The following is a 112,676-nucleotide window of genomic DNA, read 5'->3' on the forward strand; positions in this document are numbered from 1 at the left end:
TGGACCGAGCAGAAGTCCCACCCCGTCGCGACCAGCGAGGACATCGATTACGTCCTCGACCACGCCAACAGCGTCCTGGCCGCCGACCTCACCCGCGACGACATCATCGGTACCTACGCTGGCCTGCGCCCGCTGCTCCAGCCCGTCGCCAAGAACGGTGGCGACAAGGGGTCGAGCAAGATTTCGCGCGAGCACACCATCACCCGCGTCGCTCCGGGTCTGTCGGCCATCGCTGGCGGCAAGCTCACCACCTATCGCGTGATGGCCGAAGACGCCGTCGACTTCGCCCTGGGTGAAGAGGCCGCGAAGGCGAACCCGAGCGTCACCGAAGAGGTCCCGCTGGTCGGCGCCGCCGGGTACCGCGCGCTCGTCTCGCAGACGGCGCAGATCGCCGAGCGGTACGGCTGGGACGAGGCCCGCGTCACCCGGCTGCTTGACCGGTACGGCGACGAGGTCCCCACCTTGCTCGCGATGATCGACGCCGAACCCGAGCTCGGTCGCCCGCTCGCGGAGGCCGACGCCTACCTACGCGCCGAAGTCGCGTTCGCAGCGACCCATGAAGGAATCCTCCACCTCGAGGATGTCTTGCGTCGCCGGGTACGTCTCGACTACGAAATGCGCGACCGGGGCCTCGCCGCCCTCCCGGAGATCGGCGAGATCGTCGCCGAACACCTCGGCTGGGATGACGCCCGCCTCGCCTCAGAGACCAAGGCCTACACCGCCCAGGTCGAAGCCGTCCGCGCCGCCGAAGCGCAAGCAAGCGACGCCGCGGCCTCCCGTGAGGTGCTGCGTGCCCCGGACCTCGTCCCCATGCGCTAGAGCATCGACACCCGGGCCCACATTTCTTTGCGCCCGGTGTCCTTTCCTCTCGGTACCGATCGTGGGCAGAGTGGACGTGAGGACGGCCGCCGAGCGCACCGACCTCCACCGAACACCTCAACCACCGCTAAGGAGAAGTTCACATGGCTCGAATCGCCATCATCGGCGGACACGGCAAGATCGCCCGCCTCGCAACACCGCTGCTCGTCGCTGACGGGCACCAGGTCACTGCGCTGATCCGCAACCCCGACCACACCGAGGACGTCACCGAGGGCGGTGCGCGTGCGCTCGTCGCGGACGTCGAACACATGACGACCGACGAGATCGCGGAGGCGCTGACGGGACACGACGTCGTCGTCTGGTCCGCCGGGGCCGGTGGCGGCAGCCCCGAGCGCACCCGCGCCGTCGACCACGACGCCGCGGTCCGTTCGATGGACGCTGCGGCGGCCGCCGGGATCGACCGGTACGTGATGGTGTCCTACTTCGGCGCCGGACCGAACCACGGAGTCGAGAAGGACAATCCCTTCTACGCCTACGCCGAGGCCAAGGCCGCGGCCGACACCCACCTTCGGGACACGGACCTCACCTGGACGATCCTGATGCCGAGCACCCTCACCGATGACCCCGGGACCGGCACGATCGACACGGCTGCCGAAAAGGCGAGCGAGGTCCCGCGCGCCGATGTGGCTGCCGTGATCGCCGCGGTGCTCGCAGCCGATGACTCCGTGACGGCCCGCCGGGACATCCCGTTCAACACCGGCGACACCCCGATCACCGAGGCGATCACCGGCTGACCCCGGTTCGCCTAGCGATCGGGCGAGGGCGCACGATGTACCCATGCGCACCTACGCCGACCGCTTCTGGCTCCGCTCGTACGGGCCCGAAGTCCCCGGTCGCCTCACCTATGACGACGCGACCATCAGCGACCTGCTCGCCCGGACCGTTGCGGTCCACCGCCGCCGACCGGCGCTGGACTTCTTCGGTCGCACCACGTCCTACGGTGCCTTCGCTCGACAGGTCGAGGTCCTCGCGGGTGGGTTAGCGCGGCTCGGCGTCCGTGCGGGGGATGCCGTGGCCATCATGCTGCCCAGCTGCCCTCAGCACTTGGTCGCCTTCTACGCCGTCTTGCACCTCGGCGCCACGGTGGTCGAACACAACCCGCTCTACACCGAGGCCGAACTCGACGCCCCCTTCCGGGATCACCGCGCCGAGGTCGCGATCGTCTGGGATAAGGCCGTCCCGGTCGTCGAGCGCCTCGCTCAGCACGGCGCTCCGGTCCGCCACATCGTCTCGGTCGACCTCACGACCGCGATGCCAGCGACGAAGCGGGCCGCGCTGCGCCTCCCCCTCCCCGCGGCGCGTAAGGCGCGGGCTGCGCTTACCGCACCGAACCGCGGCACGATTTCCTGGGCCGACCTCGCAAGTGGTCGCCCCGCACCGCGCCACACGGTCAGCCCAGACCAGGCCGCGCTCCTCCTCTACACCTCGGGGACCACGGGCGAGCCGAAGGGGGTTCCGCTCACCCACCGCAACTTGGTCGCCAATGTCCGCATGGGCCGCGCCTGGGTGCCCGGCATCGTCGAGGGCGAAGAGGTCTTCCTCTCCTCGCTGCCGATGTTCCATGCCTATGGCGTGACGATGTGCGTCCTCTTCGGCGTTCACGTGGGAGCGCGACTGGTGCTGCTGCCGGCGCCGGAGATCCCCCTTCTGATCGATGCCTTCAAGCGCATCACCCCGACCTTCGTCCCCGCCGTGCCACCGATCTATGCGCGCATCCTCGACGAGACCGAGCGACGCGGCGTCTCGATCAAGGGCGTCCGGCACTCCTTCTCCGGCGCGATGTCCCTCCCGCCCGACCTCGTGCGGCGCTGGGAGGAAGCGACCGGCGGTCTGCTCGTCGAGGGCTACGGCCTCACCGAAGCCTCACCGATCGTCGTCGGCAACCCGATGACCACGCGCCGCCGCCCGGGATCGATCGGGGTTCCTTTCCCCGACACCGAGGTCCGCGTAGTCGACCCCGATGACCCCGACGTCGAGGTACCGATCGGTGAGCGCGGCGAGTTGATCGTGCGCGGGCCGCAGGTTTTCCACGGCTACAAGGACCAGCCGGACGAAACCGCCCAGACCTTCCACCGCGATTGGCTGCGCACCGGCGACATCGTGCGGATGGACGCCGACGGCTACCTCACGATCGTCGATCGGATCAAGGAAATGGTGGTGACGGGCGGCTTCAACGTCTACCCCACCGAGGTCGAGCACGTCCTGCGGAGCCACCCCTCCATCGAGGATGTGGCCGTCGTTGGCGCCAGTCATCCCGACGGCGGCGAAGAGGTGGCCGCGATCGTCGTCTTGGCCGATGGGCACAGCCTCGACGAGGCCACCCTGCGCGCCCACGCCAAGGAATCGCTCACCCCCTACAAGGTGCCCCGCCGTTGGCACAAGGTCGACGAGCTCCCCCGAAACCCGATGGGCAAGATTCTGCGTCGCCAGGCCGCCCGCCTTCTCGACCATCACGGCTAGGCCGGGAGGCAGCCGTCCCGTCCGTTAGGCGGTGGCGCTCGTCAACATCGGCAGGGGCCGCCCTGGCGCGTCAGCGATCAAACGGCGCAGCCCGGCGCGGTGTAGCAGCCGGCGGGTGCGCTCGTCGGCGCCGGTGATCCGCAAGGGTCGGCCGCGGTGGGCGGCTCGCACATGGGCGGAGACGAGAAGGGCGAATCCGGTCGAGTCGAGCACGCTCGACCCGGTGAGGTCGAGCACGATCGGGCCGTCTCCTGTGACCACGGCAGTGAGGAGCACCTGGCGGATATCGGGCGCAGCACGGCGATCGAGAGGTTCATCAATTCGAACCCGCGTCCCACCCGTCGGTGCCACTGTCGTCATTGCGGCCATCGCTCGCCCCCTTGCGTGCCCCGGGCCCCTATCCCGGTGGTCACCAACTGTGACGCACAACATCGTCCGCAGGTTGTGCCAACACGGTTACGGAGTGATCACGACCCCCCGGTAACTTCGGGGTTTGCGACGATAGACCCATGGTCAACCTGACGAAGATCTATACCCGGACCGGCGACGACGGCACCACCGCGCTCGGCGACTTTAGCCGGACGAGGAAGACCGACTCGAGGCTGCAGGCCTATGCCGACACCAACGAGGCCAACGCCGCCATCGGGATCGCGGTCGCCTCGGGCAACCTCCGCGACGACGTGGTGGCGACCCTCACGCGGGTACAAAACGACCTCTTCGATATCGGCGCCGATCTGAGCACTCCCCTCCAACGGGAGTACGCGCACCCCCCGCTACGGGTCGAAGCCGAGTGGATCGACGAACTCGAGGCCGACTGCGACCGTTATCTGGCCGAACTCGAGCCGCTGCGATCCTTCATCCTGCCGGGTGGGACACCGGGTTCGGCGTACTTGCACCTCGCGACCACGATCGTGCGTCGAGCGGAGCGTTCCGCCTGGGCAGCCATCGCCGATTACGGCACCGAGGCAGGCGATGCGCGCGGTTCGGGCGGGGTCAATCCCTTGGCGACCCGGTATCTGAACCGGCTCTCGGATCTCCTCTTCGTCCTCGCGCGCGTGGCGAACCTGGACGCCGGCGGCGATGTGTTGTGGCAGCCGGGCGGCGGTCGGGTCGCTAAGCCACGTTGACGCCGCGCCCCGGCGGAGCGGACTCAAGCCAGGAGCGAAGGGCGGTGTAGACGCCGACATCGACCGCGATATCGGCGAGGCGATCGCCGTCGTCGTGGGTGAGACGCACCTCGACGGCGTCGTGCAGGCCCGGCATGTCGACCTCGCCCTTCGGGGTACTCACCTCGAGACCGCGTCGCTCCCAGCGATAACGGGGGCGGGTGGTGATCCCGAAGAGGGAGAACCACTCCAGGCCGGAGTTGCCAAGGCGAAGCAGTCCAAGACGCCACAGCGGGGACTTCGGGGTGCGGACAGCGCCCAGGGAGAGCGAATAGCGCGAGGCGAGCAGACGCCGTCTGATCCATAGCCAGACGAACAACAAGACGACCAGGGCGCAGGCGAGGAGGAGGACGATCTCACTCGCCTCGAATGCGCTCATGGTCGGTCCCGGGGTGAACTAGGCCGTGGTGACCGTCTCGGCGACGATGGTGACCGTGTCGTGGTCGACCGAGAGGAATCCGCCGTCGACCGTGGCCGTCTGGTCGCTCCCTTCGCCGTGAATCACGACGTCACCTTCGACGAGGACGCCCAGCAACGGGGTGTGACCAGGCATGATGCCGATCTCTCCATCGGCCGTGCGGGCCCGGACCATGGAGGCCTCACCGGACCACACCTTGCGATCGGCGGCGACGAGTTCGACCTTCAGCACGCTCACGAGTTCGTTGTCCTGTTCTTTTTGGGCGAGGGGTAATGACGCAACGTCGCCAGTCTACCGGCGCACGCCGCCGCGACCGAATGCGCGGCGAGGCAGTGGCTACCCGACGACGATCGCGAAGGTGTCGTACCCGAGGCTGAGACTCACGATGCGCACGACCGAATAGCCGATCCAGGCACCCAAGCCGATCACCATGGCCCGCGAGGCGAGCAGGTTCAGGAGGTTTTCGGGCGGTCGTCGGCGCACGAGAGCGACGACAACGTACCCGACGATGCCCGCCGCAAGCAGCATCATGATCGGGCCGAAGGCGTTATAGGCGAAGGCCGTGCCCACATCGCCATTCGCGAGGTGAACCCACGACCGCGTCAACCCGCACCCGGGGCAGGGCAGTCCCGTCGCCGCGCGAAAGACACACCAGCCAGGCCCGTTATCGACGGTGTTGAGCGGCCACATAAAGGCCGCCACGAGCGCGGCAAGGCTCAGCCCGGCGAGAACGAAGGTCGTGGCCCGCATCCCGAGCGAGCCCCCCGGGACGTGCACCCGCTGCGCACCCGTCGTCGCCGGCGTCTGTGCGTTCGGGGCGGTCATCTCAGTTGCCGCCCGTTTTCATCGGGGAACTTACGCGTGGCGATCAAGATCAGGTCGATGATCCACCACACATAGAAACCGCCGCAGGTGACGAGCTTGAGGACCCCGAGGCCGATCTGGCCGACGTAGAAACGGTCGATGCCGAGGTACCCGAGGAACGCCGACAGCAAGATGGTGATGAGCCACTCCCGGTCGGAGAAGACCCCCGGGATCTGGCTCGCCGGGACCGCGTACCCCTCGGCGGGGCGCACCAAGGAGTCGGGGCGCAGGATGTTGTTGACCGCCATCGACGCGAGCTGCCCGGCGGTGTAGGGACCCTGCTCTCCCCCAGGCACCGGGAGGAAATAGCGATCGGTGGGGCTGCCGCCCCCGTAGTACTGACCCCCGTACCCCGCGGGCGGCGGTTGATAGGACCCTCCGCCGGGAGGATAGGGCCCACCAGCCGGTCCGGGCCCAGGCTCACCGCCGGGGGGCAACTCGGGGTATTGGCTCATGCGCGCCAGTCTAGGTGAGCCAATGCCAAACGGCGGACCGACCAGTGGTCGGTCCGCCGTTTCGCGAACAAGCCTGCGGGCGTGATCAGAGGCTCTTTTGGATCTCCGCCCACTGACGCTCGACGTCGTCGAGGCCACCGCACATAAAGAACGCCTGCTCACCGACGTGGTCGTACTCGCCATCGGCAATCTTGGTGAAGGCCTCGATCGTGTCCGCGAGCGGAACGGTCGAACCCTCGATGCCGGTGAACTGCTTGGCCACGTAGGTGTTCTGGGACAGGAAGCGCTGGATCCGACGCGCGCGGTTGACGAGGATCTTGTCCTCTTCGGAGAGCTCGTCGATACCAAGGATCGCGATGATGTCCTGGAGTTCCTTGTTGCGCTGCAGGATCGACTTCACGCGAACCGCGGTGTCGTAGTGCGCGTCGCTGATGTACCGGCGGTCGAGGATACGGCTCGTCGAGGTGAGCGGGTCCACGGCCGGGTAGATACCGAGCGAGGCGATCTCACGCGAGAGCTCGGTGGTCGCGTCGAGGTGGGCGAAGGTGGTCGCCGGCGCCGGGTCGGTGTAGTCGTCGGCGGGGACGTAGATCGCCTGCATCGAGGTGATCGAGTGACCGCGCGTGGAGGTGATGCGCTCCTGGAGCACACCCATCTCGTCGGCGAGGGTCGGCTGGTAGCCCACCGCGGACGGCATGCGACCAAGCAGCGTCGAGACCTCGGAGCCCGCCTGGGTGAAGCGGAAGATGTTGTCGATGAAGAGCAGGACGTCCTGCTTCTGCACGTCACGGAAGTACTCGGCCATGGTCAAAGCCGAGAGGGCGACGCGCAGACGCGTGCCCGGCGGCTCGTCCATCTGACCGAAGACCAGCGCGGTCTGACCGAGGACGCCGGCCTCTTCCATCTCGACCATGAGGTCGTTGCCCTCACGGGTGCGCTCGCCGACACCGGCGAAGACGGAGACACCACCGTGGTCGCGGGCGACTCGGGCGATCATCTCCTGGATGAGGACGGTCTTGCCGACACCGGCACCACCGAAGAGGCCGATCTTGCCACCCTGGACGTAGGGGGTGAGCAGGTCAATGACCTTAATGCCGGTCTCGAACATCTGAGTCTTGGACTCGAGCTGGTCGAAGGCGGGAGCCGGGCGGTGAATGCCCCAGCGCTCGCTCACCTCGAGGGTCTCGCCCTCCTCGAGGTTCAGCGCGACACCGGTCGTGTTGAAGACCTTGCCAAGGGTGACATCGCCGACGGGCACGGTGATCGGGCCGCCGGTGTCCTGCACCTGGGTGCCGCGGACGAGGCCGTCGGTCGGCTGCAGGGAGATGGCGCGGACCGTGTTGTCGCCGATGTGCTGGGCGACCTCAAGGTTGATCAGCTTGGCGCCTTCGCCCTCACCCTGACCGGCGAGGTTCACCTCGGTGGTCAGCAGGTTGTACTGATCGGGCATCGCATCGGACGGGAACTCGACGTCGACGACCGGGCCGATGATCCGCGAGATGCGGCCGACGCCGCCGGCGGTGGTCTCCGGGCCGGTCTCGGTGACAGTGGCAGTCATGGTTTCTTTTCTACCTTCTCACTTAGCTTCGGCGAGGGCGCTGGCGCCGCCGACGATCTCGGAAATCTCTTGGGTGATCTCGGCCTGACGGGCCTGGTTGGCCAGTCGGGTGTACTTCTTGATGAGCTCCTCGGCGTTGTCCGTCGCCGACTTCATCGCCCGCTGGCGGGCGGCCAGCTCGGACGCGGCGGCCTGGAGCAGACAGTTGAAGATCCGCGCGTTCACGTACTTCGGGAGCAACTCGTCGAGCAGTTCTTCCGGGCTCGGCTCGAAGGAGTAGAGCGGGAAGAGCTCCTCGGGCTCGGGCTCCTCGACGCCCTCGACGACCTCAAGCGGCAGCAGCCGGATGACTTCCGGCTCCTGGGTCACCATCGAGACGAACCGGGTGAAGACCACGTGGACCTCGTCGTGGCCGCCCCCTTCCAGCTCGGACTCAAGCTCAGCCAGCGAGAAGTCCTGGACGAGGCGCTCGCCGATCTCCTTGGCGTCTTCGAAGGAGGGCTTTTCGGTAAAGCCCGTCCACTGCGCGGCGAACCAGCGCTTGCGGAAGGAGTAGAAGTTCACCGCCCGACGACCGACGAGGTAAGGGATGACCTCCTTGCCCTCTTCGGTCAGCTTGGCGACGAGCCGCTCGCTCTCCTTGAGCACGTTGGCGTTATAGCCACCGGCAAGACCACGGTCGGCAGAGATGATCAGCACGGCTGCGCGCTTGATCTCCTCCGGCTCCGAGGTGAGCGGGTGGGGCTCGTCGGAAAAGGTCGCCACGGCCGAGGCGGCCTGAGTCAGCGCCCGCGCGTACGGGGTGGACTCGCGCACCGCCTGCTGAGCCTTGACCACGCGGGAGGCGGCCATGAGCTCCATGGCGCGAGTGATCTTCTTGGTCGCACTGACGGACCGGATGCGCTGCCGGTACTCCCGGATCTGCGCTCCCATACTTGCCGCCTTCCTGTGGTCTGCTTCGGTAACGAACGAATTGATGCAGCGATGCTGCGGGGTGAGGGCCGGGCGCCGGAGCGCCCAGCCATCCTCACGTCCGTCAGCGCTTCTGCTTCACGATCTGGATCTGCTCGGACTCCTGCGCCTTATCGGCCGCGCCGTCCTCAGCCTCATCCCCGACCGGGATGTCTTCCTTGCCGCTCGCGAGGAAGTTGGCCTTGAAGCTGTCGATCTCGGACTGCAGGGCCTCTTCGGTCGAGTCCTCGAACTTGCCCGTCTCGCGGATCGCGTCCAGCAGATCCTGCTTGGTGCGACGAAGGTGACCAAGGAAGTCGGTCTCGAAGCGGGAGATGTCCTCCACCGCGACGTTGTCGAGCTGACCGGTGGTGCCGGCCCAGATCGAGACGACCTGCTCCTCGACGGGGAAGGGATTGGACTGCTTCTGCTTCAGCAACTCGACGAGGCGGGCGCCACGGGCCAGCTGCTGCTTCGAGGCCGGGTCGAGGTCCGAGGCGAACATCGCGAAGGCCTCGAGTGCGCGGTACTGGGCGAGGTCGAGCTTCAGGCGGCCGGAGACCGACTTCATCGCCTTGACCTGCGCGGCACCACCGACGCGGGAGACCGACACACCCACGTCGATCGCCGGGCGGACGTTGGAGTTGAAGAGGTCGGCCTGGAGGTAAATCTGGCCGTCGGTGATCGAGATGACGTTGGTCGGGATGTACGCCGAGACGTCACCGGCCTTGGTCTCGATGATCGGCAGGCCGGTCATCGAGCCGGCGCCGAGCTCGTCGGAGAGCTTGGCGCAGCGCTCGAGCAGGCGCGAGTGCAGGTAGAAGACGTCACCGGGGTACGCCTCGCGGCCCGGCGGGCGGCGGAGCAGCAGCGACATCGCGCGGTAGGCCTCGGCCTGCTTGGAGAGGTCATCGAAGACGATGAGGACGTGCTTGCCCTGGTACATCCAGTGCTGACCGATGGCCGAACCGGTGAAGGGAGCGAGGTACTTAAAGCCCGCGGCGTCGGAGGCCGGAGCCGCAACGATGGTCGTGTACTCCATCGCGCCCGCTTCTTCGAGGGTGCCGCGCACCGAGGCGATGGTCGAACCCTTCTGGCCGATCGCGACGTAGATGCAGCGGACCTGCTTCGTCGGGTCCTGGGTCTCCCAGAACTCCTTCTGGTTGATGATCGTGTCCACCGCGACGGTGGTCTTACCGGTCTGGCGGTCACCAATGATCAGCTGACGCTGGCCACGGCCGATCGGGGTCATCGCGTCGACGGCCTTCAGGCCGGTCTGCAGCGGCTCGTGGACCGACTTACGGGAGACGACGTTGGGGGCCTGCAGTTCCAGCGCGCGGCGCCCTTCGGACTCGATCTCGCCGAGGCCGTCGATCGGGGTACCGAGCGGGTCGACGACGCGACCGAGGAAGCCGTCACCGACGGGGACCGAGAGGACCTCACCGGTGCGCTTGACTTCCTGGCCCTCTTCGATCTTGCTGAAGTCACCGAGGACGACGACACCGATCTCGTGCACGTCGAGGTTGAGCGCGATGCCGAGGGTTCCGTCCTCGAACTCGAGCAGCTCGTTGGTCATCGCCGAGGGCAGACCCTCGACGTGGGCGATGCCGTCACCGGCGTCGACGACGCGGCCGACCTCTTCGCGGGAGGCCGCGCCGGGCTCGTAGGACTGGACGTAGGTGTCCAGAGCGTCCCGGATCTCCTCCGGACGGATCGAAAGCTCCGTCATCTTGTTCCTTCTCCTCGGTTGTTCGGTCCGCTGGTGGGGCCCGACAGTAAGTGGCTAAAACTCGTGCGTATTCGGTTGGTGCTGCGTGTCGCTGGCGGGCCAGGACGAAGGGGGCTTTACGCCCCGGCGATGTGGCGTCGCGCCTGCTCCAGGCGCTTCAAAACGGTGCCGTCGACGACCTCGTCGCCGACCTGGACCCGGATCCCGCCGACGACCTCGGGGTCGTGGACGAGTTGCAGGAGCACCTTGCGGCTGTAGATCCGCTCGAGCGCAGCGGCGAGCCGCCGTTGCTGCTCGGCGTCGAGGGCGACGGCCGTCGAGACGACCGCGGTGACCTGCTCGCGCCGCTTGGCGGCGATCGCGAGGTACTCCTCGAGGGTGCGGTCGAGGCGTCGCCCACGCGGGGCGAGCACCGACTGGCGGGCGAGGCGCACCGTCTCCGGAGCCGCCTTGCCACCGAGCAACTTCTCGACAACCTCGGCCTTGCCCTTGGGGTCACCCTGGCGATTGGTCAGGGCGTCACGAAGGTCCGGGTTGGCCGCGACGATGCGCTCGAAGCGGAAGAGCTCGTCTTCGACGCGATCCGCTCGCCCCTGCTGCTCGGCGGCGCCGAGCACGGCCTGGACCGCGAGCCGCTCCAGGCTGTCACCGAGGTCGCGCTCGTCGGCCCACCGGCCAGCAGCGAGCTGGGCCACGATGGCGACCGCGGCTTCGGAGATCTTGCCCTTGAGCAAGGCCGTGGCGATATTGCGCTTCTGGTCGCCCTCGCGGGAGGGATCGGTGAGCGCGCGCCGCAGCACGGCGTCACCATCGATCAGCCCGCTGACCGCGAAGAGGTCATCGGCGAGCGCTGCCCGGTCGGGGACCCCGGCGAGCGACGCCTCGAAGACGTCCAAGCTGTCGGCGTAAGCGCCGCGCGACGAGCCGCGCATCAGACGTCCGTCCGGTCGGCGCCGACCTTCTCGGGCTGGACCTGGCCACTTTCGAGTTCGGTCAAGAAGCGGTCGATCAGGCTCTTGTGCGCGGCCTGGTCGGTGAGCTCCTGACCAATGATCTTGGTGGCGAGGTCGGTCGAGAGGCGACCCACGTCGGAACGAAGCGCAACCTCGGCCTGCTGGCGCTCGGCAGCGATCTGCTTGCTCGCCGACTCGGTGATCCGAGCCGCTTCGGCCTGGGCCTGCTCGCGCATCTCCGCAACGATCTGCGCACCCTCGGCGCGCGCGTCTTCACGGATCTGGGCAGCCTCGGTCCGGGCCTCGGCGAGCTGGGCCTCGTACTGGCTCTTCGCGGCCTCGGCGGCCGCCTTGGCCTCATCGGCCTGCTCGATGCCCCCTTCGATCGCGGCCCGACGCTCGGCGTACGCCTTCTCGAGCTTCGGGACGACGAACATGGCGACGACGAGGTAGACGATCGCGACCATCGCGAGCCCGAAGATCAACTCCGGGATATGCGGGATCAGCGGCGGCTTTTCGCCCTCGGCCGCGATGACGATCACGGCCGGTGTTGCAGATGCGGTCAGCACGGATACTCCTTAGCCCTGGACCTTGGTGTGGTGGTGGGCCGGGCTCAGAGGAAGAAGAGCACCAGACCGAAGATCGCGAGCGCCTCGGCGAGCGCGAAGCCGAGGATGGCGATCGGCTGGAGAAGCCCACGGGCCTCGGGCTGGCGGGCGACACCGTTGATGTAGGCGGCGAAGATCAGACCCACGGCGATGGCCGGGCCGATGGTGGCGAGACCGTAGCCGACCAGGGAAAGGTTGCCAGTCACGATGATTCCTCTTTCGTGTTTCAGTGATCCGTCGCGACTTGTGCCGCGAGGAAGTGCAATGGGTTAAAGAAGATATGAAGTTATGTGGTGGTGCAGTTCAGGTGACCAACGATCAGTGATCGTCAGCCAGGGCGCCAGCGATGTAGCTCGCAGCTAGCAGGGTGAAGACGTAGGCCTGGAGGAACTGGATCAGCGCCTCGAAGACGAACATGACGGCCGACATCAAGAAGCCAGGGATCGCGAGGAGCTTCATCGCCCCAGAGGCATCGAGAAGGAACCACGACGACGCGCCGACGAAGAGCAGGATCAGCATGTGCCCGGCAAACATATTGCCGAAGAGTCGCAGCGCGAGGGTGAGCGGCCGGGTGATGAAGTAGGTGATGAACTCGAGCGGGAAGATGAGCGGCTTGATCCAGCCGGGCAGGCCATCGGGGATCATGTGGGCGAAGTAGCCGCCGAGGCCCATCTTCTTGATGCCGACCCAGTGGTAGACCACGTAAACGACCAGCGTGGCGGCGATCGGGAAGCCGATCTTGCCGTAGGTCGGGTTCATCACCGGCGGGAGGATGCCGAAGAGGTTGTTGACGTAGATCAGCGTGAAGAGGGTGAAGAGCAGCGGCACGAACTTCATGAAGTCCTTGGTGCCGATCATGTCCCGTGCCACGCCGTTGCGAGTGAGGTTGTAGAACCCCTCGACCATCCACTGGCCCTTGCTCGGGACGACCTGAGCGCCCTTCGTCAGGGCCACCAGCACGACGGAGATGAGGATGACCGACACGCCACCCCACACCATCTGCTCGGTGACCTGCCAGCCTTCGGGCCCAAACAGGGGGAGCCAGAAGTCGTTGGGGGTCGGGATGTGCGGGCCATCCGCCGCTGGTGCCGACAGCATGCTCGTCGCGGCGAGCGCAGTCAGGGTCACGTGTTCTCCTCGTTTCGTGGCGTGACGTCCGAGGGCGTCGGCGTCGCGCCGCGCTCACTGGGGGTCACTGTCGTACCGTACCGGAGCCAGATGCTGTAGAGCGAAAGACCCATGCCGAGCAGGATTCCCACCACGACCAGACCTGTGATATTGAGCCACCGGTCGAGGGCGTAGCCGATCCCACCAAAGAGGGCCGGGCCGGTGATGAGGTGCGCCAGGACGGTCGCCCCCATCGAGTCAGATTGAGCAGTAAGGCTCGGGCCGTCGCTCTCGGTCGCCCAGCGGTGGGCGTCCTTCGCGCGGCCAGGAGCCTTGGTCACGAGGCGCGGCTGCTCCCCCTTCGGGCTGCGGCGGCCGATCATGCCGCACCGCCCTGCGGGTAGATCTCGTGTCGCGCGCGCAGATAGCCGGTGATTTGGCCGACCTGGAGCGCCACCGTTTGCACGATCGCGGCGAAGGCAAGCGCGCGCCCATCGACCCAAGACTGCTCGCGCAGGACCATGATGGCGGCGACCAGCAGGATGAGCTGACCGAGGTAGACGACAAAGGCGCCGGCCATGGTCAGACCCGCGTGACCCGAAATCACGGCGCGCATGGCAAGCAGTCCGAGCAGGATGACGCCGAAGGCCAGCAGGGCACCGCTGAGGGCCGATAGTCCCCCGGTCTCGCCGCGCATCACCCAACCTGCGGTGGTGAGAAGCAGCAGGCCCACCATCCCGGCGATCAGGACTCCACGCGTCATGGCAACCATGGGGCTGCGGCGTGGCGACGGCGTCACAAAAGTCCTTAGGGGCGGGCGCGAAGGGGATGGCGCGCGGGAGTTCGAGGCCCGGTTCGGGCGCTTGTGAAAGTTATCACAAGCGCTTCGGGCGGCTCAAACTAGAGCACCCGATTGCCCGCATCGTCGTAGGTCTTGGGGCGGCGCCCTTCGGCCGAAAACCGGGGAAGCCACGCGGTGAGGGCGGCCGAGACGATCAGCATCACGACCAGGGTTGCCCCGGCCGCGCGAGCGTCGAGGAAGATGAAGTTCACCGATCCCATCGCGATGACGAAGGCCCAGAGCCAAAGCAGCAGCACGGCCCGCCGGTGCCCATGGCCGATCTGGAGCATCCGGTGGTGCAAATGCCCCGCATCCGCCTCGAAGGGGCTCTGGCCGCGCGCGGTGCGCCGCACGACGGCCCAGACGATGTCGACCAGCGGGAGCAGCATGATCGACACCGGCACCGCGAGCGGCAGCAGGGTCGCCGCCACCGGGTTGGCACTGATCTCCTGGGGGTTGATCGCCCCGGTCGTCGAGATCGTCGCGGCGGCGAGCAGCAACCCGAGAAGGAGTGCTCCGCTATCGCCCATGAAGAGCCGCGCGGGATAGAAGTTGTGCGGCAAGAACCCCAAGCAGCACCCGAGCAGCGCGGCCGAGATGAAGGTCGCCGAGGAGAACACATTGGGCGGGTTGTAACTCGCCGAGATCAGATACGAGTAGACGAAGAAGGCTCCCCCGGCGATCGCCACCACCCCAGCGGCGAGACCGTCCAGGCCGTCGATGAAGTTCACCGCGTTGATCGAGACCAGGACGACGAGGACGGTGATCCCGACGAGCACCGGCGCCGGCAGCACAGTCACGACGCCGAGCGGTAGCGAAAACAACTGGACGCCGGCAAAGGCCATCACCGAGGCGGCGACGAGTTGGCCGGCCAGTTTTGTCAGCGGATCGAGATCGCGGATGTCATCGATCGCTCCGACCAGGCACACGATCGCCGCCCCGCCGAGCACGCCCCAGAGCTCGCTCGTTAAGAAGACCTGCTTCAAAAAGGGCAGGCGACTCGCGAGCAGGGTCGCGGCGGCAAACCCGACGAAGATCGCCACTCCCCCAAGGCGCGGGATCGGAACGGCATGGACGTCCCGCTCTCGCACAGCGGTGTAGGCCCCGGTCCGCACCGCGATCGTGCGCATCAGGGGGACCGCTAGGTACGTCGTCACGAGGGCGACGAGGAAGACGAAGATGTACTCGCGCACCCTACTTCGCGCCTTCTCCCGTCGCCTGCGCCCGCCGGATCAGCGGGGGTAGGCGGGGAACTCGGTGACCAGTTCGCTGACCTGGGCGCGCACCGCGCGGCTCACCTCGTGGTCGGGGTCGGCGTCGCCCTTCGTCACCGCGGTGTGGATGAGCTCGGCGATGATCTCCATCTGCGCGACACCCATCCCCTGCGTCGTGACGCACGGGGTCCCGACGCGCACACCCGAGGCGATGTTGGGGCTCTGCGGGTCGAAGGGGATGGCGTTTTTGTTCAGCACAATCCCCGCCGCGTCGGCGCGGGCCTCGGCATCGGCGCCGGTCACCTCGACACCTTGGAGGTCGAGAAGGGAGAGATGGGTGTCGGTCCCGCCGGTCGTCGGGCGGATCCCCCGCTCCGCCAGCGCCGCGGCGAGTGCCTGAGAGTTCTCGATGACCGCGCGGGTGTACTCCTGGTACTGCGGGGTCGCGCACTCCAAGAAGTTCACCGCCTTCGCGGCGATCGTGTGCATCTGCGGGCCGCCTTGCATCATCGGGAAAATCGCCCGGTCGAGCGCCTTCGCGTGCTCCTCGGTGCAGACGAGCGCGCCCGAACGCGGGCCACGCAGGACCTTGTGCGTCGTGAAGGTGACGACATCGGCGTAGGGCACCGGGCTCGGGATCGCCTTGCCCGCCACGAGGCCGATGAAGTGGGCGGCGTCGACCCAGAAGATCGCGCCGACCTCATCGGCGATGGCCCGGAAGCGCTCGAAGTCGATCAGGCGCGGGATCGCCGACCCGCCGGCGCAGATGACCTTCGGGCGGTGCTCACGGGCGAGTTGCTCGACCTGGTCGTAGTCGATGTCCTCGGTCTCTTGGTTGACCCCGTAGTGGACGGCGTTAAACCACTTGCCGGAGAAGGACATCTTCGTGCCGTGGGTGAGGTGCCCACCGTGCGGCAGGCTCATCGCGAGAATCGTCTCCCCGGGCTTCATGAACGCGCCATAGACGGCCTGGTTCGCGCTCGCGCCCGAGTGCGCCTGGACGTTGGCGTGATCGGCGTCGAAGAGGGCCTTGCAGCGCTCGATGGCGATGTTTTCGGCCTTGTCGACCTCCGCGCAGCCCCCGTAGTAGCGGCGGCCCGGGTACCCCTCGGCGTACTTGTTCGACAGGGTCGAACCGAGCGCCGTCAAGACCTCGGGCGAGGAGAGGTTTTCGCTCGCGATCAGCTGGAGCCCGCTGCGGATGCGCTCCAGCTCGGAGACCAGGACGCCCGCAATGTCCGGGTCGAAGGCCTTGAGCGCGCCGTAGTCGGAGCCGTAAAAGGTGTCGTCGGTCATCGCGGAGCCTTCCGTCATCAGGTGAGCAGGTTCGGTGTCGTTGGTTGAGTCGAGGGTGCCAGAGTCATCGGCGTCTACGGGGTCGTCGGTGAGGTCGAGATCATCACCCTCGCCGAGCGCGCTCGCGCGCTGGAGGATCTCCTCGAAGTCGGGGTCATCGACCCCGCCCGCCCGCAGGACCTCGGGGACGTCTCCGGTGCAATCGACGATCGTCGACGGCTCTCCCCCTTCGCGGGGACCGCCATCGAGGTAGACCGAGACGGCCGCTCCCAGCTGGGTCGCGGCCTCCAAGACGGTCCGGGCCGGCGGCTCACCCGTGGCATTAGCGCTGGTCACGGCCATCGGACCGACATCGCGCAGCACCGCCAGGGCGATCTCGTCGTCGGGCATCCGGAGCGCGACCGTGCCGGCCGTCTCGCCGAGATCCCAGTGCAGCGAGGGCTGGGCCTTGAAGATCAAGGTGAGCGGACCGGGCCAGTAGCGCTCGATCAGGTCGCGGGCCCACGGCGGCACATCGATCGCGAGACCATCGACGGTGCGGGCTTCCGGGACGAGGACCGGGGGTGGCATATCGCGGCCGCGTCCCTTGGCATCGAGGACGGCGGCGACCGCCTCGGGAGAGAACGCATCGCACCCGATCCCGTAGACGGTGTCGGTCGGGATCACCACGACCTCACCCGCGCGCACGGCATCAACGGTCCGCTCGATGCTCGCCTCACGGCTGCTCTCGCTCGTGGCATCGACTACGGGACTCATGGGGGCCACCTTATGACCCCGCGCGGAGCTCACGCCCCACGCATCGCCACAACGGTCCGCGGGCGGCCACTGAAGTCCGCGTGGTCGCGCACCTGCGTCCACTGACCGGTGCGGCGCAGGGCCTCGGGAAGGCTCTCTCCTTGGGAGTCGGCGTGCTCCATCACCAGGGTTCCGCCGGGGCGGAGCAAGGTGGCGGCGGTCGCGGCGACGGCCCGCGGAATCGCGAGGCCATCGGCACTCCCGCCGAAGAGGGCGACCTCAGGGTCGTGGTCGCGGACCTCTGGATCCAGCGGGACCATGGCGGTCGGGATGTAGGGCGGGTTGCTCACGACGACATCGACCCGACCGATGAGATCGCCGAGGACGGCGCTCGGATCTGCGGTGGCGTCGCCCTCGATGACGGTGACCGACAGACCCGTCTGCTCGACATTGCGGCGAGCCCACGCCAACGCCAGCTCGCTCATCTCGACAGCGATGACCTCGGCGCCTGGCACCTCATCGGCGACGGCGAGCGCGAGCGCGCCCGATCCAGTGCAGAGGTCGACAACGAGCGGCGCGTCGTCGCGCATCGCGGCCTCGATCGCGAGCTCGGCCGCCTGCTCGGTCTCGGGGCGGGGGATGAAGACGCCCGGGCCGACCTCGAGGTCGAGCCGGCGGAAGGGTGCGCGTCCGGTGAGATGCTGCAGTGGCACCCGGTGCGCACGCTCGGCGACGAGGTCGGAGAACTCCTGCGGGAGATCGCCGCCGAGGATCATCCGGCGGTCGACCTCGCCGCGATCGACACCAAGGACATGAGCGGCGAGGGCCAGCGCGTCGGCCCGCGGCGAGGGAACGCCGGCGGCGGCGAGCGTCTCGGCCGCCTCCGCGACGGCCAGGCGTAGGGACGGACTCACGCGTCATCCCCGAGGGCCGCGAGGCGCGCGGCTTCGTCGGCCTCGACCGCGGAGTCGATGATCGCGTCGAGGTCGCCGTTGAGGACGGCGTCGAGGCGGTGCGCCTTGTACCCCGTGCGGTGGTCGCTGATCCGGTTTTCCGGGAAGTTGTAGGTGCGGATCCGCTCGGACCGGTCCACGGTGCGCACCTGGCTACGCCGCGCGTCGGCGGCTTCGGCAGCCGCCTCGTCCATCGCCATCTGGTGCAGGCGGGCGCGCAGGACGCGTAGCGCGGATTCCTTGTTTTGCAGTTGCGACTTTTCGTTCTGGCAGGACACGACGACGCCGGTGGGCAGGTGGGTGATCCGCACCGCGGAGTCGGTCGTGTTGACGCTCTGCCCACCCGGGCCGGACGAACGGTAGACGTCGATCTTGAGGTCGTTCATGTCGAGCTCGACCTCGCCGACCTCTTCGACCTCGGGCATGACCCAGACGCCAGCAGCGCTCGTGTGGATCCGGCCTTGGCTTTCGGTCACGGGGACCCGCTGGACGCGGTGGACGCCCCCTTCGTACTTCAGCCGGGCCCACGGCGCCTGTCCCGGCTCCGGGGTGCCCTTGGGGGCAATAGCGACGCGCACGTCCTTGTAGCCGCCGAGATCGGACTCGGTCGAGTCGAGGATCTGCGTGCGCCATCCGCGCTGTTCGGCGTGGCGCAGGTACATCCGGATGAGGTCGCCAGCGAAGAGGGCCGACTCCTCTCCCCCTTCGCCGGCCTTGACCTCGAGGATCACGCCCCGGTCGTCGTCCGGGTCGCGCGGGATGAGCAGGCGACGCAGACGATCCTCGGCCGCGGTCACCGCCTCCCGGAGGGCAGGGATCTCCTCGGCGAAGGCGTCATCTTCGGCGGCGAGTTCTCCGGCGGCCTGAAGATCATCGCGGGCGGTCTCCCACTGCTGGTAGGCCAGCACGACCGGCGTCAGCTCGGCGTAGCGCTTGTTGACGCGCCGCAGCACGTCGGGGTCACCAACGACCGCCGGGTCGGCCAACTGGCGCTCCAGCGCCGCGTGCTCGTCGACCAGCGGTCGGGCCGAGTCCAGCATGGTGGGTTCCCTTCGAAAAAACGGTCAGTGCGGGAGAACAGCGATGCGCCGGTGACCCCCACGTGGAGGGTCACCGGCGCATCAACGGTGTTAAGCCTTCTTGGCGTAGCGCTTCTGGAAGCGGGCCACGCGACCGCCGGTGTCAAGGAGCTTCTGCTTGCCGGTGTAGAAGGGGTGGCAGTTGCTGCAGACCTCGGCGTGGATCACGCCATTCGGCGCGGTGCTGCGGGTCACGAAGGTGTTGCCACAGGTGCAGGTGACCGTGGTCTCTTCGTACTTCGGGTGAATGTCCTTCTTCAAGGCGTGCTCCTAAAGATTTTTTCGATCCGGGTCGACCTGCCCCTGGTCGTTGTCTCCACCCCCTTTAGAAGGGCGCGGGAGGGGCAGTGCGGGCTCGGTGCCGCCGTCGTGAACCGGGCCAACCATCAAGTGTGCCAGAACCCGAAGCCCACCGCCCAATCCGGCAGGTCGCGGCTCTGACCTACGGCTCAACGCCCATCCCCCGACGCGCATTCCCGCCGCGCCCGCGCGATCATTACCGCGGTGTCCGGCATGATGGCGAGCATGCCCCTGCGCCCCCGCCGCCGTGACCACGACGCCGACGAGGGTCGGCCCGGGCCCATCGAAGGCTCGGTCATCCGACCCGCGCGCGCCCACGACATCGCGACGATCATCGCCCTTCGTGCCCTGCTCTTCGAGGCCATGGGGACCGCGCCGGCCACCATCAGCGACAACGCCTGGCAGCAGCAAGCAGCGCGGTGGTTCCAACTGCACTTAAGCGATGAACGCACCTGCATCATGGTCGCCGAGGCCCATCATGTGGTCGTGTCGTGCGCGATGGGCCAGGTCATCGATCGGTGCCCCTCACCCACCGACGACACCGGGGTCGGCGGGTTGATGTCCAATATCGCGACCTTCCCGGGACACCGGCGGATGGGCTTTTCGGAAGCATGCGTCGAGGCAGTAATGGACTGGTTCTCGACCGCGACCGACGTGGAAACCATCTCCCTTCTCGCCACCCCCCAAGGACAGGGGATCTACGAGCGGTTCGGGTTCGAGGAGCACAGTTTCCCCGAGATGCGCGCGGCCGTCCCCCGCCCCACCCCCGAGAGCGACCTCGACTGATCTTCCCTCCTCAGCCGAGGGGCCACGATGTGCGAAGGGGGCGAGCCGACCGGCTCGCCCCCTTCGTGGGTTCTCGTCCCGAACGCGACTAGTCGTCGTCCTCGTCGAGCTTGATGCTCGAGGTCTGCTGGACCTGCATGAGGAACTCGTAGTTCGTCTTGGTCTTGCGCAGGCGATCGATCAGCAACTCCACACCCTGCTGGGTGTCGAGAGCCGCGAGGACCCGGCGGAGCTTCCACATGATCTTCAGTTCCTCCGGCGCGAGCAGGATCTCCTCGCGACGGGTGCCGGACGCGTTGACGTCGACGGCCGGGAAGATACGGCGGTTCGCAAGGCCCCGGTCGAGCTTGAGCTCCATGTTGCCGGTGCCCTTGAACTCTTCGAAGATGACCTCATCCATCCGCGAGCCGGTCTCGACCAGCGCAGTCGCGAGGATGGTGAGCGAGCCACCGTTTTCGATGTTGCGCGCCGCGCCGAAGAACTTCTTCGGCGGGTAGAGCGCCGCCGAGTCGACACCACCGGAGAGGATGCGCCCGCTCGCCGGGGCGGCGAGGTTGTAGGCGCGCCCGAGCTTGGTGATCGAGTCGAGCAGGACAACGACGTCCAGACCCATCTCGACAAGACGCTTGGCCCGCTCAATGGCGAGTTCGGCGACCGTCGTGTGGTCATCGGCCGGCCGGTCGAAGGTGGAGGCGATGACCTCGCCCTTCACCGCGCGCTGCATGTCGGTGACCTCTTCGGGCCGCTCGTCGACAAGGACGACCATGAGGTGGCACTCGGGGTTGTTGGTGGTGACGGCATTGGCGATGGCCTGCATGACCATCGTCTTACCGGCCTTGGCGGGCGCGACGATCAGGCCACGCTGGCCCTTACCGATCGGGGCGACAAGATCGATCATCCGGGTGGTGAGCACACCGGAATCGGTCTCGAGGCGCAGGCGCTCCTGCGGGTAGAGCGGGGTGAGTTTGCCGAACTCGACGCGCTTCTTGGCGTCCTCCGGCGTCATGCCGTTGACGGTGTCGAGCTTGACCAGCGGGTTGTACTTCTGCCGGTTGCCCTTGCCACCGACGGTCTGCTGCTCGTCGCCCTCGCGGGTCGCCTTGACCTGACCGGTCACCGCGTCGCCCTTGCGCAGGCCGTTACGACGGACCATGCCGAGGGGGACGTACACGTCGTTCGGCCCGGCGAGGTAGCCGGTGGTGCGCACGAAGGCGTAGTTGTCGAGGACATCGAGGATGCCGGCGACGGGGACGAGCACGTCGCCCTCGTTGACCTGCGGCTCGACCTCGTCAAAGCCCTGGCCGCCGCGACGCTTGTCGCGGTTGCGGCCCCGGTTGCGTCCGCGACGGCGGCGGCCGGAGCCGTCATCGTCATCGCGCTGCTGCTGACCCCGGTTGCCCTGCTGGCCACCTTGATTGCCCTGTTGGTTCTGGTTGCCCTGCTGGCCGCCTTGGTTGCCCTGCTGGCCACCCTGGGACTCGCGCTGACCTCGCTCGCGGCGCTCCTGGCGACCCTCGGACTCGTCGCGTCCTTCGGACGCGGCATCGTCGCCGCCGCGCTCCTCACGCTCCGGGCGACTGCGACGCTCGCGTCGGGGCTGCTCGCCCTGAGCCTCGCTGGCGGAGCGGTCGCGCTTCGGCTGGTCGTTCTTGGCCTCGGGGCGCTCCCCCTTCGGCTCGCTCGCCGGGACGGTCGTCGGCTCGCCCTTGTCGACCTTCTCGGCCTTGGCGTCGGTGGACGCGGCGCGGCGCGGGCGCTGCGAGGGGCCGCTTTCGCCGGACTGCTGGGCACGGATGGCGGCGACGAGGTCGCTCTTGCGCATCTTGGTCGTCCCCGTAATGCCCATGCTCGACGCCAGAGACTGGAGCTGGGCGAGGCGCATCGCGCTGAGAGCCCCGGAACGGCGGGGGGCTTGTGCTCCCGCGTCGGGGGCGGCGACGTCGCCAGTGATGGTGTCGGTCACGAAGGATCCTTCCCCTCGTCAAATGTCCTGCCACATCAGGGGCAGGCTCGGATTGCGCCCGCAAGTACTCGCGAGCCTTGAAGAATTCACCACGTCTCGGCAGCGGCGCTCAGCGCGCTGGCCATGACATGGGGTGAAGATGCTCCGCCACCAGCGACCACGTGGAACCGGGGTGCCGGGCTACTAGGAGCACCTTCAATGTACCACTCAGATGGGCGCGACGCCGCGCGTCGGCACGCCAGGGGTCAGGGTTTTCCAATGCGAAGGGGTGAGCCCGGCCACTCGCGCCGCGCCGTCCTCGTCGGCGACGAGCACCACCACCGACGGCCCGGCACCCGAAATCGTCGCCGCGAGACCAGCCCCGCGGAGCCGGTCCACCAGAGCCATCGAGTCCGGGTATGCCGGGCGACGCGCCTCCTGGTGAAGCACATCGACCGTTCCGGCCATCAACAGGGCCGGGTCGGTCGTCAGGGCATGGATCAACAGGGCTCCGCGCGCCGTGCTCGCTGCGGCGGTCGCGAGCGGTACCGCCCCGGGAAGGACGCTGCGCGCCTTTTCGGTGCTGAGTTGACCGTCCGGCACACACACGACCACGGTGATCGCCTCGTGCAACCGGAGCGCCACCGTCTCGGTCACCGGCAGCTCACCATCGACCGGCGTCATCACCGACAGCGTCGCGCCGCCGAAGACACTCGCGGACGCGTTGTCGGGATGTCCTTCGAGAGCGCTGGCGAGGCGGTTGGTGACCGCGAGGTCGGGCGTACCGGTCCCCCCTTCGGCCCGGGCGGCGAGCAACTGAGCGGCGTAGATCCCGGTGACGATCGCCGTCGCGGAGGAGCCGAGCCCCCGCCCGTGCGGAACGCCGTTGCGGCACACGAGGTGCAGACCCGAAGGGGGCGTGATGTCGAGGTGCCCGAAGGCGGTGAGCATCGAGCGATAGACAAGGTGCCGAGCGTCGCGCGGCACCTTGTCGGCAGCCTCGCCCTCGACCTCGATGACGAGCCCCGGCTCCTCGGTGACGGTCACCCGGCATTCGTCCCACAGTCCGAGCGCGAGCCCGACCGAGTCGAAGCCCGGCCCGAGATTCGCGCTCGACGCCGGGGTCCGCACCGCTGCCGAGGTGCCCGGGGCCAGCCTCACTGGAGCCCGAGCTCGCTCGCCGCCGCGTAGGCCTCGGCGGAGATCTTGACCGGCTCGATATCGCTCCCATCGGCGCCGCGCAGCGCCCACTGCGGATCCTTTAGCCCATGCCCGGTCACGGTGCAGACGATCGTCGCGCCCTCGGGCACACCGCCCGCCTCGTGGACCTGCAGCAGACCAGCGACACTCGCCGCGCTCGCCGGCTCGACGAAGATCCCTTCCTCGGCCGACAGGATCCGGTGGGCCGCCAGGATCTGCGCGTCGCTCACGGCCTCGATCCGACCTCCGGAGTCATCCCGAGCGGTCTCGGCCTGCTGCCACGAGGCGGGATTGCCGATCCGGATGGCGGTCGCGATGGTCTCCGGGTCGTCGATCGGGTGCCCGGCGACGATCGGCGCGGAGCCCGCAGCCTGGAAGCCCCACATCTGGGGAGTCTTGGTCGCGACAGCGGGAAGGGGGCCGCCTGTCCCCTCGGTCTCGGTGGCGTACTCGCGATACCCGCGCCAGTAGGCGGTGATATTGCCGGCATTGCCGACCGGCAGGCAGTGGATATCGGGCGCATCTCCGAGCGCATCGACGATTTCGAAGGAGGCGGTCTTCTGGCCCTCGATCCGCGCCGGGTTGACGGAGTTGACCAGCTCGACCGGGTAGGACTCGGCGAGCTTGCGGGCCACCTCCAGGCAGGCATCGAAGTTGCCGTCGACCTGGAGCAGGGTCGCCCCATGAGCGATCGCCTGGGAGAGCTTGCCCATCGCGATCTTGCCCTCGGGCACGAGGACGGCGCAGGTCATCCCGGCCTTGGTCGCGTAGGCAGCGGCGGACGCAGAGGTGTTGCCGGTGCTCGCGCAGATCACCGCCTTGGCCCCCTTCTGCGCGGCCACCGAGATCGCCGTGGTCATCCCGCGGTCCTTGAAGGAGCCGGTGGGGTTGAGCCCCTCGTACTTGATCCAGACTTGCGCCCCGACCATCGCGGAGAGGCGCTCGGCCTGGATGAGCGGCGTGCCCCCTTCGTTCAAGGTGACCACGGGCGCGCCAGCGAGAGTCGGGAGGCGCTCGGCGTACTCGCGGATGACACCGCGCCACTGGTGAGCCATTAGTGCTGTCCTTCCACGCGCATCACGGAGACGACCTCGTGCACCGTGGGCAGGTCGCCCAGGGCATCGACGGTCGTCGCTAGCGCGGCATCGGGGGCGGTGTGTGTGACGATGATGAGGTAGGCGCGTGGGGCCGCATCGAGGTCGTCCTCGTCGCGAACCACCTGCTGGCGCACCGTCTCGATCGACACGTCGTTCGCCGAGAAGACCTGGGCCACCTGGGCGAGCACGCCTGGACGATCGGCGACGTCGAGGCTGATGTGGTACCGGGTGCGTGCCTCGCCCATCGGCAGGACGGGCAGGTCCGCGTAGGCGCTCTCCCCCGGGCCCGGCGCACCCGCCACGCGATTGCGGGCGACCGCCACGATGTCGCCGAGCACGGCGCTCGCGGTGGGATCGCCGCCCGCGCCTTGGCCATAGAACATCAACCGTCCCGCCGCGTCGGCCTCGACGAAGACCGCGTTGAAGGCCTCACGAACCGAGGCGAGCGGGTGGCTGAGCGGGATCATCGCGGGGTGGACCCGGACGGACACCCCTTCGATGCCGTCCTCGCCGGTCATCCGCTCGCAGATCGCGAGGAGTTTGACCGTGCAGCCCATGTCCTTGGCCGCGGCGATATCGCGAGCGCTCACCTCGGTGATGCCCTCGCGGTGGACCTCGGCGCCACTGACGCGAGTGTGGAAGGCGAGGGATGACAAGATCGCGGCCTTCGCGGCGGCGTCGAAGCCCTCCACATCGGCCGTGGGGTCAGCCTCGGCGTAACCCAGTTGCTGGGCCCGCTCGACGGTCTCGACGAATCCGGCTCCGGTGGAGTCCATCGCGTCGAGGACAAAATTGGTGGTGCCGTTGACGATGCCGATCACCCGGTGCACCTGGTCGCCGGCGAGGGACTCCCGGATCGGGCGCAGGATCGGGATCGCGCCGGCCACGGCGGCTTCGTAGTAGAGATCGACTCCCGCCTCGCCGGCGGCGGCGTACAGCTCCGGCCCGGACTCAGCGAGCAGGGCCTTGTTGGCCGAGACGACGCTCGCACCGTGCTCCATCGCGCGCAGGATCAACTCGCGCGCCGGGTCGATGCCACCGATCAATTCGACGACGATGTCGGCTCGCGTCACGAGATCTTCGGCATCGGCGGTGAGCAACGCCGGGTCGAGCCCGAGGTCGCCGCGGTCTCGGTCCAGGCGGCGCACGGCGACGCCGACGAGTTCGAGCGGGCGACCGATGCGTTGGGCCAGGTCTGCGGCATCGGCGGTGAGCTTGCGGGCCACGGCGCTGCCCACGACGCCGCAGCCGAGGAGGGCGACGCGAAGGGGGGGCAGGCTTGCCCGGTCGTTGTCCATGGTGGTGCTTACCTCTTCTTCGTTACTGCTCGGCGGAGTCGAGATCATCGACGTCGAGAGCCAGGATGTCGTCTATCGTCTCGCGCCGGACAATGACCCGCGCACGCCCGTCGCGCACGGCGACCACCGGTGGGCGCGGCGTGTGGTTGTACTGGCTGGCGAGGCTGCGGCAGTAGGCACCGGTACCGGGGACGGCGATGAGGTCCCCCGGCGAGACGTCGGCGGGCAAGTACTCGTCCATCACGACGATGTCACCGCTCTCGCAATGCCGCCCGACGACCCGCACGAGGCGGGGCGCGGCGTGCGAGGTGCGGCTCGCGAGGGTGCAGGAGTAGTCGGCCCCGTAGAGCGCGGTGCGCACGTTATCGCTCATCCCGCCATCAACCGAGACGTAGGTGCGGACGTTGCCATGCCCCACTTCAACCGACTTGACGGTGCCCACTTCGTAGAGGGTGAAGGTGGACGGACCGACGATCGCGCGCCCCGGCTCGATGCTGATCCGCGGCACCGTGACCCCCTTCGCCGCGAGCGGAGCAAACTCGCGCTCGATCAGCGCGGCCATCGCGGCGCCGAGGTCGGCAGGGGTCATCGGGGTGTGCTCGGAGGTGTAGGCGATGCCATAGCCGCCGCCGAGGTCGAGTTCGGGCAGGTGCAGTCCGTACGCCTCGGCGACCTGCGCGTGGAGCCCGATCAGGCGGCGGGCCGCGATCTCGAAGCCGGCGATGTCGAAGATCTGGCTCCCGATGTGGCTGTGCAGGCCAAGGAGGTTCAGCGCCGATCCGTGGGCGAGGATGCGGTCGATCGCCCCGCGGGCCTGGCCGGTCTGGAGGCTGAAGCCAAACTTCTGGTCCTCGTGCGCGGTGGCGATGAACTCATGAGTGTGCGCCTCGACACCGACGGTCACGCGGACCATCACCGGGGCGACGACGCCGAGCTCCCGAGCGATCGCGGCCACCCGTTCGATCTCGTCGAGAGAATCGACGACGATCCGGCCCACCCCGTACTCGAGAGCCTGGCGGATCTCGGCGACGCTCTTGTTGTTGCCGTGCAGGGCGATTCGTTCCGCCGGGAAGCCCACGCGCTTCGCCACGGCGAGCTCGCCGCCGCTGCACGTGTCGAGCCCGAGGCCCTCGTCCATGACCCAGCGAGCGACGGCCGAGCAGAGGAAGGCCTTGCCGGCGTAAAAGACCTCCGCACCCCCGAGCCGCTCGAAGGGGGCGGTGAAGTCGTCGGCGAAGGCCCGCGCTCGCGCCCGGAAATCCGCTTCGTCGACGACATAGGCAGCCGTGCCGAACTCACGGGCGAGGTGGCTCACCGGCAGACCCGCGACGGTGAGCTCGCCCCCTTCGGCGAGGTCCTGCCGACCGACCGACCTCGGCCACAGTTGCGGCAGCAACTCCATGACATCGCTCGGGTAGGGCAACCAGCCGGGGGCCGCCCCATATCCGTCGGCGTGGAGCGTGCCCGCCTCGTGGGCGCGCATATTGGTGGCCATGTCGCGTCCTTACATGCGCTCCGGCGCGCTGACGCCGAGCAGGTCGAGTCCGTTCGCGAGGACCTGACGGGTCGCGTCGTTGAGCCACAACCGGGTGCGGTGCAGGTCGGTCACCTCTTCATCGCGAAGGGGGCGCACGCGGCAGGTGTCGTACCACTTGTGGAAGCGGCCGGCGAGGTCCTCGAGATAGCGGGCGATCCGGTGCGGCTCACGCAGCGCGGCGGCCTGCGCCACGACGCGGGGGTAGTCGCCGAGGATGGCGAGCAATGCCGCTTCGGTGGGGTGAGCGAGCAGGCCCGGGTCGAAGCCGTCCTCGCGGCGTACGCCGTCTTCGGCGGCGAGCCGGGCCACGTTGGCCGTGCGCGCGTGGGCGTACTGGACGTAGAAGACCGGGTTGTCGTTGGACTGCTTGCGCAGCTCTTCACCGTCCAGCGAGAGCGGGCTGTCGGCGGGATAGCGCGCGAGGGTGTAGCGCACCGCGTCGCTGCCGATCCACTCGATCAGGTCGTTGAGCTCAATGATGTTGCCGGCGCGCTTGGAGAGCTTGGCACCGCCGACGGAGACGAGTTGCCCGATCCGGACCTCGATGTTGACCTCGGGGTCGTCGCCCGCACAGGCCGCGATCGCCTTCAACCGGGCGATATAGCCGTGGTGGTCGGCGCCGAGCAGGTAGATCTTCTCGGTGAAGCCGCGGTCCTTCTTCGACAGGTAGTAGGCGGCATCGGCCGCGAAGTAGGTCGGCTCGCCGTTCGCGCGGATGAGCACGCGGTCCTTGTCGTCCCCGAAATCGGTCGTGCGCAGCCAGACGGCGCCGTCCCGGTCGTCGATGTGCCCCTGTTCGCGCAACCGCTCGACGGCCTGCTCGACCGCACCCCCGTCATGCAGGGTGGCCTCGGAAAACCAGACGTCGAAGTGGACCCCGAAGCGCTCGAGGGTGTTCTGAATCTCCTTCAGCTGGGCGGCATAGGCGAGGTCGCGAACGACACGCAGCTGATCGCCTTCGGGCAGATCGAGCAGGTCCGGGCGCTCCGCCTGCACCTGCGCGGCCAACTCCTGGATATAGGCGCCGGGGTATCCCCCTTCCGGCGTGGGCTCCCCCTTCACCGCGGCCAGGACGGACGCGGCGAAGACGTCCATCTGCGTCCCCGCGTCGTTGATGTAGTACTCGGCCGTGACGTCGGCGCCGGCCGCGGCGAGGCAGCGGCGCATCGAGTCGCCGAGCGCAGCCCACCGGGTGTGGCCAATGTGAAGGGGGCCCGTCGGGTTCGCCGAGATGAACTCGAGGTTGATCGTGTGCCCGGCCTCGGAGGTCCCGCGGCCGTACTCCTCGCCGGCGTCCACGATCGTGCGAGCCAGTTCACCGGCACTCGCGGCGTCGAGCGTAATGTTGATGAACCCGGGCCCGGCGACCTCGGCGGCAGCGACCCCCTCGGTCGCGGCCAGCCGCCCGGCGACCAAGACCGCGAGATCGCGCGGGCGCATCCCGGCGGGCTTGGCGAGTTGCATCGCGATATTGGAGGTCCAGTCGCCGTGGCCCTGCTGCTTGGGTCGCTCGACGCGGATCTCTGCGGGGATGGGCGCGTCGAATTCGCCAGCGGTGGTGGCGTCGGTCAGCGCAGCGCGGATCGCGTCGGAAAGTTCTTCGGGGGTCACGGGAGGCCAGTCTAGGTGCGCTCGCGAGAAGCGCCGTGCGCCGTTCGATTCTTAGGACGCGAACGCGCGGTGCTAACCTGCACCGGCGCCCTTCGACAAGGGCGCAATGCCTCCGTAGCTCAGGGGATAGAGCACTGGTTTCCGGTACCAGGGGCCGCAGGTTCGAATCCTGCCGGGGGCACTCGACAAAATTCGCGATCTCGCGAGCGAGTCCCCTTCGTCGCGGGAAACTCCGGACATCTCCTGAACTTCCACGAGAATCCCGGAACTTCCCGAGACGCCCACCAAGGAACCGCGCCCGGTGCCCGTCACCGCGCCCGACGCCCCCTTCCCCGCCCCAAGGCCTTTACCGCGCCCGAAGCGAGCGAGTCCCCTTCGTCGCGGGAAACTCCGGACATCTCCTGACCTTCCACGAGAATCCCGGAACTTCCCGAGACGCCCACCCAGGATCCGCGCCCGGTGCCCGTCACCGCGCCCGACGCCCCCTTCCCCGCCCCAAGGCCTTTACCGCGCCCGAAGCGAGCGAGTCCCCTTCGTCGCGGGAAACTCCGGACATCTCCTGAACTTCCACGAGAATCCCGGAACTTCCCGAGACGCCCACCAAGGATCCGCGCCCGGTGCCCGTCACCGCGCCCGACGCCCCCTTCCCCGCCCCAAGGCCTTTACCGCGCCCGAAGCGGGCGGGTGCCTATTCGTCGCGGGAAACTCCGGACATCTCCTGAACTTCCACGAGAATCCTGGAACTTCCCGAGACGCTTGGATGAGAAGGGGGTTCTCCTCCCCTTCTCATCTTCGTCTCATCTGGGACCGCCACGGTGGTCACCATGCGACGTCTTGCCCTGACCCTGACCGTGCCCTTTGCGATCGTGCTCACCGCGTGCGGCTCCTCAAGCGAACCCGCCGAGACCGTGACCGTCACCTCCCCGGCGGCGACCCCAACCTCCGGGAGCACCGAGCCCTCGCCGACCAGCGAAGACTCCCCCGACTCGACCAGCACCGACGACGCAAGCCCCCCGGCCACCTCTTCGCCCACGCAAGGCTGTCAGCGCGAGGGCGGCAATATCACCGTGCCCGATGGGGCGACCTGTCGCCTCACCGATGAGGACATCGCCGGCAATATCACCGTCGGTCAGGGAGCCACCTTGACCGCGAAGGACATCGACGTCGATGGCAATGTCGTCGGGCGCGGGCACGCGGCGGTCACCATCACCGATAGCGACATCGACGGGAACGTCCAGTTGAAGGGCGGGAAGAAGGCGACCATCCGGGACACCGACATCGACGGCACCCTCCAGGCCGACAACGCCCGAGGCGCCCAGGTCTTCCGCGATAACGACATCGACGGCAACCTCACCTGCACCGGCAACAAGCCGGCTCCGACCGGCGGCAACAACGATGTCGACGGTTCCAAGCGCGGCCAGTGCGCCCGCCTCTAAGGCCCGCGCGGTAGGTCATGATGGGGCGGTGACCCCGCCCGATCGGCCGCCCGAATCTCCCGACACGATGCGTGCCCGGATCAATCACTGGGCGCTCGGCACCGTGATGGCGATCGGCGCGGTCGTGCTGCTCCTCAAACCGGGCGGCATCATCACCAAGGCGATCGCCCTGGTCCTCGCCGGAGGGGCCGTCGCGGTCTTTGCCCGCCGAAACCGCACCGATTCCACCGTGATCGTCGTCGTCCTGATCGCGATCGCGGCCTTCTTCGCGATCGCCCTGCTGACGGGCAACACCCACTGGGTGACCGATCGCTACCCCTCGAACCGCTGACGGCCGAAGGGGGACCCGCGCTGGCCCCCGCACTCAGCGCTGGGTGGAGTCGCTCACCTCTCCGACGAGTTCTTCGATGACGTCTTCGAGGAAGACCACGCCGATCACGAGGCCCTGATCATCGATCACTCGCGCCACGTGGGCCCCGGTCTGCTGCATCGTGGCGAGGACCTCTTCGACCTCGTCGTCGCGTCGGACGGTCGCGAGGCGCCGGATCCTCTTCGTGGGCACCGGCTCATCGCGCTCGTCCTCATCGGCGTAAAGCACGTCCTTGAGGTGCAGGTATCCGCGCAGTTCATCCGAGCCGTCGCGCACCGGGTAGCGGGAGAAGCCGTGCTTGGCGACGAGGCGCTCGATCTCGGCGGGGGTCGCCCCTTCGCCGACCGTCACCAACTCCCCGAGCGGGATCCCGACATCACCGGCGTTCTTGTCCGAAAACTCCAGCGCGGCACCGATCCGCCCGTATTGGTCGGTTTCGAAGAGCCCTTCCCGGTGGGACTCCTCCACGATGTGCTGGACCTCTTCGACGGTGAACGCGGAGGCCAACTCATCCTTCGGGTCGATCCCCATCCCTCGCACGAAGGCCTTAGAGACCCAATCCATCACCGCGATGATCGGGCGCGCCGCCTTGGAAATGAAGACGAGCGGCGGCACGAGGACGAGTGCGGCCCGCTCGGGACTCGAGATCGAGATGTTCTTTGGGACCATCTCGCCCACGACGACGTGGAGGTAGACGACGATCAGGATCGCGACCACGAGAGAGACGACATCAACGAGCGCATCGGGCACACCGATGGTCGCCGCGACCGGAGCGAGTGCGTGATGAAGGGCGGCCTCCGAAATCGCACCGAGCAGGACCGAGCAGATCGTGATCCCGAGCTGGCAGGTGGCGAGCAGGATGCCCGTGTGCGTCAGCGCCTCAACCGAGATCTGCGCGCGCCGGTTCCCTTCGGCCGCGAGAGGTTCCAACTGAGAGCGGCGCGAGGCCATCGCAGCGAACTCGGCGCCCACGAAGAAGGCATTGCCAAGGAGCAGCCCGATCGTGATCAGGATGACCGTGAGGCTCATGCGTTGCCCCCTTCATCCGCTTCACCATCGGGCTCGGCGATCGGGATGAAACGCAGGCGGTCCACGCGCAGGCCATCCATATCGACCACCCGGATCCGCCAGTGGTCCAGATCCACCTCATCGCCGACGGCCGGGACGCGGCCGAGGCGCGCCATCACGAAGCCCGCGACGGTTTCATAGGCCGGGCCCTCGGGCACCTGCGCGCCGAACGTGTGCTCCACCTCATCGGGACGCCACAGACCCGGTACGGTCCACGACCCGTCGGAGAGGCGACGCCCGGTGGTCTCGCCCCGATCGTGCTCATCGCTGACATCCCCGACGATCTCTTCGACAAGATCCTCCAAGGTCACCACGCCCGAGGTCCCGCCGTACTCATCGACGACGATCGCGAGCTGCAGGCCCGAGTCGCGCAATTGGATCAGAAGGGGGTCAAGGCGCAGCGTCTCCGGCACGAGCACCGGATCGGTCATGAGCGCGGACACCGGGACATCGGCGCGCCGGTCGTGGGGCACGGCGATCGCCTTCTTCACGTGGACGATCCCGTCGACGTCGTCCCAGTCCTCGCTGATTACGGGGAAGCGCGAGTGTCCGGTGGCGCGGGCCAGACGCACCAGGTCCTCGGCGCTCTCGGTGCGCTCAATCGGCGTCGAGCGCGACCGCGGAGTCATCACATCGGCGGCCGTCTGCTCGCCGAAACCGAGCGAGCGCTGGACGAGCCGAGCGGTCCCGACATCGAGCGTGCCAGCCTCGACTGAGCTGCGGACCAGCGAGGCGAGCTCCTGTGGGCTGCGCGCGACGGACAACTCCTCTTGCGGCTCGACGCCGAAACGATGCAGCACCCAGTTCGCTGAGCCGTTCAGGATCACGATGAGCGGCTTGAAGAGGACGCCGATGACGCGCATCGGCGTGGAGACGACCTTCGCGGTTCCGAGCGGCTCGGAGACGGCAATCGTCTTCGGGACGAGTTCGCCGAGGATCATCGAAAAGACCGTGGCGATCACCATCGCGAGGACGCTCGCGAGATTCCCGGCGGCGCGTGGACCGAGCCCGAGGGACTCCAGCCCGGGCTGGATCAGCGCGCCGATCGACGGGTTCGCGATGAAACCGAGGATCAAGGTCGTGAGCGTGATCCCGATCTGACAGGCCGAGAGCAGGGTCGAGAGCCGCCGAAGGGAGCCAAGCACCGGCTTGGCGCGGCCGTCCCCGGCGTCGACGGCCCGCTGGACGGTCGGCCGATCCAGCGCGACTAGGGAGAACTCGGCGGCCACGAAGAGGGCGGTGCCCAGGGTGAGGACGACACCGAGGGCGAGAAGTAACCAGGCTGTGGTCATGGTGTGACAGAGTTTAGGGGCGCGATGCGGGCTCGGTCTCCCCCGACCGACTGATCGCCTGCTCCGCCCCCTTCCTCGATCTCCTCCTCGCGTCGGATGACGGCGCCGTGCGGGGGTGCGCAGGATGGGACCTATGACGATCACGACCACCGACCGCGAAGGGATCTCGCGATGAGCGACTCCGGCGCACGCATCGAAGTGCGCAATCTGACCAAGAAATTTGGGGGCTTCACGGCCGTCGACGACCTCAGCTTTGTCGTCGAGCCGGGCCGGATCACCGGCTTCCTCGGCCCGAACGGCGCGGGGAAGACGACCACCTTGCGGATGCTGCTCGACCTGATCAGCGCGACCTCGGGGACTGCGACCATCGACGGGCAGGACTACCGCGATATCGCCGACCCCACCGGGACCGTCGGTGCCGCACTAGAGGCGACAAACTTCCACCCCGGCCGTAGCGGTCGCGACCACCTGCGGGTGATCGCCGCCGCAGCAGGCATCCCGGACTCGCGCGTCGATGAACTCCTCGAGCTCACCGGGATCCCCGCCGCTGCGCGGAAGCGCGCCGGGCAGTATTCGATGGGTATGCGCCAGCGCCTCGCCTTGGCCGCCGCACTGCTCGGCGACCCGCGCGTTCTGATCTTGGACGAGCCGGCCAATGGCCTTGACCCCGAAGGGATTCGCTGGCTCAGAGGGTTCCTGCGTCATCTCGCCGAACAGGGCAAGACCATCCTCGTCTCGAGCCATCTCTTGCAGGAGATCGAGCACACCGTCGACGACGTCGTGATCATCGCCAATGGCCGGCTGGTGAGCTCCGGAACCGTCGCCGAGCTCCGCGGCACCCCGAAAGCCATCGTGCGGACCTCGGATAACGACGCGCTGATTGGCGCCCTGCAGGTCGCCGCCGTCTCGTCCGCGGAGCAAGCCGACGGCACGCTGCTCGTCGAAACCGACGACCTGCGCCTGATCGGCGACGTCGCGCTGCGTGCGGGCCTGCCGATCTGGCAGCTCGAGTCCCGGCAGGCCGATCTTGAGAGCCTCTTCTTCGCACTCACCGAGGGCACGAACCGCAACCTGGGCCTCGAAGGGAGTGCCGCATGATCCCCGCCGTGACATCGGAACTGCGCAAGTTCTTCACCACTCGCCTGTGGTGGGGAATGGCCATCGCGATCTTCCTCGCGGCCGCCCTCTTCTCCTTCCTCTTCGCGATCGTCTACACCTTGGATTCGACCGGTGACCCGCAAATGGGTGCCATGTACGGCGACGCAACGAGAGTGGCGAACTCGGTCTACTCCGCGGGCCTCAGCATCGGATACTCGCTCCTGCTCACCATCGGAGTGATGCAGATCGGGTCGGAGTACCGGCACAAGACGATCACCAGCACGTTCCTGTCGACCCCACGCCGCGGTAAGGCCATGCTCGCTAAGGTCGTCGCGCTGATGGTGATCGGCGTCATCTACGGTGTGATCAGCCTCGCCGGGTCGGTATCGGTGGGCGCGATCACCCTGGTGGCGCGAGGTCAAGAGGCCTTCCCGAGCCCCGAGATCGCCCGGACCCTCGCCCTTAGCCTGCTGGTGTTGGGCCTCTGGGCGCTCATCGGTCTCGGACTCGGCATCCTGATCCCGAACCAGGTCGCCGCTTTGATCATCGGGATGGGCGTGGTGTGGATCATCGAGCCGCTCGCCAGTTTCGCCCTCGGGTTCTGGGAGTTCGGCCGCGAGTACATCGCCCCGTACCTGCCGGGCCAGGCAACCAACTCGATCGTTCAGGGTGTGACAACTGCTCCAGACCAGGTCCAGCTTCAGTGGTGGGTCGCGGCCCTGACGCTTGCCGGCTGGGCGGCCCTGCTGAGCGGGATCGGCATCCTTCGCGCCACGCGTCAGGACGTCTCCTAACGAGCGCGGTGCGGCCCCGGCCCCCGACGGGATCACCCCGTGGGGCCGGGGCCGTTTGCTGCCCGCAACCCCCCGCTCACCATCTCGGGAGGGACGGGCCGTCCCGACCGAAAGCGAGTCAGGCTAGGCTGGCCCGGTGTGTTTCGTAACACTGACGAAACACGATTCGAACGCAAAGTCGAAAGAGGCGTATGCCCCGTGCCTGACCAGCCCGCCGGCTCCAACCCCATGACGGACTTCGGTCCCAACGAGTGGCTTGTGGACGAGCTGTACGAGCAGTACCAAGAGGACAAGAACAACGTCGACCCGGCGTGGTGGGAGTTCTTCGAGTCCTACTCCCCCGAGGGCGCTGGGGAGGGCGCGTCGGGCGCCAACGACTCGCCCAAGGCTCCCGCGTCGGGACAGGCCGCCGCGCAGCCGAAGAAGGCCGAACCGGCGAAGGCCGAGCCCAAGAAGGCCGAGTCGGCGAAGTCCGCGAGCACGCCCGAGCCGAAGAAGCCGCAGACCGAAAAGCCCAAGGCCGAGGAGAAGACCGAGGCCAAGCGCCAGGCTCCCGCGCCGGCCCCGAAGAAGGAGCCTGCAGCCAAGGCGTCCGCCAAGGACGAGAAGAAGGGCGAGGCCTCGAGCGAGGGCTCGGAGAAGGACAAGGCCGAGGACACCCTCACCCCCCTTCGCGGCGCCGCCGCCCGGGTCGTCGCCAACATGGAGTCCTCGCTGGAGGTCCCGACCGCTACGTCGGTGCGCGCGATCCCCGCCAAGCTGCTGATCGACAACCGGATCGTGATCAACAACCACCTGCGGCGCGCCCGCGGTGGCAAGGTCTCCTTCACTCACATCATCGGCTACGCGCTCGTGAAGGCCCTGCGCTCGATGCCCGAGATGAATGTCGGCTTCACGACCAATGACAAGGGCAAGCCGGTCCTCGTCGACCCGGCCCACGTCAACCTGGGGATCGCGATCGACCTCGTCAAGGACGACGGCTCGCGCCAGCTCGTCGTGCCGTCGGTCAAGGCGGCCGAGGAAATGGAGTTCACCGACTTCTGGGCGGCCTATGAGGTCATCGTGAAGAAGGCGCGCACCAACAAGCTGGAGGTCGCCGACTTCCAGGGCACCACGATGAGCCTGACGAACCCCGGTGGGATCGGGACGGTGCACTCCATCCCGCGCCTGATGAAGGGGCAGGGCGCCATCATCGGCGTCGGCGCGCTCGAATACCCGGCCGAGTGGCAGGGCGCGAGCAACGAGATCCTGAACCGCAACGCGGTCTCGAAGATCCTCACCCTGACGAGCACCTACGACCACCGGATCATCCAGGGCGCCCAGTCCGGGGAGTTCCTCCGCGTCGTCCACCAGCTGTTGCTCGGGGCCGAGGGCTTCTACGACGAGATCTTCGCGAGCCTGCGGATCCCCTACGAGCCGGTGCGCTGGGTCCAGGACATCTCCGCGACCCACGACGACGACATCAACAAGGTCGCCCGCGTCCAGGAGTTGATCCACGCCTACCGTGTGCGTGGCCACCTGATGGCCGACATCGACCCGCTCGAGTACAAGCAGCGGCGCCACGCCGACCTGGACATCACCCGCCACGGCCTTACCCTGTGGGACCTCGACCGCCACTTCGCGACCGGCGGCTTCGGCGGCGAGGCCTTCTTGAAGTTGCGCCAGATCCTCGGGATCCTGCGCGACTCCTACTGCCGCACGGTCGGCATCGAATACATGCACATCCAAGACCCCGAGCAGCGGGCCTGGATGCAAGAGCGGGTCGAGGTCGGCTACGCCAAGCCCTCGCCGGATGAGCAGTTGCGAATCCTGCGCCGCCTCAACGCCGCCGAGGCCTTCGAGACCTTCTTGCAGACCAAGTTCGTCGGGCAGAAGCGCTTCTCCCTCGAAGGGGGCGAGTCGGCGATCGCGATCCTCGACCGCATCCTGAGCCGCGCCGCGCACGACGAGATGGACGAGGTCTGCATCGGCATGCCTCACCGTGGGCGGCTCAACGTGCTCGCGAACATCGCGGGGAAGTCCTACGGGCAGATCTTCCGCGAGTTCGAAGGGGAGCTCGATCCCCGCTCGGTGCAGGGGTCCGGTGACGTCAAGTACCACCTCGGGACCGAGGGCACCTTCACCGGCGAAGACGGCGCGCAGACCAAGGTCTACCTCGCCGCGAACCCGAGCCACCTCGAGGCCGTCAACCCGGTCCTGGAAGGCATCACCCGCGCCAAGCAGGATCGCTTGAACCACGCCGGCGAGGACTTTCCGGTCCTGCCGATCCTGATCCACGGCGACGCGGCCTTCGCGGGCCAGGGCGTCGTGGCCGAGACCCTGCAGCAGAGCCAGTTGCGCGGGTACCGCACCGGCGGGACCGTCCACCTCATCATCAACAACCAGGTCGGCTTCACGACCGCACCGTCGAGTTCGCGCTCGTCGGTGTACTCGACCGATGTCGCCCGGATGATCCAGGCGCCGATCTTCCACGTCAATGGCGATGACCCCGAGGCGTGCGTGCGCGTTGCGGAGTTGGCCTACGAGTTCCGCCAGGCCTTCCACAAGGACGTCGTCATCGACATGGTCTGCTACCGGCGCCGTGGCCACAACGAGGGTGATGACCCCTCGATGACCCAGCCGCTCATGTACAAGCTGATCGAGGGCAAGCGCAGCGTCCGCAAGCTCTACACCGAGTCCCTCATCGGACGCGGTGACATCAGTTCCGACGAGGCGAGCGCCGCCCTTCGCGACTACCAGTCCCAGCTGGAGCGGGTCTTCGTCGAGACGAAGGAGGCCCTGAAGGAGTCCGCTCACGACGACTCGCAGGCCCGCGGCGTCCAAGGCCTAGAGCTCCCCGGCTCGCAGACGGCCGACCAGACCGACAAGTCGGCCGAAGACACGGCGATCAGCGAGAGCATGCTGCACCACATCGCCGACGCGTTCACCAACCCACCCGAGGGCTTCACGATCCACCCGAAGCTCAAGCAGGCGATGGAAAAGCGCACCGAAAGCCTCTACAAGGGCGGGATCGACTGGGCGACCGGCGAACTCGTCGCCTTCGGATCGCTGCTCATGGATGGCACTCCGGTCCGCCTCGCCGGTCAGGACAGCCGCCGCGGCACCTTCGTGCAGCGCCACGCCGTCCTGATCGACAAGAACAGCGCCGAAGAGTGGACCCCGCTGCTCTACCTCGGGCAGGGGCAGGCCCGCTTCTGGGTGTACGACTCGCTCCTGTCGGAGTACGCCGCCATGGGCTTCGAGTACGGCTACTCCGTCGAGCGCCCCGACGCGCTCGTCCTGTGGGAAGCGCAGTTCGGTGACTTCTGGAACGGCGCTGCCACCATCGTCGACGAGTTCATCTCGTCGTCGGAGCAGAAGTGGGGCCAGAACTCCTCGGTCGTCTTGCTCCTCCCCCACGGGTACGAGGGTCAGGGTCCGGACCACAGCTCGGCCCGCATCGAGCGTTTCCTCTCGGGCTGCGCGCAGGACAACATGACCGTCGCCTTCCCGTCGACGCCGGCCAGCTACTTCCACCTGCTGCGTCGCCAGGCCTATGCCCGTCCGCGTCGCCCGCTCATCGTCTTCACCCCGAAGTCGATGCTGCGCCTGAAGGCGGCCGCGAGCGCGCCGGAGGACTTCACCGAGGGCACCTTCCGCCCGGTCCTGCCGGACCGCAACGGCCCGAAGGACGACGTCACCCGCGTGCTCATCGCCTCCGGCAAGGTGGTCTACGACCTCGAAGCGGAGCGCAAGAAGCGCGGCGACGAGCAGACGGCGATCTTGCGCCTGGAGCGCTACTACCCGGTCGCCGGTGCCGAACTCGCGGCCGAGCTGAAGCACTACCCGGGCGCGGAGATCGTCATCGTCCAGGAGGAGCCGTCCAATATGGGTGCCTGGCCCTTCCTCGCGATGAACCTGCCTGCGGCGTTGGCCGAAGCGGGCGAGACCCGCCCCCTTCACGTCGTCGCTCGCCCCGCGAGCGCCGCCCCATCGGCGGGGACGTCAAAGAAGCACCAGGCGGAGCAGGCGGCGCTGATGGCGGCGGCCTTCGACCGGTAAGCGATGTATTTCACCGACCGCGGGATCGAGGAGTTGGCGAGCCGGCGCGGCGACGAAGAGGTCACCTTGGAGTGGCTCTCCGAGCAGTTGCGCACCTTTGTCGATGTCCACCCGGAGTTCGAAACACCGATCGAACGGCTCGCGTCCTGGTTGGCGCGGCTCGACGATGATGAGCTCGACGACGAGTAGCGTGGGCGAAGACGAACCCACGTCACCCGAGGGAGCAGGAGGGTCACCACCCGTGAGCGGTGCGCCGACGATTGACGCAGCCGGCAACGAGTTCACCCCGAGCGCATCGTTCGCGGTGGACCGCACCGGCGAGCGCACGATCTCCCTGGTGTACATCGGGGACTCGATCGTCGCGGGCGTCGGCGATCCTCGGGCCCAGGGGTGGGTCGGCCGCGTGGCCGGACGGACCTCATCGTCGGAGGCGAGCATCCAGCACTACAACCTCGGCGTCGCTGGGGAGACCTCCGGTGAGGTCGCCGAGCGCTGGCAGGTCGAGGCTCCTCTGCGCTGGAAGGGGGCGAGCGAGCGACGACTCGTCGTCTCGGTCGGCCGCAACGACATCGTGGTCGGTCTCTCTCTCGCCCGCCACCGGCTCAACCTCGCGAACATCCTCGACGAGGCCTCCAGCCAGGGCGTGTCGACCTTCGTCGTCGGCCCGGCCCCGTCGGGCGATCCCGAGATCGACCCCATCCTCGCGGGCTTCTCCGAGGCGCAACGCGATGTGTGCGCGCGTCGCGGGGTCCCCTTCGTCGATTGCTTCACGCCGCTTGCAGGACATGAGCAATGGGAGGCCGATGTCGCAGCGAGCAGCGACGGGTCGCACCCCGGGCAGGCGGGCTACGGCCTCATCGCCTGGCTCGTCCTGCACCACGGCTGGTCGGAGTGGCTTCAGCTCGGGTGACGGCGAGCTCTAGATGTCGTAGAGCTCCTGGTCGGTGATCGTCGCTCCCAGCCAGGCCATCCCCGCGCCGACGGTCGCGCCGCTCCCTTCATCGATCAGGATGAACGACCCAGTGGTCCGATTGTCGGTGTAGCGGTCCACGACCAGCGGATGCGTGGTCTTCAAGCGCACGATTCCGACATCGTTTAGGCCCAGGGAGTTTGCGGCGACATCGCGCGAGAGGGTGTTGACGTCGAGCCGGTGATCGATATCGGTCACCATGGCGCGCGCGACCCGCGTCGTGTGCTTGATCGCGAGTTTGGTGCGAGCGCGAAGGGGCTGCTCGGCCATCCAGCAAATGGTCGCGGTGAGCTCCTTGACGGGGTCGGGCGCAGCGTCGATCCGGGTGATGGTGTCCCCGCGAGAGACGTCAACATCGTCGACGAGCCGGATCGTCACGGACTGGCCCTCGATCGCTTCGCCGAGGCTCTGGTCAAACAGGTCGATCGCCGCGACGCGCGAGCGCACCCCTGAGGGCAACGCCACGACCTCGTCACCCACCCGGAAGACTCCTCCAGCGACCCGGCCGGCGTAGCCGCGGTAGTCGTGGAAGCCCTCCGACTTCGGCCGGATGACGTACTGCACGGGGAATCGCGCCGGGGCGTCCTCGTCATGCGCAGCCACCTCGACGGTCTCCAGGTGTTCGAGCAGCGCGGGTCCGGTGTACCAGGACATCCGTTCGGAGCGCTCGACGACGTTGTCGCCGGGGAGGGCTGCGATCGGGATGGCGACCGGATCGGTGATGTGCAGATCGGCGCTAAAGCGCATGAAGTCGTCTTGGATCTGCTCGAAGACCTCCTGCGAGTAGTCCACCAGGTCCATCTTGTTGACCGCGAGGACGACCCGTGGGACGCGCAGCATCGAGAGCAGCACGGCGTGCCGACGGGACTGCTCAGCGAGTCCATGGCGGGCGTCGACGAGCACCAGACCGAGGTCGGCGGTCGAGGCGCCGGTCACCATATTGCGCGTGTACTGCACGTGACCGGGGGTGTCGGCGATGATGAAGCTGCGTCGCGGGGTCGCGAAATAGCGGTAGGCGACATCGATCGTGATCCCCTGCTCACGCTCGCTGCGCAGGCCATCGGTGAGCAGTGCGAGGTCGGTGTAGTCGTAGCCCTTCGATACCGAGGTGCGCTCCACGGCTTCGAGTTGGTCGGCGAAGATCGCCTTGGAGTCGAGCAGCAGTCGGCCGATAAGGGTCGACTTGCCATCATCGACCGATCCGGCGGTCGCGAGACGTAGCAAGTCCATTTAGAAGTAGCCCTCCTTCTTACGGTCCTCCATGGCGGCCTCGGAGAAGCGGTCATCGCCTCGGGTCGCCCCGCGCTCGGTCAGGGTCGCGGCAGCAATCTCCTCGATCACCTCTTCGGCCGTGCTCGCCTCGGACTCGACGCACCCGGTGAGGGTGAGGTCTCCGACGGTGCGAAAACGCACGGTCCGCTCGCTCACCTCTTCTCCGGCCCGAAGGGGGTTGTGTGGAGACTCCGAGAGGAGCATCCCGTTCCGCTCGAAGACGCGGCGACGGTGGGCGTAGTAGATGGAGGGAATCTCGATCCCCTCGCGGGCGAGATAGTGCCAGATGTTGAGCTCGGTCCAATTGGACAGCGGGAAGATCCGCAAGTGTTCGCCGGGGTGGATCCGTCCGTTGTAGAGCGACCACAACTCCGGCCGCTGGTTCTTGGGATCCCACTGGCCGAAGTCGTCGCGGTGCGAGTAGACCCGCTCCTTGGCGCGCGCCTTCTCCTCATCGCGGCGGCCCCCGCCAAAGGCTGCGGTCCAGCCGTTTTCTTCGATCGCGTGGAGCAGCGTCCCGATCTGGAGGCGGTTACGGCTGGTGTGGCCGTCGTCGGTCACGATCCCGTCGGCGATCGCCTGCTCCACCGAGGCGATGTGAAGGTTCAGGCCCAAGCTCTCGACATAGTGATCCCGGGTCGCGAGGACCTCGGGGAAGTCATAGCCGGTATCGACCTGCAAGACGGGGAAGGGGATTCGCGCCGGGTAGAACGCCTTGGCCGCGAGGCGCAGCATGACGATCGAGTCCTTGCCGCCCGAAAACATCAGCACCGGACGCTCGAGCTCGGCGGCGACCTCACGGAAGATGTGGATCGACTCGGCCTCGAGGGCGTCGAGGTGACTGAGGGAAGGGCGCGCCGGGGCAGGGCGCGTCCGGGAATCGACCAGAGCGGTCATCGAGCATCCTTAGGGGACGGCGAAGCGAACCCCCGAAGCATAACTGATCGTTATGCTTTCCATAAATGAAGGGGTGGCTCTAGATCGCGTGGGCCTGCACCGCAGCGGCAACCGCCTCGGCCACGCCGGGCTGGAAGACCGGCGGCACGATCAGATCGGCACGCGGCTCCTCCACCAGGTCGGCGATCGCCCAGGCGGCGGCGAGCTTCATCTCTTCACTGATCTGGACGCCGCCGGCATCGAGCGCCCCGCGGAAGATTCCCGGGAAGGCCAGCACGTTGTTGATCTGGTTCGGGAAGTCGCTCCGGCCGGTCGCGACCACCGAGGCGTACTTGTGCGCAATCTGCGGGTGCACCTCGGGGTTGGGGTTCGCGAGGGCAAAGATCACGGGGCCGGGAGCCATCGCGGCGATTTGCTCCTCGGGGACCGTCCCGCCGGAGACTCCGACGTAGACATCGGCTCCGACGAGCGCGTCGCCGAGCGTGCCGGTGAGGCCATTGGGGTTGGTCGTCTCGGCGAGACGCTGCTTGTGCGCGACGAGGTCGGCCCGGTGCATCCCGATGACGCCGCGTGAGTCACAGACCACGATGTCCTGGACCCCGGCGAGTTGCAGCAACTGAGTCACGGCAACCCCGGCGGCACCTGCCCCGCCGACGACGACCTTCAGCGAAGCCATCTGGCGATCGATCACCCGGCAGGCGTTGATCAGCCCGGCGAGGGCGACGATCGCGGTGCCGTGCTGGTCATCGTGGAAGACGGGGATCTCGAGCCGCTCGCGGAGCCGGCGCTCGATATCGAAGCAGCGCGGCGCCGAGATGTCCTCGAGATTGATCCCGCCATAGGACGGAGCGAGTCGGGCGATCGTCTCGACGAGTTCGTCGATGGTGCCCGACTCCAGGCACACCGGGATCGCATCGACACCGGCGAAGTGCTTGAAGAGGACCGCCTTGCCCTCCATGACCGGCATCGCGGCGAGCGGGCCGATATCGCCGAGCCCAAGGACCGCGGTGCCGTCGGTGATCACGGCGACGGTGTTATGCCGGGCGGTGAAGCGCCGCGACAGGCTTGGGTCCTCCGCGATCGCGAGGCACACATCGGCGACCCCCGGGGTGTACAGCAAGGACAGGTCGGCCGCGTCGTTAAGTGGCTTGGTCGCCTGTACCTCGACCTTGCCCCCTTCGTGAGCCACGAACGCCGGAGCGCTCAGGTCGAAGGTGGTCTCGGACTTGGGCACAAACACTGAACTTCGAACCTCACGTTTGAGTTGCGTTGGGACGACACCGGCGTCCAAGCGCGGGGACGATCAACGGGACGACGCAAACCGGGTGGGGCGTGAAGCGTCTGCAGCGGACGGCGGTGGGCCGGGGATCATCTTCCCATACCCTTCCTTCGTGAACCGACCGGACCCGCGAGCGCTCTTCGGCTCGATCACGCGCCTTCGGGTGGTGCGGGTGCGCGGCCGCTCGATGGAGCCCACCCTGCGCGATGGTGACCTCATGCTCGCGCTCTGGGGCGCTCCCGTACGGCGCGGCGATCTCGTGGTCGTCGACCTTCCGCCCGATGCCGACGGCGTGCGGCGCCCCTTGGCCCTGAAACGCCATGGCGGACCTGACCCCGCGCGCCCGGACGATCCGACCTGGATCTGGCTGGAGCGAGACAATCCGCGCGAAGGGGTCGACTCCTGGCAGGTGGGCCCCCTTCCCCGAACATCCGTGCAGGCCAGGGCCTTATTGCGACTGCCTCGCATCAGGTTGAGAGGGGTTCTCTTGCGCCGATTTCGGGGTTAGTTTTTGTGGCAGTACGCCCCATCAGCACCACAAAAAAAGGAAGGCACGCCAACATGCGTCTTCGCGACATGTTCCGCCCCATCGAGGTCAGCGCTCACTGCGACCTCCCCTGTGGCGTCTATGACCCCGCCCAGGCCCGGATCGAAGCCGAGTCGGTCCGCGCGATCATTGCCAAGGCCCTGGATTCCGACGATGCGGACTTCCGCACCCGCGCGATCTTGATCAAGGAGCAGCGCAGCCAGCTCGTCAAGGAGCACCTCTGGGTGCTGTGGACGGACTACTTCAAGCCGCCGCACTTCGAGAAGTACCCGGAGCTGCACACCCTGATCAACGAGGCCACCAAGCTCGCCGGCGCGAGCGGCACCAAGGGCACCCTCGACCTGGACAAGGCCGACGAGCTGCTCGCCAAGATCGACGAGGTCGCTCGCATCTTCGCCGAGACGAAGCAGGCCTCTTAAGCCTCATGTGAGATGATCGACGTCGGTCTTTATCACCTGACTGACCCGATCGACGACGAGGAGCCTCATATGAGCAAGCGCGCCCGCAAGCGTCGCAGCCGCAAGAGCAAGGCCGCGAACCACGGCCGCAAGCCCAACGCCTGATCACCGGCAAGCGGTCCACGACAAGAGCCGAAGCACCCCTTGAAGGGGGCTTCGGCTCTTGTCATGTGCGGCGCCGGAAGGGGCTAACCCGGGTAGCCCTGCGGGTTGGCTGATTGCCAGCGCCAGGTATCGGCGCACATCTGCTCGATCGTGCGCTCGGCGCGCCAGCCCAGTTCGGTCTCGGCTCGCGTCGCATCGGCGTAGGTGACCGCGAGGTCCTCTGGCCGACGCGCGACGATCTCGTACGGCACCGGGCGCCCGCTGGCGTCGGCAAAGGCCTCCACCACCTGCAGGACCGAGGTCCCCTCTCCGGTCCCGAGATTCCACGCGCGCACCGCGACCTCAGGGTGCTCCCCGAGGTACTCCAGGGCCCGTACGTGCCCGTCGGCGAGGTCCATCACGTGGATGTAGTCGCGCACCGCGGTGCCGTCCGGGGTCGGGTAGTCGCCGCCGAAGACCGACAGCCGCTCGCGCCGACCGACCGCCACCTGAGCGATGAAGGGCATGAGGTTGTTGGGGATCCCCTGCGGGTCCTCGCCGATCGTCCCGGACTCATGGGCCCCCACCGGATTGAAGTAGCGCAGCAGCGCCACCTGCAGGCCCGGGGTTGCCGCGGCGATGTCGGTCAGGATCTGCTCCTGCATGACCTTGGTCCACCCATAGGGATTGGTGGCCGAGGTCGGAAGGTCTTCGGTGAAGGGGGCCGTCGCGGACTCCCCGTAGACCGTCGCCGACGAACTAAAGACCAGGCGGTGGACGCCATGGCGCGCCATCGCCCGCACCAAGGCGAAGGTGGAGCCGAGGTTGTTGTCGTAGTAGTCCAACGGACGCTCGCTCGACTCCCCCACGGCCTTCAGCCCCGCGAAGTGGATGACGGCATCGATCGCCTCGTCGGCGAAGAGACGCTCGGTCTTGTCGGCATCGCGCAGGTCGAAGGCGTGGAGGGGAATGGACGCCCCGGTGAGCGCCTCCAGGCGAGCGAGCACCGTCGGCTTGGCGTTACTGAAGTTGTCGACGATCACGACCTCGTGACCCGAGGCGATCAACGCAACGACCGTGTGGGATCCGATATACCCGGCACCACCGGAGACAAGGACTCGCATGGTCCCCAACCCTAGGGCGCGGCGCTCAGTCCTCGATGCGGTACTGCGTTTGCTCGCGGTAGACGACCTGGTCGCCGTCGGACGAAACGGTCCGTACCGACGTGAACGACGACAGGATCGTCGCCCGCAACCGATCGGGGGCGGTCTCCTGGTTGCAGGACCTCTTGATCAGAGCCTTCATCGCGAGGTCAAGATCGTGCTGGGCCAGACAGGGCCCGCAATTGGCGAGGTGAAGGGCGACGCGCGCCGTCTCATCGGGGGTCATCTCCCCGTCGAGATATTCAAAGATCCGGTGCAGGGTCTCGGAGCAGTCGGCGGTCTCGGCGTGGTCGTGGCTCATGCCTTCTCCCCCTTCTCCGTGGTCATCCCTCGCTCGGCCGCGTACTCCGTCAGCGCCTCGCGCAGCAACCGGCGTCCGCGGTGCAGGCGAGACATCACGGTGCCGATCGGGGTGCCCATGATCTCGGCGATCTCCTTGTAGGCAAAACCCTCGACATCGGCGAGATAGACCGCCATCCGGAAGTCCTCGGGCAGCGCCTGCAGCGCCCGCTTGACCTCGGTGTCCGGCATCCGATCGAGCGCCTCAACCTCGGCCGAGCGCAACCCCTTCGAGGTGTGCGATTCCGCGCGGTGGAGCTGGTAGTCCTCCACCTCGGCGCTGTCGGCCTGCTTCGGCTCACGCTGCTTCTTGCGGTAGCTATTGATGTAGCTGTTGGTGAGGATCCGGTACATCCAGGCACGCAGGTTGGTGCCCGGCTTGTACTGGTGGAAGGCCGCGTACGCCTTGGCGAAGGTCTCTTGGACGAGATCCTCGGCGTCGGTTGGGTTGCGCGTGGTGCGCAGCGCGGCCGAGTACAGCTGGTCCAGCAGCGGCATCGCTTCGCGTTCGAAACGCGCGCGACGCTCCTCTTCGGTCTCGGCCGTGACGTCGACCGTGGCGTCGGCGGCGGCCTGCTCTTCGGCGGTTGGCGTATCAGTCATCGCGCTCCAGCCTAGCGGCGTGGCGGCGCGGTCGCCGGTGTGCAGCACGAGCACGGGCGCTCCTTAAACGGGTGCGGCAGTGGGTTCTCGCTGCACATAACACCCGAAAGGGTCGCCTTCATTCCTACGCCGAGCGGGGGCGGCGGTACCTCGTGGCGCGAGCGCGGGCCTTGAGGCCCTTGATCCCCTTGGTCAGCAGGATCTTCGCGGCCTGGGGCGGCGTGGTCTCGTTGGGGATCGAGAGGCGCACGATCTGCTTCCACGCCGAGAAGACCTGCTTCGGCAGCGGCCCGGAGACATACCGCAGCCCGTACCGCTCGCAGATCTCTTGGATCCGCGGCGCGATCTTCGCGTAGTGGTTGCTCGGCATGTCGGGGAAGAGGTGATGCTCGATCTGGAAGGAGAGGTTGCCGGTCATGATGTGCATCAGCTTGCTGCCGCTGATATTGCCGGACCCGATCATTTGGCGCAGGTACCACTCGCCGCGGGTCTCGCCCTCGATCGAATCGCGGGTGAAGGTCTCGACCCCTTCGGGGAAGTGGCCGCACATGATGACCGAGTGCGTCCAGTAGTTCCGCAGGATGTTCGCGGTGACATTCGCGCCGAGGGTGGCGAGGGCATTGGGGCCGGAGAGCAAGGGAAAGAGCACGTAGTCCTTCAGCGCCTGCTTCTTGATCTTGGCAACTACGGCGGCCGCGTCGGCCTGCCACGCGGGGTTCGTCTTGCGGGTCTTCCAGTTCTTGCCGAGCTCGAGGTCGTAGGCGGCGATGCCGTACTCGAAGAAGGTGGCATTGAGGAAGTTCAGCGCGGGCTGAGCGAGGTAGATCGGGTACCACTTCTGGGCCTCGTCGACCCGCATGATCCCGTAGCCGAGGTCGTTGTCCTTGCCGACGACGTTGGTATAGGTGTGGTGGATCTCGTTGTGGCTGTGCTTCCACTGCGCGGCCGGCGTCGCGGTATCCCACTCCCACGTCGAGGAGTGGATCTTGGGGTCTCGCATCCAGTCCCACTGGCCGTGGATGATGTTGTGCCCGACCTCCATGTTGTCCAAGACCTTCGCGGCAGCGAGGCCGATCGTGCCAAGGATCCAAGCGGGCGGGAATCCGCTGAAGAGGAGCACGCCACGGCTGCCGAGCTCGAGATACCGCTGGGTGGCGATGACCCGGCGGATGTAGCGGGCGTCCTGCTCACCAAGAGAGTCAAAGACCTCCTGGCGAAGGGCATCAAGTTCGCGCCCAAACTCTTCGATCTGCTCCGGGCTGAGGTGCCCGATCGGGTCCGGGTTGGCGTTGACGTGAGTGTGCACGGTCTCCGGAGTGCGGGAGTGCAATTCCAGCCGGGAGTTGATCTCGTGGTGGCGTGGGGCGCGCTCGAGGGTGTCCGTGGGGCGCTTGGCGGTGACGGTCATGCGAAGGAGTCCTTCCGCTCGATGGTGCAAGAGCCCGCGACGGCGTTGATGCAGGTCTGCACCATCACGGGCGGGTCATCGGGGGTGGTTTCGGTGAGCTTGCCGTTGCGCAGGTCGCGCACGGAGCCAGCGGTCATGGGCAGCACACACCCGAAGCAGATGCCCATCCGGCACCCGCTCGGCATGAGGACGCCCTCGTCTTCGGCGGCATCAAGGATCGTGGTTGCCCCATCGACATCGACGATGGCGACGCTCGTCCCCGCGCTCGTCGTCGACTCGATGGTGACGGTGCCCCCTTCGCCGGTCGCGATCACGCTGGGGCGGAAGCGTTCGACATGGAGCGCCTCACTCAGACCTGCGTGGTCGTAGTGATCGGCGAAGGCGTCGAGCATGCCGGTCGGGCCGCAGACCCAGGCGTGGCGCTCGCGCCAGTCGGGGACGACCTGCTCGAGGTCCGCGGGCGCGAGCATCCCCTCGGCGTCCGTCAGGCGGGTGATGACGCGCACCGTCGCGCCCGCTTGGGCGTCGGCAAGAGCGTCGAGGTCGGCGGCGAAGATCACGTCGGCGGCGGTCGGGGCGCTGTGCAGCACCACGATGTCGCATCCGTCGAAGCGATGGCTGCGGAGCATGCCCATCACCGGAGTGATGCCGGATCCGCCGGTCATGAAGAGCAGGCGCTCCGGCAGGGCGTCGGGCAAGACGAAATCCCCACAGGCCTGCTCCAGCCTCACGAGGGTGCCGGGCTGGGCCTGCCGGACCAGGTAGGTGCTCACCAGGCCGTCGTCGATCGCCTTGACGGTGATCGTGAGGAGGCCGTCGCCGCGCTCGCACCGCTCGGGCGCGGAGGTGAGCGAGTAAGCCCGCCAACGACGGACGCCGTCGATGTCGATCCCGAGCCGCAAGTACTGCCCCGGGCGGTGCCCGGACCAGTCGCGCCCCGGACGAATCGTGATCGTCGCCGCATCAGCGGTCTCGGGGGTGATCGCCACGATCCGTCCGCGCAGCTCGGCGCCGTGACGCAACGGGGCGAAGAGGTCCAGGTAATCGGCAGGGACGAAGGGGGTCGCGAGCCCTTCGGCCACGCGCGTCAAGAGTCGACCGACGCGAGGAGCAGGGGGAGCTAACGTCATGTCTTACATCCTCGCGTGCTAATCAGGCCCGTTTGCTGTCCTCGTTGAGTAGCATTACCCGTTAGTTCTTATCTTTTCCGAACAATCTTCCCGCCGAGGGCGACGAAGGGGTGGCCGATGAGTGCGTCATCTGGGCCCGACGATGTGCCTCCGCTCAGCCCGTCGGCGGCGACCCACCTGCGAGAACGGCTACCAGGGGTCGCGCGCGCCGCCGTCAGCGCGATCATGCAAGAGGTCCCGCCCTACGACGCCCCCTTCCAGGGCCGGATGGGCAAGGTCATCGAGCAGGCGGTGCAAACATCGCTCGGGAACTTCCTTGACCTCGCGACCGGCACCGCCCTCGAGGCGCGCCGCGGAAGTGGCGTGAGGGCAGCGCACGAACTCGGCCGCGGAGAGGCGCGCAGCGGCCGCTCCATCGACGCCCTGCTCGCCGCCTATCGGGTCGGAGCGCGGGTCTCCTGGCGCGAACTGTCGCGGGTGGGGGTCGAGCAAGGCCTCGATGCGGCGACGCTCGGGCGCTTCGCCGAACTCGTCTTCACCTATATCGATGAGCTCTCCGCCGCGAGCGTCGCCGGGCATAACAGCGAGTCGGCCGACGCCGAGCGAGCCCGCTTGATCCAGCTCGACCGCCTGGCTCGGGCCCTGCTTACCGGAGCACCCGAGCGCGACCTCACCGAGGCCGCGCTCCTCGCGCGGTGGACCCCGCCGAAGACGGTCACCGTCGTGCTCCTCCCGCAGGAGCGCCTACGGGCCGGCGTCGGGATGCTGGACCCGCGGACCCTCGTCGTCGGCGAGGATCTGCCCGACCCGACCCTCGCTGACTGGGCCGCCCTGCTGATCCCCGACACCGGCGGGGCGGCGCGCCCCGCCCTCATCGAGCGACTCGAACGCCACGGGGCGGTCATCGGACCGGCCCGGACCTGGGCTCGCGCGAGCGAGTCCTACCGCCGGGCGACCCGCGCGGTGGCAGCCGTCGCTTCGATCGCCCCGGACGACCCGCCCATCGATACCGAGGACCTGCTGACGACCCTCGTGCTTCGCGGCGACCCGGAGGCCCTCGCCGACCTGCGCGAGCGCGCCTTGGCCCCCTTCGCCGACCTGGGCGACGGATCGCGCGCGAGACTCGCGCAGACCCTCCGTGCCTGGCTTCTCCTCCAAGGCCGGCGCGAACTCGTCGCCGAGACATTGCACATCCACCCGCAAACCGTGCGCTATCGGATGAACCAGATTCGCGATCTGCTCGGCGATGCGCTCAGCGACCCAGACCAGGTCCTCGGGCTGATCCTCGCCCTCGGGGTCCTCAGCGACGACGACGGGGATTAGCCGAGATCGGCGAGGAAGGCGCGCACCGGGATCAGCATCTCGTCGAGATTCTTGGGGGCGCTATGCGCCGCCGAGACGGGCACGACATCGACGGCGTCCGGTGCTGCCGCCCGAACCTCTTCGGGGGTGCCGAAGGGGTCGCGCCGCCCCTGGATGACGAGGACCGGAAGGCCGATCTCGCAAGGGGTCGCGAGCTCCTCGGCGCGGCTGCGCTCGGGCTTGCCCGGTGGGTGAAGGGGGAAGGAGAGGCAGAGCACCGCGTCGGCGCGAAGCGGCCCGGCCGTGCGGCAGGCCACTCGGGCGCCGGCGCTGCGGCCGCCGAGGACGAGCCGCCCCTCCCCCTTCGCGGCCTCGACCAGGGGCTGCCAACCGCGATCGAGGGTTGGTGGGGAGGTCGCGACCTTGCGGCCCGCGACCCGCCACGGCATGTCGACCAAGACCGTGCGCCACCCGTCGCGCGGCAGGACTTCGGCGAGCAGGAGCGCGTCGGGCGTCTGCTGGCTCCCCCCGGCACCATGACCGAGAATCACCGTCCCGCGCTCGGAGCCGTCGGACTCGTAGATGTGCAGCCGGCCGGGCCCCGTGGGCGTATCGATCAGGGTCGCCATGGCCTAGGACCTTTCGATGATCTCTCCGGTCTCGGGGTCCAGCACTCCGTCCAACCCGGACCTGGGTATAGGAGCGGTGAGCTCGACCCCCTTCGCCCGACTCGATCCGATCGCGGTGCCGACCGGGTGGGCGGCGAACCGGCCCGGACGGGCGAAGGCCAACATCTCCCCCACCACGGCCGGATCGGTGAGTTCGGGATCCAGCCAACGGTCCCAGTCGCCGGGATCGAGCACAAGCGGTTGGCGGTCGTGGATTCGGTCCATGTCGGGGTCCGCGGCCGTGGTGACGATCGCGAAACTCACGACCCACGCCAGCGGGTCATCGCGATCCAGCGCGGGATCGCGCCAGAACTCGTACAGGCCGGCGAAGGCGAGTGGGACCTCATCGTCGCGATGGATATAGAAGGGCTGCTTGCGTGGCTTGCCCTTGGCATCGACCGCGACCGGAGAGACCTGCCACTCGTACCACCCGTCGGCGGGGACGAGGCACCGCCGGGCCGAAGCGGCCCGCGCGAAGGCGGGCTTATCAAGGACCGTCTCGGCGCGCGCGTTAATCATCCGCAAGCCCACCCGAGTGTCCTTCGCCCAGGACGGAATCAGCCCCCAGGTGAGGTGGCGCAACTGCCGTGGCGAGTCGGGGCGGGTGAGGACGATCGGGGCCTGCTTGGTGGGTGCCATGTTGTAGTCGGGAGCGCCGACCGGGGGGTCCTGCGGGCTCTTCAGCAGGCTGCGCGTTGCCTCCCGAGAGTTGTCGGCGGCCACGTCGAAGGCCTCGACCAGTTCGTCGAGTTCGCTTCCAGCCGCGTAGCGCCCGCACATGAGTCTTTAGGCTACGCACCCGCGCGGACGTACCGCGCGCCCCCGCGAGGAACTACGGTGGGACCTGACCCAAGCGGGTGTTGTGACTTATTTCAAGGAGTGAAGAGCCCATGATCGTTCGTCGTCTGGCCCGTCCCATGCTCGCCGCCATCTTCATCTATGGCGGGATCGGGGCGCTTCGTCAGCCCAAGGGACGCATCGAGGCCGCGCGCCCGGTCGTAAAGGCGATGTCCGACAAGCTCGGCACCCCGAACGACCCGGCCCTGATGGTGCGCGCCGATGGCGTCGCCATGCTGACCGGAGGCACCCTGCTCGCGCTCGGCCGGGCCCCGCGCCTCGCCTCGGCCCTCCTCGCGGGCGTGCTCGCCCCCACGACGGCGACGCACGACTTCTGGGCCGAGAGCGACCCGGAGGCCAAGGCCGCCAAGCAGCGCAGCTTCCTTACCAATGTCAGCCTGCTCGGTGGGCTGATCCTCGCCGCCGTCGACACCGAGGGCAAGCCGGGCCTTACCTACCGGGCCAAGATGGCGACCGACTCGGTGGAGCGTGGCGCGCGGGGTCTGCGGCGCTCGGCCAGGCGCGAGGCGAAGCTTGCCGCCGCCCAGGCCAAGAATGCCCTCAGCTGATTGGTCCGCCCCGCACGCGGGCGGCCCCTTGGCCGCCACGGTGATCGTGCCGGGCAGCAAGTCCCTCACCAACCGTTATCTCGTCATCGCGGCCCTCGCCTCGGGGGTTTCCCGGCTGCGGCGCCCCCTTCGCTCTCGGGACACCGAGTTGATGGCGGGGGCCCTCACGTCCCTCGGCACCGGCGTCGAGGACGCGACCTCCGCCGATGGTCATGCCGACTGGATCATCACGCCGAGCATGCTGCGCAGCCACGGGTCGATCGACTGTGGACTCGCCGGGACGGTCATGCGTTTCCTCCCGCCCGTCGCCGCGTTGGTGGACGGCGAGGTGCGCTTCGATGGAGACCCGCAGGCGCGGGTGCGGCCGATGGCGGCCGTGCTCGACGCCCTTCGCACCCTTGGTGTCGCGGTGGACGATGGTGGAAGGGGGACTCTGCCCTTTACGGTTCGCGGCGACGGTGCGGTCACGGGCGGCACCGTGGTGCTGGACGCCTCCCAGTCCTCGCAGTTCGTCTCGGCCCTTCTCCTTGCCGGGTCGCGCTATGAGGAAGGGGTGACGGTGATCCATGACGGGGAACCGGTGCCCTCCGAGCCGCACATCACGATGACGGTTGAGACCCTGCGCGATGCCGGGGCGGTCGTCGATGACTCCGACGCCAACACGTGGCGGGTCGAGCCCGGCGAACTCCTCCCCCTCGATGTCACCGTGGAGCCGGACCTCTCCAACGCCGGAGCCTTCGCGGCGGCGGCGCTCGTCGCCGGAGGTTCGGTCACGATCGCGGGCTGGCCGCAACACACGACCCAGGCCGGTGACGCCATGCGCGACATCCTCGACGCGATGGGGGCCGACGTCCACCTCGACGGCTCCGGCCTCACCGTGACCGGGACCGGCGAGATCGTCGGGATCGACCTCGACCTGCACGACGTCGCCGAGCTCACCCCGGTTGTTGCGGCCCTTGCCGCCCTGGCTGATGGCCCGAGCGAACTGCGCGGGATTGCCCATATTCGAGGCCACGAGACCGACCGCCTGGCGGCGCTCGCGACCGAGTTGAGCGCGCTCGGGGCGGGTGTCATCGAGCGCGAGGACGGCCTGCGGATCGAACCGGGTCCGCTTCGGGCCCCCGCCGATCGCCCGTGGCGAACCTACGCCGACCACCGCATGGTGATGGCCGGGGCAGTGCTCGCCCTGCGCGTGCCCGGCCTCGTCATCGAGGACGCCGGCACGGTCGCCAAGACGCTGCCCGAGTTCGTCGACCTGTGGACCACCATGGTCGGTGAGCACGCCTGATGGGACGCTCGGCCCGCGACTGGGATGAGTCGGATGTCCGCGTCCGCCCGAACCGTCGGGGCTCGCGCCCCCGCACCAAGGACCGCCCGGCCCACGCCGATGCCGTGATCGGGTTCGTGATCGCCGTCGATCGCGGGCGGTGGACGACGCTGGTCGACGAAGGGGGCGAAGAGCGCACCGTCGTCGCGATGCGCGCTCGCGAGCTCGGGCGGACCAGCATCGTCGTCGGTGATCGCGTCGGCCTCGTCGGCGACGTTTCGGGGCGAGCCGACACCCTCGCGCGGATCGTGCGGGTCGAGGAGCGCGAGAGCGTCCTGCGCCGAACCGCCGATGACACCGACCCGATCGAGCGGGTGGTCGTCGCCAACGCCGACCAGTTGGTGATCGTCTCGGCGCTCGCCAATCCCGAGCCCCGGCCCCGCCTCATCGACCGCTGCCTGGTCGCGGCCTATGACGCCGAGTTGGACCCCCTTCTGGTGCTGACGAAGGCCGATCTGGAGCCGGCTGGCCCCTTCCTCGCGCAATACGCCCCGCTCGACGTCCCCTGCGTCGTCACCTCGGTCTTGAGCCCCGGCAGCGAGGGACTCGCGGCCCTTCGCGAGCGCCTCGCGGGGAAGGTCAGCGTGCTCGTCGGACACTCGGGCGTCGGCAAGTCGACTCTGGTCAACGCCCTCGTGCCGGACGCCGACCGGGCCACCGGTGTCGTCAACGATGTCACCGGCCGCGGACGTCACACCTCGACCTCTGCGGTGGCCTTGCGCCTGCCTGAAGGGGGGTGGGTCATCGATACTCCCGGCATCCGCTCCTTTGGCCTTGCCCACGTCGACCCGACACGCATCGTCGAGCACTTCCCCGAACTCGCCGAGGGAACCGCGAACTGTCCGCGCGGCTGCACCCATGACGAACCGGACTGCGCGCTCGATGACTGGGTCGCGCAGGGACACGCTGGTCCCAACGGCGCCCAACGCCTGGACTCACTGCGCCGCTTGTTGCGGACGCGGACCGCGCAGAGCGGAGACTAAACGCCCACCTCGTGCGCTACGTTGAGCCGGGTGAGTCCCTCTTCGCCGTATGCCGACGACCTCGGCCTCGCCCAGATGCTCGCCGATCAGGTCGAGCAGGTCACGATGGCGCGCTTTCGCGCCGACGACCTCGTTATCGAATCCAAGCCGGACCTCACGCCCGTCAGCGATGCGGACCGCGCCGCCGAGCAGGTGCTGCGCGCCCAACTCTCGCGAGCGCGGCCCCGCGATGCGGTGATCGGTGAGGAGTTCCCCACGACCGGAATCTCGAGCCGCCGCTGGGTGATCGACCCGATCGATGGCACCAAAAACTATGTCCGCGGACTCCCCGTCTGGGCGACGCTCATCGGGCTGATCGAAGACGGGCGCTGCGTCATGGGTCTCGTCTCGGCTCCGGCGCTAGGGATGCGCTGGTGGGCGGCCGAGGGCACGGGAGCCTGGACCGGCCGCTCGCTGTCCTCGGCACGTCAGATTCGGGTCTCCCAGGTCGCTTCGCTCGGTGACGCTTCGCTCTCCTACTCCTCGATCGATTCCTGGCGCGAAGCCGGTCGCGGGCGGGGCTTCCTCGGGCTCACCTCACGTATGTGGCGCACCCGGGCCTACGGAGACTTCTGGTCCTACATGCTCGTCGCCGAGGGCTCGGTCGACGTCGCGGCCGAGCCCGAGCTGGAGCTCTACGACATGACCGCCCTCGTCGCCATCGTCACCGAGGCCGGCGGGCGGTTTACCAGTTTGGACGGGGTCGACGGGCCCTTCGGTGGCAACGCAGTCGCCACCAACGGCATCCTCCACGACGAAGTCCTCGCCGCTCTGGCGCCGGACGAGCGACCGACGCTCGATTAGCCGGTCCGGGGCTCCCCCGCACCGACGCGGCGTGCGTGGGCGCCGAGCGGGAACTCCCAGAGCACCCGGAGCCGGTCGCTTCGGCTCACGGCGGCGCGCACCCCAAAGACGGCCCCGATGAGGTCGTCGTCCAAGGTGGCCTCCATCGGTCCGTGCGCCGCGAGGCGGCCCCGGTCCAATACGGCCACCCATTCGCCGAAGGCGGCCGCCAGGTCCAGGTCGTGGAGGACCGCCACCGTCGTCGTCGGGAGATCCCGCACCGTGGCGAGGAAGGACAACTGGTGTTTGAGATCGAGGTGGTTCGTCGGCTCGTCGAGGAGGAGCACCTCGGGTCGCTGGGCCAGCGCACGAGCAAGGTGGACGCGTTGGCGCTCACCCCCAGAAAGGCTCCCCCACCGGCGGCCCGCGAGATGGTCCACTTCTGCGGTGATCATCCCGTCGTCGATGGCCTCGGCGTCCCGATCGGTGGCGCCCGGCCAGCGCCCCCGGTGTGGGATCCGCCCGAAAGCCACCACCTGACGCACGGTGAGGTCCAGTGTCGTGGACGGGTGCTGCTCGACCAGAGCGATCCGACGGGCGCGTTCGCGAGGGCGAAGGGAGTGCAGGTCCCGCCCGTCGAGCAGGACGCGACCCTCGCTCGGTCGGGTGAGGCCAGCGAGCAGGTGAAGCAGGGTGGTCTTCCCTGACCCGTTCGGCCCGAGGATGACGGTCAGCCCGCCCGGCATCACGGCAAGGTCGACCCGGTGCACGAGGTGCTGCCCGTCGACGATCCGGCTCAGTCCCTCGGCTGCTAGCCTCATCGGGATTGCGCCTGACGTCGCAGCAGGATCACGAGGACCGGTGCACCGATCGCGGCGGTCACCACGCCAATTGGGATCTCGCGGCCATCGGCCACCGATCGCGCTGCAGTGTCGGCCCAGACCATCAGCAGAGCGCCCGCGAGGGCGCTGACGGGAAGCAGTGCCGTGTGACTGGGGCCGACGAGGGCGCGCACGATGTGCGGGACGGTGAGGCCGACGAACCCGATCGGACCAACGACTGCGACGGTCCCGGCGGTGACCAGCGCGGTCCCGACGAGCAGGATCCACCGCAAGCGGGCGACGTCGACTCCGAGGGAGCGGGCGGAGGTTTCGCCGAAGGCGAAGGCGTCGAGGGCGCGGGCGCACCCGAGGACCCCGACCACGGTGACGCCAGCGACGACCATGAGCGCAATGGCCGAGGGCCACCGGACTCCGGCGAAGGAGCCGAGCGTCCAGGCCAGCACCTCACGCGCGGCGTCCCGCGCCCCGAAGACCATGATCGCGAGCGATGTGAAGGCTCCGGCCAGTTGCGCGACGGCGACCCCGCTCACGATCGTGCGCCCCGGCGGTAACTCTCCGGAACGTCCGGTCGCGAGGGCCAAGACGAGGAGGAGCGCTGCCACGCCCCCGAGCAGGGCCATCGCCCCCACGGTGGCGCCGTGGCCGACGCCGCCGATTGAGATGCCGAAGACGATGGCGCAGACCGCCCCGGCTGCCGCGCCACTGGAGATTCCGAGCAGGTACGGGTCGGCGAGTTCGTTGCGCGTCAGGGACTGCAGGACCGCGCCGGAGACGGCGAGGACAGTCCCGGCGCAGGCCGCGCCGATCACCCTCGGAGCGCGCAGATCCCACACGATCCGGTCGGCGAGAACCGTGACCGAAGCGCCCTCGGTCAGGCGGAGGCGCCGGGCGACGACCGCCACGACCTCGGAGGCCGACACCGTCACCGACCCGACCCCGAGGACCGCGATCGCGCTCGCGATAAGCACGGCGAAGAGCGCGATGAAGACGAGCGCCGGTCGCCAGGTCACACGCCCACCGGCGCTCACGTCGATGGTGGTCACGAGTGGTCGGCGAGGCCCTCGGCCACCGTCTGGGCGCCCTCGATGAGCCGCACGCCCGGCGTGGTCGCCGAGAACGGGACGACGACATAGCGCCCGGCCTTCACCGCGGCGAGGTTCTGAAGCACCGGGTCGGCCTCGAGGTATGCCTTCTTGCTGTCCGCCGACGACCACGAAGCGTCTGCCAGCACGATGACGTCTGGGTCAGACTCGACGACCTTCTCCCAGGTGCCATCGGCCCAGCCCCCTTCGAGGTCCCCGAAGACATTGGCGGCGCCGACCGCGTCGAGGATCAACTGCGGCCCCCCGCCGCCCGCGCCCACGAAGGGAGACTTGTCCCCCGAGTCGTACCACAGGGCCGTCACTCCCTTCCCCGGCGCCTGCTCGCGAATCCGCTTCAGCTCGTCCTGCTGGCGCTTAATCAGCTCATCGGCGCGGCCCCCGACGCCGAAGAGTTTCGCGACGTCGGCCACCTCTGACCACGCGCTCTCGAAGGTCGGGGCTGCCGTCTTCTCCCCCTTCGGGCAGCCGAAGGGGGAGATGTAGGTGGGGATCCCCTCGGCCTTCAACTCGGCCCGGGTCCCGACCGACTTGTCGGAGAAGGCGCTGGAGTACGCGGCGTAGGCGAGGTCCGGCTCGGCAGCGAGGAACCTCTCCTTGGTTGGGTACTCCGTCGCGAGGACGTCCACGGTGTCGTATTGCTCTTGCCACGTCGAGGAGATCTCGTCATCGAGATAGGCCGTGCCAGCCATGCGGTCCTCGAGGCCAAGGGCCAGGGCGACCTCGGTAGCGCCTTGATTGACGGTGACGAGCCGGGACGGCGCCTTGGTGACCTCGACGGTCTCGCCGCAGTTGTCGAGAGTGACGGGGGTGAAGGCGGAGCCGGTGGTGACCTGGGGCGAGCCGGGGGCACCGGCGCAACTCGCGAGGAGCGCGCCGGCGACGGCGGCAGAGACGACGGTGGCGAGACGGGTGGGGACCATGACTGGTCACTCCTTCGTGGACGGGGCCCATGCGCGAGGCCGACGAGGAACCACCGATCGGGTGTTCGGGCTCGGGTTCGTCCGGTTCACGGCACCTTCCCAGGCCGTCGGGCCCAGTGGTGCATTGCCGTGTCCGTCCCCCATACCGCTGCGCGTCAGCCCCGGCTTCTCACCGGGTTCCCCGTGTCGGTGGCGTAGGAAAGTGGCCCGCCGAAGCGGGACCGATCCCGACTGTACCCGCCGCTAGGAGATGATCGTGACCTCGCCGAGCTCGCGCAGCCCGTCCGCGACCGAGGCGGCATCACCCACGACGACGACCGTCCAGCCTTCGGTCACCTCCCGGCGCCACGCCTCGTCCAGGTCAGCGACGGTGAGCGCTCGCATGGCGGCGACGTTGTCGGAGGTGAAGGTGAGCGGCAGCCCATCGGCCGCGAGCGCAATCGCTTCATCGGCGATCGCGTCGGCAGTCTCGTAGCGCCCGGGGGCCGTCAACGTCGCGAAGTCGATCCCCGCGCGGGCCTCGGCCTCGGTCACGCCCCCTTCCATCCCGGCAACGATCTCGGTGAGCAGACTCACCGACTCGGCGGTCGCGTCCGCGCGCACCGACCCGGAGATGATCAACATTCCGCCGACCTGACGCGGCCGGAAGAGGGCACGGACCCCGTAGGTATACCCCTTCTCTTCTCGCAGAATCGCGTCGATCCGAGCGTTGGGCGCGCCACCGAGGATCCAGCCGAGGACCGGGAAGGGGGCCCACTCACCGCGCCGATCCGGTCCCGGCGTCGCCATCGCGATTTCGGATTGCACCGAGCCGGGGCGGTCGACGAGCACGATCCGCTGGCGGTCCGCGGCCCGTGCTGCCGGTTCGCGGGTGGGCTCGGGACGAGGGTGGACGGACCTCGGCCAGGTGCCGATCGTCGCGGCTAGCAGGGCCTCCACATCGAGCCCGCCGACGTCGCCTGCGAGGACGAGGCTGGCGTGGTCTGGGTGGACGTGCTCGGCGTGGAAAGCGACGACATCATCGCGGGTGATCGCCGCCACCGATTCGGGCGAACCGGCGCCGGGCCGCGAAGCTCGGGCGCTCGGGTCGTAGTACGCCGCAACGAGTTCGGCATGAGCACGACGGCCAGCCGACGCCCGCTCTTGGGCGATCTCCGCGAGGCGGGTGCGCACCATCCGCGTCACCTCTTCGGCGGCGAAGACGGGCTCGGTGAGGCACTCGGTGAGCAATTCGAGCCCGGTCTCAAGGTGGCGTCGGGACACCTCGAGATCGACCCCGAGAGCCTGCTCGCTCACCCCCGCTCCCATCGCGATGCCGTGGCGCTCGAGCAACTCCGCCAGTTCGAGCTGGCTATGCGTCGCGGTGCCCTCATCCAGCAGCCGGGCCATGATGGCGGCCACGCCCTCCCGCTCACGTGGTTCGGCGCGCAGCGGCGCCGGGACGCTGAGGCGTACCGAGATGACGTACTGGCCGGGGACGTCGTAGACGAGCACGGTGAGGCCGTTCGCGAGCTCGATCTCCCGCGGCGTGGGGAAGGTCCAGGTGCCTGCGGGTTGCACGCTCGGGCGGGGCAGGACGGCGCTCACGCGCGACCCCCTTCATCGGTCTCGTCGGTGTGATCTTCATGCCCAGCGGCGATGTCCTCGCCGCTGCTGGTGGACGCGTCGAGCGCGTCCGTCGACTCGGCGACGCGATAGGCGACGACGGCTCGAGCGTCGGCGCGCAACCAGGTCCGGGCCGCCTCGTGGACCTGCTCCGGGGTGATCGCGAGCAGTTTGTCGAGGAAGGTGTTGATGCCCTGCGGGTCGTCGTGCAGGGTCGTGAACTGGCCGATCAGGTCGGCCCGCTCGTCTTGCGCCGCGAGCGCGGAGAGCCAACTGCGCTCGGACTGGGCGCGGACGGCCTCCAGGGCGATCTCGGTGGGCCCGCTCTCGGCGAAGGCCTCGAGCTCCTCGCAGATGGCCCTCTCGACGACATCGGGGTCGACGCCGTCGGCAATATCGGCGACGAGCAGCCCCAGCGAGACCCCGTCGACGAAGCCCATGGCGCTCGCGTGCACGCTATTCGCGGTCTGCTCGGTGCGCACGAGGCGCTGCTCCAGCGGGGAGAAGCTAAGGCCCGCGAGGCAGTCCAAGGCCATCGAGGCCGCGAGGAAGTCCGCGCCTCCATCGACCGGTAGGCGGAAGGCGAGGTAGAGCCGATCGTTCGGGACCTCCGCGCGGACCTCGCGGCGCACCGGCTCGGCGAGCGGCGGGAGGGGGTCCACCGGAGCCCGGCGGGGCGCGGCCCGGTGAGTGATCGAGCCGAAGTACTTCTCGGCGAGGGCGAACCCCTCCTGCGCGCTCACGTCCCCCACGAGGGTCAAGACGGTGTTGTCGGGGGCATAGTGCGCCGTGAAAAACTCATGGACATCGGCGAGGGACGCGGCGTCCAGATCCTCCATCGAACCGATGGTGGAGTGGTGGTAGGGGTGGCCCGCCGGGAAGACCGTCTCGTAGATTTCGGCGAGAGCCGTGCCATAGGGCTGGTTGTCGTAGCGCTGACGCTTTTCTTCCTTCACGACATCGCGCTGATTGTCCAGGTTGTCCTGGTTGACCGCGGCGAGCAGGCGGGCGTGCCGATCCGCTTCCAACCAGAGCGCAAGTTCCAAGGCACCGGTTGGGACGGTCTCGAAGTAGTTCGTCCGGTCAAACCAGGTGGTCGCATTGAGGCGCCCACCGGCGGCCATGAGCGCGGCGAAGTGCTCGCCGCTCGGGACATGCTCCGAGCCCTGGAACATGAGGTGCTCGAAGAGGTGAGCGAAGCCGGTCCGCCCTTCCTGCTCGTGACGCGAGCCGACATTGACCCACAGGTTCACGGTGACGGTCGGGACCCGCGGGTCGGGTTGGACGACGACGCGCAGGCCTTTGGCCAGGGTCCGGCTCTCGATGGGGAAGTCCAGCGGCATGGCGCCACCCTAAGCCCGCCCCGCGCGCCTCCGCTCGCCCGTAGGGTCGTGAGGTGTGAAGCGCTCGATTCTCTGGCTGCGCCGCGACCTACGCCGCGCCGACCACCCCGCCCTCCTCACCGCCGCTGCCGACGGACGCGAGGTGGTGCCGGTCTTCGTCCTCGACCCGACGCTGCTCTCCCACGCGGGCGCGGTGCGCACGGCCGCGCTCACCGCGGTGCTACAGGCGACGAACGAGTCCTATGACGGGACCTTGGTGATCGCCGACGGCGATCCGGTCGAGGTCCTCCCCCGACTCGCCGACGCGGTGGGAGCCGACCAGGTGGTCGTCAGCGCCGAAACCGAGCCCTGGGGCGCAAGTCGCGACGCCTCGGTCGCGCAGGCGTTGCACGAGAAGGGGGTCGCGCTGGTCGCGAGCGGAAGCCCGTACATCCTCGGCCCGGGCACGGTCCTCACCCAGGAGGGGACGGGCTACAAGGTCTTCACCCCCTTCGCCCGGGCCTGGCGCGACCACCCCCACCCGGCACCTGCCGAGGAACCTACGGACCTGCGCCTGACGCGCGCCGGGCTGGACTCGGTTGACCTCCCGGAGCCGCGCGCCCCCTTCGATCTCCCGGCGCTCGGCGAGCAGGCAGCTCTGGCGCGGTGGGCGGACTTCCTCGATGACGGGATCGCCGACTACGCGAGCGATCGGGACCGAGCGGACCTCGCCGGGACCTCACAGCTCTCGATCCACTTAAAGTGGGGGGCGATCCACCCGCGCACGCTGCTCGCCGACCTGCGCGAACGTGCTGATGCCGACGCCGACGGCCCGCAGACCTTCCTCACCGAGCTGATCTGGCGCGAGTTCTACGCCGATGTGCTGCACCGCAACCCGCACTCGGCGCATCATGACCTCACCGACGCGCTCGCGGGGATCCGCTACGACGACCTCGACGAGGAGACCTTCGCCGCGTGGGCGGAGGGGCGCACCGGCTACCCCTTCGTCGATGCGGGTATGCGCCAGCTCCTCGCGACGGGATGGATGCACAACCGGGTGCGGATGGTGACGGCGAGCTTCCTCACCAAGGACCTGCACTGCTGGTGGCCGCGTGGGGCCGCGCACTTCATGGCGCATCTGCTCGACGGCGATGTCGCGAGCAACCAGCACGGGTGGCAGTGGGTCGCCGGGACGGGGACCGATGCCTCCCCGTACTTCAGGGTTTTCAATCCGGTCACGCAGGGAGAACGCTTCGACCCCGACGGCGCGTATGTGCGGCGGTGGGTGCCCGAACTCGCACACCTCCCGGGCAAAGCGGCGCACCAGCCGTGGAAGCACGACGAGGGGTATGCGAAGGGGTACCCGCTACGCCTCGTCGACCACGCCGAGGAGCGCCGGGAGGCGCTCGACCGCTACGAGCAGGCCCGCTCTTAGCCGGCCTTCGGCTGCTCGGGGCGGTCCTCGGCGACGCGAGGCAGCGTCGGATAGGCGTCCTCGCCCACCGACTTGATCACGTTGCGAGCAAAGACCTGCTGCTCGGTCGTGGTGCGCTGGCTGCGTCCGCGACCGAGGAAGGAGACCGCCCAGTGCAGCAGGGTGGTGACGCGGTGCTTGAAGCCGGTGATGTAGACGAGGTGAACCCCAAGCCACATCAGCCAGGCGAAGAAGCCGGAGAGGCTGACCTTACCGATCGACGCGACGGCCGAGAAGCGCGAAATCGTCGCCATCGAGCCCTTGTCGAAGTAGGTGAAGGGGGCCTGCTCGGGCTTGCCGGCGATCCGGCGCTTAATCGCCTCGGCCGCGTACCGCGACTGCTGGATCGCGACCTGGGCGACACCCGGCAGCCCATCGAGCGCGGCCATGTCACCGACGACGAAGACCTCGGGGTGGCCGGGGAGCGTGCAGTCCGGCAGGACCTCGATCCGTCCGGCCCGGTCAATCTCGGCGCCGGTCTGCTCGGCAAGGATCCGCGCGAGCGGGCTCGCCTGGACCCCGGCGGCCCACACCTTGGTAAGGGCCTCGATCCGGTGACGCTCGCCCTTCTCGTCTTCGATCACCAGGCCCGTGCCGTCGACATCGGTCACCTTGGTCTTCAACATGACCTCGACGCCCATCGACTCAAGTTGGCGCCGAGCCTTGCCGCCGAGGCGCTGGCCGAAGGTCGGGAGGACGAGCGGCGCACCGTCGATCAAGATGATGCGCGCGCTGCGCGGGTCGACGCGGCGGAAGTCGCGCTTCAAGGTGCGGTGAGCGAGCTCGGCGATCTGCCCCGCCATTTCGACGCCGGTCGGTCCGGCACCGACGACCACGAAGGTCATGAGGCGCTCGATCTCGGCGGGGGTGCTCGCGAGCTCGGCGAGCTCGAAGGCCCCGAAGATCCGTCCGCGGAGCTCGAGCGCGTCATCGATCGACTTCATGCCGGGCGCGTGCTCGCTGAAGTGGTCGTTGCCGAAGTAGGACTGTCCAGCACCCGCAGCGACGATCAGCGAGTCATAGGGCACGACCGTCTCGCGGCCGACGGTCACCGCGGTCACGGTGCGGGCGTCGAGGTCGACGCCGGTCACGTCACCGAGGACGACGCGGGCGTTGCGCTGCCGGGCGAGGATCTCCCGGGTCGACGGGGCGATCTCGCCTTCGGAGAGGATCCCGGTCGCGACCTGGTAGAGCAGCGGCTGGAAGAGGTGATGGGTGGTCTTGGCGATCAACGTGATCTCGACATCGGCCCTCTTCAGCGCCTGCGTGCCGAAGAGGCCGCCGAATCCAGAGCCAATGACGACGACGCGGTGAGGGTTACCTGAGTTCACCTAATCCAGTGTGCCGCACCGATCGCGGGTGTGGTCAAACTGCGGGCTGCTCTTTACGGGGTGAGATTGATCAACCGAGAAGGGGGAATACCCCTAGCGCATCAGTTGATCGAGACGATCTTGTGCTCCTTGATGGACATCACGAGGGCCACGATCCAGCCGATGATGGTCCAGCCGAGCAGCAGGTTGACCCAAAACACCCGCCACGCGTTGGCGTTGCCCCGGATGGCCGCGATCGCCCAGGGCAGCATGTACCCACCGGTCAGGATGGCGACGATGACCGCCACGGGGGTGCTCACAACTCGGGTCTTTTGATCCGTTACGACGTTGGCCATGCGCGCTAGTTTACCGAGCCCGCATCATGGCCCTGGTCGGGCGGCGTCTCGATCACGGTCGCCCCTAGGTAGTGCTGGAGCATCCCCATCACCTGGGCGAGAGTGAAGCCGGCTGGCTCCTCTTCGGGGACCTCTGGAGGCTCGTCGTCGTCTTCCTCCTCGAAGAGGTCCACCTGCCCATCGAAGATGCCCCGGCCGATCCACTTCCAGCGCTCTTCCTCGGCGATCCGCAAGTCATCGAGATAGGCCTGCTCGACGAGGTCCTCGACCTCGGCGGCTTCGACGAGGAAGTACAACGCCTGCAGGGAGTCATCGCCCCCCGGCCGATCTTGCGGCCCATCCCAGAAGCCCCACATCTACCCATTGTGCCGAGTCCAGGCCGCGCGCGTCTCCCCCTTCGGCCAAACCGAGACGAACAAGGCCCTCGACCGTGATGGTCGAGGGCCTTGTTCGTAACGTGGTAGCGGGGGCAGGATTTGAACCTGCGACCTCCGGGTTATGAGCCCGGCGAGCTACCGAACTGCTCCACCCCGCGTCGTTGCTTCATGAACTGTACGTGAACCATCCCTGGCTCACCAAATCGGAGCCGTCCAGTCCCCGGAAACTCCCGTTTTCTCGCGGAACTCCACGAGAAAACGGGAACTTCCCCGGACGGGCGCCCGCCGGGCGGGCCGGCGCCCGCCCGGCATCACGGGGCGAGGTCGATCGAGCCCCCGCCCGGCTGATTTTCCGCGGCCTTGTCGATGGCAGCCTTGAGCTTCTTCTGCGCCTCGTCGTACGCCGCGAAGTTCCCCGACTTCAAGGCCTCCTGGCCCTCGGCATAGGCGTCTCGGGCCTCCTTGATGGCCTCGTCGAGCGCCTTGCCGCGGTCGGTGAGTTCGGTCGTATCGCTCTCGCTCGGCGCCGCCGGCTCGGTTGGCGGTCCACCGGCCTTGGTGTCATCGGCCTTCGCGCCGGACTCGCCGTCGAAGAGCTGATTGAGCGCCGTGTCGAGGTCACGCGCCCAGGCCACCCGAGTCCCGAAGGTCACGACCACCGCGCGCATCAGCGGGAAGCTGGACTGCCCCGCCGACGTCGAGAGGTAGATCGGCTCGACGTGCAAGAAGCCCTCACCGACCGGGAGGGTCAGCAGGTTGCCGAGCGTCACCTTCGACGAACCGCGCCGGTTGATGTTGAAGAACTCGGTGAGCGAGAGGCCGGTATCCGGATCGGCCGAGCGGGCGCTCGAGGCATTGATGTTGTTTTGCACCTGTCCCGGTCCGTACACGGAGGTGCTGCGGGGCACGGCGAGCATCCGCAGTGACCCGTAGCCCGGCGCGGGCTCCCCCGCCTTATCCCCCGCGTCGGCATCGACCGCGAGGAATCCGGCCATGACATCGCGGTCACCGTTCGGGATATAGGTCGAGGTCAGCGACCACGACGGCGCCTCCTGATCCGGCATCGCCATCGTCAGGTAATAGGGCGGCTGCGCGGGCTTGTCCTCTCCTTCGACGGTCGGGTCCGCCGGGACGCGCCACCGGTCTTGACCGGCGCGGAAGTCCGCCGCGTCGGTCACGTGATAGTCGGCGAGGACCGTGCGCTGCATGCGGAAGAGGTCCTCCGGGTAGCGCAGATGACTCATCAACTCCGAGCTGATCTCGCTCGTCGGCCGGATGAGACCAGGGAACGCCTTCTCCCAGGTCTTCAAGATCGGGTCCTGGTCGTCCCAGCGGTAGAGCGTGACCGAGCCGTCATAGGCATCGACGGTCGCCTTGACCGAGTTGCGCATGTAGTTGAGGCGCTCGCCGCGCCCCACCGCGTCGCGCGGCGAGTTGGTCGGGGTGAAGGTGCCATCGCGCACCCCACTCAGGCTGAAAAGGGTCGAGTAGGGGTAGGCGCTCGAGGTGGTGAACCCGTCGACCACCCAGACGATCCGGCCGTCGACGATCGTCGGGTACGGGTCGGAGTCCAGGGTCAGCCAGGGGGCGACCCGGTTCACCCGCTCCAGCGGGGTGCGGTGCTCGAGGATGCGCGAGTTCTCGTTGACCCCATCGGAAAGGAGCAACTTGATGTCCCGATGCGACAGGGCAAAGGCGGCCCGGCGAAGGGGGGACGCCAGCGAGACGCCACCGTCACCGGTGTAGGTGTACCGGGCCTCGTTGCCGCCGGGAGTATCGACCTCGCGCGGCGCGGCCCCTTCCGCGGCGCCGACGATCACGTAGTGGTTCGTCCGCTCCCCGAAGTAGATCCGCGGTTCGTACTCCCCGACCTCCTTCGACAGATCAATCCACGCGGGCTTGCCATTGCGGTCGATCGTGTTGCCGCGTGCGGCGACGAGGCCGAACCCGTGAGTGAAGACGGTGTGGTCGTTGACCCAGTCCCGGCGATCGGCGGGGACGAGGCTGAGGTCGAGCTCACGGGCCCCCACGACGGTGTCGACGACCTCGTCGTTGATGCGGTACCGGTCGACGTCGAGGTCGTTGGGGAAGGTGTAGAAGCGCTCCTTCGCCTCATCCTGGCGGTACGTCGGCGAGACGACCGCCGGGTCGAGCAGCCGGATGCCGGGGATCGTGTCGGCGTCGCCGCTCAACTGACCCCGCGCCGGTGTCGACGTCGCGTTGTAACTGGTCGCTTCCACGTCGGCGACCCCGTGGGCAGCACGGGTCGCATCGATCGTGCGTTGGAGATAGGGCTGCTCCAGCGAGGCCCGCGAGGGGGCCACCTTGTACGTCTCGACGAGCGCCGGGTAGATCGAGCCCGCGAGGATCGAGAGCACGACGAGGGTCGCGACACCGATGATCGGCAACCGCCAGGACAGGGTCCGGGCGGCGATCGCGAAGAGCCCCGCGCAGAGCACCGCCGCGACCGCGAGGGTGTACTTCGCCGGAATCACGGCGTGGGCGCCGGTGTAGTTGACCCCGGTGAGCACCGCCCCTTCGCTCGTGGTGAGCGCGTGGGCCTCAAGGATGTCGCCGTATCCGCGGAGGAGCACGAGCACGGCACCGATGATCGCGAGATGGACGAAGGCGGCGCGGGTCGAGCGCCCCCGGGTCGGCGGGCGAAGGCCCCCGTAGACGTAGTGGGTAAAGGCGGCGGCGAGGAGCGAGGCGATCGCGGCGACGGTCAGGAAGCCGACGACGAAACCCAGCCACGGGAGGTCGAAGATGTAGTAGGAGACGTCGCGATTGAAGTGCGGGTCCTTCGTCCCGAAGGGGGTGGAGTTGCGCCACATCAGGTAGCGCTGCCATTGCCCTCCGGCGGCGATCCCACCGAGGATGCCAAGAACCGTCGGCACGCTGATCACGATCGCGCGCTGGTAGGGGGCGAGCGCGGCGCGATATTGCGCGAGCGCCTGCTCCCCGGGGGTGAGCGCCGCGTGGTCCGGCCGGTACCGAACCGGCACGATCAAACTGGCCGCCACCGGCACCGCGATGATGAGGAAGCCGAGGACGAAGAGGAGAAGCTGGGTCCGGACGCGGGTCCACCAGACCGAGCCCTGGCCGAGGGAGTCAAACCACAGCCGGTCGGTCCAGACCCCGGCGCCGATCGTGGTGAGGACCACGGCGGCGGCGAGGATGCCGAGGGCGATGAAGGCACGCCGCTGGCGGCGGCTCGGCGGCGGCTCCTTCGGATCACGCTCGCGCGGCTGCTCCGGCGGTTCGTCGGCCCAGTCAGCGGTGCTCATGGCCGACAAACTACCTAGCGTTGCTGAGCGTTGGGCTTTCGGCCCATGAGGGATGGCACCATGGGCGGGTGCCTGAGACGTCCCCGCAGAGCCAACCGACCACCGAACCCCTGGCCCTCGTCGCCCTCGAGACCGAGCGGCACGTCGCTGGCGCCGGCTGGGACCAGAACCCGCGCGTCTTTGCGCTCGTGAGCACCGAGGACCTCGTGACCGCCGAACCCGGGTTACGCGAGTCGCTCGGCGTGAGCGATCTCGTCCCGGGCGCTCTCACCGCGATCGAGCAGGAGGGCTTGCCCTCGACCAGTTCGATCGAGTCCCTGCTCGGCCGGATGGCCTGGCCGGAGACCGTCGACGGCGTCGCCGTGGCCCTAGAGCGGATCGTCGTCCCCCCGGAGGCCGAGCGCGACCTGCCCGAGCGCCCCGGCGATGCCGTGGACGCGCTCGCCGCGCACCCGGACCGTCAGGATGTCCGGCTCCTCGTCGCCGTCCACCGCGACGGCCGCTCGATCTGTCTGCTGCGTCAGCGCGCGCACGACCGCGATGACCGGGTCGCGATGGGCGAGGACATCGCCCCTGGGCTGGTCCACGCCCTGCGCGCAACGCTGGAGGACTAGGGGCAACGCCGGCCCCGGCCTACCCCTTCGGCGCTGCGGTCGAGCAATCGGGCAGGCCAGCGGCATCGCCCTTCGCGATCCGTTCGACCGAGCGCACCGCCGTGTCGAAGTCGGTCACCTCGACGACGGTGAGCCCCTTCGGGACATGGCCGACCACCTCGTCACAGTTGCCCTTCGGCGCGAGGAAGTACTCGGCGCCGCCCTCGCGCGCCCCGACCATCTTCTGGCGGATGCCTCCGATGGGGCCCACCCAGCCGGAGTCGTCAATCGTCCCGGTCCCAGCGACCGAGCGCCCTCCGGTGAGCGAGCCGGGGGTGAGCCGGTCGCGGGTCGCCAACCCAAACATCATCCCGGCGCTCGGGCCGCCGACCTCGCCGGCGTGGATACGGACCTCGACCGGGAAGTCGAAGACCGGCTCGATCCCGATGCCGATGCCGGCGCGCCCGCCACCGATATCGGCCGTGGTGAGGGTCAGGGTGCGCTCGGCATTGCCCCGCTTGACCGTGAGCTTCACCGGATCACCTGGTGAACGGTCCGAGATGGCCGTGACGATATCGATCACTCGGTTCACGCTCTTGCCGTCGACCGCACGGATCTCGTCCTTGAGTTCGACCTTCCCATCGGCCGGGCTCTGATCCACGATCGACGCGACGAGATTGCGTTGCCCGACCTTCTGGCCGACGCTGCGCAGACCCGCCGCGACCGCAGTCTGCTGCGAACCCTCCATGGCGGCGACATTGGCCTCCTTGACCTCGGCGTCGGTCGCCCCCTTCGGGAAGACCTGCTCCTCCGGCACGATCACCGCGTCCCCGTCGACCTTGGCCTGCAGCCATTCCCAGGCCGAGATATGCCGCTCGGGCCCGCCGAGGACCGAGACCGTGGTGAAGTACAGGTGCCCGTCGTCGGTGTAACTCTTCTCCCCCTTCACCTCGACGATCTGCTGGCTGCCGGCCTTGCCGAGGGTGTCGACGATCGGGCCAGGGCGCTCCACGACGTAGGGGACGTGCCACATCGTGAGGGCGAAGAAGGCCGCGATGAGCAGCAGCGATACGCCAAGGACCCACGTCGCGATCCGGTCATCGCGGCGCGCGTACGGCTTGGGGCGGGCGGCACGCACGATCTGGCGGCTCCTTCTTTTTCCGGCGGCGATCCGATGGGAACCCTTTCGGGTCCGCCGTGGTTGGGTTAGGTGAATGGCCATCTTCACTCATGAGAGAGCGGTGAACCACCGTGTCCTACGAACCTGACCGTGCCGAAGGTTCCGACGACCTCCCCGAAGAGCTCGCCCGCATCCTGCGCGAACTGACCGGAGGGGCCGATCTGCCCCCGCAGATGGTCGAACAGCTCAAGGCGATGGGTCTCGCCGATGCCGACCCCGCGGTCGTCTCGGCGATGGCGCAGCAGGTCAAGGCGATGTTCGCGCCGGGCCCGGTGACGAAGGGGGTCGACGTCGCCTCGGCGACCGATGTCGCCCGCCAGATCGTCGCTGGGAAAGGGGGCGATGCCGCCATGGGCAGCTCCGAGCACGCGCTCGCCGAACAGGCCACTCGGATCGCCGGGTTGTGGCTGGATCAGGCGACCTCGCTTGAGGCGCCCTCGCTCACCGGCGCTGCGCTCTCGCGGGCCGAATGGGTCGAGGCGACCCTGCCGACCTGGGCCGACCTGGTCGACCCCGTCGCGGAGGGGCTCTCGGCGGCGATCCGCGACTCGATCGGCACGCAGATGCAGCGGATGGGCGACTCCGGCGCGGACCTCGCCGCCCTCGGGCTGCCGCCCGGGATGAACCTCGACGCCATCAGCAATCAGATGGCACCGATGGTGCAGCGGATGAGCTCTTCGCTCATCACCGCCCAATTGGCGCAGGCCGTGGGGGCGCTCGCTGGCGAAACCGTCACCGGCACCGAGGTCGGGATCCCGATCGTCCAGGGGCGGGTCGCCCTGCTGCCCGCCAACATCGCCCTCTTCGCCGACGGACTCGGCGTTGACCTCGATGAGGTGTGGTTGCATCTCGCCCTTCGTGAGGCGGCCCGGATGCGCCTCTTCACCGCCGTCCCATGGCTTGGCCCGCAGATCCTCGCGACCGTTCAGGAGTACTCGCGCGGGATGGCGATCGACACCGACGCGATCGACGCGGCCGTCTCCCAAATCAATCCCTCTGATCCCGAGGCGCTGCAGGAGGCGCTCACCGGTTCGTTCTTCCAGCCGCAACCGAGCGCGATCCAGCAGGCCGCGCTGACCCGCCTCGAGACCTGGCTGGCGCTGATCGAAGGGTGGGTCGATCACGTCGCGGCGCGCGCGAGCGCCGATCATCTGCCCAATACGGCGGCGATGGCCGAAACGATCCGGCGCCGGCGCGCGACGGGGGGCCCGGCCGAAAAGACCTTCGCCGGGCTCGTCGGACTTGAGCTGCGACCGCGGCGCCTGCGGGACGCGGCGAACCTCTGGGCCGCGCTCGAGGATGCGCACGGCGCGAGCGCGCGCGATGCCGCGTGGGACCACCCCGATGTCGCGCCCCGCGCCGAGGACCTCGACGACCCGCTCGGCTACGTCGAGCGTTTCGGGGGCGAATCCGAAGGGACCGACCTCGATGCCGAGTTGGACGCCTTGCTGCGCGACGAGTCTGGCGAGTGACGCCCCCTTCTCTTGGGATCGCCCGGGTGTGGCCTCCCTACCAAGCCGTCGCGCGCGATCTCGAGCGGGTCCTGCGCGATTGGACGGCGCCCGATGGGGAGCAGGAGGCCCTGCGTGAGCAGTACCTCGCGCACCTCGGGGCCGACCCGATGGCGGTGTCGAAGGGAGGTCCACCGGCGCACTTCACGGCCGGCTGCCTGATCTACGCACCGGATCGCACGGCGGTCCTGCTGACCCTGCACGCCAAGGCGCGCCGGTGGTTCCAGATGGGCGGCCATATCGAAGGGAGCGACCTCACGATCTCGGGCGCGGCCGCTCGCGAGGCCCTGGAGGAGTCCGGTCTCGTCGCTGGCGAGATCGAGATGCTGCCCGATCCGGTCCATCTGGATCGCCACGACCTGCCGGGCGCATTTGGCCGCTGCCGTGAGCACCTCGACGTCCGATACGCCGCGGTCGCGGTCCACGGCGCGATACCGCGGATCTCGGCCGAGTCCTTGGACCTCGCCTGGTGGCCCATCGACGGGCTCCCGGAGGGCAGCGAAGACCTCCGACCGCTCGTGCAGGCCGGGCTCGACGCCCTGGAGCGGGCCTAGTCTTCGAGCTCCTCGGGGCGACCACTCACCCCTTCGAGATAGCCGCGGGCTCGCTCGGTGCGCTCGTAGGAACTCAGCAGCGCCCAGAACTCGGCGCCATGTCCGGGCACGAGCAGGTGCGCGAGTTCGTGGAGCAGGACGTAGTCGATGACGTAGTCCGGCATCCCTTGGAGGCGATGGCTGAGCCGGATGGTGCGATCGAGCGGGGTGCACGAGCCCCAGCGAGTGTTCTGATTGGTCACCCAACGGACCGAGGCGGGCTTGGCGATCCCTCCTAGATGAGCCTTGGACAGGCGCTCGGCGCGTCGCATCAGCTGCTCGTCGGAGGCCGGTTGCCGCGAGGATCGGCGCAGCACGCGCGCGCGCATCGTCTTGACCCAGTGCTTCTCCTCCGAGGCGCTCATCCCGGCCGGGAGCAGCACAACGAGCCGCCCGCCGTCCAGGTACGCGCTTACCGTGCGACGGCGGCGGCGACTGCGGCGGATTTCGACGTCATCGGCGGCCACGGGGCTAAACCTAGCGAGGGATGCCGACAACCCCGCGCGATCCACTCCACCTGCGCCCCGTGGCATGTGGATAAGTCGAAGGGCGAGTGGGGCGATTCTGCGACAGTGGCCGGGACGCCCTTCGGCGAGAAGGAGCCAGCAGATGCCACCTCACCCACCTCGGCCACGCCTCACCCGACCGATCCAGATCCTGCGCCGGCCCGACGGCACGATCCAGCTCGGCCTCGGCCCGCACGATGCCCTCCGAGTCGTCGGGGTCGCACCTCACGAGTGCCTCTGGCTGCTGACCCTCGATGGGTCCCGCTCGGTGGATCAGGCCTGCGATGACGCGATCGCTCACGGGATGTCGCCCGATCGGGCACGCCATCTGCTCACCCATCTGGGCCCGCATGGGCTCCTCGGCGAAGGGCGAGCGAGACCGCTCGATGACCCGCCCGTGATCATCCAAGGCGCCGGACAGGTACCAGCGCTCCTCGCAGAGGTCCTGCGGCAGGCCGGCCTCAGCCGGGTCTTGCGCGATCCCACGGGCGACGCGGCCGTGCTCCCTTCATCCTCCCCAGACGGCGAGCGCGCGATGCCCGTGGTGGTGATCGCCTCGCATGTCCCGGTCGCCGCGACCTCGGGTGACGCCTGGCGGGCGGCGGGCGCGAGCGTGCTTCCGCTGTGGTGCGGGCCCGGGCACGCGAGCATCGGCCCCCTGGTCCTGCCCGGCGTGGGACCCTGCCTGCACTGCCTCGAACTCACTCGGGTCGACCTCGATCCGGGCTGGCCCTGGCTTCGCGCTCAGGTGAGCGCGCCCCGGGTGGGTCCCCCGGTCCCCGTCGATGGCGATGGCGCGACCTGCGGGCTTGCCGCCGGTCTCGCGGGAGTTGTGGTGCTCGACCATCTGGCCGGGCGGGGCCTGCCGCTCGGCTCCTCCATCGACGTGACCGTGCCCGGGCCGACGCTCGCCCGTCGGGTTTGGCATCGCCACCCGCTCTGTGATTGTGCTGACACCCCCCTCGGCCAGGGAGCTCCCAGGGCCATGCGATGAAATGGACCACGTGACCGAGATCCCCCGCCGCGCCCTGACCCGCACCGCCCGGCTCGCGAGCCTCCCCCTCGGGGCGGCCGGGCGAGCCGCTGTCGGCCTCGGCAAGCGCGCGACCGGCCAGTCGTCGGCCGAGGTCGCCGAGGAGATGCAGCGCCGGACCGCGGAGCAACTCTTCACGGTCCTTGGCTCATTGAAGGGGGGCGCGATGAAGGTCGGGCAAGCGATGTCCGTGCTCGAGGCCGCGCTGCCTGAGGATCTTGTCGAGCCCTATCGCGAGATGCTCGCCAAACTCCAAGACGCCGCTCCCCCGATGAGCTCTGCGGATGTGCACACCGTCCTCACCCGCGAACTCGGCCCCCGCTGGCGCGAGCAGTTGGTCGAGTTCGGTGAGACCCCGGTCGCGGCCGCCTCGATCGGGCAGGTGCACCGCGGCACCTGGGCCGATGGCCGGACGGTCGCGGTGAAACTGCAGTACCCCGGCGCCGAGGCTGCCCTGCGCTCCGACCTGCAACAACTCGCCCGATTGGCGCGGGTCATCGGTGCCTGGATGCCAGGCCTCGACGTCAAGCCGGTCACCGAGGAGCTCCTCGCGCGCGCCGACGAGGAGCTCGACTACATCCTCGAGGCGGAGCACCAACGGGCCTTCGCCGCCGCCTATGCTGACGACCCGGACGTGGTCGTGCCGCAGGTCGTGGCCGGGACCCGCCATGTCCTCATCACCGAGTGGCTCGATGGCGTACCGCTCGGCCAGATCATCCGAGACGCCGACCAGCCGACCCGGGACGCAGTGGCGAGCCTCTACCTGAGTTTCCTCGTCGGCGCACCCGCTCGCGCGGGGATGGTCCACGCCGATCCCCACCCGGGGAACTACCGCGTCACCCCTGACGGGCGTCTTGGGGTCATCGACTTCGGAGCCGTGGGCCACCTCCCGTACGGGCTGCCCCCGGTCATCGGTGAGCTGATCCGACTCGCTCTTGCTGGACGGGACGAAGAGGTGCTCGCGGGCCTCCTTGACCAGGGCTTCATCCGGCGCGGCACCGCGACCGACGCCCATGCCATCGTGAGTTACCTGCGCCCCTTCATCGAGCCGCTCGGGCACGAGGAGCATCGTTTCTCGCGCGAATGGCTGCGCGAGGTGTCCCAGCGCACGACCGACTTCCGTCACCCGGAGTTTGCGGTCGGGATGAAGTTCAATCTGCCGCCGGAGTACCTCATGATTCACCGGGTCTTCCTCGGTGGAATCGGGGTGCTCAGCCAGATCGGCGGGACGGTCCCGGCGCGCGCCTTGGGTGAGCAACACCTGCCCGGCTTCGCCGAGCCGCGCTAGTCGCCCGTCACCACCAGGTCGAGTCGAGTTTGGCCTCGATCGAGCGGACGTGACGACGGCTGCACTGCGCGCAGGTCCAGATCGTGCGACCGCTCTCGCTGCCCATGACCCAGGTCAGCAATTCGCTCGGGTCGCGCGTGCTCGTCCCGCACATCGCACAGTGCCGCTCGCTCTCGCGGCCATCGTCGATCGCGCCGTCGGCCATGGCCTACCCCTTCGCGGCCTTCGCCGCCGCCTTCGCGGCCTTCTTGGTGTCCCGGACCTCTTGCAGGCTTTGCGGGTCGACCACATCGGCGACCGAGCGACGCGACCCCTCTTCGGCGTAGGGGCCGATCGCCTCGCGCCACCCGTCGGGGCGCACACCGAGCTGTTTGCCGAGCAGCGCGGCGAAGATCCGCGCCTTCTGCTCGCCGAAACCGGGCAGTGCCGTCAACCGCTTCAGCAACTCCGTGGTGTCCGCGGCGGTCGTCCAGATCGCGGCCGCATCGCCGTCATAGTCGTCTCGCACCACGGCGGCGAGGGCCTGGATCCGCCCCGCCATCGACCGGGCGTAGCGGTGGATCGCTGGCGGCGTGGCCGCCAGGTCGGCCAACTGCTCTGGGTCGGCGTCCGCGACCGCAGCGGGGTCGAGAGGGCCGAAGCGTTCGCGCAATTTCGCCGGTCCGGCAAACGCCCGCTCCATTGGGAACTGCTGATCGAGGAGCATCCCGATCAGCAGGGCGAAGGGGTCCGAACTCAGCAACTCGTCGGCGATCGGGTCCTGGGCGATCCGCAGCGTCATGCGCTCCATCGTGACAGGTCGGCCGGCCCCGGTCGAAGGGGGCCGGCCGACCACTAGACGGGGATCGGGTGCTTCCGAGGTCGCCCTCGCGGGCGTTTGCGCGGCACGACCCGACCGCCGTCAAAGAGCTCGCCGCCCCAGACACCCCAGGGCTCGGCACGCTCGATGGCACCAGCGAGGCACCGTTCGCGGAAGGGACAGGTCTGGCAGAGCGCCTTGGCAAATTCGACGCCCTCGGGCGTCGCCGCGAACCAGATCTCTGGGTCCTCTTCGAAGCAGGGGACGCTCACGCGGGTCGTGGTCGGGGAAGGGGGCTGGATTACCGCAGTCATGGTGGTTCGTTGCTCCTGGAGCACGTGGTGGAAGAAGGGAAGAAGAAGGTCCTGGTGCGGTCATCGAGACCGAGGACTGGGCGCGAGATCCGCGGGCGGGAGACCGCGTACCGGGCCGCCTGTTACCGGCGAGACTTCTAGCTGTGCAGAGCGAGAAAGCCGGTGCGCGGCGAGCGCAGATCTGCGGCGGGGGCCTTCGGGCGCGGATCGAAATTCGCGGTTTCGATTCGCAGGCTCGAGGCGGCGCCGGATCCCAGGTGGGCAGCGCTCATCCCATTGACCGGATCGGTAATCGTCGTGATCATCGCGAGGCTGCCCTCCCTTCTTCCTTCTTCACGTGGCACGTGCTCGTACCAGGTGCATGGCGAACGTTTTGTCAGGTTAGGGCACGACCGAGCGGCCTGCCAACCGAATTAATCGCCGACTTCCGAGGCGCTCGCTGCGACAACCTCTTCGGGGTCCGAACCGGCCACCACGGCGATCACCTGGTCGGCGTACAGGGACAGCTTGCGGGGACCGACGCCACTGATCGCGGCAAGTTCGCGTTGGGCCTTCGGCTCGGCATCGGCGATCGCCTCCAAGGTGGCATCGGTAAAGACGACGAAGGCCGGCACACTCTGCGCGCGAGCCGCGGCCAGGCGCCACGCGCGCAGGCGCTCGTAGAGCCCCTCGTCGTAGGTCGCCGGACAGTCCGGGCAGCGTCCACTCGCCCGGGCGGTCGCCGTCGTGAGTTCGGTGCCGCACCCCTTGCAGTGCCGGGTGCGGGCCACCCGTGCGCGCGAGCGGGACTGCCCCCCTGCGGATTTGGGCACGGACCGCGCACCCTCACCGAGGATCCCCGACGCCCCATCGAGGAATCGGCTGACCCGACGGCTCGCCCGCGCGCCGGGCGTGCGCGCACGGGCCCAGGTGAGGTGCAGGATCTCGCGGGCCCGGGTCACGCCGACGTACATCAGGCGCCGCTCCTCCTCGATCTCCTCGGGCCCCTCGGCCATCGTGATCGGCAGGAGCCCATCCGAGCAGCCGACGAAGAAGACGACATCCCACTCCAGACCCTTGGCCGCGTGAAGGGAGGCGAGCGTCACCCCTTCGACGCTCGGTGCGTGCTGGGCCGCGGCGCGCTCGTCAAGTTCACGGATGAGATCCGGCAGGTGAGCCTCTGGAGTCGTCGCGGCCAGGCGTTCGCCGAGGTCGACGAGGGCCTTGAGCGACTCCCAGCGCGCTCGCACGGCGCCACTCGTCCCGGGCTCGCCGGGCTGCCAGCCCATCCCCCCGAGGACATCGGCGACGACGGTACCGAGCGGTTTGGTCCCGTCGTCGGTGCGCGCTGCGCCGCGGAGCAGCACGAGGGCGTCACGGACCTCCTTGCGGGAGAAGAAGCGTTCACCGCCGCGCACGAGATAGGGGACGCCCTCGTCGGCCAGCGCCGACTCAAAGGCCTCGGACTGTCCGTTGGTCCGGAACAGGATCGCGATCTGACTCGCGGGACGGCCGGCGGCCACCAGCCGCCGGACCTGCTGCGCCACCCAGGCCGCCTCGGCCGGGTCATCATCGAGGGCAGTGAGGCGAGGCTCCGGGCCGGCGCCGCCCTGGGCGTGGAGAACCACCGAGCCATGGCGACGTTCGCCATTCGGAGCGGTCAGCAGGCGGTTTGCGAGGGTGACCACCTGCGGGGTGGAGCGGTAGTTGCGCACGAGGCGCACGGTCCGCGCCCCGGGGTGACGCGTAGTAAACCGCAGGAGGTGCTGAGGCGTCGCTCCCGTAAAGGAGTAGATCGTCTGGGCGGGGTCGCCGACCACGCAGAGGTCATCACGACCCCCGACCCACAGCTCGAGCAGGCGCTGCTGGAGGGCGTTGACGTCCTGATACTCATCGACGACGAAATGCCGGTACTGCTCACGCACCGTCGCGGCGATATCCGCTCGCTCGTCGAGGATTCCGACGGTGAGCAGCAGGACGTCCTCGAAGTCGATGACGCCGCGCGCGCCCTTGACCTCTTCATAGGCCTCGATCAGCCGAGCCATCCCGGTGAGGTCGATCCCGGGAGGCTCGCGACGGGCGGTGCGGGCCACCTCGGGATAACTCTGGGGCGTCAGGAGCGAGACCTTGGACCACTCGATCTCGGCGGCGAGGTCGCGTAGTTCCGCCCGGTCGAGCCGCAGCCCGAGTCGCCCGGCCGCCTCGGCCACCGCAGGTGCCTTGTGCGCCATGATCTCCGGCGCGGCCCCGCCGATCGCCTGCGGCCAGAAGTAATGAAGTTGGCGCAGCGCCGCCGCGTGGAAGGTCCGTGCCTGGACCCCAGCCACCCCGAGGTCGCGCAACCTGGTGCGCATCTCCCCGGCAGCGCGCGCCGTGAAGGTCACCGCGAGCACCCGCTGCGGGTGGTAGGCACCCGAGTGCACCCCATAAGCGATCCGGTGGGTGATCGCACGGGTCTTGCCGGTGCCGGCACCGGCCAGCACACACATGGCGCCCGTGGGATGCGCCGCGACCTCGCGCTGCTCTGGGTCGAGGGCGGCCAGCACCTCATCGGCTCCCGGGTGGGGGCCGGAAGGGGGTGTCATCTCGCCTCCTCGTTGTGCCTAACGAGAGCACCTTCTCACTTGGGGCCGACAATCACGCGATCGCGCTCACAGGCGCTGCCCGTACCACTGCTCGACGAGCCGGGCCGAGATCGAAAACCGGTTCGGCCGGGCGATCTCGCCGCTCGCCCAGAGCGCGGTCAGGTCGTCGCGAGTCACCCATCGAGCCGCTCGGATCTCGGCCTGGTCGAGGTGCAACTCGGTCGTCACGGCCCGCGCGGTGAAGCCCACCATGAGGGAACTCGGGAAGGGCCACGGCTGGTCGGCGACATAGGTGATATCGCTGAGGACGAGCCCCGATTCTTCGTGCACCTCCCGGGCGACGGCCGCCGCGAGTGATTCACCCGGTTCGACGAAGCCGGCGAGCAAGGAGTATCGATCCTCTGGCCAGGTCGCGCCGCGTGCGAGGAGCAGCCGGTCCTGCGCGTCGGTGATCGCCACGATGATCGCGGGGTCCGTGCGCGGATAGTGTTCGCTGCCATCGGCGTCGCACCGGCGGATCCAGCCACCATGGGTCGCCCGGGTCGGGGCGCCGCAGCGCGGACAGCGCGGGTGCCCGCGATGCCAAGCCGCGAGCGCGAGGGTCGTCGCGAGCGCACCCCCTTCGCGTGCCGTGAGGTACTGGCCGATCTGCCGCGGCCCGCGAAGCAGCTCCGGGTCGACCCCCTCGGCGGTGTCGGCGCAGACCGCGATCCAATGCTCCCCGTCGGCCCGCCCGAGATAGAACCACAACTGCTCTCGATCGCTCGGCCGCGGTGGCCGCAGCACCAGTCGCGATCCATCGGCGACCCGGCGCACCGGCACCTCATCGCCCACCATCTCGAGCACGAGCGTCGATGCGTCGGTGAAGAGGGCGCTCAGGGCATCGGGGTCAGCGCGCAGCGCGGCATCGCGATCGAGATCGCCGCCAGCGAACGGGAGATCGGCGAAGGGAGAAAGCGACACCCTGACGACGATAGTCACTCGCGAGATCCAGCCGATCTGGCCCACTCCGGGTGGCGCTCCCGCCTTCTGCGCTCGACTGCACCTACGGTAAAGGGCGTGAGCCGTGGACCTTTGACCCTCGCCGCCTTAGCCAGTGCGGCCGTACCCGACCTGGATCCGGTCTCGGTCGAGGGCGTGGTCACCGGCCCCGACGCCGGCTACGACGTCGCTTTCGTCCACGACGCCGAGCATCGGCGTTGGGTGATCCGCTGCCCTCGGGACGCCGCCGCGGCGGCCGAGTTGGAGCAGTCCGCGGTCCTGCTGACCCAACTGGCGCGACGCCTCACGATCCCGGTGCCGTTTGTGCGGGGATGGGTTCGTCTGCCCGAAGGGGGTCGCGCGGCCGTCCATGCCCACCTGCCCGGCTACCTGCTTGACCCGGCGGGCCTCACCCCCGGACGCGGTCTCGCCGCGCACCTCGGCCGGGCGCTCGCGATGCTGCACAACCTCGACCCGCGCGTCTACGAAGACGCCGGGATGCCGGTCTTCGATGCCGAGGGCTATCGCGCGCGCCGCCTCGCGGACCTCGATCGCGCCGCCGTCACCGGCCGGGTCCCGTCCCGGTTGCTCTCGCGGTGGGAGCAATTACTTGAGGACGTGCGGCACTGGCGCTTCATCACGACCCCCACGCACGGCGCGCTCGACGGGAGCCACATCCTGGTCGTCGACCACGAGGAGTCGCTCGCGGTGCGCGGATTCCTCGGATGGGAGCGCGCCCAGGTCGCCGACCCAGCAGACGACTTCGCCTTCCTCATCGGCTCGGCCTCCGAGGAGGCGATGGAGACGATCATGGAGGCGTACGCCCACACGCGGACCGAGCACCCCGATCGCTACGTCCTCGAGCGGGCACGCATGGTCGCGGAGATGGCTCGCGTCCGCACGATGATGGCCGCCGTCGCCGCGGGCGACCTCGACCGCGCGGCTCACCACGAGGCCGCCCTGCGCGACCTCGACGCCGAACTGGCTGGCGAGGACCCCACGGGCGCGAGCGCCGATCGGGTGACCGCCATCCCGATTCACCACAGCGATCCCGCGGACACCACGGAGTCCACCGACGGGACGCTGTACTCCGCGAGTTCCGATGACTGGTCCACCGAGGAGTACGAGGTCGCCTCCGAGGCCCTCGCCCCCGAGGACACCGACACCCGCCCCATCGAGGCAGATCGCGATGACGATGGGGGCGACGCGGACGAGCACGACGAGCCGCCGCACTCCTCGCCCTCGGCCTAATCGCCCCCCGTCACGACCTGCTCGATCTGCTCAACTCCGAGCAGGTCGGGGTAGTGGGTTTCGCCGGTCGAGGCGTAATAGAAGGCGGCGCGCACCTGCTCCAACGGGATGTCCCGCCATCGGGCATATGCCACGCGGTAGGCGGCGAGTTGCAGAGCGCGCACGCGAGCATCGGGACCGGTGGCCGGCCGCCCGGACTTCCAGTCCACGACGATGACGCCACCGCCCTCGGAGGCGAAGACCGCGTCGACCCGGCCGCGGACCGCCCGCCCGGCGATCACCGTCTCCAGGCTGAGCTCCACCTCCAGTGGCGTCCTCGTCGCCCATTCGCTCGCGAGGAAGCGCTCCTTCATCGCCTCGAGGTCCTCATCGTCTAGATCCTGATCGGCGCTACCGGGCAGGTCGTCGAGATCGACGATCGCCGAGCGCTGGTAGTGCTCCTCCACCCAGGCGTGGAAGGCCGTGCCGCGGCGGGTCGACGCGCTCGGCGGTTGTGGAAGGGGGCGGCGCACATCGAGGGCATAGGCCTGCGGGTCGCGCGCGAGGGCCACCAGCGATGAGGTCGTGAGGTGGGCCGGGAGGTCGACGGAGGGGACCCGGTGCGCTAACCGCTCGCGCCGTTCGGCGAGGAGGAGATCGAGTTCGCGATCGATCGCGCCCCCGCCCGACGGGGCGATCGCCGAACTAGACGCCGCGATGATCGCGTCAGCGGCGGCGCTCAGCCGCTCATGCTCGGGCGTTGCCGACCATTGCGGCCACACCGCGACCCGTTCGGCGGCCGCGATCGGGTTGTCCAACCCCTCTGGCGGGGTCTCGCACCAGTCCACCACCCGCACGCCGGTGATGGTGGGCGCACCATCGCCCGGCGTCTCCCCCACGATCTCGGTCACGAAGCGCGAGGGCAGCCGGGGCGTCCGCGTCCGCCCGACCCAGGTCGCCCCGCTGAGGAGCAGTTGGTGGCGAGCACGGGTGGTCGCGACATACGCCAGGCGGCGCTCTTCGACCACACCGTGCTCACCGCCGGCGGCGCGGAAGGCCGAGGCCGCGGCCTCGACGGCCTTGGTGTCCGGGCCCACGGTCAGGTCGAGCTCCGGCAGACCGTCTCGGTCGCCGCGCAGGGCGTAGGGCACACCGCCATCGAGCCCGGTCAACCACCCTCCGTCCGTCACCGCGCCGAGCACCCACTGCTCGTCATTGCCGACCCACCTCGCGCGTGCCGGGTGGGCGGGAAAGCTCCCTTCGACAAGCCCCGGGACGGCGACGACATCCCATTCCAAGCCCTTGGCCGCATGACAGGTGAGGATCTGCACGGCATCGGCGCTGACCTCTACCGTCGGCGCGTCGAGCCCGTCCTCGCGCTCCAGCGCCGCCTCGATCCAGCTGACGAACGCGCCCAGGGTCGGCCGATCGGCGGAGGCCGCGAACTGCGCGGCGACATCGGCGAAGGCATCGAGGTGGCTCCGGGCGGCGCCTGGGCTCCACCCCGGCCGGGAGAGCACTTCGAGGTCGATTCCGAGCGCCCGCTCGGCCTCCCCCACGAGATCGGGAAGGGCGAGCCCGCTCTGCTCCCGCAATCGCCGCACGATGGCCGCCAGATCGCGCAGGCGCGCGAGACCGGTATCGGAGATCGTGCGTCCATCGCGACTGCGCCACCCCGGCTCGGGGAGTTCGTCGAGGGCATCGACGATCGTGACGTCGTCATTGCTGTCCGGCGCGAGGTCCGTGGTGGGCGCAGCTGTCCGGGCGGGCCGCAGGTCGGCTGCGCGGGCACCGAGGCCAGCGATATCGGCGGCCCCCAGCCTCGCCACCGGCCCGGTCAGCAGGCGCATCAGTCGATCCCCGCGCGTCGGATCGGCGACCACGGCGAGCAGCGAGACCACATCGCTCACCTCAGCGGTCTGGAGCAGGCCGCCGAGCCCGACGACCTCGTACGGGACACCATGGCGGTCCAAGGCCTCCGCGATCGGGGCGAACTGGCTGCGTTTGCGACACAGGACCGCGGCGCTGCGTGCGCTCGCCCCCTTCCCCCGGCGCTGCGAGATCCACTCGGCGACCCGGTCGGCTTCTTGCTCGGAGGTCACCTCCCGCAGCACCTCGACCTGCCCGAGGTGTGCGCCCTCGCGCGGGTGGAGGCCCTCGACGGGGATCGGGCTTGAGGCTCGAAGGGGCTCCGCGATGGCGTTCGCGACGGCGAGGATCAGGCGGTCATTGCGCCAACTCGTGGAGAGCGGGCGCACCGGCGCGGGCTCGTCACCTCCCTCTCGGCGCGCGCGAAATACCTGCGGGAAGGTCGCGAGCGTGGTGGCGCTCGCCCCGCGCCAGGCGTAGATCGACTGGTGCGGATCGCCGACGGCGGTCACCGCCGAAGACGGGCCACCCTCGGGGGCGAAGAGCTCGCGCATGAGGACGAGTTGGGCCTCGCTGGTGTCTTGGAACTCATCGAGCAGGACCACCCGATAGGTCTCGCGCTGGAGCGCTCCAATATCGCCGAAGCGACGGGCCAGCCGGGCCGCGAGCGCCATCTGATCGGCGAAGTCCATCGCGTTGCGCTCACGCTTGACGCTGAGGTAGCGCTCGACGATCGGCAAGATCTGACGTCGCCGACGCAGCGTCGCGAGGATCTTCTGGCCGCCCTCCTTGATATACCGGCGCGAGTCCCGGGCCTCGATCGCCTCCATCCCGGAGACCTGGCGCTCCAGGTATTGATCGATGTCGCGCACGCTCAGCAGGTGCTCGGACATCTCGCCGGCGAGAGCGAGGACGGCATTGGTTACCGTCGCCTCGACCTGCTCGACCTCCCCCATCGGCCCGTCATAGGCAACGACAACTTCGTGCGCGAGTTGCCAGGCAGCGGCCTCGGAGAGCATCCGCGCATCGCGCTCGTACCCGAGCCGTAGGGCATGCTCACGAACGAGCGCCCCGGCATAGGAGTGATAGGTCGAAATCGCCGGGCCAACCCCCAAGAAGGCGTCGCTATCCTGCGGCGGCGACCAGATCCCCGCATCGTTCAGGCTCGCCAAGCGGGCCGCGACTCGCGCCGAGAGTTCTCCGGCGGCCTTACGGGTGAAGGTCAGGCCCAGCACCTCCTCGGGGCTCACGAGGCGATTGGCGACGAGCCAGACCACTCGGGAGGTCATGGTCTCGGTCTTGCCCGAACCCGCTCCGGCGACGATAAGTTGCGGCTCGAGCGGTGCCTCGATCACCGCGATCTGCTCGGGCGTCGGGGACGGCTGATCGAGGGCCCGCGCGAGGTCGGTCGCGCTCCAGCGCACATCGTTCACCGCAGCACGCTCCCTTCGGGCCGAAGGGGGCACGACGACGTCACCGGACAACTGCCGCAGAAGGTGTCGTCCACCCGGGCGGTCACCTCGGCGGCCGCCATCCCGTCGGCGGTCTGCTCGATCAGCCGGTGCGCCCACTGCGGGTCTTCGGCGCGATCGAGGGCGGGCTGCTCCATCACGAGGTTGCGGCGATTAGCGATTTTGCCGAGCTGCACCAGCGCGGCCCCGGCGCTCTCGGTCCCCGCCGCGAACCCCCCTTCGCTCACGGCGACCTGGTAGGTGCCGAGCTGTGGGTGCTGGGGAAGATCGGAGCGCGTCGGGGCGCTACTGCCCGTCTTGTAATCGATGACGCGCAACCGCCCCTCGGCATCCTGCTCCAACCGATCGACCGATCCGGCGAGGACGGCCCGGCCGAGTTCGACCCGGAAGCCGGCCTCGGGCTCGACGAGGCTCCAGCCCCCTTCGCGGGAGCGGGTGTAGAAGGCCGCGAGCCAGTGCGCCATCGCATGGGCCCGCGCTCGGCGTTGGTCGTTGACCCACCCTGGGGGCAACCCCAACTGGGCCCAGCGCGCGTCGATCTCGGCGCGCAGGGTCGCGGCGTCGGTGTCGCCCAACTCGGCGGCGATCGCGTGGATCAGCGTCCCGACCTCGGCGGCAACAGCTCGGGACCGGTCCCCGCCGCTGCTCGTGAGCAGCCACCGCAGCCCACAGCGCGCGAAGGTCTCCACGCGTGACGGGCTGACCGGCACTGGTTGGTCGTCGGCGCGAAGGGGGCGATCGTCGCTTCGCTCGCGAAGCGCCCACCACCTCGCCGGGTCCGCGCCGCGGATCTCTTCGGCTCGCAGCCGGGCGAGGCGCGGTACGGCCGCTGCTGCCGCGCTCGGGTCGGGCCCGCCCGCATCCTGGCGCAACCGCGCGACCACGCCGGTCAAGTCAAGGGGGGATGGCACCTCGGTCACCGGCCGCAGGGAGCCGTCGGCTCGCCCCGCGACGAGGTCGAGATAGACCGACGGCTGCTCGTCCTCGGTACGCACAGCGGTCACGAGGAGACGCTCGCTCGCTCGCGTGATCGCGACATAGAACAGGCGGGTCTCGTCATCGCGAACCTGGGCCCTCGCCGCCGCCGTGCTGAGCGGCCTCCCGGCGAGGACGTCGACCAGATCCTGGGAGCCGAGCAGCGATCCACGCAGGCGCAGGTCCGGCCAGACGCCGTCCTGGACCCCTGCCACGACGACCCGGCGCCACTGACGACCTGCCGCGGCGGCGGGAGTGAGGATCTCGACGACCTCGTCGCTTTGGGCCCGGGCGGCGATGGAGTCGGCCGCGATGTCCTGGTGCGCAATCGCCTCCAGGAAGGCATCGGGTCCCGCTCCGGGACGGGCCTGCGCGTGGCGTGCCGCCGCGTCGAAGAGCGCCACCACGGCGTCGAGGTCTCGGTCGGCCCGAATCCCGGCCGCGCCGCCCGCTAGGGCGGTATCGCGCCACGTCTCGGCGAGCCCGCTGCGGCTCCAACTGGCCCACAGGATCGTCTCGGCGGCAACGCCTGGAGCCCACCCCGTCCCGTCGGGCCGGCGCACCGCTGCCTCGCAAGCGGCGGCGAGGAGCCGACTCAGTCGGCGCAGCGGCCAAGCCTCCGCTCCGAGGTGATCTACGCGCTCTGGGTCGATCACGGAGGCCGTCAATAACTCATCGCTCGTGCGCGAGCCACCACCGGTCAGCTCTTCTCGGCGTAACAATCGGCGCAGCCGCCGCTGGGCGACCGCGTCGGCACCGACGAAGGACGAACCAAGCAGCTCGATAACCGTGTCGATCTCGGGCTCGGAGCGGGCCCCCTTCGCCAATTCGACCGCTTCAGCGAGGAGGAGCAGCAGGGGGCGCACCGCAGGTTCGCTTCGCAGCGGGATCTCGCCGCCCGTGCTCGCGACCGGCACTCCGGCCGAGGCCAGGACCCGGCGCAGCGTGCCGGTCCGGCTCGCACCGCGCACGATGACCGCCATCTCGGACCACGCGACCCCCTCCATCAGTCGGGCGCGACGAAGGTCATGGGCGATATAGGCGGCCTCTTGGGCACTGCCGCGCAGGACCCGGACGTCTACCTCGCCGGGTCCCTGGCGGGCTGGCTCGGCGTGGCGTGCCGCACCCCCGCCGAGAGCACCGATCCGCGACACGACGCGATCCGCTGCCGCCGCGACCGCAGCCGGGAGCCGGTGCCCCTGGCCGAGCACGACGGTGGCCTCCTCCCGTCCCGGCCAGGGATCGATCAGCGCCCGGGGGTCCGCTCCCCGGAAGCCCTGAACGGTCGCATCGGGGTCTCCGAGGAGGACAAGAGGAGTCCCCCCTCCCGTCACCAGGCGGATCAACCGCACGGCAGGAGCAGTGAGTTCGTGAGCGTCATCGACGACCACGAGGCCGAGCGAGGCACGCACCCGCTCTGCCGCGATCGGGTCATCCTCGATCAGATCTGCGGCGGCCGTCAGAATCCACGCCGGGTCATAGGCTCCGGGCCGGCCAAGGGCGGTCACCTCGTCGTACTCACGCAAGACCTCGGCTCCGGCGATCCACTCGGGCCGGTCGTGGGCCGCTCCCAGGGCGGCCAGCTCCTGCGGTCCCACGCCGTGCTCGACGGCGCGCATCAGCAGGTCGCGCAGCTCCCCGCGCAAACCGCGGGTCCCGAGCGCGTCCTGAACCGCCTCGGGCCAGCGCGGCCCACCCCCTTCGGCGGCGTGCCCAGCGAGTAGGTCGGCGAGCACCGAGTCCTGCTCTGCCCCCGAGAGCAAGCGGGGTTCGGGCGCGCCGACCAGGGCTGCCTGCTGACGCAGGATCCCGAAACCGAGGCTCGCCATCGTCCGAGCCAACGGACCGGTGCCCGTGCGTGCGAGGCGGGCTGTCACGTCGTCCCGCGCGCGAGCAGCGGCCACCCGGGTCGGAGCGATGAGCAGGGCCCGGTCCGCGCTCACCTCGCCGCGCCGGACCCGGTCGAGCAGGATGTCGCGGGCCACCGTCGAGGTTCCCGTGCCCGGCCCTCCGAGAACCCGCAGCACCTCGGCGCGGGCAGCCACCGCGGCGCGTTGGTCCTCATCAAGGGTCCAGCCGATGCCGGGGGCCGACGTCGCCGGGTCGCCCGGTCCGGCAGTCAGGGGCGCGGGTCCGCGGCGCAACCGCACCCGCAACGGGTTATCCAAACTCACAACCCCATCCCACCATCTGTCGCCGACAACCCTTGTCGCTCTCCCCACGAAAGGGTAGATTCCGCCGCCCTCGCGCGTTGATTCCGTGTCGCGACCACTACCGGTGCGTAAAATGGCTCTAGACCGGATCCACAACGGCGTCCGCCGGGTGCCATGGACCGCGTTCGAGTCCCCCCGAAAGGACATTTGTGGCCACGACCCCCGGACGAGTTCAGCGTCTTCCACGAGCCCAGCGCCGGACCCAGCTTCTGTCTGCCGCGCAACGGGTCTTCGTCGAGAAGGGGTATCACGCCGCGGCGATGGAAGACATCGCGGACGAGGCCGGGATCTCCAAACCGGTGCTCTACCAGCACTTCCCGGGCAAGCTCGATCTCTACCTGGCGCTGATCGACGAGGCGTGCAGTCGTATCCAGGACCTCGTCGTCGCGGCGCTCAACAGCTCCGACGACCCGAAGGAACGCGTCTACGCGACGATCGCGGCCTTCTTCCAGTTCGTCGGCGAGGCCGATGGCGGCTACAGGCTGATCTTCGAGTCCGATCTCGGCAACGAGGAGCGAGTGCGCGAGCGACTTGCGTTCGCCGAAAACGCCGTCTGCGAGGCGATCGCCGATCGGATCACCAAGGACACCGACCTGCCTCACGACTTCGCGATGTTCCTTGGGATCGCCCTGGCCGGAATGGCTCAGGTGAGCGCGCGCGCCTGGCTCGACCATGGGGCGGGTATCCCCCAGGACGACGCCGCGCGCGCGGCCGGACACCTGGCCTGGCGCGGGATTGGCGCCTATCCCAGTCGCGCCACCATGAAGGATCGCCAGTCCTAGGCCCCTTCGCGGAGCATCTGGCGCCGGGTGGCAGCATGTCTCTCGCGCCCCGTGTTGTGCTCGGTGCGCTGTCGTCTTCACGCCTAAAGGAAGGACATCCGTTCATGGAGGTCAAGATCGGCATCCGCGATGTCGCCCGAGAGATCGTTATCGAGTCGGTTAGCCACGAGGCCGAAATCACCCGGGCCATTGACGCCGCATCCGCCGGGGAGGCGCTCGCGATCACCGATGACAAGGGGCGCCGAATCATCGTCCCGGCAGGCGCCCTCGGATATCTCGAGATCGGCGAGCCGTCGCGCGGTCGGGTCGGTTTCGGGGCCTGACCCTGCGGCATCGCAGGTGGAGTTAATCCTCACCCTCGCTGGCGCGATCGCCCTCGGGGCGATCGTCGGGATGCTCGCGCGCGTCCTGCTGCCGGGTAAGCAGAGCCTGCCGGTCGCGATCTCGGTCGGGCTCGGCGTCCTCGGGGCCAGCATCGGTGCCGGCGTCGCCGCCCTCCTCGGGTTGGGCGGGGACGCGGCCGAATTCAATACTGCGGCCGTCGGCGTCGGCGTCATCGCCGCCGCCCTGCTCACCGTCGCGTACGGCCTGATCACGGGCCGACGACAGCTCTAGGGCCCCGGCTCAAGACAAACGAATCAGTCGGAGGACTGACCGCCACGGGTGCGCCGGCGGTTCCGGCGGCGACGCGGCGCCCCACCTTCGCCTCGCGCGGAGCGGTTCTCACCGCGCTCCTCGCGGGCCCGGCCATTGCCGCCACCTCGACCACCACGACCAGGGGCCTGTCGACGACCGCTGGAGGCGCCGGTTTCGCCGAGGTCTTCAAGCTCCTCGGCTTCGAGCCCGGCCCGGGTGCGCTGCGCCCGCGGGAGGCGCCCCTTGGTCCCCTCGGGGATGTCGAGGTCGGTGAAGAGGTGCGGGGAGGAACTGTAGGTCTCGACCGGCTCGGGCATTCCGAGGTCGAGCTGACGGTTGATCACGGCCCACTTGGTGAGGTCGTCCCAGTCGACGAAGGTGATCGCGGTGCCGGTGTTGCCCGCGCGACCGGTCCGCCCGATGCGGTGGACGTAGGTCTTTTCATCGTCGGGGCACTGGTAATTGATCACATGGGTGACGTTGTCGACGTCGATCCCGCGCGCGGCGACATCGGTCGCCACGAGGATGTCGACCTTGCCATTGCGAAAGGCCCGCAGGGCCTGCTCGCGGGCGCCCTGTCCGAGGTCGCCGTGGATTGACGCGGCGGCGAAGCCCCGCTCGACGAGCTCATCGGCGACCTTCGCGGCGGTCCGCTTGGTCCGGCTGAAGATGATCGTGAGGCCCCGGCCCTTCGCCTGAAGGATCCGAGCGAGCATCTCGACCTTGTCCATCGCGTGCGCGCGGTAGGCGAACTGGGCGATGGCCTTGACCATCTGGCTGTCCGACTCGCCGTCCTCGCTCATCGCGCGGATGTGGGTGGGCTGGCTCATGTAGCGGCGCGCGAGCGCAACGATCGCGCCCGGCATGGTCGCCGAGAAGAGCATCGTGTGCCGACCGGCGGGCGTCATCGCCATGATCTTTTCGACATCGGGCAAGAAGCCGAGGTCGAGCATCTCGTCGGCCTCGTCCAGGACGACCGTGCGCGCGTTGGAGAGGTCGAGGTGCTTTTGCTGGGCGAGGTCGATCAGGCGCCCGGGGGTGCCGACGACCACGTGGACCCCCTTCTTCAGGGCCTCGATCTGCGGCTCATAGGCGCGGCCTCCGTAAACGGTGAGCACCTTGATGCCGCGGCGCTTGCCAGCGCGCTCGAGGTCGCCAGCGACCTGGACGGCGAGTTCGCGGGTCGGCGCGACCGCCAGCGCCTGCGGGCGACGGTCGTCGGTCTCGGTGTCGATCCGGTTGAGGATCGGGACGCCGAAACCGAGGGTCTTCCCGGTGCCGGTCTTGGCCTGCCCGATGATGTCGTGCCCGCCCAGCGCGACCGGGAGGGTCATCGCCTGGATGGGGAAGGGAGTAATGATGCCCGCGTCGGCGAGGCTCGCGACGATGTCGGGGTGGACGTCGAAGTCGGCGAAGGTGACGTCTACGGGCGGATTGGGTTCGTCGACCCCGTCCACGGGGGCGGTCTGGATGTCGGTCATGAAGCTTCTTTCGATCGGCGGGCAGCGCACGTGATGGCACCTGCCGCGCAGGTGGCGGGCCGATCGGAGGTCTTCACGCAGGCGGGGCCAACCGGAGTTCTCGCGAGTTGGCGGACTGCCTGGGCATCTAAGGCGTAAGTCGCTGGTACGGGCCGACCGGGCACCGAGTTCAGCGCCCATCGTAGCCGCTCCCACCGGCATCGCCCCACTCGCGCCACTAGGCTCGGCGTCATGAGCGATGAGATGACCCCCGATGTGAGCGCCGCCGACCCTGCGGCGAAGCCCGCGAAGAGCGCCGGGGCACATCTCGGCGAGCGCGAGCGCGAAGGGGTGATCGACCTCCTCGGGGTGATCGCCTACGGCTCGATCTCGGGCTTTACCCGGATGGCCGCCGACTCCGAGATGGCCTCGGACATGCACCTGAAGACCGCCCTGGCGGGTATGGCCGTCAAGGAGTTCACCAACTACGAGCTCCTCGTCTCGCACATCGTCGAACTCGGCGGCGACCCCTGGGAGGCGATGACCCCCTTCAAGGAGGCCTTCGACGCCTACCACGCTCGGACCAAGCCGCGCGATGTGTTGGAGGGCCTCGTCAAGGCGTATATCGGCGACGGGATCGCCAACGACTTCTTCCGGGAGATCGCCCGCTATGTCGACGACGAGTCGCGCGAGATCATCGAGCAGGCGAGCGGTGACGATGGCCGCACCGAGGTCATCGTCGGCGCCGTCCGCGACGCGATCCACAAGGAGCGCACGCTCGCTGGGCCGCTCGCGTTGTGGGGTCGGCGCCTCGTCGGCGAGGCGCTCTCGCAGGGCCAGCTCGTCGCGGTCGAGCGCGACGCGCTCTCGGAGCTGATCCTCGGCACGAGCCACGACCGCCCCGGCGCGGGCCTAGAAGAGATCGGCCAGATCATGACCCGGCTCACCGACGCGCATCAAAAGCGCATGGGTGCCCTCGGCCTGATCGCCTAGCCGCCCGCGAGTGCTAGGCCTGGACCACCGGAAGGAGGGACTCGGCGACCTCGCGGTAGGCCATCGCCCCCTTCGAACTGCCGGCCGTCTCTAGGACCGATCGCCCGATCGCGGGGGCCTCGGCGAAACGCACCGTCCGCGGGATCGGTGGTGAGAGGACCGGCAGGTCATAGCGCTCCCCGACATCGCCGAGGACCTCCTTGGAGTGCCGCGCACGCCCGTCGTACATCGTCGGGAGGATGCCGACGACCTTCAGCTTCTTGTTGAGGAGCTTGCGAACATCGCGCACGGTGTCGAGGAGCTGCCCGACCCCACGGTGGCTCAACATCTCGCAGGGCATGGGAATGATCAGGCCGGTGCTCGCGGTGAGCGCGCCCAGAGTGAGGACACCGAGGCTCGGCGAGCAGTCGAGCAAGATCACGTCGTAGTCGCGCCGCACCTCTTCGAGCGCGGACTGCAACACGAACTCGCGTCCCGGGCGGGTCAGGAGGGCAGCTTCGGCCCCGGCGAGGTCGATCGTCGCCGGGATGAGGTCGACCGATTCACTGACCTTGAGGACGGCCTCGCTGGCCTCGCACTGGCCGAGGAGCACCTCATGGACGGACGTCTCGACCGCGTCGGGGTCGATGCCAAGGCTGAAGGTCAGGCAGGCCTGGGCGTCGAGATCGACGAGGAGCACCGTGAGGCCAAGCTCTGCGAAGGCCGCGCCGAGTGATGACACCGAGGTGGTCTTGGCCACGCCCCCCTTCTGGTTGGCGAGTGCGATGATCGCTGCCTTCTTCTTCCCTGCCACGTCGCGTCCCCTTCGTCATGAGCGGCGTTGCCGCGCTCATCTTCTCAGGTGTCCGGCAAACCCGCCCAGTCGGGCTCTTCCGGACCGTACGCCTGGCCCTCGGGACAGTGGGCTCGCAGGTCGCACCAACGACAGATCGGACCGACGCGAGGAGGGAAGGGGTCCTCATCACCGCTCGCGAGCCGTTCCCGCGCGATATCGATGTCGGCACCGATCGAGCGTGCCTCCTCGACCTTGCGGGTGAGCGACTCCGGTGTGTGCTCGTGCCGGGCGATCACCCCCGTCGGAAGGTGGTGCAACTCCACCTTCAAGCACGGGCGCCGGAACATCTTCCACACCGACCCTGCGTAGAGCGCGAGGGGAAGGGAGAAGCGCGCGTCGTCGTCGGTCAGGGGCGTCCGACCCGTCTTGTAATCGACCACGACCAGTTCACCCTCACGTTCATCGAGGCGGTCGACCCGGCCGGTCACGGCGAGCGCCCCGGTCACCATCGCCACCGTGCGCTCGATCCCCCGCGGCTCCTGCGCCGGATCGAGCGTCGCGAGGTACTCCCCGACGTGGACCGCGCTGCGCTCGCGGTGGTGCGCCGATTGGTCGTCATCGCGAAATCCGAGACGAATCCACCCTCGTCGCACGAGCGCAGCTCCAGCGTGTGGGGTCCGCTCCGCAACGGGGAGATCCCACCAGTCCCTCAAGGCGTTATGGACCGCGATCCCAAGGGAGGTGTGCGCGCGCTGAGCCCGCTTCGGTGGCCTCGGGACGTCGAGATAGGCCATCCGGTAGCGGCGCGGGCAGTCCAGGTAGCTGAGCAGCGCGCTCGGGCTGACTCGAAGGAGGGGTCGCCACCCGTCGGGTCCGCCGTTTTCGGCACTGGTCACGGGCATGGGTCCCACCCTAGATTCGCCCCGTGGGCCCGAGCTGAGTTGTCCACACCAGGGAGCCGCGATGAACCGACGCAGCGTCTACGGGGCGGTCTTCGTCACGGTCCTGCTCAACCTGCTCGGGTTCGGGATGCTGCTCCCCCTGCTGCCGACCTATGCCAGGGATTTCGGCGCGTCGGCGGCCGTCGTCGGCGTCCTGATCGCTAGTTACTCCGCCGCGCAGTTCATCTCGGCGCCCGTCCTCGGTCGGATCTCCGATCGCGTCGGCCGGGCCCCCGTCGTCGCCGCGTGCGCGCTCGTCGCGGCCGGCGGATATCTCCTCTTCGCCGCCACTTCGTCCCTGACCTGGATCTTCGTCGCCCGAATCCTTACGGGATTCGCTGCCGGGAGCATCGCCGCGGCTCAGGCGACGATCGCCGATGTCACGGCACCGACCGAGCGCGGGCAGGGCATGGCGGTCGTCGGAGCGGGGATCGGACTCGGGATCGTGCTCGGTCCAGCCCTCACGGCGCTGTCCATCCCGATCGGGGGCACGCGCGCCCCCTTCGTGATCGCGGCCATCGCGGCGCTCGCAAACGCCATTTGGGCCATGCTTGCACTCCCCCGGACGACGGGAGTGACCCCGCCGCTCCTCGCGACACTCGCCCGAGTCCGGCGCGATCCGCTGCTGGTGCTGTTCTTCGCCGTGAACTTCCTGGTGATGGTCGCCTTCTCGCAGATCGAGTCACAGTTACCGCTCCTCACCGACCATCTCCTGAACTTTGGGCCGGTCGAAAACGGCTACCTCTTCATGTACGTCGGGCTCGTGATCGTCGCCTTTCAGCTGACCGGCACCCGGTGGCTCTCCCGGCGACTCGGGGATCGTCGGCTCATCGTGATCGGCCTGGCGTGCTTCGCGCTCGGGTCGGCGCTCGCCCCCTTCGTCACCGCCTGGTGGCAGATCGCTCTGCCTGCGGGACTCATCGCGATCGGCAATGCGACCCAGGCGCCGTCCCTGCTGTCGGCGATTTCGGGGCGGGTCGGAGCCGATGAGCAAGGCGCGGTGCTCGGAGCCAGCCACTCGATTGGCTCGTCCGGGCGGATCATCGGTCCGGTACTCGGCGGCGTGCTCTTTGGCGGGACGGGTCCGGCATCCCCCTTCCTTACCGCGGCAGCGGTCTTCGCGTGCCTCGCCGCGGTGATGTGGGTCCGACGAGGGGTCAGCGCAGGATCGTGAGTCCGCTCGTCGCCGCCTCTTCGATGGCGGCGAGCGATTCCTCTGAGGTCGCGTTTTCCCCGAGCCGGTTCGGCTTGCCCTCACCGTGGTAGTCGCTGCTGCCGGTCGCGATCAGATCGAGCTCGCGGGCGAGCGATCCGGCGAGCTCGACCTCTTCGTCCTCGTGGTCGCGGTGGTTGACCTCGATGCCGAGCAGACCCGCGTCGGCGAGTTCGCGCACATCGTCGCCGTCGATCGTCCAACCTCGGCGGGTCGCGAAGGGGTGAGCGAGTACGGGGACCCCGCCCGCAGCACGAACCAGGGCGATGGCGTCACTCGTGTCGATCGTGAAGTGGGGGACGTAATAGCGGCTGCGGTTGTGCAGCCAGGTGTCGAAGGCCTCCGTCCGATCACGGACGAGCCCCTTAGCGACGAGGGCATCGGCGATGTGGGGGCGGCCGGGCGCGGCACCTTCGGTGGCGAGCGCCTCGACCTCGGGCCAGGTGATCTCGATGCCGTCGTCTTCCATCCGTTCCACGATGGTGCGCAGGCGCGGGAGGCGATCATCACGGATTCGCGCCATGGCCGAGGCGAGGTCGGACTGGTGCGGGTCGAAGAGGTAGGCGAGCAGGTGGACGCTGATGCCGCGGTGACGAGTCGACAACTCGGCACCTCGCACCAGAGCCAGGCCGTGCCGGGTTGCGGCCTCGGTCGCCGCCGTCCAGCCGTCGACCGCGTCGTGGTCGGTGAGCGCGACCGCCGTGAGGCCTGCCCGGGCTGCCTGAGCGATGACCTCTTCCGGCGGCTCGGTGCCGTCGCTCACGGTCGAGTGGGTGTGCAGGTCGATCACCTTGGTCACCCTACGGGGGGTGGCGCCCGCGGTGCGAGAAGATGGCCGGGGCGTGCGACTCAACCTTTTGCGGCGCAGTGCCGTTGGGTCCGCACGAGGGTCACCCCACCGGTGACCCGGCAGGAGAAGGAGAGCCCAGATGGGCGGTCATGACGAGGAGTTCGCGACCTTCGCTCGCGAGGCCTCACCGCGCCTGCTGCGCACGGCCTATTACGTGAGCGGCAACGCAAACGACGCGCAGGACTTGGTCCAAGGAGCGCTCGTCAAGACATATCTGAAATGGAAGCGCGTGCGGCATGACAATCCCGCCGCGTATGCACGGCGCTGCTTGATCAACTTGCACATCGACACCTGGCGGTCGCGACGTCACGAGACCGTGTCGGACCCAGCGATCGAGGCGGCGAATCTGAGCGTCGAGGACCGTGAGCCCGAGGACACCTCGGATCTGGTCGCTCTCCTTCAGATCTTGCCGCAACGAGAGCGCCAAGCCGTCGTCCTACGCCACTATGTCGGCCTTTCCGAGGTCGAAACCGCCGAGAGCCTCGGATGCTCGGTCGGCACCGTGAAATCCAGCACCTCGCGCGGCCTCGCCCGCCTACGAGCGCACCTCTCCCACACGGAGGAGACCAGCCATGCCTGAGAAGATCCGCATCGACACCGACACCGAGTTCGAAGACCTGCTCCACTCCTACGATCTGCCGCCGCTCGAGATCGACGTCGATTCCGTCATCGGCGATGGGCGCCGCATCCGACGCCGCCGCCGAGTCGCCGGTCTCGCGGCAACCACGGCCGCGGCGGTCGTGGCCGCGGGTGCGTGGGCGGTCCTTCCCGGCCGCCCGGGAGCCTTCCTCGAGCCCGCGTCGTCGACCACCACCACCGCAACCGGTCTACGCCCCGGTCACCAGCGGATCACGCTCGAGCCCGCCAACGTGCAGGACTCGAAGGGCATGGCCACGACCGAAGGCGTGACGATCGACCTCTCGTATGGCAATGGCACGCTGACGGTCGCGGGCAAGGATTGGGAGCAGGGGGCACCGGTCGACCCTCAGGTCTTCGCTGAAGGGGGCGGGCAGGTTTTCCGCCTCTCTCCTCGCAGCGAACTCATCGTCACCAGCCGCGACATCCGTGATGTGAGTTTCTTCGGCACCGCGGAGAGCAAGCAGGACCGCGGCGCGACCACCGAGGACATCGCGATCGCCGACACCGGGCTGCGCGCCTTCGTCGTCCGCGGCGTCGGCACCTTGCCGGACAGCACGGGCTTTACCACGTATGACGGAAGCCGCGTCATGAACCAGGCACTCGAGGGTGGCGATTCCGCCCCGGTGCGCCCGCCGCAGGCGGCCCTCGACGGTGCCGTCTTGTACTACGACCGTGATCTTCGTGTCGCCGGTCGAATCGGGGACGAGGGCACGAGCTCACTGAAGGTGAGCCACCAGCCTCTGCGGGAGGTGATCCCGCTCCTCTTCCACTCCGATGGGAAGGTCACCACCAGTTCGGGGTTCTTCGCAGCCGACGGCACCCCGCGGGATGTCTCCTTCACCGCCACAGAGAAGGGCGGTCGACGCCACGAAGTGCCCGTCGCGGTCACCCAACTCGAACCCGACGGTCCGTGGGCGTGGACGGTCTCAGCGAAGGACCCGGCCATGGGCAATCAATGGACCTTGACCTGGACCGACGCCGGGGGCACACACACGAAGACGTTCTAAGGGATCTGCCGAAGGGGGGCGCGCTACGACACGCCCGGCCAGTTGGGCCGCCGCTTCTCGGCGAAGGCGCGTACCCCTTCGGCCCGATCAGGACTAAACGCGGTGTCATGCCAGCGGGCGTCTTCAACGTCAAGGCCGTCATCGAGCGGGAGATCGATCCCCGCTCGCATGGCGGCCTTGGCGTTGCGCACGCCGATCGGAGAGTGGGCGGCGATCGTGGAGGCGATGGCGAGAGCCTCGATCCGCGGGTCCGGCACGACCCGATCGACGAGCCCGAGACGGTAGGCCTCGTCGGCGCCCACCCGGCGGGCAGTGAAGATCAGGTCGGCCGCTCGGGACCACCCGATTCGGCGGGTCAGGAGTTGGGTGCCGCCACCGCCGGGGATTACCCCAACGGAGACCTCGGGCAGACCCAAGACGGCCCGCTCACCCGCGACGATGAGGTCGCAGGCCAGGGCAAGTTCGCACCCGCCACCGAGCGCAAAGCCGCCCACGGCAGCCAGCGTCGGCACCGGAAGGTCGAGCAGCGCGCGGTAGGCCAGCCGGTTGCCCGGCCGCTGGGCCCGCAGTTCATCGTCGCTCAACCCGTTGCGTTCCTTTAAGTCGGCGCCGACGCAAAAGGCCTTGGGGTGGCTGGAGGTCACCACCACGGCACGCACGGAGGTATCGGAGGCGAGCGTCGCTCCGGTCTCGGTGAGGGCCCGCGCCATGGCGGTCGAGACGGCGTTCATCGCCTCGGGCCGGTCCAAGACCAACTCCACGACGCCATCGTCGTGCGCGCTGGTCCGGATCAACGGGCGAGCATCAGTGGTCGCATCCATAGGTCCCATCTTGGCCTATGAGAAGACGACGGTCCGCTCGCCGTGGGGCAGGACGCGGGTATCGCTATGCCACGCCACGGCCCGCGACAAGACCCGTGCCTCGCAGTCTTGACCGGCCGAGACGAGCGCGTCTGGCTGCATCCGATGGTCGACCCGCACGACGTCCTGCTCGATGATCGGCCCCTCGTCGAGATCGGCGGTCACGTAATGGGCGGTCGCGCCGATCAGCTTGACCCCCCTTCCGTACGCCTGGTGGTAAGGGCGGGCCCCTTTAAAGCTGGGCAAGAAGGAGTGGTGGATATTGATGATTCGGCCCGCCATCCGCCGCGCCAGGTCATCGGAGAGCACCTGCATGTATCGGGCCAGCACCACAAGATCGATGTCGTGTTCCTCGACGAGTTCGAGGAGCCTCGCCTCGGCCTGCGGCTTGGTCTCGGCGGTCACCGGGATGTGGTGGTACGGCACGCCATAGGAGTCCGCGAGCGCCGCGAAGTCGCGGTGGTTCGACACGATCGCCGGAATCTCGATGTTGAGCTGCCCGCTTCGCCAGCGAAAGAGCAGGTCGTTGAGGCAATGCCCGAATCGGCTCACCATGACCAGGGTGCGGTACGCGGTGGTCGCGCTGCGAAGCTGCCAGGTCATGGCGTACTGCTCGGCCACCTCGTCGAACCCGGCCTGCAGGGCGGTCTCACCGACCCCCCGGACATCGGTGAAGGCGACCCGCATGAAGAACTCCCCCGTACGGGTGTCGCCAAATTGTTGGCTCTCGGTGATGTTGCCACCGTGGGCGAAGACGTAGGCGGACACCGCGGCAACGAGTCCCGGGCGGTCGGCGCAGGACAAGGCCAGGATGTAGTCGCTCGAAGGGGGAATCACCGCACCATTGTGCGCGACCCTCCGAATCTTCAAAAAAAGAGATCTGAGTCGCTCCCAGCCGCTGAACTGCCCTCAACGGGGCAGTGACAAAATGAGCGTGATCCCCCTTCGCCTCACGCGGTTGAGGCCCTAGCGAGAGGCATGCATGTCCACCAAGACGGTCGCCGGCAACTACTTCGAGGACTTCACGATCGGGCAGGAGATCGTCCACGCGACGCCGCGCACCGTCACCGAGGGCGATATCGCCCTCTACACCGCCCTCTACGGCAGCCGGTTCGCCGCGACCAGCGCCGCGACCTTCGCGGAGTCGATGGGGCTCGAGCGCATGCCGGTCGACAGCCTCCTGGCCTTCCACCTCGTCTTCGGCAAGACCGTTCCGGACATCTCGCTCAACGCCGTCGCGAACCTCGGCTACGCCGGCGGGGTCTTCGGGGTGCCGCTCTACCCGGGCGACACCGTCACCACCACCTCGACCGTGATCGGCCTGAAGGAGAACTCCAACGGCCGCTCCGGCGTCGTCTACGTCCGCTCGGTCGGGACCAACCAGAAGGGGGAGATGGTCCTGGACTACATCCGCTGGGTCATGGTCAACAAGGGCAACCTGGACGCCCCTGCTCCCGAGATCGTGATCCCCGACCTGCCCGGCGCCGTTGCCGCCGAGGACCTCAAGGTTCCCTACGATCTGGCCGGGCGCGACTACGACACCGTCCTCGCCGGGAGCCCCTACCTCTGGGACGACTACGAGGTCGGCGAGCGGATCGACCACGTCGATGGCATGACGATCGAAGAGGCCGAGCACATGCTCGCCACCCGCCTGTACCAAAACACGGCGAAGGTGCATTTCAACCAGCACGCCCAGGCCCAGGCGAAGATCGGGCGTCGCCTGATCTACGGCGGGCACATCATCAGCCTCGCCCGCGCCCTCACCTTCAATGGGCTCGCGAACGGCCAGAGCATCGCCGCGATCAACGCCGGAGCACACGCCAACCCCACCTTCGCCGGCGACACGGTCTACGCCTGGTCCGAGGTCCTCGAGCGCATCGAACTGCCCGGGCGCACCGACATCGGCGCGCTGCGTCTGCGCACGGTCGCGACGAAGGACCTCCCGTGCGCCGACTTCCCGTATCGGGGCGAGGACGGCAAGTACCTCCCACAGGTCGTGCTCGACCTCGACTACACGGTCCTGATCCCGCGCCGCTGAGTTTTTTCTGAAGAAAAACCCCCAACCGACCGTAAGGGCATGGCGTCTTACGGGGCATCGGGTTCGACCGTCGGACCCGAGAACCATTTGGGGGGTTTTTCTGATGTCACGTCGCCACACCGTGATCCGCTCCGCTGTCGCCATCGGCGCGGCCGGGTTCGCTGTCGCCTGGGTCGTCCCGGCGACAGCGACGAGTTCGTCCACGTCGCCCACGTCTGCCGCTCCGGCGGCCGCCACCTCAGGTGTGCCGTGGTCGACGGTGCATTCGGGGTGGAGTGTTGTCACCCACGACGCCAAAGCGTCTAGCCGACTCTCGCTGATCAGCCCGAACGGGACGGCCTACCGCCTCGGCCAGGTGAAGAAGGGAGACCTCCTCCAGGACGTCTCCTCCGGAGCCCGGTCTGCCGTTTTCGCGCAGGAGGACGTGGACAACGCTCGCGTCACCGTCCGGGACCTGCGCACCAAGCGCGACTCTCATTTCACGCTGCGCACTCCGCAAAGCGTGCGCTTCCTGGACCGTTCGGGCGGTGCGCTGCTCGTAACGCGCAACTACGGGCCTAAGGCGCGAGTGGAAGTGCGCTCTCGCACCGGCAAACTGATCCGCACGCTCTACCGCGGCACGCAGTTCTCCGATTCCGACCCCTTGCCGGTCGCGGGGGGCCGCACGGTGGTCATCCCGCTCAGCACCGGCCTCGCCGTGGTCGACACCCGCTCGGGCCGGATGATTCGGCGCCTGCCGGATCCCGCCGGGCACCACTACTGCCACCCGACGCGGCAGTGGGACTCCACGCACTTCGTGGTCTCGTGCCTGGTGAAGTCCAAGACGGACGAGATCGGCCAAGTCTTCGTCTCGAATACCTCGGGCAAGGTCCGCAAGCTCACCTCCGGCAAGGCCGACGGGCACGGCTGGTGGGACGCGTGGCCGCACCGACGCGGGGCGGTCGCGGTCGCCGGCCAAATGTGCGGCGCCGGTATCCCGCATCGGCTCACCAAGGGCAAGCCCGTGCTGAAGACGGGATACGCAGCAGGGACGTGGCAGATGGTGGCGCTCGTCGGGGATCGCGCCATCGGAGAGCGCGTCGGCGCCTGCCCTCCGTCCGCGCGCACCCTCACGAGCCACGACCTCGTGACCGGTAAGAACCGGGTCCTCTCCCGATCGGTGACGAGCGTCGCGGTCGTGGACCCGCGCCGCTGACCGTCATCACTGACATGAGGAAGGGGGTCGCGCGCGGCCCCCTTCCTCATGTCACCATGGCTTGCGTGAGTGAAGAGCAGAAGCAGGCCGAAAACCGCGCGCGTCCGACCACCGAGGAGTTCCGCACCTTCGTCGCCGAAGACTGGGCGCCTCGATCGGCGACGCGACCGGACCTGACCGAAGCCGCGCGGCGCGCCGCGAGCCGCCGTGAGCAGGTCTCCGCCGCCCACGAGGGTGAGCGCCTGGTGATCCCAGCCGGGGGGCTGAAGGTCCGCTCGAACGACACCGACTACGTCTTCCGCCCGCACAGTGCCTTCGCCCACCTGACGGGCCTCGGCGCCGATCGCGAACCGGACGCGGTGCTCGTGATGGAACCGCGCGAAGGGGGCGGGCACGAATCCATCTTGTACTTCCGCCCGATGGCTCCGCGCGACTCTGAGGAGTTCTTCGGCGACGCCCGCTACGGCGAGTTCTGGGTGGGTCCGCGGCCGAGCATCGAGGACATCGAGTCCGAGCTCGGGCTCACCGGTCGCCACATCGACGGCTTTGTCGACGCCGCGACCAAGGATGCCGGTGAGGTCACCGTCCGCGTCGTGCGCGACGCCGACCGTGAGCTGACCGCCGCTCTCGATACCGCCCGGATCGCCAACGGTGCCGTCGAGGAGGGCCTCGCCGAAGCCGATGACGCTCTCGCGCACGACCTCTCTCACCTGCGGATGGTCAAAGACGATTGGGAGATCGAGCAAATGCAGGCCGCGGTGGACGCGACGAAGGTGGGCTTCGAGGCGGTCATCGCTGACCTCCCGACCGCGCTTGAGAGTGGTCGCGGGGAGCGCTGGGTCGAAGGGGTCTTCGGACTGCACGCGCGCCACCAGGGCAACGGCGTGGGTTATGACTCGATCTGCGCGGCCGGAGACCACGCCAACACCCTGCACTGGATCAAAAACACCGGAGAGGTCCGCGACGGCGACCTCATCCTGCTCGACGCCGGAGTGGAGCTCGACTCCCTCTTCACCGCGGACATCACCCGCACCCTGCCTGCCAACGGGCGCTTCACGCAGGCCCAGCGGGAGATCCACGACGCGGTCGAGGCCGCTCAGGCGGCGGGGATCGCGGCGGTCAAGCCGGGGAACAAGTTCTCCGACGTGCACGCCGCCGCAATCCGGGTCATCGCCGAGCACCTCCACACGTGGGGCCTCCTCCCCGAGGGCGTGAGCGTGGACGACACCCTGGATCCCGAGCACGGGCAGTACCACCGGCGGTGGATGGTCCATGGGACGAGCCATCACCTTGGGATCGATGTCCACGACTGCGCGCTCGCGACACGCTCGGAGTACATGGACGCCGAGCTTCAGCCGGGCATGATCCTGACGGTCGAGCCGGGCCTGTACTTCAAGGCCGATGACCTCAAGGTCCCGGAGCGCTTCCGCGGGATCGGCGTGCGCCTCGAGGACGACGTGGTCGTGACCGAGGATGGCTGCCGCAACTTAAGCGCGGACTTCCCTCACTCTGCCGACGATGTCGAGGCTTGGATCGCCGAGGTGCAGTCCCGCTAGGGCGACGGGGGCTCCCCTACCGCCGGATCGTCTCCAGCGGTAGGGCGTAGCGCACCCCGTCAAGGTTCTCGGCCGCACCGCCGAGGATCCCCTCGAGGATCTCCCGGGGGCTCGGGTAGTCATCCGGCAACCCCTCCAGGTACCGGGAGTGCTCCTGCAAGGACGCCACCGCGTCCTCGAAGTGGTCCGAGACGTCGATGTACTCGTTCGCCACCGGCGAGGCGGCGAAGACGATCGCCTTGACCGACCAGGGCTCTAACCCTTCGTCGGCGGCCAGCTCCGGGAAGACCCAGCGGTTACCGGCATCGCCGGTCGCGTCGAGCACCGCGAGCCCCACGGCGCGGTGATCCGCCTGGTTGACATTGCTCCCCACCATCTCGTGCCGGCTGAGCGTCGTCACGAGGTCGGGTCGGTGTCGCCGGATGGCCCGCGCGATATCGCGGCGCAGGGTCAGCCCGTACTCGACCATCCCGTCCGGGTGCCCGCCGAACTCGACCACGTCGACGCCCACCCGCGCGGCGCTCGCCCGCTCCTCGGCCTCGCGCGCCGGCCCGCATTGCGCCGGCGAGAGATCGTTGATCCCGGCCTCGCCGCTCGTCAAGAGGTAATACGCGACCCGCTTACCGGCCGCCGTCCACCCGGCGACGGCCGCCGCGGTGCCGTACTCGATGTCATCGGGATGAGCGACGACGCAGAGGATCGACTCGATCCCCTCTCCGTCGAAGGGGGCGAGCTCGCTCACGGCGTCGGGGGTTCCGTGCTCTGCTGACGGTCGTAGGCGGCCTGAGCCTGCGCCTGGTTGGCGCGCAACTGCTCCTGGGCGGCCCGCATCGGGTCGAGCTCGGCGAGCAACTCGCGGCCCCGCGCTGCGTGCTTGTGCTCGACGAGGACCTCATAGCGGGTCGCGACGACCTGAGTGACGGAGGTGAAATCGCGCTGCCCGCCGGTCATCCGATACCCGAGCCAGGCCCAGACGAGCCCGAAGACGGCACCCATCAACATCGTCGACGTCAGCCGGATCATCATCCCGTCCATGCCCTCGAAGAGGGTGAAGACGAGGCCGACGAAGACACCGATCCAGACACCGGAGAGGGCGCCGCCGAGCAGCACCCGCCCCGTGGTGAGCCGTCCGGTGACTCGCTCGATCTGCTTCAGGTCGGTCCCGACCAGCATCACGTCCTGGACGGGGAAGTCCTTGTCGGCGAGATAGTCGACCGCCTTTTGGGCCTCGGCGTAGGTGTCGTACGTCCCAAGGGACATCGGGTAGTTGAGCCGCAGGACGTTCTCCCGAGCGGCGGACATTGCGGGCGTGGTCATGACGCCTATTGTCTCACCGCTCGTCGCCCAGCGGTCCAGTGGTACCCACCACCGGCGAAGGGGGTCAGCCCTTGAGCTTGTAGTCCTCAAGGAGGCGTCGGCCGATGATCATCTTTTGGATCTCGGCGGTGCCCTCACCGATCAGCAGCATCGGCGCTTCGCGGTAGAGCCGCTCGATCTCGTACTCCTTGGAGTAGCCGTAGCCACCGTGGATGCGGAAGGACTGCTCGACGACGTCCGCGCAGTTCTCGGCGGCCAGGTACTTCGCCATCCCGGCCTCGAGGTCATTGCGTGCGCCGGCGTCCTTCAGGCGAGCGGCCTTGACCATCATCTGGTGGCTGGCCTCGACCTTGGTCGCCATGTCGGCGAGCCGGAAGAGGATGCCCTGGTGCTGGGCGATCTTCTTGCCGAAGGTTTCGCGCTGCTGAGCGTAGGCGATGCCGAGCTCGAAGGCGCGACGCGACAGGCCACAGGCGCGGGCGGCGACGTTCACGCGCCCGACCTCGACGCCGTCCATCATCTGGTAGAAGCCCTTGCCGGGCTCGCCGCCGAGGATCTTCGCCGAGGAGGTCTTGTGGCCCTCCATGATGAGCTCGGTCGTGTCGACGCCCTTGTAGCCCATCTTGGCGATCTTGCCGGGGACGGTGACGCCCTGGGCGGTCTCACCGAAGCCGGACTCCTTGTCGATCAGGAAGGTCGTCATGTTCTTGTAGACGCTGTCCTCACCGAGGTCGGTCTTCACGAGCACCGCGACGAGGTTCGCCGAGCCACCGTTGGTGAGCCACATCTTCTGGCCGTTGATCGTCCACTCGTCGCCGTCGCCCTTGACCGCCTTGCTCTTGATGGCCGAGACATCGGAGCCCAGACCCGGCTCGCTCATCGAGAAGGCGCCGCGGATCTCACCGGTCGCCATCTTCGGCAGGTAGTAGTCCTTCTGCTCCTGGGTGCCGTGCTGGACCAGCATGTAGGCGACGATGAAGTGGGTGTTGATGATGCCCGAGACGCTCATCCAGCCGCGGGCGATCTCCTCGACGCAGAGGGCGTAGGTCAGCAGGGACTCACCGAGACCGCCGTACTCCTCCGGGATCATCAGCCCGAAAATCCCCATCTCCTTCATCGCCTCGACGATCTCGGTGGGGTACTCATCGGCGGCCTCGAGCTCTTGGGCGACCGGGATGATCTGCTCGTCGACGAACTCGCGGACCAGCTTGATCAGTTCGGACTGCTCTTCGGTGAGGCCGTCGGTGCTTTGGAGTCGGGACATCGGGTCAATCGCCGCCTAGGACATGAGGAAGGGGGTGAACCCGCTCATTATCGCAGGCGAGACGCCGGCGTCAGCGGCCGGTTCACGTGCGATACGCCACGCTGACGGCGCCCCGCGTCAGTGGACGATGACCGTCTCTCCATGGGGCATGAGGTCTTCTCTCCAGATCATGTCCATGGCGGCGTTGCTAAGGCGGGCGCACCCGTGCGACGCGGCGTAGCCGGGGATGTACGGAGCGCCGTGGACGGCGATCCCGCCATTGAAGTACTTCGGGCGCCAGAGCGCACCGAGGGGTCCGACGTGAGAGCCGTCAAACTCCTTGTAGACCGCGAAGGTCCCCTTCGGCGTGACGGCGACCTTCTGCGCCCCCTGGGAGGTGTACACGGCGTTGCTACCGGTGCTCGTGTTGAGGATCCGGTAGATCTCACCACCCTTGACGATCACCAGGATCTGCCGCTCGAGATCGATCTCGATCCGCTCGGCGGGGCCACCGACGAGGGGCGGCACGTGATCGGTCTGCACGGCCTTGAGGGTCGCCGCGCCCGCGATGCCATCGCGGTCCAGGCCCGCGACCTTCTGGAGCGCCATCACCGCCTGCTGGGTGAGCTCACCGTAGGTCCCATCCGGCGTGCCGTTCCAGTACCCCATGTCGTTCAGTCGCTGCTGAAGGGCGGTGACGGTCCGACCGGAGTCACCGGGCTTGAGCAGTTTGGTGCCCGCGAAGGGCGACGTCGTCGTCGACGCGGTCGGCGTCGGCGTGCTCGGCGTCGCGGCCGAGCTCGTCACCGAGCTCGAAGTAGTGGTGGTCATCGGTGCGGCGTCGGAGATCCCACAGGCGGCGAGCCCAAGGACAAGCGCGCCGACGACGAGCGTGATCGGTCGAACGGACATTAAAAAACTACTCCCCCATGAATGCTCGGTCAGGGACCGGCTACGTGATCTCAATTGTGCGCTATGACGAGCGGGCACGCGAGCCGGGTCCCGCGTCCGCGCGAAGGCCCGCCCGCAGGCGCGGCCAGATCCCTCGCCCCACCGGCTGCGGGGAACGATCTCGCACCTCCCGCAGATCCGGATAGCGAGCCCTGATCGCGCTCTCGAGACGCTCGTGCAAGGTCTCCCCGGCGGCGCTGCAGCCGTGGCAAGCCCCCTTCAGCTCCACGGTGACGGCCCCATCGCTCACAGTGATGACCTCGATGTCGCCGCCGTGGCTTCGGGCGAGATCGCCGACGGGACCGGCAAGGACCTCCCGCACGATCTGCGTCAAGACACCATCCGGATCGGCCTCAACCTCCCAGGTGCTGAGGTCCCCGAGGGCGAACGCCAGGGCCCGCCGCACTCGCTCCCCCACGTGCGACCACGACGTCCCCGCGCCGGCGCGCACCACGACGGCGTAGGGCTCGAGCGTCGCGTCGGCGATCACCCCTTCTCGCAGGAGGACGCCGAGGTCGCCGGGGGCATCGAGCAGTCTCCCGGCGGGGAGGCGTTCGCTCACCACCCAGCGGAGGGCGGCGGAGTCGGTCAGGACGGTCTCAGCGTGCATGGGCTAGGTAAGGAGCGAGGTGACGCGGTAGGCGATGAAGGCCATCACCCAGGCGAGGACGAACATGTACGACCAGGCGATGAGGGGCCAGCGCCAGGTGCCGGTCTCTCGGCGCAGCACCCCGACGGTCGACATGCATTGCAGCGCGTAGACGAAGAAGACCAGCAAGGAGGCGATCACCGCGGGGGTGAAGAGTTGCTCGCCCGCTCTCGGCCCCGAGCTCACGGTCATCGACGCCAGGGCGGTGCTCGGATTCTCGGGGTCTTCGGCGGCCGCGACCTGGCCCAAGGTGGCCACGAAGACCTCCCGCGCGGCGAGCGACGACACGACACCGACGTTGATCCGCCAGTCGTATCCGAGCGGCTCGAAGACCGGCGAGAGAGCGTGCCCGATGCCCGCGGCGTAGGAATTGTCGATGACATACGCGCTGCTCGCGACGTCATCGGTGGGATCGACGCCCGCCTGACGCAGGTCGGCATCGCTGTGGGTGGGGAAGCTCAGTAGGGCCCACAACACGATCGTGGTGAGCAGGATGATCGAGGCCACCTTGCGGACGAATGCCTTGCACGCATCCCAGACCGAGATGGCGACCGTCGATACCTTCGGGAGTCGGTAGGACGGCATCTCCATGTAGAAGGGCATCGCATCGCGTTTGCGCCCACCGATCTTGGAAAACACCCACGCCGCCGTCATCGCCGACATCGCGCCGAGCAGGTAGAGCCCGAACATCACCACGCCTTGGGCGCCGAAGGGCCCGACCCGCGCGGAGGACGGCACCAGCATCCCGATGAGGAGGATGTAAACCGGTAGCCGCGCCGAGCAGGTCATGAGCGGCGCCGCCATCATCGTGGCGACGCGGTCCTTGGCCGAAGGGAGCGACCGCGTCGCCATGATCCCGGGGATCGCGCAGGCGAAGGAGGAGAGCAGGGAGACAAAGGCCCTCCCTTCCAGTCCGGCGCTCGCCATCACCCGATCCATCAAGAAGGCCGCACGCGACATGTAGCCGACGCCTTCGAGCAGCGCGATCAGCACGAAGAGCAGCGCGATCTGCGGCACGAAGACCAGCACTCCGCCGACACCGCCGAGCAGCGCATCACCGACGAAGCTCGCGAGCCAGGGGTTCGAGATGTGCTCGCGGGCGAGCGTGCCGAGCCAGACGAAGAACTCCTCGACATAACCCTGCAGGGGCGCAGCGACTGTGAAGATCGTCTGGAAGAAGAGGAACATCGTCGCGAAGAAGATGATCGTGCCCCAGACCGGGTGGAGCAGGACCGCGTCGATCTTGCGGGTGCGCTCGTCGATGTCGGGGACGGAGTAGTTCGCCGAGGCGAGCACGGTGTCGATCCACCCGGTCGTCTCGCTCGGCTCGGTCGGCGGCAGCACCGGCGGGGACGACCAACTGTCAATATCGACGAGCGCCGCTCGCAGGTCGTCGACGCCGCTCCGCTCGCCTGCCGTCACCGGGATCACGGTGAGGCCGAGCGCGGCACTGAGGGCGGCGATATCGATCGAGCCCCCGCGGCGGGCCAGCTCGTCGGTGAAGGTGAGGACCACCACGGTGGGGAGGTCGGCGTGCAGGATGTGGGTGAGCAGGCCGAGCGAGCGGCGCAGCGCGGTGGCGTCCATGACCGCGATGAGACCGTCGGGCGTCGGGGTGCCATCGGTGTGCTCCCGGTCGAGCACCTTGGTGACGATCACCTCATCCGGGCTGATCGGATCGAGCGAGTAGGTCCCCGGTAAATCCTCGATGACCGCCCGGCCATCGGGGATCCGCGCCTCCCCCTCATAGCGCGCCACGGTCACGCCGGGGTAGTTGCCGGTCTTGGCCTTGAGCCCCGTCAGGGCGTTAAAGAGGGTCGTCTTACCGGAGTTTGGGCTGCCGACGAGCGCCAAGCGCGCCGTCCCCGCAGGGGCGTCGATCGTCGCCGAACCTCCGTGGTGGTGTCCGCTCATCCGAGGCTCACGCGAACCCCGCGCGCGAGACTGCGTCGAATGGCGATCTCGCAACCCGCGACGCGGTAAATCACCGGATCCTGCGCGGGGGCCTTGCGGACGACCTCGACGCCGGCACCGGGGGTAAAGCCGAGATCGAAGAGCCGGCGGCAGGTACTCGCCGGGAGATGGTCGCTAAAGCCCTCGACTCGTGCGGTGCTCCCTGGAGCCAGCTCGGCGAGGACGTGACCAACGCCGGGGTCGGGCATTGCCACCCGGCGCTCCGCTAGGCGTGAACTCAACGCGGACATAGAGGTCACGCTACTCCCGGCAAGGAGGACCTAACTAATCGGGATCCGCCCTCCAGAACACCGGGCAACACGCCTGCCGTCAGTACACCCAGACCCGCCGACCGATGGGCGCTAGGTTCTTCCACCAGATGTAGTCGGTTGCCCGGTTGCTCAGCCGACAGCAGCCGTGCGACGCTGGATAGCCCGGGATCGACTTGCTGCCGTGCAATGCGATGCCGCCGTTGAAGTACTTCGGCCGGTAGAGCAAACCCAGGCGGGAGCGGCGCCATCCGTTGATCTGTCGGAAGATCCGGAAGCGCCCCGACGGGGTTGGCGTGCGAGAGGTCCCCGTGCTCGTGTTGAAGACCCACGTCACCTTGCCGCTCACCACGAAAATCATCAGCTGGCGGCGCTTGTCGATTTCGATCAGCGTCCCGCTGCTGGACTTCGCGCGTACCCGACTAAGCCGTTCGATGCGCGCCCACGTCTTCGGCCCGCAGACACCATCGCGAGGCAGGCCGAACGCCTTCTGGACCGCCATCACGGCCTGCTGGGTCGTGTCGTCGTACGTCCCCGACACGCTGCGGCACCAATACCCGTGCTTGCGCAGTCGCGCCTGAAGGTACTTCACCTGGGACCCGGTCGAGCCCTGCCGCAGCGTCGGCCGTGCGGCGTGCGCCGTTTCGGCGCTGGCCACGCCGACCGCACCGACGACGGCCGTCGTGCCCGCAGCCCGGAAAAAATCACGTCGTCCTAGCATCATCATCGTTCTTCCCACCCCACGGTCACCAAGGGGTTCTCCCCCCAGAGGGGATCAATGTACTCCCGCGTCGTCACCCGCGGGGGCGGATGGCTTCATGCGTGTCGAGGATGCGACGCGCGATGTCCACGTGGAGGTTCTCGATCATCTTGCCGTTGTAGGTGACGACGCCCTGACCGGCACCAGCCTCCCAGGCTTCAAGGATGCCTCGGGCCTCTTCGACGGCCTGCTCACTCGGGGCAAAGGTGTCGTTGCACACCTGGACCTGCCCGGGGTGGATCAGGGTCTTGCCGTCGAAACCGAAGTCTCGACCTTGCTCGCACTCGCGGGTAAAGCCCTCGTTGTCCTTGACGTTGTTGTAGACCCCATCGAGGATCGCGATCCCGGCTTCGCGGGCGGCGAGAAGGGAGAGCGACAAGGCGGTAAGGAGCGGGGCCCGGCCGGGCACGTGGTCGGCCTGGAGCTCCTTAACGAGGTCATTGGTCCCCATGACGAGCACGGCGAGGCGGTCCGAGGCCTTGGCGATCTTGCGCACCTTGGCGATCGCCTCGGGGGTTTCGATCATCGCCCAGAGTTTGGTGTGCTCGGGCGCGCCAGCCTCTTCCATCGCGGCGACGAGGGCCTTGACTTCTTTGGCGTTGTTGACCTTCGGCACGACGATCCCGGCAGGACCCGCCTGCGCGGCGGCGCGCAGGTCCTCTTCGTGCCACGAAGTCCCGATGCCGTTGATCCGGATCGTCAGTTCTCGGTCGCCGTATTCACCGGAGGTCACGGCAGCGCAGGCGGCGTCGCGGGCGGCGGGCTTGTGGTCGGGGCCGACCGCGTCTTCGAGGTCGAGGATCAAGGCATCGACGGGGAGGGTCTTGGCCTTTTCGAGAGCGCGCTCGTTGCTGCTCGGCATGTAAAGGACCGAGCGACGGGGGGTGTAGGACATCGGGATTTCGTGCCTTCCGGGTGGTCTTTACGCGTAGAGCTCGGCGAGCTCGGGGTCATTGGCGGACAGGCGCTCGGCGAGCTCGAGGATCACGAGGCACTGCTTCAGGCTCGCGTCGTCTTCCATCTTCCCGTCGAGCATGACCGCGCCCGTGCCATCGCCCATGGCCTCCTTGACCCGGCGGGCGTGCGCCACGTCCTCGGCCGAGGGGCTAAAGACGCGCTTGGCGATCTCGATCTGGACCGGGTGGAGACTCCACGTGCCGACACAGCCGAGGAGGAAGGCGTTGCGGAACTGGTCTTCGCAGGCGACCGTGTCCTTGATGTCGCCGAAGGGCCCGTAGTACGGGAAGATCCCGTGCATCGCGCACGCGTCGACCATCCGGGCGGTCGTGTAGTGCCAGAGGTCCTGCTGGTAGATCGAACGCTCGGCCCCGTACTCGACCGTGCCGTCCTCCCCCTTCGGCGGGTCCTGGCGCACGAGGTACCCGGGGTGACCGCCGCCGACGCGGGTGGTCTTCATCCGGCGGTCCGCGGCGAGATCGGCCGGGCCGAGCGAGATGCCCTGCATGCGCGGGCTCGCGCCGCAGATCGCCTCGACATTGGCCATGCCCCTCGCGGTCTCCAAGATCGCGTGGACGAGGATCGGGCGGGTGAGGCCCGCCTTCGCCTCGAGCTGGGCGAGGATCCGGTCGACGTAGTGGATGTCCTCGGGGCCCTGGACCTTCGGGACCATGATCACGTCGAGCTTGTCGCCGATCTCGGTCACGAGGGTGGTGAGGTCGTCGAGCACCCACGGGCTGTCGAGCGCGTTGACCCGGGTCCACAACTGGGTGTGCTCACCGAAGTCGGTCGTCTTGGCGATATCGACCAGGCCCTGGCGCGCGGCCTCCTTCTTGTCGGCCTTGACCGCGTCTTCGAGGTTCCCGAGGAGGACATCGACGGTGCCGACCATCGCGGGGACCTTCGCCGCCATCTTCTCGTTGCTCGGGTCGAAGAAGTGGATCATCCGGCTCGGACGGGCCGGGACCTCGCGGACCGGGGCCGGAGCTCCGACGGCGAGAGGGGCGAAGAAGTCCTTGGCACTGCGCATGAAGAAGCGTCTCCTTGGCGAACGAGAAGGGAGCGTGAGGTTTGCTGCTCGGACGCTATCAGCGCGCATCCGGCCGCCCCTATGACTCACTTCACGCGCAGCCCTAAGCGCAGGTCAGCGCTTGGTGTAGACCGTGCAGACGACGTTGTCGCGGGTCTTGGAGTACGCGACCTTCCATTCCTGGAGGGTGGTCCCTTGACACCGCGTCCCCGGGCGCGCGATCCGTAGGACGCGGAACTCGACGCGCTCGGTCTGACTGGTCTTGATCCCGAACTTCTTCGCGGCCTGCTTGCGGTCGGCCCAGCTCGGGGAGGGCGCGCCGCACTTCAGAAGTCGCGTCGGCCACCCTCGATAGATCATTCCGGTGCTACGCGTGGTGTTGCGGAATCCCGCGAAGCAGTCGCCGACCTTCGGGATCGCGGTGTAGCGCACCAGGCGATAGTTGTCGTCGTAGTGCGACAGGCACCCCTGATGGTCGGTCTGGGATCGCGTGCACTCGGTCGCGTCTCGACCGGAGGCGACGATGCGGACCCGGGCCCGTTTGCTCTGGCAATTGATCACCGCCGCTCGGGCCTGCGCCACCGACTTCTCCGCCACTTCACCCGAGCGGATAGTGAGGCACTTGCCGGCCCCCGGGTACGCCTTCACCGCCGACGTCGGGGCGGAGGAAGGGGTGGAGCTCGGGCTCTCGCTCGTCGAGGGCGTGGTCGGGGTTGCCTCCGGCGAGGTCGTCTGCGTGGTCGAGGGCGGCTCCGACGTCGTGGTCGGGGTCGAGGTCGCCACCGGCTCATCGTCGTCGGTCGCGGCCTGGAAGATCAGGTATCCCCCACCGGCGATCAGGGCCAGCACGAGGACCAGTCCCCCACTCACGAGCGCGATGATCGCGCCCTTGCCGGACTTCTTCGGCGGCTGATTCCACGGCCCACCGGACGAGGCCATCGGGGTCGGCGGGTATGGCGGCGGTGGCCCGCCAAAACCGCCGGGCTGCGGTGAGGAGTGAGGAGGCACGGGGCCATAACCAGGAGGGGGCGGCGGATTGCTCATCGTCTCGAACCTTCGTGACAGCGTGGCGTGCGGTTCTCGTAGCCACC

110 protein-coding genes, 2 tRNA genes, 1 pseudogene and 1 riboswitch (1 of these 114 running past the window's edge) are annotated in these 112,676 nt (G+C 68.6%); of the genes and pseudogenes, 38 read left to right on the top strand and 75 right to left on the bottom strand.

The window, feature by feature from the left end:
* The 3 genes from AB8K43_RS08760 to AB8K43_RS08770 form a co-directional block, all read left to right on the top strand.
* Nucleotides 1-819, top strand: partial view of a glycerol-3-phosphate dehydrogenase/oxidase gene (locus tag AB8K43_RS08760; protein WP_370893479.1) — the end only. Its footprint begins 912 nt before the window's first position; the window shows 819 of its 1,731 coding nt (coding positions 913-1,731); the start codon falls outside the window, past its left edge; the stop codon is at nt 817-819.
* A 143-nt stretch (nt 820-962) separates the two neighbouring features.
* On the top strand, nt 963-1,613 hold the full coding sequence (locus AB8K43_RS08765; protein WP_370893480.1) for an NAD(P)H-binding protein: 651 nt from the start codon (nt 963-965) through the stop codon (nt 1,611-1,613).
* Between the two features lie 43 nt (nt 1,614-1,656).
* Entirely contained in the window at nt 1,657-3,339 is a 1,683-nt protein-coding gene (locus tag AB8K43_RS08770) for a long-chain-fatty-acid--CoA ligase (protein ID WP_370893482.1), read from the top strand.
* Between the two features lie 24 nt (nt 3,340-3,363).
* Here the strand turns inward: AB8K43_RS08770 and AB8K43_RS08775 are convergent, their stop codons facing one another.
* Entirely contained in the window at nt 3,364-3,708 is a 345-nt protein-coding gene (locus tag AB8K43_RS08775) for an STAS domain-containing protein (RefSeq protein ID WP_370893484.1), read from the bottom strand.
* 140 nt (nt 3,709-3,848) lie between these two features.
* Here AB8K43_RS08775 and AB8K43_RS08780 point away from each other — a divergent pair, with 140 nt between their 5' ends.
* Entirely contained in the window at nt 3,849-4,466 is a 618-nt protein-coding gene (locus tag AB8K43_RS08780) for a cob(I)yrinic acid a,c-diamide adenosyltransferase (protein WP_370893485.1), read from the top strand.
* On the opposite strand, the gene AB8K43_RS08785 is transcribed toward AB8K43_RS08780, so the two are convergent.
* The 19 genes and pseudogenes from AB8K43_RS08785 to rpmE all read right to left on the bottom strand — a co-directional run bounded on the left by AB8K43_RS08785 (nt 4,453) and on the right by rpmE (nt 19,527).
* Entirely contained in the window at nt 4,453-4,884 is a 432-nt protein-coding gene (locus tag AB8K43_RS08785; protein WP_370893487.1) for a DUF2550 family protein, read from the bottom strand. The genes AB8K43_RS08780 and AB8K43_RS08785 overlap by 14 nt on opposite strands.
* An 18-nt stretch (nt 4,885-4,902) precedes the next feature.
* A complete protein-coding gene (locus AB8K43_RS08790; protein WP_370893489.1) occupies nt 4,903-5,160 on the bottom strand; it encodes a F0F1 ATP synthase subunit epsilon in 258 nt (85 codons plus the stop codon).
* 99 nt (nt 5,161-5,259) lie between these two features.
* Entirely contained in the window at nt 5,260-5,748 is a 489-nt protein-coding gene (locus tag AB8K43_RS08795) for a DUF2752 domain-containing protein (protein ID WP_370893491.1), read from the bottom strand.
* Nucleotides 5,745-6,242, bottom strand: a complete 498-nt coding sequence (locus AB8K43_RS08800; RefSeq protein ID WP_370893493.1) for a TM2 domain-containing protein — start codon at nt 6,240-6,242, stop codon at nt 5,745-5,747. The genes AB8K43_RS08795 and AB8K43_RS08800 overlap by 4 nt, the downstream gene beginning before the upstream one ends.
* Before the next feature lie 85 nt (nt 6,243-6,327).
* Nucleotides 6,328-7,800: a F0F1 ATP synthase subunit beta gene (gene atpD, locus AB8K43_RS08805; protein ID WP_370893495.1), complete on the bottom strand. Its 1,473-nt coding sequence runs from the start codon at nt 7,798-7,800 to the stop codon at nt 6,328-6,330.
* 18 nt (nt 7,801-7,818) lie between these two features.
* Nucleotides 7,819-8,733 (bottom strand): F0F1 ATP synthase subunit gamma, encoded by a 915-nt coding sequence (locus AB8K43_RS08810; RefSeq protein ID WP_370893497.1) that lies wholly within the window; start codon nt 8,731-8,733, stop codon nt 7,819-7,821.
* Nucleotides 8,734-8,836: 103 nt separating this feature from the next.
* Entirely contained in the window at nt 8,837-10,480 is a 1,644-nt protein-coding gene (atpA, locus tag AB8K43_RS08815; RefSeq protein ID WP_370893499.1) for a F0F1 ATP synthase subunit alpha, read from the bottom strand.
* A 116-nt stretch (nt 10,481-10,596) separates the two neighbouring features.
* A complete protein-coding gene (locus tag AB8K43_RS08820; RefSeq protein ID WP_370893501.1) occupies nt 10,597-11,412 on the bottom strand; it encodes a F0F1 ATP synthase subunit delta in 816 nt (271 codons plus the stop codon).
* Nucleotides 11,412-12,002 (bottom strand): F0F1 ATP synthase subunit B, encoded by a 591-nt coding sequence (locus AB8K43_RS08825; protein ID WP_370893503.1) that lies wholly within the window; start codon nt 12,000-12,002, stop codon nt 11,412-11,414. Before AB8K43_RS08825 ends, AB8K43_RS08820 begins: the two co-directional genes overlap by 1 nt.
* A 44-nt stretch (nt 12,003-12,046) precedes the next feature.
* The gene (locus AB8K43_RS08830) at nt 12,047-12,247 is read right to left on the bottom strand and encodes a F0F1 ATP synthase subunit C (RefSeq protein ID WP_370893505.1); all 201 of its coding nucleotides are present in this window, start codon (nt 12,245-12,247) and stop codon (nt 12,047-12,049) included.
* A 112-nt stretch (nt 12,248-12,359) separates the two neighbouring features.
* Entirely contained in the window at nt 12,360-13,169 is an 810-nt protein-coding gene (gene atpB / locus AB8K43_RS08835; protein WP_370893507.1) for a F0F1 ATP synthase subunit A, read from the bottom strand.
* Nucleotides 13,166-13,531: a hypothetical protein gene (locus AB8K43_RS08840; protein WP_370893509.1), complete on the bottom strand. Its 366-nt coding sequence runs from the start codon at nt 13,529-13,531 to the stop codon at nt 13,166-13,168. The genes atpB and AB8K43_RS08840 overlap by 4 nt, the downstream gene beginning before the upstream one ends.
* On the bottom strand, nt 13,528-13,911 hold the full coding sequence (locus tag AB8K43_RS08845; protein ID WP_370893511.1) for a hypothetical protein: 384 nt from the start codon (nt 13,909-13,911) through the stop codon (nt 13,528-13,530). The genes AB8K43_RS08840 and AB8K43_RS08845 overlap by 4 nt, the downstream gene beginning before the upstream one ends.
* A gap of 137 nt (nt 13,912-14,048) precedes the next feature.
* Nucleotides 14,049-15,182, bottom strand: a complete 1,134-nt coding sequence (locus AB8K43_RS08850; protein ID WP_370893512.1) for a glycosyltransferase family 4 protein — start codon at nt 15,180-15,182, stop codon at nt 14,049-14,051.
* A 39-nt stretch (nt 15,183-15,221) separates the two neighbouring features.
* The gene (glyA, locus tag AB8K43_RS08855) at nt 15,222-16,499 is read right to left on the bottom strand and encodes a serine hydroxymethyltransferase (protein ID WP_370893955.1); all 1,278 of its coding nucleotides are present in this window, start codon (nt 16,497-16,499) and stop codon (nt 15,222-15,224) included.
* 153 nt (nt 16,500-16,652) lie between these two features.
* Nucleotides 16,653-17,255 (bottom strand): annotated as a pseudogene (locus tag AB8K43_RS08860) (L-threonylcarbamoyladenylate synthase); the annotation flags it as partial.
* Nucleotides 17,256-17,284: 29 nt separating this feature from the next.
* Nucleotides 17,285-18,148 carry a peptide chain release factor N(5)-glutamine methyltransferase gene (gene prmC, locus AB8K43_RS08865; RefSeq protein ID WP_370893514.1) on the bottom strand — a complete coding sequence of 288 codons (864 nt, stop codon included), beginning with the start codon at nt 18,146-18,148 and terminating at the stop codon, nt 17,285-17,287.
* The gene (gene prfA, locus AB8K43_RS08870; protein ID WP_370893515.1) at nt 18,145-19,227 is read right to left on the bottom strand and encodes a peptide chain release factor 1; all 1,083 of its coding nucleotides are present in this window, start codon (nt 19,225-19,227) and stop codon (nt 18,145-18,147) included. The genes prmC and prfA overlap by 4 nt, the downstream gene beginning before the upstream one ends.
* 90 nt (nt 19,228-19,317) lie before the next feature.
* Nucleotides 19,318-19,527, bottom strand: coding sequence for a 50S ribosomal protein L31 (rpmE, locus tag AB8K43_RS08875; RefSeq protein WP_370893517.1), 210 nt, complete (start codon nt 19,525-19,527; stop codon nt 19,318-19,320).
* A 264-nt stretch (nt 19,528-19,791) separates the two neighbouring features.
* Here rpmE and AB8K43_RS08880 point away from each other — a divergent pair, with 264 nt between their 5' ends.
* Entirely contained in the window at nt 19,792-20,352 is a 561-nt protein-coding gene (locus tag AB8K43_RS08880; RefSeq protein ID WP_370893519.1) for a GNAT family N-acetyltransferase, read from the top strand.
* A gap of 88 nt (nt 20,353-20,440) precedes the next feature.
* Here the strand turns inward: AB8K43_RS08880 and rho are convergent, their stop codons facing one another.
* From rho to argS, 6 genes are all read right to left on the bottom strand, one after another.
* Entirely contained in the window at nt 20,441-22,234 is a 1,794-nt protein-coding gene (gene rho, locus AB8K43_RS08885) for a transcription termination factor Rho (RefSeq protein ID WP_370893957.1), read from the bottom strand.
* Between the two features lie 288 nt (nt 22,235-22,522).
* Nucleotides 22,523-23,455: a homoserine kinase gene (gene thrB / locus AB8K43_RS08890; protein ID WP_370893521.1), complete on the bottom strand. Its 933-nt coding sequence runs from the start codon at nt 23,453-23,455 to the stop codon at nt 22,523-22,525.
* Nucleotides 23,452-24,549, bottom strand: a complete 1,098-nt coding sequence (gene thrC, locus AB8K43_RS08895) for a threonine synthase (RefSeq protein ID WP_370893523.1) — start codon at nt 24,547-24,549, stop codon at nt 23,452-23,454. The genes thrB and thrC overlap by 4 nt, the downstream gene beginning before the upstream one ends.
* Nucleotides 24,549-25,889 (bottom strand): homoserine dehydrogenase, encoded by a 1,341-nt coding sequence (locus AB8K43_RS08900; RefSeq protein WP_370893525.1) that lies wholly within the window; start codon nt 25,887-25,889, stop codon nt 24,549-24,551. The genes thrC and AB8K43_RS08900 overlap by 1 nt, the downstream gene beginning before the upstream one ends.
* Nucleotides 25,890-25,911: 22 nt before the next feature.
* The gene (gene lysA, locus AB8K43_RS08905) at nt 25,912-27,372 is read right to left on the bottom strand and encodes a diaminopimelate decarboxylase (RefSeq protein WP_370893959.1); all 1,461 of its coding nucleotides are present in this window, start codon (nt 27,370-27,372) and stop codon (nt 25,912-25,914) included.
* A gap of 21 nt (nt 27,373-27,393) precedes the next feature.
* Nucleotides 27,394-29,037 (bottom strand): arginine--tRNA ligase, encoded by a 1,644-nt coding sequence (gene argS / locus AB8K43_RS08910; RefSeq protein WP_370893527.1) that lies wholly within the window; start codon nt 29,035-29,037, stop codon nt 27,394-27,396.
* Between the two features lie 108 nt (nt 29,038-29,145).
* Here argS and AB8K43_RS08915 point away from each other — a divergent pair.
* From AB8K43_RS08915 to AB8K43_RS08925, 3 genes are all read left to right on the top strand, one after another.
* A tRNA-Arg gene (locus AB8K43_RS08915) sits at nt 29,146-29,218 on the top strand.
* Nucleotides 29,219-29,861: 643 nt separating this feature from the next.
* A complete protein-coding gene (locus tag AB8K43_RS08920) occupies nt 29,862-30,473 on the top strand; it encodes a hypothetical protein (RefSeq protein ID WP_370893529.1) in 612 nt (203 codons plus the stop codon).
* A gap of 28 nt (nt 30,474-30,501) precedes the next feature.
* On the top strand, nt 30,502-30,804 hold the full coding sequence (locus AB8K43_RS08925; RefSeq protein ID WP_370893531.1) for a hypothetical protein: 303 nt from the start codon (nt 30,502-30,504) through the stop codon (nt 30,802-30,804).
* 33 nt (nt 30,805-30,837) lie between these two features.
* Here the strand turns inward: AB8K43_RS08925 and AB8K43_RS08930 are convergent, their stop codons facing one another.
* On the bottom strand, nt 30,838-31,872 hold the full coding sequence (locus tag AB8K43_RS08930) for a hemolysin family protein (protein ID WP_370893533.1): 1,035 nt from the start codon (nt 31,870-31,872) through the stop codon (nt 30,838-30,840).
* Nucleotides 31,869-33,203: a hemolysin family protein gene (locus tag AB8K43_RS08935; RefSeq protein WP_370893535.1), complete on the bottom strand. Its 1,335-nt coding sequence runs from the start codon at nt 33,201-33,203 to the stop codon at nt 31,869-31,871. The genes AB8K43_RS08930 and AB8K43_RS08935 overlap by 4 nt, the downstream gene beginning before the upstream one ends.
* A gap of 171 nt (nt 33,204-33,374) precedes the next feature.
* On the opposite strand from AB8K43_RS08935, the gene AB8K43_RS08940 reads away from it, so the two are divergent.
* The 5 genes from AB8K43_RS08940 (at nt 33,375) to AB8K43_RS08960 (ending at nt 40,046) form a co-directional block, all read left to right on the top strand.
* Complete coding sequence (locus tag AB8K43_RS08940; RefSeq protein WP_370893536.1) at nt 33,375-34,301, top strand: ABC transporter ATP-binding protein; 927 nt, start codon at nt 33,375-33,377, stop codon at nt 34,299-34,301.
* Nucleotides 34,298-35,095, top strand: coding sequence for an ABC transporter permease (locus tag AB8K43_RS08945; RefSeq protein ID WP_370893538.1), 798 nt, complete (start codon nt 34,298-34,300; stop codon nt 35,093-35,095). Before AB8K43_RS08940 ends, AB8K43_RS08945 begins: the two co-directional genes overlap by 4 nt.
* A gap of 228 nt (nt 35,096-35,323) precedes the next feature.
* A complete protein-coding gene (locus AB8K43_RS08950) occupies nt 35,324-39,136 on the top strand; it encodes a multifunctional oxoglutarate decarboxylase/oxoglutarate dehydrogenase thiamine pyrophosphate-binding subunit/dihydrolipoyllysine-residue succinyltransferase subunit (RefSeq protein ID WP_370893961.1) in 3,813 nt (1,270 codons plus the stop codon).
* Nucleotides 39,137-39,139: 3 nt separating this feature from the next.
* Nucleotides 39,140-39,325, top strand: coding sequence for a DUF6104 family protein (locus AB8K43_RS08955; protein WP_370893540.1), 186 nt, complete (start codon nt 39,140-39,142; stop codon nt 39,323-39,325).
* Nucleotides 39,326-39,377: 52 nt separating this feature from the next.
* Nucleotides 39,378-40,046, top strand: a complete 669-nt coding sequence (locus AB8K43_RS08960) for a GDSL-type esterase/lipase family protein (protein ID WP_370893542.1) — start codon at nt 39,378-39,380, stop codon at nt 40,044-40,046.
* 9 nt (nt 40,047-40,055) lie between these two features.
* Here AB8K43_RS08960 and AB8K43_RS08965 read toward each other — a convergent pair whose 3' ends face one another.
* The 3 genes from AB8K43_RS08965 to AB8K43_RS08975 all read right to left on the bottom strand — a co-directional run bounded on the left by AB8K43_RS08965 (nt 40,056) and on the right by AB8K43_RS08975 (nt 43,509).
* Nucleotides 40,056-41,336 (bottom strand): sulfate adenylyltransferase subunit 1, encoded by a 1,281-nt coding sequence (locus tag AB8K43_RS08965; RefSeq protein WP_370893544.1) that lies wholly within the window; start codon nt 41,334-41,336, stop codon nt 40,056-40,058.
* The gene (cysD, locus tag AB8K43_RS08970) at nt 41,337-42,275 is read right to left on the bottom strand and encodes a sulfate adenylyltransferase subunit CysD (RefSeq protein ID WP_370893546.1); all 939 of its coding nucleotides are present in this window, start codon (nt 42,273-42,275) and stop codon (nt 41,337-41,339) included. It lies immediately after the preceding gene.
* A 79-nt stretch (nt 42,276-42,354) separates the two neighbouring features.
* Complete coding sequence (locus AB8K43_RS08975) at nt 42,355-43,509, bottom strand: NADP-dependent malic enzyme (protein ID WP_370893963.1); 1,155 nt, start codon at nt 43,507-43,509, stop codon at nt 42,355-42,357.
* Nucleotides 43,510-43,666: 157 nt separating this feature from the next.
* Here AB8K43_RS08975 and AB8K43_RS08980 point away from each other — a divergent pair, with 157 nt between their 5' ends.
* The 3 genes from AB8K43_RS08980 to AB8K43_RS08990 all read left to right on the top strand — a co-directional run bounded on the left by AB8K43_RS08980 (nt 43,667) and on the right by AB8K43_RS08990 (nt 44,664).
* Nucleotides 43,667-44,062, top strand: coding sequence for a S24/S26 family peptidase (locus tag AB8K43_RS08980; protein WP_370893548.1), 396 nt, complete (start codon nt 43,667-43,669; stop codon nt 44,060-44,062).
* Nucleotides 44,063-44,115: 53 nt separating this feature from the next.
* Nucleotides 44,116-44,520, top strand: coding sequence for a superoxide dismutase, Ni (sodN, locus tag AB8K43_RS08985; protein WP_370893550.1), 405 nt, complete (start codon nt 44,116-44,118; stop codon nt 44,518-44,520).
* A gap of 69 nt (nt 44,521-44,589) precedes the next feature.
* Nucleotides 44,590-44,664, top strand: a complete 75-nt coding sequence (locus AB8K43_RS08990; protein ID WP_370893965.1) for a 50S ribosomal protein bL37 — start codon at nt 44,590-44,592, stop codon at nt 44,662-44,664.
* Nucleotides 44,665-44,747: 83 nt separating this feature from the next.
* On the opposite strand, the gene galE is transcribed toward AB8K43_RS08990, so the two are convergent.
* The 5 genes from galE to AB8K43_RS09015 all read right to left on the bottom strand — a co-directional run bounded on the left by galE (nt 44,748) and on the right by AB8K43_RS09015 (nt 49,286).
* Complete coding sequence (gene galE / locus AB8K43_RS08995; protein ID WP_370893552.1) at nt 44,748-45,767, bottom strand: UDP-glucose 4-epimerase GalE; 1,020 nt, start codon at nt 45,765-45,767, stop codon at nt 44,748-44,750.
* A gap of 25 nt (nt 45,768-45,792) precedes the next feature.
* Nucleotides 45,793-46,107 carry a mycothiol system anti-sigma-R factor gene (rsrA, locus tag AB8K43_RS09000; protein WP_370893554.1) on the bottom strand — a complete coding sequence of 105 codons (315 nt, stop codon included), beginning with the start codon at nt 46,105-46,107 and terminating at the stop codon, nt 45,793-45,795.
* Complete coding sequence (locus tag AB8K43_RS09005; RefSeq protein WP_370893556.1) at nt 46,104-46,748, bottom strand: sigma-70 family RNA polymerase sigma factor; 645 nt, start codon at nt 46,746-46,748, stop codon at nt 46,104-46,106. The genes rsrA and AB8K43_RS09005 overlap by 4 nt, the downstream gene beginning before the upstream one ends.
* A gap of 124 nt (nt 46,749-46,872) precedes the next feature.
* Nucleotides 46,873-48,156 (bottom strand): fatty acid desaturase, encoded by a 1,284-nt coding sequence (locus tag AB8K43_RS09010; protein ID WP_370893558.1) that lies wholly within the window; start codon nt 48,154-48,156, stop codon nt 46,873-46,875.
* Nucleotides 48,153-49,286: a ferredoxin reductase gene (locus tag AB8K43_RS09015; RefSeq protein WP_370893560.1), complete on the bottom strand. Its 1,134-nt coding sequence runs from the start codon at nt 49,284-49,286 to the stop codon at nt 48,153-48,155. The genes AB8K43_RS09010 and AB8K43_RS09015 overlap by 4 nt, the downstream gene beginning before the upstream one ends.
* Nucleotides 49,287-49,403: 117 nt before the next feature.
* Between AB8K43_RS09015 and AB8K43_RS09020 the strand changes: the two genes are divergently transcribed.
* Entirely contained in the window at nt 49,404-50,609 is a 1,206-nt protein-coding gene (locus AB8K43_RS09020; protein ID WP_370893562.1) for a PucR family transcriptional regulator, read from the top strand.
* On the opposite strand, the gene AB8K43_RS09025 is transcribed toward AB8K43_RS09020, so the two are convergent.
* Nucleotides 50,606-51,217: an alpha/beta family hydrolase gene (locus AB8K43_RS09025; RefSeq protein WP_370893564.1), complete on the bottom strand. Its 612-nt coding sequence runs from the start codon at nt 51,215-51,217 to the stop codon at nt 50,606-50,608. The genes AB8K43_RS09020 and AB8K43_RS09025 overlap by 4 nt on opposite strands.
* 3 nt (nt 51,218-51,220) lie before the next feature.
* Complete coding sequence (locus AB8K43_RS09030; RefSeq protein WP_370893566.1) at nt 51,221-52,036, bottom strand: SOS response-associated peptidase; 816 nt, start codon at nt 52,034-52,036, stop codon at nt 51,221-51,223.
* A 110-nt stretch (nt 52,037-52,146) separates the two neighbouring features.
* On the opposite strand from AB8K43_RS09030, the gene AB8K43_RS09035 reads away from it, so the two are divergent.
* From AB8K43_RS09035 to hisN, 4 genes are all read left to right on the top strand, one after another.
* Nucleotides 52,147-52,662, top strand: a complete 516-nt coding sequence (locus tag AB8K43_RS09035) for a DoxX family protein (RefSeq protein ID WP_370893568.1) — start codon at nt 52,147-52,149, stop codon at nt 52,660-52,662.
* A complete protein-coding gene (aroA, locus tag AB8K43_RS09040; protein ID WP_370893570.1) occupies nt 52,649-53,950 on the top strand; it encodes a 3-phosphoshikimate 1-carboxyvinyltransferase in 1,302 nt (433 codons plus the stop codon). The genes AB8K43_RS09035 and aroA overlap by 14 nt, the downstream gene beginning before the upstream one ends.
* Complete coding sequence (rsgA, locus tag AB8K43_RS09045; RefSeq protein WP_370893571.1) at nt 53,950-54,972, top strand: ribosome small subunit-dependent GTPase A; 1,023 nt, start codon at nt 53,950-53,952, stop codon at nt 54,970-54,972. Before aroA ends, rsgA begins: the two co-directional genes overlap by 1 nt.
* Before the next feature lie 75 nt (nt 54,973-55,047).
* Nucleotides 55,048-55,815, top strand: coding sequence for a histidinol-phosphatase (gene hisN / locus AB8K43_RS09050; protein WP_370893967.1), 768 nt, complete (start codon nt 55,048-55,050; stop codon nt 55,813-55,815).
* On the opposite strand, the gene AB8K43_RS09055 is transcribed toward hisN, so the two are convergent.
* The 5 genes from AB8K43_RS09055 to AB8K43_RS09075 all read right to left on the bottom strand — a co-directional run bounded on the left by AB8K43_RS09055 (nt 55,812) and on the right by AB8K43_RS09075 (nt 61,607).
* Nucleotides 55,812-56,615, bottom strand: a complete 804-nt coding sequence (locus tag AB8K43_RS09055; protein ID WP_370893573.1) for an ABC transporter ATP-binding protein — start codon at nt 56,613-56,615, stop codon at nt 55,812-55,814. The genes hisN and AB8K43_RS09055 overlap by 4 nt on opposite strands.
* Nucleotides 56,612-57,679: a FecCD family ABC transporter permease gene (locus AB8K43_RS09060; protein ID WP_370893575.1), complete on the bottom strand. Its 1,068-nt coding sequence runs from the start codon at nt 57,677-57,679 to the stop codon at nt 56,612-56,614. The genes AB8K43_RS09055 and AB8K43_RS09060 overlap by 4 nt, the downstream gene beginning before the upstream one ends.
* Nucleotides 57,676-58,659: an ABC transporter substrate-binding protein gene (locus tag AB8K43_RS09065; RefSeq protein ID WP_370893577.1), complete on the bottom strand. Its 984-nt coding sequence runs from the start codon at nt 58,657-58,659 to the stop codon at nt 57,676-57,678. Before AB8K43_RS09065 ends, AB8K43_RS09060 begins: the two co-directional genes overlap by 4 nt.
* A gap of 59 nt (nt 58,660-58,718) precedes the next feature.
* Nucleotides 58,719-58,844: riboswitch (cobalamin riboswitch) on the bottom strand.
* A 58-nt stretch (nt 58,845-58,902) separates the two neighbouring features.
* A complete protein-coding gene (locus AB8K43_RS09070) occupies nt 58,903-60,246 on the bottom strand; it encodes a M16 family metallopeptidase (RefSeq protein ID WP_370893579.1) in 1,344 nt (447 codons plus the stop codon).
* Nucleotides 60,243-61,607, bottom strand: a complete 1,365-nt coding sequence (locus tag AB8K43_RS09075) for a M16 family metallopeptidase (protein ID WP_370893581.1) — start codon at nt 61,605-61,607, stop codon at nt 60,243-60,245. Before AB8K43_RS09075 ends, AB8K43_RS09070 begins: the two co-directional genes overlap by 4 nt.
* 55 nt (nt 61,608-61,662) lie before the next feature.
* Here AB8K43_RS09075 and AB8K43_RS09080 point away from each other — a divergent pair, with 55 nt between their 5' ends.
* Nucleotides 61,663-63,021, top strand: coding sequence for a deoxyribodipyrimidine photo-lyase (locus AB8K43_RS09080; protein ID WP_370893583.1), 1,359 nt, complete (start codon nt 61,663-61,665; stop codon nt 63,019-63,021).
* Here AB8K43_RS09080 and AB8K43_RS09085 read toward each other — a convergent pair.
* The 5 genes from AB8K43_RS09085 to AB8K43_RS09105 all read right to left on the bottom strand — a co-directional run bounded on the left by AB8K43_RS09085 (nt 63,018) and on the right by AB8K43_RS09105 (nt 68,390).
* Nucleotides 63,018-64,391 carry an NAD(P)/FAD-dependent oxidoreductase gene (locus tag AB8K43_RS09085; protein ID WP_370893584.1) on the bottom strand — a complete coding sequence of 458 codons (1,374 nt, stop codon included), beginning with the start codon at nt 64,389-64,391 and terminating at the stop codon, nt 63,018-63,020. The genes AB8K43_RS09080 and AB8K43_RS09085 overlap by 4 nt on opposite strands.
* Before the next feature lie 101 nt (nt 64,392-64,492).
* Nucleotides 64,493-64,726, bottom strand: a complete 234-nt coding sequence (locus AB8K43_RS09090; RefSeq protein ID WP_370893586.1) for a superinfection immunity protein — start codon at nt 64,724-64,726, stop codon at nt 64,493-64,495.
* Between the two features lie 5 nt (nt 64,727-64,731).
* The gene (locus AB8K43_RS09095) at nt 64,732-65,082 is read right to left on the bottom strand and encodes a hypothetical protein (RefSeq protein ID WP_370893588.1); all 351 of its coding nucleotides are present in this window, start codon (nt 65,080-65,082) and stop codon (nt 64,732-64,734) included.
* A gap of 102 nt (nt 65,083-65,184) precedes the next feature.
* Nucleotides 65,185-65,261: transfer RNA gene (locus tag AB8K43_RS09100), tRNA-Met, on the bottom strand.
* A gap of 153 nt (nt 65,262-65,414) precedes the next feature.
* Nucleotides 65,415-68,390: a UPF0182 family protein gene (locus AB8K43_RS09105; protein ID WP_370893590.1), complete on the bottom strand. Its 2,976-nt coding sequence runs from the start codon at nt 68,388-68,390 to the stop codon at nt 65,415-65,417.
* A 68-nt stretch (nt 68,391-68,458) separates the two neighbouring features.
* On the opposite strand from AB8K43_RS09105, the gene AB8K43_RS09110 reads away from it, so the two are divergent.
* Nucleotides 68,459-69,004: a PPA1309 family protein gene (locus tag AB8K43_RS09110; protein ID WP_370893592.1), complete on the top strand. Its 546-nt coding sequence runs from the start codon at nt 68,459-68,461 to the stop codon at nt 69,002-69,004.
* A gap of 19 nt (nt 69,005-69,023) precedes the next feature.
* Here AB8K43_RS09110 and AB8K43_RS09115 read toward each other — a convergent pair whose 3' ends face one another.
* A complete protein-coding gene (locus tag AB8K43_RS09115) occupies nt 69,024-70,121 on the bottom strand; it encodes a PDZ domain-containing protein (protein WP_370893594.1) in 1,098 nt (365 codons plus the stop codon).
* A 113-nt stretch (nt 70,122-70,234) separates the two neighbouring features.
* Here AB8K43_RS09115 and AB8K43_RS09120 point away from each other — a divergent pair, with 113 nt between their 5' ends.
* Both AB8K43_RS09120 and AB8K43_RS09125 read left to right on the top strand, forming a co-directional pair.
* Nucleotides 70,235-71,635, top strand: a complete 1,401-nt coding sequence (locus tag AB8K43_RS09120; RefSeq protein ID WP_370893596.1) for a zinc-dependent metalloprotease — start codon at nt 70,235-70,237, stop codon at nt 71,633-71,635.
* Nucleotides 71,632-72,228 carry an NUDIX hydrolase gene (locus AB8K43_RS09125; RefSeq protein WP_370893598.1) on the top strand — a complete coding sequence of 199 codons (597 nt, stop codon included), beginning with the start codon at nt 71,632-71,634 and terminating at the stop codon, nt 72,226-72,228. Before AB8K43_RS09120 ends, AB8K43_RS09125 begins: the two co-directional genes overlap by 4 nt.
* Here the strand turns inward: AB8K43_RS09125 and AB8K43_RS09130 are convergent.
* On the bottom strand, nt 72,225-72,734 hold the full coding sequence (locus AB8K43_RS09130; RefSeq protein ID WP_370893600.1) for a M48 family metallopeptidase: 510 nt from the start codon (nt 72,732-72,734) through the stop codon (nt 72,225-72,227). The two genes, AB8K43_RS09125 and AB8K43_RS09130, sit on opposite strands and share 4 nt — an antisense overlap.
* A 142-nt stretch (nt 72,735-72,876) precedes the next feature.
* Between AB8K43_RS09130 and AB8K43_RS09135 the strand changes: the two genes are divergently transcribed.
* Both AB8K43_RS09135 and AB8K43_RS09140 read left to right on the top strand, forming a co-directional pair.
* On the top strand, nt 72,877-73,767 hold the full coding sequence (locus AB8K43_RS09135; protein WP_370893602.1) for a hypothetical protein: 891 nt from the start codon (nt 72,877-72,879) through the stop codon (nt 73,765-73,767).
* Nucleotide 73,768: 1 nt separating this feature from the next.
* Complete coding sequence (locus AB8K43_RS09140) at nt 73,769-75,094, top strand: ABC1 kinase family protein (RefSeq protein ID WP_370893603.1); 1,326 nt, start codon at nt 73,769-73,771, stop codon at nt 75,092-75,094.
* A 7-nt stretch (nt 75,095-75,101) separates the two neighbouring features.
* Here AB8K43_RS09140 and AB8K43_RS09145 read toward each other — a convergent pair whose 3' ends face one another.
* From AB8K43_RS09145 to nudC, 6 genes are all read right to left on the bottom strand, one after another.
* Nucleotides 75,102-75,299 carry a hypothetical protein gene (locus AB8K43_RS09145; protein ID WP_370893605.1) on the bottom strand — a complete coding sequence of 66 codons (198 nt, stop codon included), beginning with the start codon at nt 75,297-75,299 and terminating at the stop codon, nt 75,102-75,104.
* Between the two features lie 3 nt (nt 75,300-75,302).
* Nucleotides 75,303-75,875, bottom strand: coding sequence for an HhH-GPD-type base excision DNA repair protein (locus tag AB8K43_RS09150; protein ID WP_370893607.1), 573 nt, complete (start codon nt 75,873-75,875; stop codon nt 75,303-75,305).
* Nucleotides 75,876-75,928: 53 nt separating this feature from the next.
* Nucleotides 75,929-76,207 (bottom strand): WhiB family transcriptional regulator, encoded by a 279-nt coding sequence (locus AB8K43_RS09155; RefSeq protein WP_370893609.1) that lies wholly within the window; start codon nt 76,205-76,207, stop codon nt 75,929-75,931.
* A gap of 137 nt (nt 76,208-76,344) precedes the next feature.
* On the bottom strand, nt 76,345-76,512 hold the full coding sequence (locus AB8K43_RS09160; protein WP_370893611.1) for a hypothetical protein: 168 nt from the start codon (nt 76,510-76,512) through the stop codon (nt 76,345-76,347).
* A 108-nt stretch (nt 76,513-76,620) separates the two neighbouring features.
* On the bottom strand, nt 76,621-78,771 hold the full coding sequence (locus AB8K43_RS09165; protein ID WP_370893613.1) for a UvrD-helicase domain-containing protein: 2,151 nt from the start codon (nt 78,769-78,771) through the stop codon (nt 76,621-76,623).
* Nucleotides 78,772-78,837: 66 nt separating this feature from the next.
* Nucleotides 78,838-79,734, bottom strand: a complete 897-nt coding sequence (gene nudC, locus AB8K43_RS09170; RefSeq protein ID WP_370893615.1) for an NAD(+) diphosphatase — start codon at nt 79,732-79,734, stop codon at nt 78,838-78,840.
* Between the two features lie 96 nt (nt 79,735-79,830).
* Here nudC and AB8K43_RS09175 point away from each other — a divergent pair, with 96 nt between their 5' ends.
* Entirely contained in the window at nt 79,831-81,003 is a 1,173-nt protein-coding gene (locus AB8K43_RS09175; RefSeq protein ID WP_370893617.1) for a phosphotransferase, read from the top strand.
* On the opposite strand, the gene AB8K43_RS09180 is transcribed toward AB8K43_RS09175, so the two are convergent.
* Together AB8K43_RS09180 and AB8K43_RS09185 are read right to left on the bottom strand one after the other, a co-directional pair.
* Nucleotides 81,000-84,284, bottom strand: coding sequence for an ATP-dependent helicase (locus AB8K43_RS09180; RefSeq protein ID WP_370893619.1), 3,285 nt, complete (start codon nt 84,282-84,284; stop codon nt 81,000-81,002). The genes AB8K43_RS09175 and AB8K43_RS09180 overlap by 4 nt on opposite strands.
* Entirely contained in the window at nt 84,281-87,472 is a 3,192-nt protein-coding gene (locus AB8K43_RS09185) for an ATP-dependent helicase (protein WP_370893621.1), read from the bottom strand. Before AB8K43_RS09185 ends, AB8K43_RS09180 begins: the two co-directional genes overlap by 4 nt.
* Nucleotides 87,473-87,660: 188 nt before the next feature.
* On the opposite strand from AB8K43_RS09185, the gene AB8K43_RS09190 reads away from it, so the two are divergent.
* The 3 genes from AB8K43_RS09190 to AB8K43_RS09200 all read left to right on the top strand — a co-directional run bounded on the left by AB8K43_RS09190 (nt 87,661) and on the right by AB8K43_RS09200 (nt 88,908).
* Nucleotides 87,661-88,293, top strand: coding sequence for a TetR/AcrR family transcriptional regulator (locus AB8K43_RS09190; RefSeq protein WP_370893623.1), 633 nt, complete (start codon nt 87,661-87,663; stop codon nt 88,291-88,293).
* 104 nt (nt 88,294-88,397) lie between these two features.
* Nucleotides 88,398-88,616: a DUF3107 domain-containing protein gene (locus tag AB8K43_RS09195; RefSeq protein ID WP_370893625.1), complete on the top strand. Its 219-nt coding sequence runs from the start codon at nt 88,398-88,400 to the stop codon at nt 88,614-88,616.
* 16 nt (nt 88,617-88,632) lie between these two features.
* The gene (locus AB8K43_RS09200; protein ID WP_370893627.1) at nt 88,633-88,908 is read left to right on the top strand and encodes a GlsB/YeaQ/YmgE family stress response membrane protein; all 276 of its coding nucleotides are present in this window, start codon (nt 88,633-88,635) and stop codon (nt 88,906-88,908) included.
* A 23-nt stretch (nt 88,909-88,931) separates the two neighbouring features.
* On the opposite strand, the gene AB8K43_RS09205 is transcribed toward AB8K43_RS09200, so the two are convergent.
* Entirely contained in the window at nt 88,932-90,410 is a 1,479-nt protein-coding gene (locus AB8K43_RS09205; RefSeq protein WP_370893629.1) for a DEAD/DEAH box helicase, read from the bottom strand.
* A gap of 231 nt (nt 90,411-90,641) precedes the next feature.
* Here AB8K43_RS09205 and AB8K43_RS09210 point away from each other — a divergent pair, with 231 nt between their 5' ends.
* Nucleotides 90,642-91,382: a ferritin-like fold-containing protein gene (locus AB8K43_RS09210; RefSeq protein WP_370893631.1), complete on the top strand. Its 741-nt coding sequence runs from the start codon at nt 90,642-90,644 to the stop codon at nt 91,380-91,382.
* Between the two features lie 13 nt (nt 91,383-91,395).
* Here AB8K43_RS09210 and AB8K43_RS09215 read toward each other — a convergent pair whose 3' ends face one another.
* Together AB8K43_RS09215 and AB8K43_RS09220 are read right to left on the bottom strand one after the other, a co-directional pair.
* Complete coding sequence (locus AB8K43_RS09215) at nt 91,396-92,175, bottom strand: ParA family protein (RefSeq protein WP_370893633.1); 780 nt, start codon at nt 92,173-92,175, stop codon at nt 91,396-91,398.
* Between the two features lie 44 nt (nt 92,176-92,219).
* A complete protein-coding gene (locus tag AB8K43_RS09220; RefSeq protein ID WP_370893635.1) occupies nt 92,220-93,059 on the bottom strand; it encodes a RecB family exonuclease in 840 nt (279 codons plus the stop codon).
* A 61-nt stretch (nt 93,060-93,120) separates the two neighbouring features.
* Between AB8K43_RS09220 and AB8K43_RS09225 the strand changes: the two genes are divergently transcribed.
* Nucleotides 93,121-94,272, top strand: coding sequence for an MFS transporter (locus AB8K43_RS09225; RefSeq protein ID WP_370893637.1), 1,152 nt, complete (start codon nt 93,121-93,123; stop codon nt 94,270-94,272).
* Here AB8K43_RS09225 and AB8K43_RS09230 read toward each other — a convergent pair.
* The gene (locus AB8K43_RS09230; protein WP_370893639.1) at nt 94,256-95,101 is read right to left on the bottom strand and encodes a PHP domain-containing protein; all 846 of its coding nucleotides are present in this window, start codon (nt 95,099-95,101) and stop codon (nt 94,256-94,258) included. The genes AB8K43_RS09225 and AB8K43_RS09230 overlap by 17 nt on opposite strands.
* 139 nt (nt 95,102-95,240) lie before the next feature.
* On the opposite strand from AB8K43_RS09230, the gene AB8K43_RS09235 reads away from it, so the two are divergent.
* Both AB8K43_RS09235 and AB8K43_RS09240 read left to right on the top strand, forming a co-directional pair.
* Nucleotides 95,241-95,741, top strand: coding sequence for a SigE family RNA polymerase sigma factor (locus tag AB8K43_RS09235; RefSeq protein WP_370893641.1), 501 nt, complete (start codon nt 95,241-95,243; stop codon nt 95,739-95,741).
* Nucleotides 95,734-96,807 (top strand): hypothetical protein, encoded by a 1,074-nt coding sequence (locus AB8K43_RS09240; protein ID WP_370893643.1) that lies wholly within the window; start codon nt 95,734-95,736, stop codon nt 96,805-96,807. The genes AB8K43_RS09235 and AB8K43_RS09240 overlap by 8 nt, the downstream gene beginning before the upstream one ends.
* Before the next feature lie 23 nt (nt 96,808-96,830).
* Here AB8K43_RS09240 and AB8K43_RS09245 read toward each other — a convergent pair whose 3' ends face one another.
* A complete protein-coding gene (locus AB8K43_RS09245; RefSeq protein WP_370893645.1) occupies nt 96,831-97,628 on the bottom strand; it encodes an enoyl-CoA hydratase/isomerase family protein in 798 nt (265 codons plus the stop codon).
* Nucleotides 97,629-97,643: 15 nt separating this feature from the next.
* Nucleotides 97,644-98,504 (bottom strand): formyltetrahydrofolate deformylase, encoded by an 861-nt coding sequence (gene purU / locus AB8K43_RS09250; protein ID WP_370893647.1) that lies wholly within the window; start codon nt 98,502-98,504, stop codon nt 97,644-97,646.
* Nucleotides 98,505-98,649: 145 nt separating this feature from the next.
* Here purU and AB8K43_RS09255 point away from each other — a divergent pair, with 145 nt between their 5' ends.
* The 3 genes from AB8K43_RS09255 to AB8K43_RS09265 all read left to right on the top strand — a co-directional run bounded on the left by AB8K43_RS09255 (nt 98,650) and on the right by AB8K43_RS09265 (nt 102,456).
* Complete coding sequence (locus AB8K43_RS09255; RefSeq protein WP_370893649.1) at nt 98,650-99,705, top strand: MaoC family dehydratase; 1,056 nt, start codon at nt 98,650-98,652, stop codon at nt 99,703-99,705.
* Between the two features lie 103 nt (nt 99,706-99,808).
* On the top strand, nt 99,809-100,900 hold the full coding sequence (locus AB8K43_RS09260) for a hypothetical protein (protein ID WP_370893651.1): 1,092 nt from the start codon (nt 99,809-99,811) through the stop codon (nt 100,898-100,900).
* Between the two features lie 65 nt (nt 100,901-100,965).
* Nucleotides 100,966-102,456, top strand: coding sequence for an aminopeptidase P family protein (locus AB8K43_RS09265; RefSeq protein ID WP_370893653.1), 1,491 nt, complete (start codon nt 100,966-100,968; stop codon nt 102,454-102,456).
* Nucleotides 102,457-102,472: 16 nt separating this feature from the next.
* Here the strand turns inward: AB8K43_RS09265 and AB8K43_RS09270 are convergent, their stop codons facing one another.
* From AB8K43_RS09270 to AB8K43_RS09320, 11 genes are all read right to left on the bottom strand, one after another.
* Nucleotides 102,473-103,198, bottom strand: coding sequence for a PIG-L deacetylase family protein (locus AB8K43_RS09270; RefSeq protein WP_370893655.1), 726 nt, complete (start codon nt 103,196-103,198; stop codon nt 102,473-102,475).
* Nucleotides 103,195-103,773: a general stress protein gene (locus tag AB8K43_RS09275; RefSeq protein ID WP_370893657.1), complete on the bottom strand. Its 579-nt coding sequence runs from the start codon at nt 103,771-103,773 to the stop codon at nt 103,195-103,197. Before AB8K43_RS09275 ends, AB8K43_RS09270 begins: the two co-directional genes overlap by 4 nt.
* A gap of 64 nt (nt 103,774-103,837) precedes the next feature.
* Nucleotides 103,838-105,037: an acyl-CoA dehydrogenase family protein gene (locus AB8K43_RS09280; RefSeq protein WP_370893658.1), complete on the bottom strand. Its 1,200-nt coding sequence runs from the start codon at nt 105,035-105,037 to the stop codon at nt 103,838-103,840.
* Between the two features lie 117 nt (nt 105,038-105,154).
* Nucleotides 105,155-105,928, bottom strand: a complete 774-nt coding sequence (locus tag AB8K43_RS09285) for a peptidoglycan-binding protein (RefSeq protein WP_370893660.1) — start codon at nt 105,926-105,928, stop codon at nt 105,155-105,157.
* 61 nt (nt 105,929-105,989) lie between these two features.
* The gene (locus AB8K43_RS09290; RefSeq protein ID WP_370893662.1) at nt 105,990-106,577 is read right to left on the bottom strand and encodes a NifU family protein; all 588 of its coding nucleotides are present in this window, start codon (nt 106,575-106,577) and stop codon (nt 105,990-105,992) included.
* 3 nt (nt 106,578-106,580) lie between these two features.
* Complete coding sequence (locus AB8K43_RS09295) at nt 106,581-108,530, bottom strand: ferrous iron transporter B (protein WP_370893663.1); 1,950 nt, start codon at nt 108,528-108,530, stop codon at nt 106,581-106,583.
* Nucleotides 108,527-108,820 (bottom strand): ferrous iron transport protein A, encoded by a 294-nt coding sequence (locus AB8K43_RS09300; protein ID WP_370893664.1) that lies wholly within the window; start codon nt 108,818-108,820, stop codon nt 108,527-108,529. The genes AB8K43_RS09295 and AB8K43_RS09300 overlap by 4 nt, the downstream gene beginning before the upstream one ends.
* Nucleotides 108,821-108,899: 79 nt before the next feature.
* Nucleotides 108,900-109,562, bottom strand: a complete 663-nt coding sequence (locus tag AB8K43_RS09305; RefSeq protein WP_370893666.1) for a peptidoglycan-binding protein — start codon at nt 109,560-109,562, stop codon at nt 108,900-108,902.
* Between the two features lie 70 nt (nt 109,563-109,632).
* A complete protein-coding gene (locus tag AB8K43_RS09310) occupies nt 109,633-110,493 on the bottom strand; it encodes a CoA ester lyase (protein WP_370893667.1) in 861 nt (286 codons plus the stop codon).
* Between the two features lie 27 nt (nt 110,494-110,520).
* Nucleotides 110,521-111,585 carry a CoA ester lyase gene (locus AB8K43_RS09315; protein ID WP_370893668.1) on the bottom strand — a complete coding sequence of 355 codons (1,065 nt, stop codon included), beginning with the start codon at nt 111,583-111,585 and terminating at the stop codon, nt 110,521-110,523.
* Nucleotides 111,586-111,699: 114 nt separating this feature from the next.
* A complete protein-coding gene (locus AB8K43_RS09320) occupies nt 111,700-112,629 on the bottom strand; it encodes a hypothetical protein (RefSeq protein WP_370893669.1) in 930 nt (309 codons plus the stop codon).
* Nucleotides 112,630-112,676: the final 47 nt, after the last annotated feature.

Origin of the sequence: Janibacter sp. GXQ6167 (assembly GCF_041365945.1) — a bacterium.
Lineage (GTDB): Bacteria > Actinomycetota > Actinomycetes > Actinomycetales > Dermatophilaceae > JBGFSK01.

Coding starts and splice junctions, on each gene's coding strand:
- AB8K43_RS08920 (WP_370893529.1), top strand. CDS start 29,862: ATGCGACGTCTTGCCCTGACCCTGACCGTGCCCTTTGCGATCGTGCTC.
- AB8K43_RS09025 (WP_370893564.1), bottom strand. CDS start 51,217: ATGGCGACCCTGATCGATACGCCCACGGGGCCCGGCCGGCTGCACATC.
- AB8K43_RS08810 (WP_370893497.1), bottom strand. CDS start 8,733: ATGGGAGCGCAGATCCGGGAGTACCGGCAGCGCATCCGGTCCGTCAGT.
- atpA (WP_370893499.1), bottom strand. CDS start 10,480: ATGACGGAGCTTTCGATCCGTCCGGAGGAGATCCGGGACGCTCTGGAC.
- AB8K43_RS08950 (WP_370893961.1), top strand. CDS start 35,324: ATGACGGACTTCGGTCCCAACGAGTGGCTTGTGGACGAGCTGTACGAG.
- AB8K43_RS09015 (WP_370893560.1), bottom strand. CDS start 49,286: ATGACGTTAGCTCCCCCTGCTCCTCGCGTCGGTCGACTCTTGACGCGC.
- AB8K43_RS09145 (WP_370893605.1), bottom strand. CDS start 75,299: ATGGCCGACGGCGCGATCGACGATGGCCGCGAGAGCGAGCGGCACTGT.
- AB8K43_RS09155 (WP_370893609.1), bottom strand. CDS start 76,207: ATGACTGCGGTAATCCAGCCCCCTTCCCCGACCACGACCCGCGTGAGC.
- AB8K43_RS09255 (WP_370893649.1), top strand. CDS start 98,650: ATGTCCACCAAGACGGTCGCCGGCAACTACTTCGAGGACTTCACGATC.
- AB8K43_RS09065 (WP_370893577.1), bottom strand. CDS start 58,659: ATGGTCCCCACCCGTCTCGCCACCGTCGTCTCTGCCGCCGTCGCCGGC.
- AB8K43_RS09245 (WP_370893645.1), bottom strand. CDS start 97,628: ATGGATGCGACCACTGATGCTCGCCCGTTGATCCGGACCAGCGCGCAC.
- AB8K43_RS09280 (WP_370893658.1), bottom strand. CDS start 105,037: ATGTCCCGACTCCAAAGCACCGACGGCCTCACCGAAGAGCAGTCCGAA.
- rho (WP_370893957.1), bottom strand. CDS start 22,234: ATGCGCCTCGCCCAGCTCCAGTCTCTGGCGTCGAGCATGGGCATTACG.
- AB8K43_RS09135 (WP_370893602.1), top strand. CDS start 72,877: ATGCCACCTCACCCACCTCGGCCACGCCTCACCCGACCGATCCAGATC.
- AB8K43_RS09165 (WP_370893613.1), bottom strand. CDS start 78,771: ATGACACCCCCTTCCGGCCCCCACCCGGGAGCCGATGAGGTGCTGGCC.
- AB8K43_RS09055 (WP_370893573.1), bottom strand. CDS start 56,615: ATGAGGCTAGCAGCCGAGGGACTGAGCCGGATCGTCGACGGGCAGCAC.
- AB8K43_RS09305 (WP_370893666.1), bottom strand. CDS start 109,562: ATGATGCTAGGACGACGTGATTTTTTCCGGGCTGCGGGCACGACGGCC.
- AB8K43_RS09320 (WP_370893669.1), bottom strand. CDS start 112,629: ATGAGCAATCCGCCGCCCCCTCCTGGTTATGGCCCCGTGCCTCCTCAC.
- AB8K43_RS08880 (WP_370893519.1), top strand. CDS start 19,792: ATGCCCCTGCGCCCCCGCCGCCGTGACCACGACGCCGACGAGGGTCGG.
- AB8K43_RS08900 (WP_370893525.1), bottom strand. CDS start 25,889: ATGGACAACGACCGGGCAAGCCTGCCCCCCCTTCGCGTCGCCCTCCTC.
- AB8K43_RS09315 (WP_370893668.1), bottom strand. CDS start 111,585: ATGCGCAGTGCCAAGGACTTCTTCGCCCCTCTCGCCGTCGGAGCTCCG.
- AB8K43_RS09005 (WP_370893556.1), bottom strand. CDS start 46,748: ATGACTGATACGCCAACCGCCGAAGAGCAGGCCGCCGCCGACGCCACG.
- AB8K43_RS08795 (WP_370893491.1), bottom strand. CDS start 5,748: ATGACCGCCCCGAACGCACAGACGCCGGCGACGACGGGTGCGCAGCGG.
- rsrA (WP_370893554.1), bottom strand. CDS start 46,107: ATGAGCCACGACCACGCCGAGACCGCCGACTGCTCCGAGACCCTGCAC.
- AB8K43_RS09090 (WP_370893586.1), bottom strand. CDS start 64,726: ATGGCCAACGTCGTAACGGATCAAAAGACCCGAGTTGTGAGCACCCCC.
- AB8K43_RS08775 (WP_370893484.1), bottom strand. CDS start 3,708: ATGGCCGCAATGACGACAGTGGCACCGACGGGTGGGACGCGGGTTCGA.
- AB8K43_RS09035 (WP_370893568.1), top strand. CDS start 52,147: ATGATCGTTCGTCGTCTGGCCCGTCCCATGCTCGCCGCCATCTTCATC.
- cysD (WP_370893546.1), bottom strand. CDS start 42,275: ATGACCGCTCTGGTCGATTCCCGGACGCGCCCTGCCCCGGCGCGCCCT.
- AB8K43_RS08845 (WP_370893511.1), bottom strand. CDS start 13,911: ATGACGCGTGGAGTCCTGATCGCCGGGATGGTGGGCCTGCTGCTTCTC.
- AB8K43_RS09210 (WP_370893631.1), top strand. CDS start 90,642: ATGAGCGATGAGATGACCCCCGATGTGAGCGCCGCCGACCCTGCGGCG.
- AB8K43_RS08785 (WP_370893487.1), bottom strand. CDS start 4,884: ATGAGCGCATTCGAGGCGAGTGAGATCGTCCTCCTCCTCGCCTGCGCC.
- AB8K43_RS08800 (WP_370893493.1), bottom strand. CDS start 6,242: ATGAGCCAATACCCCGAGTTGCCCCCCGGCGGTGAGCCTGGGCCCGGA.
- AB8K43_RS09195 (WP_370893625.1), top strand. CDS start 88,398: ATGGAGGTCAAGATCGGCATCCGCGATGTCGCCCGAGAGATCGTTATC.
- AB8K43_RS08935 (WP_370893535.1), bottom strand. CDS start 33,203: ATGACCACAGCCTGGTTACTTCTCGCCCTCGGTGTCGTCCTCACCCTG.
- AB8K43_RS08820 (WP_370893501.1), bottom strand. CDS start 11,412: ATGCGCGGCTCGTCGCGCGGCGCTTACGCCGACAGCTTGGACGTCTTC.
- AB8K43_RS09300 (WP_370893664.1), bottom strand. CDS start 108,820: ATGTCCGCGTTGAGTTCACGCCTAGCGGAGCGCCGGGTGGCAATGCCC.
- AB8K43_RS09285 (WP_370893660.1), bottom strand. CDS start 105,928: ATGTCCGTTCGACCGATCACGCTCGTCGTCGGCGCGCTTGTCCTTGGG.
- AB8K43_RS08780 (WP_370893485.1), top strand. CDS start 3,849: ATGGTCAACCTGACGAAGATCTATACCCGGACCGGCGACGACGGCACC.
- AB8K43_RS08940 (WP_370893536.1), top strand. CDS start 33,375: ATGAGCGACTCCGGCGCACGCATCGAAGTGCGCAATCTGACCAAGAAA.
- AB8K43_RS09310 (WP_370893667.1), bottom strand. CDS start 110,493: ATGTCCTACACCCCCCGTCGCTCGGTCCTTTACATGCCGAGCAGCAAC.
- AB8K43_RS09205 (WP_370893629.1), bottom strand. CDS start 90,410: ATGACCGACATCCAGACCGCCCCCGTGGACGGGGTCGACGAACCCAAT.
- AB8K43_RS09140 (WP_370893603.1), top strand. CDS start 73,769: ATGGACCACGTGACCGAGATCCCCCGCCGCGCCCTGACCCGCACCGCC.
- AB8K43_RS09225 (WP_370893637.1), top strand. CDS start 93,121: ATGAACCGACGCAGCGTCTACGGGGCGGTCTTCGTCACGGTCCTGCTC.
- AB8K43_RS09295 (WP_370893663.1), bottom strand. CDS start 108,530: ATGAGCGGACACCACCACGGAGGTTCGGCGACGATCGACGCCCCTGCG.
- AB8K43_RS08840 (WP_370893509.1), bottom strand. CDS start 13,531: ATGATCGGCCGCCGCAGCCCGAAGGGGGAGCAGCCGCGCCTCGTGACC.
- AB8K43_RS09240 (WP_370893643.1), top strand. CDS start 95,734: ATGCCTGAGAAGATCCGCATCGACACCGACACCGAGTTCGAAGACCTG.
- lysA (WP_370893959.1), bottom strand. CDS start 27,372: ATGCGCGCCCACGAGGCGGGCACGCTCCACGCCGACGGATATGGGGCG.
- AB8K43_RS09260 (WP_370893651.1), top strand. CDS start 99,809: ATGTCACGTCGCCACACCGTGATCCGCTCCGCTGTCGCCATCGGCGCG.
- AB8K43_RS08945 (WP_370893538.1), top strand. CDS start 34,298: ATGATCCCCGCCGTGACATCGGAACTGCGCAAGTTCTTCACCACTCGC.
- AB8K43_RS08765 (WP_370893480.1), top strand. CDS start 963: ATGGCTCGAATCGCCATCATCGGCGGACACGGCAAGATCGCCCGCCTC.
- hisN (WP_370893967.1), top strand. CDS start 55,048: ATGCTCGCCGATCAGGTCGAGCAGGTCACGATGGCGCGCTTTCGCGCC.
- atpD (WP_370893495.1), bottom strand. CDS start 7,800: ATGACTGCCACTGTCACCGAGACCGGCCCGGAGACCACCGCCGGCGGC.
- galE (WP_370893552.1), bottom strand. CDS start 45,767: ATGCGAGTCCTTGTCTCCGGTGGTGCCGGGTATATCGGATCCCACACG.
- glyA (WP_370893955.1), bottom strand. CDS start 16,499: ATGACCGACGACACCTTTTACGGCTCCGACTACGGCGCGCTCAAGGCC.
- AB8K43_RS09075 (WP_370893581.1), bottom strand. CDS start 61,607: ATGCCGCTGGACTTCCCCATCGAGAGCCGGACCCTGGCCAAAGGCCTG.
- AB8K43_RS09150 (WP_370893607.1), bottom strand. CDS start 75,875: ATGACGCTGCGGATCGCCCAGGACCCGATCGCCGACGAGTTGCTGAGT.
- AB8K43_RS08770 (WP_370893482.1), top strand. CDS start 1,657: ATGCGCACCTACGCCGACCGCTTCTGGCTCCGCTCGTACGGGCCCGAA.
- thrC (WP_370893523.1), bottom strand. CDS start 24,549: ATGGCTCACCAGTGGCGCGGTGTCATCCGCGAGTACGCCGAGCGCCTC.
- sodN (WP_370893550.1), top strand. CDS start 44,116: ATGCGTCTTCGCGACATGTTCCGCCCCATCGAGGTCAGCGCTCACTGC.
- AB8K43_RS09010 (WP_370893558.1), bottom strand. CDS start 48,156: ATGACCGTCACCGCCAAGCGCCCCACGGACACCCTCGAGCGCGCCCCA.
- AB8K43_RS08930 (WP_370893533.1), bottom strand. CDS start 31,872: ATGAGCCTCACGGTCATCCTGATCACGATCGGGCTGCTCCTTGGCAAT.
- AB8K43_RS09095 (WP_370893588.1), bottom strand. CDS start 65,082: ATGTGGGGCTTCTGGGATGGGCCGCAAGATCGGCCGGGGGGCGATGAC.
- aroA (WP_370893570.1), top strand. CDS start 52,649: ATGCCCTCAGCTGATTGGTCCGCCCCGCACGCGGGCGGCCCCTTGGCC.
- AB8K43_RS09160 (WP_370893611.1), bottom strand. CDS start 76,512: ATGATCACGACGATTACCGATCCGGTCAATGGGATGAGCGCTGCCCAC.
- AB8K43_RS09235 (WP_370893641.1), top strand. CDS start 95,241: ATGGGCGGTCATGACGAGGAGTTCGCGACCTTCGCTCGCGAGGCCTCA.
- AB8K43_RS08965 (WP_370893544.1), bottom strand. CDS start 41,336: ATGGACTTGCTACGTCTCGCGACCGCCGGATCGGTCGATGATGGCAAG.
- AB8K43_RS09275 (WP_370893657.1), bottom strand. CDS start 103,773: ATGACCACGCCCGCAATGTCCGCCGCTCGGGAGAACGTCCTGCGGCTC.
- AB8K43_RS09220 (WP_370893635.1), bottom strand. CDS start 93,059: ATGCCCGTGACCAGTGCCGAAAACGGCGGACCCGACGGGTGGCGACCC.
- AB8K43_RS09290 (WP_370893662.1), bottom strand. CDS start 106,577: ATGCACGCTGAGACCGTCCTGACCGACTCCGCCGCCCTCCGCTGGGTG.
- AB8K43_RS08955 (WP_370893540.1), top strand. CDS start 39,140: ATGTATTTCACCGACCGCGGGATCGAGGAGTTGGCGAGCCGGCGCGGC.
- AB8K43_RS09030 (WP_370893566.1), bottom strand. CDS start 52,036: ATGTGCGGGCGCTACGCGGCTGGAAGCGAACTCGACGAACTGGTCGAG.
- AB8K43_RS09020 (WP_370893562.1), top strand. CDS start 49,404: ATGAGTGCGTCATCTGGGCCCGACGATGTGCCTCCGCTCAGCCCGTCG.
- AB8K43_RS09105 (WP_370893590.1), bottom strand. CDS start 68,390: ATGAGCACCGCTGACTGGGCCGACGAACCGCCGGAGCAGCCGCGCGAG.
- rsgA (WP_370893571.1), top strand. CDS start 53,950: ATGGGACGCTCGGCCCGCGACTGGGATGAGTCGGATGTCCGCGTCCGC.
- prfA (WP_370893515.1), bottom strand. CDS start 19,227: ATGCTGGACTCGGCCCGACCGCTGGTCGACGAGCACGCGGCGCTGGAG.